Annotated in this window: 78 protein-coding genes and 1 pseudogene; 38 read left to right on the top strand and 41 right to left on the bottom strand. The window is 45.8% G+C overall.

What is annotated here, in order from left to right:
• Positions 1-212 (bottom strand): annotated as a pseudogene (locus Q1V85_RS10295) (IS982 family transposase); the annotation flags it as partial.
• 222 nt (positions 213-434) lie between these two features.
• On the opposite strand from Q1V85_RS10295, the gene tnpA reads away from it, so the two are divergent.
• From tnpA to pyk, 3 genes are all read left to right on the top strand, one after another.
• Positions 435-893, top strand: a complete 459-nt coding sequence (gene tnpA, locus Q1V85_RS10290) for an IS200/IS605 family transposase (RefSeq protein ID WP_300599569.1) — start codon at positions 435-437, stop codon at positions 891-893.
• A 372-nt stretch (positions 894-1,265) separates the two neighbouring features.
• The gene (locus Q1V85_RS10285; RefSeq protein ID WP_300599567.1) at positions 1,266-2,486 is read left to right on the top strand and encodes a 6-phosphofructokinase; all 1,221 of its coding nucleotides are present in this window, start codon (positions 1,266-1,268) and stop codon (positions 2,484-2,486) included.
• A 127-nt stretch (positions 2,487-2,613) separates the two neighbouring features.
• Complete coding sequence (gene pyk / locus Q1V85_RS10280) at positions 2,614-4,113, top strand: pyruvate kinase (RefSeq protein ID WP_300599565.1); 1,500 nt, start codon at positions 2,614-2,616, stop codon at positions 4,111-4,113.
• Between the two features lie 181 nt (positions 4,114-4,294).
• Here pyk and serA read toward each other — a convergent pair whose 3' ends face one another.
• Positions 4,295-5,533 carry a phosphoglycerate dehydrogenase gene (gene serA, locus Q1V85_RS10275; RefSeq protein ID WP_300599564.1) on the bottom strand — a complete coding sequence of 413 codons (1,239 nt, stop codon included), beginning with the start codon at positions 5,531-5,533 and terminating at the stop codon, positions 4,295-4,297.
• Positions 5,534-5,638: 105 nt separating this feature from the next.
• Between serA and Q1V85_RS10270 the strand changes: the two genes are divergently transcribed.
• From Q1V85_RS10270 to Q1V85_RS10250, 5 genes are all read left to right on the top strand, one after another.
• Positions 5,639-7,030 (top strand): serine hydrolase domain-containing protein, encoded by a 1,392-nt coding sequence (locus tag Q1V85_RS10270; RefSeq protein WP_300599563.1) that lies wholly within the window; start codon positions 5,639-5,641, stop codon positions 7,028-7,030.
• Positions 7,031-7,313: 283 nt separating this feature from the next.
• Complete coding sequence (locus Q1V85_RS10265) at positions 7,314-8,900, top strand: peptide chain release factor 3 (RefSeq protein ID WP_300599561.1); 1,587 nt, start codon at positions 7,314-7,316, stop codon at positions 8,898-8,900.
• Positions 8,901-9,061: 161 nt separating this feature from the next.
• Positions 9,062-10,330 carry a M28 family peptidase gene (locus tag Q1V85_RS10260; RefSeq protein WP_300599560.1) on the top strand — a complete coding sequence of 423 codons (1,269 nt, stop codon included), beginning with the start codon at positions 9,062-9,064 and terminating at the stop codon, positions 10,328-10,330.
• 223 nt (positions 10,331-10,553) lie between these two features.
• Positions 10,554-11,084, top strand: coding sequence for a hypothetical protein (locus Q1V85_RS10255; RefSeq protein WP_300599559.1), 531 nt, complete (start codon positions 10,554-10,556; stop codon positions 11,082-11,084).
• Positions 11,085-11,280: 196 nt separating this feature from the next.
• A complete protein-coding gene (locus tag Q1V85_RS10250) occupies positions 11,281-11,694 on the top strand; it encodes a hypothetical protein (protein ID WP_300599557.1) in 414 nt (137 codons plus the stop codon).
• A gap of 215 nt (positions 11,695-11,909) precedes the next feature.
• On the opposite strand, the gene purB is transcribed toward Q1V85_RS10250, so the two are convergent.
• Positions 11,910-13,247 carry an adenylosuccinate lyase gene (purB, locus tag Q1V85_RS10245; RefSeq protein ID WP_300599555.1) on the bottom strand — a complete coding sequence of 446 codons (1,338 nt, stop codon included), beginning with the start codon at positions 13,245-13,247 and terminating at the stop codon, positions 11,910-11,912.
• Positions 13,248-13,326: 79 nt separating this feature from the next.
• On the opposite strand from purB, the gene Q1V85_RS10240 reads away from it, so the two are divergent.
• Positions 13,327-14,100 carry a menaquinone biosynthetic enzyme MqnA/MqnD family protein gene (locus Q1V85_RS10240; RefSeq protein ID WP_300599554.1) on the top strand — a complete coding sequence of 258 codons (774 nt, stop codon included), beginning with the start codon at positions 13,327-13,329 and terminating at the stop codon, positions 14,098-14,100.
• A gap of 41 nt (positions 14,101-14,141) precedes the next feature.
• Here Q1V85_RS10240 and Q1V85_RS10235 read toward each other — a convergent pair whose 3' ends face one another.
• Complete coding sequence (locus tag Q1V85_RS10235; RefSeq protein WP_300599552.1) at positions 14,142-15,023, bottom strand: AraC family transcriptional regulator; 882 nt, start codon at positions 15,021-15,023, stop codon at positions 14,142-14,144.
• Between the two features lie 106 nt (positions 15,024-15,129).
• Here Q1V85_RS10235 and Q1V85_RS10230 point away from each other — a divergent pair, with 106 nt between their 5' ends.
• Together Q1V85_RS10230 and Q1V85_RS10225 are read left to right on the top strand one after the other, a co-directional pair.
• Positions 15,130-18,297: a glycosyl hydrolase gene (locus Q1V85_RS10230; protein ID WP_300599551.1), complete on the top strand. Its 3,168-nt coding sequence runs from the start codon at positions 15,130-15,132 to the stop codon at positions 18,295-18,297.
• Between the two features lie 38 nt (positions 18,298-18,335).
• Positions 18,336-19,769 (top strand): arabinose isomerase, encoded by a 1,434-nt coding sequence (locus Q1V85_RS10225; protein ID WP_300599550.1) that lies wholly within the window; start codon positions 18,336-18,338, stop codon positions 19,767-19,769.
• A gap of 19 nt (positions 19,770-19,788) precedes the next feature.
• On the opposite strand, the gene Q1V85_RS10220 is transcribed toward Q1V85_RS10225, so the two are convergent.
• Together Q1V85_RS10220 and Q1V85_RS10215 are read right to left on the bottom strand one after the other, a co-directional pair.
• On the bottom strand, positions 19,789-20,640 hold the full coding sequence (locus tag Q1V85_RS10220; protein WP_300599548.1) for a glycosyltransferase: 852 nt from the start codon (positions 20,638-20,640) through the stop codon (positions 19,789-19,791).
• Positions 20,641-20,677: 37 nt separating this feature from the next.
• Complete coding sequence (locus tag Q1V85_RS10215; RefSeq protein WP_300599546.1) at positions 20,678-21,421, bottom strand: class I SAM-dependent methyltransferase; 744 nt, start codon at positions 21,419-21,421, stop codon at positions 20,678-20,680.
• Positions 21,422-22,035: 614 nt separating this feature from the next.
• On the opposite strand from Q1V85_RS10215, the gene rfbF reads away from it, so the two are divergent.
• From rfbF to Q1V85_RS10180, 7 genes are all read left to right on the top strand, one after another.
• Positions 22,036-22,812: a glucose-1-phosphate cytidylyltransferase gene (gene rfbF, locus Q1V85_RS10210; RefSeq protein WP_300599543.1), complete on the top strand. Its 777-nt coding sequence runs from the start codon at positions 22,036-22,038 to the stop codon at positions 22,810-22,812.
• On the top strand, positions 22,797-23,879 hold the full coding sequence (gene rfbG, locus Q1V85_RS10205; protein ID WP_300599541.1) for a CDP-glucose 4,6-dehydratase: 1,083 nt from the start codon (positions 22,797-22,799) through the stop codon (positions 23,877-23,879). Before rfbF ends, rfbG begins: the two co-directional genes overlap by 16 nt.
• Positions 23,876-24,400, top strand: coding sequence for a dTDP-4-dehydrorhamnose 3,5-epimerase (gene rfbC / locus Q1V85_RS10200; protein ID WP_300599539.1), 525 nt, complete (start codon positions 23,876-23,878; stop codon positions 24,398-24,400). The genes rfbG and rfbC overlap by 4 nt, the downstream gene beginning before the upstream one ends.
• 10 nt (positions 24,401-24,410) lie before the next feature.
• The gene (locus Q1V85_RS10195; RefSeq protein WP_300599537.1) at positions 24,411-25,637 is read left to right on the top strand and encodes a class I SAM-dependent methyltransferase; all 1,227 of its coding nucleotides are present in this window, start codon (positions 24,411-24,413) and stop codon (positions 25,635-25,637) included.
• A complete protein-coding gene (locus Q1V85_RS10190; protein ID WP_300599535.1) occupies positions 25,634-26,479 on the top strand; it encodes an NAD(P)-dependent oxidoreductase in 846 nt (281 codons plus the stop codon). Before Q1V85_RS10195 ends, Q1V85_RS10190 begins: the two co-directional genes overlap by 4 nt.
• A 178-nt stretch (positions 26,480-26,657) precedes the next feature.
• On the top strand, positions 26,658-27,644 hold the full coding sequence (locus tag Q1V85_RS10185) for a glycosyltransferase (protein WP_300599533.1): 987 nt from the start codon (positions 26,658-26,660) through the stop codon (positions 27,642-27,644).
• 43 nt (positions 27,645-27,687) lie between these two features.
• Entirely contained in the window at positions 27,688-28,824 is a 1,137-nt protein-coding gene (locus Q1V85_RS10180) for a glycosyltransferase family 1 protein (protein WP_300599531.1), read from the top strand.
• A gap of 142 nt (positions 28,825-28,966) precedes the next feature.
• Here the strand turns inward: Q1V85_RS10180 and Q1V85_RS10175 are convergent, their stop codons facing one another.
• Together Q1V85_RS10175 and Q1V85_RS10170 are read right to left on the bottom strand one after the other, a co-directional pair.
• On the bottom strand, positions 28,967-30,103 hold the full coding sequence (locus Q1V85_RS10175) for a glycosyltransferase family 4 protein (RefSeq protein WP_300599529.1): 1,137 nt from the start codon (positions 30,101-30,103) through the stop codon (positions 28,967-28,969).
• Entirely contained in the window at positions 30,100-32,601 is a 2,502-nt protein-coding gene (locus Q1V85_RS10170) for a YfhO family protein (RefSeq protein ID WP_300599527.1), read from the bottom strand. Before Q1V85_RS10170 ends, Q1V85_RS10175 begins: the two co-directional genes overlap by 4 nt.
• A gap of 129 nt (positions 32,602-32,730) precedes the next feature.
• On the opposite strand from Q1V85_RS10170, the gene Q1V85_RS10165 reads away from it, so the two are divergent.
• From Q1V85_RS10165 to carA, 3 genes are all read left to right on the top strand, one after another.
• A complete protein-coding gene (locus tag Q1V85_RS10165; protein ID WP_300599525.1) occupies positions 32,731-33,015 on the top strand; it encodes a hypothetical protein in 285 nt (94 codons plus the stop codon).
• Positions 33,015-33,815 carry a queuosine precursor transporter gene (locus tag Q1V85_RS10160; RefSeq protein WP_300599523.1) on the top strand — a complete coding sequence of 267 codons (801 nt, stop codon included), beginning with the start codon at positions 33,015-33,017 and terminating at the stop codon, positions 33,813-33,815. The genes Q1V85_RS10165 and Q1V85_RS10160 overlap by 1 nt, the downstream gene beginning before the upstream one ends.
• Positions 33,816-33,890: 75 nt before the next feature.
• The gene (gene carA, locus Q1V85_RS10155) at positions 33,891-35,000 is read left to right on the top strand and encodes a glutamine-hydrolyzing carbamoyl-phosphate synthase small subunit (RefSeq protein WP_300599521.1); all 1,110 of its coding nucleotides are present in this window, start codon (positions 33,891-33,893) and stop codon (positions 34,998-35,000) included.
• A gap of 117 nt (positions 35,001-35,117) precedes the next feature.
• On the opposite strand, the gene Q1V85_RS10150 is transcribed toward carA, so the two are convergent.
• The 5 genes from Q1V85_RS10150 to Q1V85_RS10130 all read right to left on the bottom strand — a co-directional run bounded on the left by Q1V85_RS10150 (position 35,118) and on the right by Q1V85_RS10130 (position 38,781).
• The gene (locus Q1V85_RS10150) at positions 35,118-36,569 is read right to left on the bottom strand and encodes a DHA2 family efflux MFS transporter permease subunit (protein ID WP_300599519.1); all 1,452 of its coding nucleotides are present in this window, start codon (positions 36,567-36,569) and stop codon (positions 35,118-35,120) included.
• 32 nt (positions 36,570-36,601) lie between these two features.
• A complete protein-coding gene (locus Q1V85_RS10145) occupies positions 36,602-37,177 on the bottom strand; it encodes a pyridoxal 5'-phosphate synthase (protein ID WP_300599517.1) in 576 nt (191 codons plus the stop codon).
• 9 nt (positions 37,178-37,186) lie between these two features.
• On the bottom strand, positions 37,187-37,738 hold the full coding sequence (locus Q1V85_RS10140) for an NUDIX hydrolase (RefSeq protein WP_300599515.1): 552 nt from the start codon (positions 37,736-37,738) through the stop codon (positions 37,187-37,189).
• Positions 37,735-38,262, bottom strand: coding sequence for a YfiT family bacillithiol transferase (locus tag Q1V85_RS10135; protein WP_300599513.1), 528 nt, complete (start codon positions 38,260-38,262; stop codon positions 37,735-37,737). Before Q1V85_RS10135 ends, Q1V85_RS10140 begins: the two co-directional genes overlap by 4 nt.
• A gap of 84 nt (positions 38,263-38,346) precedes the next feature.
• Positions 38,347-38,781 (bottom strand): FKBP-type peptidyl-prolyl cis-trans isomerase, encoded by a 435-nt coding sequence (locus Q1V85_RS10130; RefSeq protein WP_300599511.1) that lies wholly within the window; start codon positions 38,779-38,781, stop codon positions 38,347-38,349.
• Positions 38,782-39,291: 510 nt separating this feature from the next.
• Between Q1V85_RS10130 and Q1V85_RS10125 the strand changes: the two genes are divergently transcribed.
• Entirely contained in the window at positions 39,292-40,743 is a 1,452-nt protein-coding gene (locus tag Q1V85_RS10125; protein WP_300599508.1) for an ATP-binding protein, read from the top strand.
• Here the strand turns inward: Q1V85_RS10125 and Q1V85_RS10120 are convergent.
• Entirely contained in the window at positions 40,740-41,501 is a 762-nt protein-coding gene (locus Q1V85_RS10120; RefSeq protein WP_300599506.1) for an ABC transporter ATP-binding protein, read from the bottom strand. The genes Q1V85_RS10125 and Q1V85_RS10120 overlap by 4 nt on opposite strands.
• Before the next feature lie 1,070 nt (positions 41,502-42,571).
• Between Q1V85_RS10120 and Q1V85_RS10115 the strand changes: the two genes are divergently transcribed.
• Positions 42,572-43,834, top strand: a complete 1,263-nt coding sequence (locus Q1V85_RS10115; RefSeq protein WP_300599504.1) for an aspartate kinase — start codon at positions 42,572-42,574, stop codon at positions 43,832-43,834.
• 17 nt (positions 43,835-43,851) lie between these two features.
• Here the strand turns inward: Q1V85_RS10115 and Q1V85_RS10110 are convergent, their stop codons facing one another.
• A complete protein-coding gene (locus Q1V85_RS10110; RefSeq protein WP_300599502.1) occupies positions 43,852-45,051 on the bottom strand; it encodes a L,D-transpeptidase family protein in 1,200 nt (399 codons plus the stop codon).
• A 450-nt stretch (positions 45,052-45,501) separates the two neighbouring features.
• Between Q1V85_RS10110 and Q1V85_RS10105 the strand changes: the two genes are divergently transcribed.
• From Q1V85_RS10105 to Q1V85_RS10080, 6 genes are all read left to right on the top strand, one after another.
• Positions 45,502-46,512: a GntG family PLP-dependent aldolase gene (locus Q1V85_RS10105; RefSeq protein ID WP_300599500.1), complete on the top strand. Its 1,011-nt coding sequence runs from the start codon at positions 45,502-45,504 to the stop codon at positions 46,510-46,512.
• Between the two features lie 21 nt (positions 46,513-46,533).
• Complete coding sequence (pgi, locus tag Q1V85_RS10100) at positions 46,534-48,183, top strand: glucose-6-phosphate isomerase (protein WP_300599498.1); 1,650 nt, start codon at positions 46,534-46,536, stop codon at positions 48,181-48,183.
• A gap of 109 nt (positions 48,184-48,292) precedes the next feature.
• A complete protein-coding gene (locus tag Q1V85_RS10095) occupies positions 48,293-48,889 on the top strand; it encodes a bifunctional nuclease family protein (protein ID WP_300599496.1) in 597 nt (198 codons plus the stop codon).
• A gap of 33 nt (positions 48,890-48,922) precedes the next feature.
• Positions 48,923-49,750, top strand: coding sequence for a 4-(cytidine 5'-diphospho)-2-C-methyl-D-erythritol kinase (ispE, locus tag Q1V85_RS10090; RefSeq protein ID WP_300599495.1), 828 nt, complete (start codon positions 48,923-48,925; stop codon positions 49,748-49,750).
• Between the two features lie 347 nt (positions 49,751-50,097).
• Entirely contained in the window at positions 50,098-51,330 is a 1,233-nt protein-coding gene (gene rocD, locus Q1V85_RS10085) for an ornithine--oxo-acid transaminase (protein ID WP_300599494.1), read from the top strand.
• Positions 51,323-51,922: a VIT1/CCC1 transporter family protein gene (locus tag Q1V85_RS10080; protein WP_300599492.1), complete on the top strand. Its 600-nt coding sequence runs from the start codon at positions 51,323-51,325 to the stop codon at positions 51,920-51,922. Before rocD ends, Q1V85_RS10080 begins: the two co-directional genes overlap by 8 nt.
• A gap of 144 nt (positions 51,923-52,066) precedes the next feature.
• Here the strand turns inward: Q1V85_RS10080 and Q1V85_RS10075 are convergent, their stop codons facing one another.
• Positions 52,067-52,480 carry a hypothetical protein gene (locus tag Q1V85_RS10075; protein ID WP_300599491.1) on the bottom strand — a complete coding sequence of 138 codons (414 nt, stop codon included), beginning with the start codon at positions 52,478-52,480 and terminating at the stop codon, positions 52,067-52,069.
• 429 nt (positions 52,481-52,909) lie between these two features.
• Between Q1V85_RS10075 and Q1V85_RS10070 the strand changes: the two genes are divergently transcribed.
• Positions 52,910-53,485: a sigma-70 family RNA polymerase sigma factor gene (locus Q1V85_RS10070; protein WP_300599489.1), complete on the top strand. Its 576-nt coding sequence runs from the start codon at positions 52,910-52,912 to the stop codon at positions 53,483-53,485.
• A complete protein-coding gene (locus Q1V85_RS10065; protein ID WP_300599483.1) occupies positions 53,475-54,815 on the top strand; it encodes a carboxypeptidase regulatory-like domain-containing protein in 1,341 nt (446 codons plus the stop codon). Before Q1V85_RS10070 ends, Q1V85_RS10065 begins: the two co-directional genes overlap by 11 nt.
• Before the next feature lie 414 nt (positions 54,816-55,229).
• Here Q1V85_RS10065 and Q1V85_RS10060 read toward each other — a convergent pair whose 3' ends face one another.
• The 3 genes from Q1V85_RS10060 to Q1V85_RS10050 all read right to left on the bottom strand — a co-directional run bounded on the left by Q1V85_RS10060 (position 55,230) and on the right by Q1V85_RS10050 (position 58,626).
• Positions 55,230-56,207 carry a DUF1080 domain-containing protein gene (locus Q1V85_RS10060; protein ID WP_300599481.1) on the bottom strand — a complete coding sequence of 326 codons (978 nt, stop codon included), beginning with the start codon at positions 56,205-56,207 and terminating at the stop codon, positions 55,230-55,232.
• A 149-nt stretch (positions 56,208-56,356) separates the two neighbouring features.
• Entirely contained in the window at positions 56,357-57,709 is a 1,353-nt protein-coding gene (locus Q1V85_RS10055) for a sulfatase-like hydrolase/transferase (RefSeq protein WP_300599478.1), read from the bottom strand.
• 50 nt (positions 57,710-57,759) lie between these two features.
• Entirely contained in the window at positions 57,760-58,626 is an 867-nt protein-coding gene (locus Q1V85_RS10050) for a mechanosensitive ion channel domain-containing protein (protein WP_300599476.1), read from the bottom strand.
• A gap of 204 nt (positions 58,627-58,830) precedes the next feature.
• On the opposite strand from Q1V85_RS10050, the gene Q1V85_RS10045 reads away from it, so the two are divergent.
• Complete coding sequence (locus tag Q1V85_RS10045) at positions 58,831-59,688, top strand: transglutaminase family protein (RefSeq protein WP_300599473.1); 858 nt, start codon at positions 58,831-58,833, stop codon at positions 59,686-59,688.
• Positions 59,689-59,806: 118 nt separating this feature from the next.
• The gene (locus Q1V85_RS10040; protein ID WP_300599470.1) at positions 59,807-60,166 is read left to right on the top strand and encodes a hypothetical protein; all 360 of its coding nucleotides are present in this window, start codon (positions 59,807-59,809) and stop codon (positions 60,164-60,166) included.
• A 4-nt stretch (positions 60,167-60,170) separates the two neighbouring features.
• Here Q1V85_RS10040 and Q1V85_RS10035 read toward each other — a convergent pair whose 3' ends face one another.
• The 7 genes from Q1V85_RS10035 to Q1V85_RS10005 all read right to left on the bottom strand — a co-directional run bounded on the left by Q1V85_RS10035 (position 60,171) and on the right by Q1V85_RS10005 (position 68,899).
• Complete coding sequence (locus Q1V85_RS10035; protein WP_300599467.1) at positions 60,171-60,875, bottom strand: sulfite exporter TauE/SafE family protein; 705 nt, start codon at positions 60,873-60,875, stop codon at positions 60,171-60,173.
• Positions 60,876-61,313: a FixH family protein gene (locus Q1V85_RS10030; protein ID WP_300599464.1), complete on the bottom strand. Its 438-nt coding sequence runs from the start codon at positions 61,311-61,313 to the stop codon at positions 60,876-60,878.
• Between the two features lie 11 nt (positions 61,314-61,324).
• A complete protein-coding gene (gene ccoG / locus Q1V85_RS10025) occupies positions 61,325-62,746 on the bottom strand; it encodes a cytochrome c oxidase accessory protein CcoG (protein ID WP_300599461.1) in 1,422 nt (473 codons plus the stop codon).
• Positions 62,747-62,773: 27 nt separating this feature from the next.
• Complete coding sequence (locus Q1V85_RS10020; protein ID WP_300599459.1) at positions 62,774-63,955, bottom strand: cbb3-type cytochrome c oxidase N-terminal domain-containing protein; 1,182 nt, start codon at positions 63,953-63,955, stop codon at positions 62,774-62,776.
• A gap of 183 nt (positions 63,956-64,138) precedes the next feature.
• Positions 64,139-66,262 carry a cytochrome-c oxidase, cbb3-type subunit I gene (gene ccoN / locus Q1V85_RS10015; protein WP_300599456.1) on the bottom strand — a complete coding sequence of 708 codons (2,124 nt, stop codon included), beginning with the start codon at positions 66,260-66,262 and terminating at the stop codon, positions 64,139-64,141.
• A 9-nt stretch (positions 66,263-66,271) separates the two neighbouring features.
• Entirely contained in the window at positions 66,272-66,430 is a 159-nt protein-coding gene (gene ccoS / locus Q1V85_RS10010; RefSeq protein WP_235552865.1) for a cbb3-type cytochrome oxidase assembly protein CcoS, read from the bottom strand.
• Positions 66,431-66,499: 69 nt separating this feature from the next.
• Positions 66,500-68,899, bottom strand: a complete 2,400-nt coding sequence (locus Q1V85_RS10005; protein ID WP_300599449.1) for a heavy metal translocating P-type ATPase metal-binding domain-containing protein — start codon at positions 68,897-68,899, stop codon at positions 66,500-66,502.
• A gap of 371 nt (positions 68,900-69,270) precedes the next feature.
• On the opposite strand from Q1V85_RS10005, the gene Q1V85_RS10000 reads away from it, so the two are divergent.
• The 5 genes from Q1V85_RS10000 (at position 69,271) to Q1V85_RS09980 (ending at position 73,018) form a co-directional block, all read left to right on the top strand.
• Positions 69,271-69,657, top strand: coding sequence for a BlaI/MecI/CopY family transcriptional regulator (locus tag Q1V85_RS10000; protein ID WP_300599447.1), 387 nt, complete (start codon positions 69,271-69,273; stop codon positions 69,655-69,657).
• Positions 69,658-69,659: 2 nt separating this feature from the next.
• Positions 69,660-71,357 carry a M56 family metallopeptidase gene (locus Q1V85_RS09995; protein ID WP_300599445.1) on the top strand — a complete coding sequence of 566 codons (1,698 nt, stop codon included), beginning with the start codon at positions 69,660-69,662 and terminating at the stop codon, positions 71,355-71,357.
• 212 nt (positions 71,358-71,569) lie between these two features.
• Complete coding sequence (locus tag Q1V85_RS09990) at positions 71,570-71,941, top strand: co-chaperone GroES family protein (protein ID WP_300599442.1); 372 nt, start codon at positions 71,570-71,572, stop codon at positions 71,939-71,941.
• 17 nt (positions 71,942-71,958) lie between these two features.
• Positions 71,959-72,354: a cupin domain-containing protein gene (locus tag Q1V85_RS09985; RefSeq protein ID WP_300599441.1), complete on the top strand. Its 396-nt coding sequence runs from the start codon at positions 71,959-71,961 to the stop codon at positions 72,352-72,354.
• A gap of 70 nt (positions 72,355-72,424) precedes the next feature.
• Positions 72,425-73,018: a transposase gene (locus tag Q1V85_RS09980; RefSeq protein ID WP_300599438.1), complete on the top strand. Its 594-nt coding sequence runs from the start codon at positions 72,425-72,427 to the stop codon at positions 73,016-73,018.
• Positions 73,019-73,106: 88 nt separating this feature from the next.
• On the opposite strand, the gene Q1V85_RS09975 is transcribed toward Q1V85_RS09980, so the two are convergent.
• The 15 genes from Q1V85_RS09975 to Q1V85_RS09905 all read right to left on the bottom strand — a co-directional run bounded on the left by Q1V85_RS09975 (position 73,107) and on the right by Q1V85_RS09905 (position 97,606).
• A complete protein-coding gene (locus tag Q1V85_RS09975) occupies positions 73,107-73,799 on the bottom strand; it encodes a peptidylprolyl isomerase (protein WP_300599435.1) in 693 nt (230 codons plus the stop codon).
• Between the two features lie 56 nt (positions 73,800-73,855).
• Positions 73,856-75,757 carry a family 20 glycosylhydrolase gene (locus Q1V85_RS09970; RefSeq protein WP_300599433.1) on the bottom strand — a complete coding sequence of 634 codons (1,902 nt, stop codon included), beginning with the start codon at positions 75,755-75,757 and terminating at the stop codon, positions 73,856-73,858.
• Positions 75,758-75,827: 70 nt separating this feature from the next.
• On the bottom strand, positions 75,828-76,865 hold the full coding sequence (locus tag Q1V85_RS09965) for an FAD:protein FMN transferase (RefSeq protein WP_300599431.1): 1,038 nt from the start codon (positions 76,863-76,865) through the stop codon (positions 75,828-75,830).
• Between the two features lie 351 nt (positions 76,866-77,216).
• Positions 77,217-78,980 (bottom strand): phosphodiester glycosidase family protein, encoded by a 1,764-nt coding sequence (locus Q1V85_RS09960; RefSeq protein ID WP_300599428.1) that lies wholly within the window; start codon positions 78,978-78,980, stop codon positions 77,217-77,219.
• Between the two features lie 105 nt (positions 78,981-79,085).
• Positions 79,086-80,354, bottom strand: a complete 1,269-nt coding sequence (locus tag Q1V85_RS09955; protein WP_300599427.1) for a DUF1735 domain-containing protein — start codon at positions 80,352-80,354, stop codon at positions 79,086-79,088.
• A gap of 35 nt (positions 80,355-80,389) precedes the next feature.
• Positions 80,390-81,373 (bottom strand): alkaline phosphatase family protein, encoded by a 984-nt coding sequence (locus Q1V85_RS09950; RefSeq protein ID WP_300599425.1) that lies wholly within the window; start codon positions 81,371-81,373, stop codon positions 80,390-80,392.
• Positions 81,374-81,395: 22 nt separating this feature from the next.
• On the bottom strand, positions 81,396-83,405 hold the full coding sequence (locus Q1V85_RS09945) for a M60 family metallopeptidase (RefSeq protein ID WP_300599423.1): 2,010 nt from the start codon (positions 83,403-83,405) through the stop codon (positions 81,396-81,398).
• Positions 83,406-83,416: 11 nt separating this feature from the next.
• Complete coding sequence (locus tag Q1V85_RS09940; RefSeq protein ID WP_300599421.1) at positions 83,417-85,171, bottom strand: DUF5008 domain-containing protein; 1,755 nt, start codon at positions 85,169-85,171, stop codon at positions 83,417-83,419.
• Between the two features lie 11 nt (positions 85,172-85,182).
• On the bottom strand, positions 85,183-85,914 hold the full coding sequence (locus Q1V85_RS09935; protein ID WP_300599419.1) for a fasciclin domain-containing protein: 732 nt from the start codon (positions 85,912-85,914) through the stop codon (positions 85,183-85,185).
• 37 nt (positions 85,915-85,951) lie between these two features.
• Positions 85,952-87,520 carry a RagB/SusD family nutrient uptake outer membrane protein gene (locus Q1V85_RS09930; protein ID WP_300599417.1) on the bottom strand — a complete coding sequence of 523 codons (1,569 nt, stop codon included), beginning with the start codon at positions 87,518-87,520 and terminating at the stop codon, positions 85,952-85,954.
• Between the two features lie 10 nt (positions 87,521-87,530).
• The gene (locus Q1V85_RS09925; protein ID WP_300599415.1) at positions 87,531-90,698 is read right to left on the bottom strand and encodes a SusC/RagA family TonB-linked outer membrane protein; all 3,168 of its coding nucleotides are present in this window, start codon (positions 90,696-90,698) and stop codon (positions 87,531-87,533) included.
• 36 nt (positions 90,699-90,734) lie between these two features.
• Complete coding sequence (locus Q1V85_RS09920) at positions 90,735-91,781, bottom strand: DUF5007 domain-containing protein (protein WP_300599413.1); 1,047 nt, start codon at positions 91,779-91,781, stop codon at positions 90,735-90,737.
• 16 nt (positions 91,782-91,797) lie between these two features.
• On the bottom strand, positions 91,798-92,973 hold the full coding sequence (locus Q1V85_RS09915) for a discoidin domain-containing protein (RefSeq protein WP_300599411.1): 1,176 nt from the start codon (positions 92,971-92,973) through the stop codon (positions 91,798-91,800).
• 11 nt (positions 92,974-92,984) lie between these two features.
• A complete protein-coding gene (locus Q1V85_RS09910; protein WP_300599408.1) occupies positions 92,985-94,601 on the bottom strand; it encodes a RagB/SusD family nutrient uptake outer membrane protein in 1,617 nt (538 codons plus the stop codon).
• 20 nt (positions 94,602-94,621) lie between these two features.
• Positions 94,622-97,606 (bottom strand): SusC/RagA family TonB-linked outer membrane protein, encoded by a 2,985-nt coding sequence (locus Q1V85_RS09905; RefSeq protein WP_300599406.1) that lies wholly within the window; start codon positions 97,604-97,606, stop codon positions 94,622-94,624.
• Between the last annotated feature and the right edge of the window lie 905 nt (positions 97,607-98,511).

Genomic DNA, 98,511 nt, shown 5'->3' with positions numbered 1-98,511 from the left:
GATTTGTCCAGCATATCAGGCACATATCCTTTCAGCTTCATAAAATGGCGGGCGTTGTCCTGATGGCCTCCAAAATACAAGGCTGATACAAATGCCGTGGTGATAATTTCTGCATCGCTTACCCTTACTCGCAAATCCTCGCTATGCTGCAACGACTTTAAAATATCATCTACAATACAATAAAGAGCTATAATTTTACTGTCTGAAAGCATGGCTATAGTTTTTTAGATGTGGTAATCCAAAATTATTATAACATGCTTTCTCTTTTTATTCTTTTATAACTAGCAACTTGGGTTATTTAAAATTTGTTAACTTCAAAACCAGAAACAATTCGTCACAAAAAGTCCAAAGGACTGATATAATTATAGCACCAACGTTGACGCGGACAAAACCCCGAAGGGGTGGCATTTTATAACCTATAAAAAACCAAAATCATGGCTGGAACCTATTCCCAAATCTACATTCAGATAGTTTTTGCCGTAAAAGTCCGGCAAAACCTGATTCACCCCGCCTGGAAAGATGCGCTCCATAAGTATATCGCAGGAATTATCAAAGGCAAGGGGCAAAAACCGATTATCGTAAACGGCATGCCGGATCACCTGCATATTTTTGTAGGATTGCGACCGGCCATGGCCATTTCAGACCTTGTAAGAGATATCAAAAACAATTCCTCAAATTTCATCAATGACCGGCACCTCGTCAATGGCAAATTTTCCTGGCAGGAAGGATTCGGAGCTTTTTCCTATGCCCATTCACAAATTGAACAGGTATACAATTATATTTTAAACCAGGAAGCACATCATCAAAGGAAAACATTCAAAACCGAATATGTGGAATTCCTGAACACATTTGACATTCCTTTTGATGAAAAATATTTGTTTGAATGGTGCTGACCCTAAGGCACGCGGCCGTTATTCCGGGCCGGGCATTGCCACAACCCGCGCATATTTCAACAAAAACGGGAAAACCAATCTAACTCAAAAGACGTAAGGACGGGGGCCTGCCAGTCGCCAACTCTTCCGGCAGGTGTAAACTATGACTTGACAAACCTGGTACACGGTTGCCCAGAGAACTTCCTATTTACCAGAATATAGAAATACGCTACGGACCCGCTTCATTCCCGCTAACGATTGTATGCCCCCTTTCGTTTAAATATTTTTCACAAACGACCGTTAAGATTTAATAATCTTTAAATAACTACAAACACAACAGAATAAAAATCAATTTCTCTTATATTTGCGCACTTAAGTTATAATAAATTTTATATGGAGAAAAGTATTGTAATTCTTGCCGGCGGTGGTCCTGCACCCGGTATCAACACGGTGATCGGTTCTGTAGCTAAAACGTTTTTGAAAGATGGCTACCGGGTAATTGGTTTGCACGATGGTTATAAAAACCTTTTTAACGGGAAAGGAGTTACCACCGACATCGATTTTAAACTGGCGGATGACATCTTTAGCCGCGGAGGTTCTTTTCTGCGTATGAGCCGGTACAAACCAAAAGATGACGAGTTTACAAGCGAATTCTTTGAAAAAAACAATATAAAATTACTGGTAACCATCGGGGGCGACGATACGGCTTCTACCGCTAACCGGATTGCCACTTTCCTCAGGAACAAAAACGTGCCTGTTCAAAACATTCACGTTCCCAAAACCATCGACAACGATCTTCCGCTTCCTTATGGTCAGCCTACATTCGGCTACCAGAGTGCACGGGAAGAAGGTGTAAAACTGGGCAAAACCATTTACGAAGATGCCCGCACCTCCGGTAACTGGTTTGTTGTTTCGGCCATGGGCCGTGAAGCCGGTCACCTGGCTTTCGGTATTGGTGTTGCCTGTCATTACCCGATGATCGTGATCCCCGAAATGTTCAACAAAACCAAACTGACGCTGGATAAGATCACCAAACTGATCGTTTCTTCCATCGTAAAAAGAAATATCCTGGAAATTCCTTATGGCGTTGCCGTTGTAAGTGAAGGGGTATTCCATTTTATGAGCGATGATGATATTACGGCATCCGGCATCCAGTTCACTTACGATGATCACGGTCATCCCGAACTTGGAAACGTAAGCAAGGCGCATATCTACAACATTCTTTTACAGAACGAATTAAAAAAACTGAATATTTCCGTAAAAAGCCGCCCGGTAGAATTGGGGTATGAACTCCGTTGCCTGGCTCCCACCGCTTTCGACCTGGAATATTGTACCTACCTTGGAATGGGTGTAAAGCAACTTTTTGATCAAACGGTTACGGGTGCCGTGGTTACTGTTGACGCAACCGGAAACGTTAAACCGCTTTACCTCAAAGATGTAGCAGATGAAAAAGGCAAGGTAAAACCCCGTTTGATCGATATGCAAAGCGCAGATACACAGACCGTATTTGCAAATGCGCTGCACTATCTGACAGATGCAGATAAAGAAGCCGCCAAGAAGTATCTTGACAATCCGGACGAATATCTGTTCAATAACATCCTGGAGTGGAACTAAAATTAAAACCAGATACAATTAAAACCGCCTTTGCTGCGCGGTTTTTTGTTTTTAATTTGTAGCTTCCGGTTTTAATCAGCAATCCCTTTTCCGATGCCATCGGAATATTAACATTAGAAATCGAAAAATGACAGAAACTCAAAAAGTTCGAAAGAAATCTGTAGAAACAGCAAGCGTTTCAAAGGATACAGACCATAGCTTCAACCGCACAAAGATCGTGGCCACGGTAGGGCCGGCCTGTAATACTTATGATAAACTGCTTGATCTTGTAAAAGCAGGTGTAAATGTTTTTCGTCTGAATTTTTCTCATGGGGTACATGAAGAAAAAAAACAGATCATTGAATACATCCGCGAGATCAATCAAAAAGAAAAAACAACAGTCGCTATCCTGGGCGACCTTCAGGGTCCCAAACTCCGCGTAGGAGAAATGGAAGGCGGCGGTATCATTGTGGAACCGGGCGATACGTTCATCTTCACCAATAAAAAAATGGTGGGTACCAAGGAAAAGATCTATATCTCCTACCCCAATTTTCATAAGGATGTAAAAGTGGGCAACAAGATCATGATCGATGATGGAAAACTTGAAGTGATCGTTCGGAAGGTCCTGCCTAATAATGATGTGAAGGTTGAAGTAGTGCTGGGCGGATTCCTTTCTTCCAAGAAAGGTGTAAACCTTCCTGATACCAAGATTTCTTTACCTGCGTTGACGCCCAAAGATCTTGCAGACCTGGATTTTATTATAAAAGAGCAGCTGGGATGGGTGGCATTGTCATTTGTACGCCAGGTGGAAGACATTAAAAAGCTCCGCAAGATCCTGGACAAGCACAAAAGCAAGGCCAAGATCATTGCAAAAATTGAAATGCCGGAAGCAATTCCCAATATCCGGGAAATCATACATGCATCCGATGGAATCATGATTGCACGGGGCGACCTGGGTGTGGAACTGCCGGTAGAAAAAGTGCCTTTGATCCAGAAGAGCATTATCCGCAAATGCATTCACCGTGCCAAACCGGTAATTGTAGCCACACAGATGATGGAAAGCATGATCGACCGTTCCAAACCCAACCGCAGTGAGATCACCGATGTGGCCAATGCCGTGCTGGAAGGTACCGATGCTGTAATGTTGAGTGCCGAAACCGCCAGCGGTAAGCACCCCACGCTGGTTGTGCAAACCATGCGGAAGATCATACTGGAAATTGAAAAAACAGAATATCACTATGACCTGGCGAATGAGTTGCAGCCACAACCGCACTCTCCTTCCCTTTCCAGTGATGCCATTTGTTATAACGCCTGTAACCTGGCGAAGGACACAAGGGCAGATGCATTGATCGGCATGACGCAAAGCGGCTACACCGGTTTTATGCTCAGCAGCTACCGGCCTAAAGTGCCTTTGTATGTATTTACAAAGAACCGTACGCTGATCGATCAGCTTAGCCTGAGCTGGGGTATCCGCGCCTTCTTCTATGACGATGACCAGCACGACCTGGATACCATTTTTGCAGACCAGATCAATATCCTCAAAAAGAATGGATTCCTGAAACGTGGAGATACTGCCGTAAGTACCGGAAGTACGCCGGTTCATCTGAAGTTACACACCAATACGATCAAAGTAACCGAAGTTCAATAAAACAAAAAGCCTCCAACCGGAGGCTTTTTTAATGGCATTCATAACATTTTTTATTGCGCGGAGAAAAAAGGCATTTGCAAATTTTCATTTTGCTTAATGCCAGCAGTAACAAACGAACAAGAGCATAATAAAAGCTCCCCTCCGGGAGCTTTTATTATGCTTATGCATTCTGCTAATTGTATTAATAAACCAATCTTGTTTTAATCGTGTGTTTCACATTATTCAGGATCGATGCCGCCTTCTTCGAAACCCCTTTCTCTACATCCAGCACCACATACCCGATATCATCATTTGTTTTCAGGTACTGCCCGGTGATATTGATATTGTTGTTCGACAATAACGTGTTGATCTCTGAAAGTACCCCTGGCCTGTTATAGTGTATATGAAGAATGCGGTGCACCCCATCCTGCGAAGGCAATGCCAGGGCCGGAACTGTATGTGATCCGTTGGAGATCCCTTTCTCGATAAAGTTGAACAGCTTGGAACTTACATCCACACCAATGTTTTCCTGTGCCTCCTCTGTGCTTCCTCCAATATGAGGCGTTAAAATCACATTGGGCAGGTTTTGCATCGGACTGGTAAATTTATCGCCATTTTTCTCCGGCTCCCAGGGAAATACATCCAGTGCAGCTCCGCTGAGATGTCCCTCTTTCATAAATTTGGCCAGGTCATCCAGGTTTACAACTTCGCCTCTTGCGTAGTTAATAAGAATTGCTCCCTTCTTAAAATATTTCAGATTGTTTTTAGTAATCAGGTTTCTTGTTTGCGGGTTATCCGGAACATGCAGCGTAACCACATCCGATTGCTGCAACAATTCTTTCAGGGATTTAGCATCCTTTGCATTCCCCAATGGCAGTTTTGTTTCCACATCATAAAACAACACCTTCATCCCCATTGCTTCCGCCAGCACACTTACCTGTGAGCCAATATTTCCATAGCCAATAATGCCCAGTGTTTTACCTCTTAATTCATAGCTGCCCTTAGAATCCTTCATCCAGATGCCATCATGTGCCGCTTTGATCTTATCCGGCAATCTTCTGATGAGCATAATAGAGTTAGCGATCACCAGTTCTGCAACCGAGCGTGTATTGCTGTAAGGTGCATTAAACACCACTATACCTTTTTCGGTGGCAGCTGCCAGATCTACCTGGTTTACGCCAATACAAAAACAGCCAATTGCCTGCAGTTTTTCAGCCGCATCCAACACCTTTTTGGTAATATGCGTTTTAGACCGGATTCCCAGAATATGTACATTCTTTATTTCTTTGATCAACTCTTCTTCTGTAAGCGCCTTCGACAATTTCTCTACCTTCGAATAGCCCTCGTCCTTAAAACGTTGTACAGCAAAATCACTGATATTTTCCAGAAACAAAATCCGGATTTTCTCTTTCGGGTAACTCGTCTCTTTTTTATTTGTCATACGAGCAAATATCCAAATAAGTTAACAAAAATTAAAATTTTAAGAACATTAGTTTTGTTCAGCGGCAGATACGATTAAATTTGCCCCTTTAAAAATCTTTGTACCTTGAGAGTTGTTGCAGTTATTTTAGCGTGGACATTATTAACGATTGGTTGTAAGTCTAAAACACAGGCCCAGAAAGAGAAATCAGGAGAGACACACAGTAACGTCATCGCTTTTGATGTGGAGCAAATGACCGAAGCCGATAAGGCCCGGTATCATAAAGTACTCAGTGACTTTTTTGATTCGGCATTGCTTCGGCGTGGATTTAATGGTGGCATTCTTGTTGCAAAGGGCGGCAATATACTTTATGAATCGTATCAGGGTTTCCAGGATCCCAATCGAAAAAAAGATACCATTGACGCTCAAACACAGTTTCACCTCGCATCTACCAGCAAGCCGTTTACAGCAGTTACAGTGCTCAAATTAGTACAGGCGTCCAGGATAGGTTTGCAGGACCCTGTAACCCGGTATTTTCCGTCGTTTCCCTATCCCGCTGTTACGGTGGAGCAATTGTTATCGCACAGAAGCGGAGTGCCCAATTATCTTTCTGTAATGGAAGATAAAACCAAGTGGAATCCCAGGCAGATGATATCAAACGACGATGTGCTGCGTTTCCTTGAACAATATAAACCGGCCCCCATGTTTAAAGCCGGCAGCCGCTTTGCATATTGCAATACAAACTTTGTATTGCTGGCATTGATCGTTGAAAAAGTAACCGGTAAAAAATTTCCGCAATATGTTAAAGAAACCATCTTCGACCCGTTGCAGATGCAGCACACCTTTGTATATACCCCTGCAGACAGCGGCCATGTGATCATGTCTTACAAACCTTCCGGGGCACTTTGGGTGAATGATCAGTTTGACAATACTTACGGAGACAAAAACGTTTACAGCACGCCGGAAGACATGTTTAAATGGGACCGGGCGCTTTACAATCCCGCCTTTATCCGTCAATCCCTGCTGGATTCAGCCTATCAACCACACAGTCATGAAAAAGCATCCATCCATAACTATGGTTTAGGCTGGCGGATGCTGAATCTGCCCAATGGAAAAAATGTGATCTACCATAATGGAAAATGGCATGGCTTTACACCGGCTTTTGGAAGACTGTTGGATGAACAGGCGGTGATCATTATCCTGGGTAATAAAATGAACTCCAATATGTACAATATGGCGCGCAAGGCCTATGATTTCTTTGGGGACTATATGCAAAACCGGGTAAGCGGTGGTGAAGAAGAAACCGAAAGCCGCACGGCTGCGGCCACGGCCATGCCGGAATCTAATGTAAAGCCGGCGCCGCGTCTGGCCAAAAAAACAGTAAAGGCCGCACCAGCAAAGTCGTCCCGTACATCTGGCAAGTCTACCGCAAAAAAACAAATTAAAAAAGCACCCGAAAAACAAGCAGCGTCAGCTAAAAAGAAAGTTACTTCAACTAAAAAGAAAACAAAGAAATAAAGCAATTGCTGATACGCTGATTTTTATCTTCGCACGCTCCCTGTAAAACCGGAGAGCAGGAAACACAACAACCAAAAGCATAAAGAGCATCACCGCGATCTGTTTTTGCCGTTGCAGGAAATAAAGCTGCAAGAGTAGCCACAGATTCGCAGATGGGCCTGCATACGCTCGATTTCAATGATTAAAATCAAAATGACCTGCGCGTCAGCGGCTAAAAGTCATATTCATGGGTACCCACAAAACCTGAACAGAAAACCCGAAACCTTCCTATCTTCGCGCACTTATGAAGTATCACGAGGAGATCATGCACCGGCGCACTTTTGCGATCATTAGTCACCCGGACGCCGGTAAGACCACGCTTACAGAAAAGTTTCTTTTATTTGGCGGTGCCATCCAGGTAGCGGGTGCCGTAAAAAGCAACAAGATTAAAAAATCAGCGACTTCCGATTTTATGGAAATCGAGCGGCAACGGGGTATCTCCGTCGCCACATCGGTAATGAGCTTTGAGTACCAGAACATCCTGATCAACCTGCTGGATACACCGGGTCACAAAGACTTTGCAGAAGATACCTTTCGTACCCTTACAGCGGTGGATAGTGTAATCCTGGTGGTAGATAGCGTGAACGGAGTTGAGGAGCAAACCCGCCGTTTAATGGAAGTATGCCGGATGCGCGATACCCCGGTGATCGTATTCATTAACAAAATGGACCGTGATGGCAAGAACCGGTTCGATCTCCTGGAAGAAATTGAAAAAGAACTGAATATTTCCTTACATCCGATGACCTGGCCTATCAACAGCGGCAAGGACTTTAAGGGCGTATACAATTTGTACGATAAAAATATCCGGTTGTTTACGGCCAATACCAAGGCCGATGAAGAAGATACCCTGGCTATTTCTGATATCCAGGACCCGATCCTGGATGACCGGCTGGGATCTGCCGATGCGGCCCTTCTGAGAGAAGATGTGGAACTGGTAGACGGCGTGAACGGCGAGCTGAACGTAGCCGATTACCTGGCAGCCAAAGTGTCACCGGTATTCTTTGGAAGTGCCATCAACAATTTCGGGGTAAAGGAAATGCTGGATACCTTTATCCGTATTGCCCCACCACCTCAAAGCCGCGAAACCTCCACCCGGAAAGTAGATGTGGAGGAAGAAAAACTCAGCGGATTTATTTTTAAGATCCATGCCAACCTCGATCCCAAACACCGCGACCGGATCGCATTCTTCCGGGTTTGTTCTGGTAAGTTTGAGCGCAATAAATACTTTCATCATGTGCGTTTAGACAAAGATGTTCGTTTCAGCAATCCATATTCATTTATGGCCCGGGATAAAAGTATTATCCAGGATGCCTATGCCGGAGATGTAGTGGGTTTATTTGATACGGGGAATTTTAAAATCGGCGATACGCTGACAGAAGGCGAAAATTTCTATTTCACCGGGATCCCCTCCTTCTCTCCCGAAATTTTCAAAGAGGTAATTAACCGAGACCCGATGAAAACCAAACAATTGGAAAAGGGATTACTTCAGCTAACAGACGAAGGTGTAGCGCAATTGTTTACCCAGTTTGGCGGCACCCGTAAAATTGTAGGTTGTGTGGGAGAACTCCAGTTTGAAGTGATCCAGTATCGCCTGTTGCATGAATACGGAGCTTCGGTAGAATTCAGGGCCCTGCCTTTTTACAAAGCCTGCTGGCTCACCAGTAAGGATGCTAAGAAGCTGGAAGACTTTGGAAAATTCAAACAAACCAATACCGGCGAAGACAAGGACGGCAATATGGTATACCTTGCCCAAAGTGAATGGTTCCTGAATACAGAGATCACCAATAATCCTGATATTGAGTTTCATTTCAGCAGCGAGATCCATCAGTAATAAACATATCTTACCGGATATAATTTTTCCGAGGATCGCCGCGGATTTTGATCGCTGATATTGCCGATCGATTTATCTATGTGAAATCTGCGCCGTCATGTGGGATGGGTTTCCGCTGGTTGATCCGCATTTTTTATTATCTTCCTTTAAAAATCATACGCATGCGCAGTTTCAGATTCCTTTTTCTGGCATTCATTCCCGCCACCTATATATCCGCCCAAAATACCGGCGCATTCAATACAGCTACCGTTGAAAAAACGATCCGCTTTCTGGCCTCCGATGAAATGAAAGGCCGGGCAGTTTACACTCCCGAAATTGATAAAGCTGCCAGTTTTATTGCAGCCTCTTTTAACAAAAGTGGCTTACAACCCTTACAGGGCAGTTCTTTTTTACAACCATTTACAGCATATAGTGCCGCATTTAGAGGACTTACAGCCATAATTAATCAAAAAGAAGTTTCAAAAAATAACGTAATCGTAGTTACCGGGGAGCCGGAACTGGAGGTAACCGAAAAATCTGGATATACGGTTAGCACTATCCCCGCGGGCAGTTCACTTTTTCTCAAAGCTTCCGAAGCTGTTAGCAACGGCAAAAACAATATTGTACTGGTAGACGAAAGTTTTACGCCAGACTTTAAACGACTGGTATTTTTTAAACGGAACTTTTTAAAGCGGTCCGGCTCTACAGTTTTTATCCTGGGCAATCCGTCCCTGCAAACCTATGCCATCAAGGCTTCGCATGTTATTACCGAACATAAACTTGCCAATGTTGCCGGACTGCTGCCGGGCAAATCGCGCAAAGATGAATATGTTATCTTTTCTGCCCATTACGATCATATAGGCATCGGCAAACCGGTAAATGGCGACTCCCTTTACAACGGCGCAAACGATGATGCTTCGGGCACAACGGCCGTCATGCTGCTCGCCGATCATTTTGCCACCCTGAAAAACAATGAGCGTTCCATCATTTTTGTGGCCTTCACCGCGGAAGAATCCGGGGGCTTCGGATCACAGTATTTCAGTCAGCAGCTGGATCCAGCTAAAATTGCGGCCATGCTGAATATTGAAATGATTGGTACCGATAGCAAATGGGGCAAGAATTCTGCTTATATCACCGGTTTTGAAAAATCATCATTGGGCGCCATTCTTCAAAAAAACCTGGCCGGAACCGGTTTTGAGTTTCATCCCGATCCTTACCCCGACCAGCAATTATTCTACCGTTCCGATAATGCCACCCTGGCCAAACTGGGTGTGCCGGCCCACACCATTTCCACTTCAAAAATGGATACAGAGCCGCATTATCATCAACCCAGTGATACCGTAGAAACGCTGGACCTTGGCAATATGACACAGATCATCCGGTCTATCGGCATCAGTGCGCAATCCATTATTGCGGGCAAAGACACGCCTTCCAGGGTAAAGGAAGAATAGTGCTTCCGGAAGCTTGTTTCAGTAACTACAGCACCGCATATTCCATCCAGGTAACAGGCTACTCGTTGGTCCATTGAGTATTGACAGGGTCGCTTCAGCCGCCATGTCCTTAATAGACTTGCTTTTCATGCAATAAAGTGCAATAATTGACCTGTTTTCAAATTTCACGATGCACACTTATGTAATTGTTGCAACAGCGGCATCCTTAGTGAAAACAGCGATTATGAATATCAGCATCCCCAATCCCTGTCATGAAAACTGGGAGCAAATGCAACCGGAAGAAAAAGGGCGTTTCTGCAATGCCTGTTGCAAAACCGTTACCGACTTTACGGGTATGAGCCCGGAGGCCATCGGCACCTATCTTAAAAATTACCGCTCACAGCAGATTTGCGGAAGATTTATGGCCAGTCAGCTTACCCCGGAAACAACGCTCCTGTCATTAACCAGGTCCATATGGCAGTCTGCAATGAATTACACCAGAAAACTAGCGGCTGTTTTTTTATTATTCCTTGCATTTAGCCAGGATTCACAGGCTCAAACGGTTAAAAAAAACACCGGGAACAACTCCACAACTGTTGTTCAGCAACCATTGTGGGGAAGAGTAGCTATATGTCCGCCAAAACCGGAACCTGCAAAAAAGAAAACACCTTATAAAAAGGAAAAATTGCCGGTCTTTAAAAGCGATAGTATCGGTACTGAGAAAAAGATCATCACTATGGGAATTGTGGTATTGAACACAAATGGAAAACAGTAACTATGAAAATTCAGATCCCAATCCCCTGTCATGAAAACTGGGAGGCCATGCGTCCTGGTGAAAATGGCCGCTATTGTAATACCTGTTGCAAAACAGTGGTAGATTTTACCGGCATGACACCCGACGCCATTTCTGCTTACCTGTACAACACCAGTCACAGAAAATATGCGGACGGTTCACTGAAACGCAATTGGCGATGGAATATGAGGCAGAAGTATACCTGGCTGCCAACCATATTTCCCGGTCGGGCTGGCCCCTGGTAAAAAGGGTTGCGGCGGTGTTTATGCTGCTCTTTGCGCTTTCCCGGGCCGGAAACGCCCAGGTTTCCAAAAACGAACTGCCAAACGTCGTGGTAACCAGCAACTGTACTAAACGAATAGGCAAGGTAGTGCCAAATACGGATCCTTTTATTGTACCGATGCCCAAACTTGCTCCGGTTCCGGCTCAATGTCTTGAAGGTATTGTAGGCGGGGTAATTATAACACAGCCAAAAGGGCGGGCAAAAAGACAATTGAAACGGCTTCAAAAGCAAGAGCGAAGGAAACAGAAGGCATCCGCTCGATTGACTGGTGAAGTAGCCGTGGTTGCCGGAATGGTTCAAACAGACTAAACATATTTGATTCATCTCCATTTCCTGCGGACAATAAAGCGTCTCCGGTGCATGGCAGATAACAATGAAGCATTGAAACACTGGAGTATTTCCTGTGATTGATGTGCTTAAAATATACATGCCGCCTCAATGACTGTTGAAGCGGCATGCCGGAAAATGGTTTTGTGGATCAAACGCCGGTCACTTCATTATGAAGCTACCAGCCCAATAGGACCTTAATATTTAGCCACGATCCCCGTATAATTATGCGGAGTGATCTGCCGGAGTTCCTTTTTAAGATCTGCCGATATTTTTAAACCCTTTATAAATTCATGGATGGCCATCTTGGTAATGCCGGCCTTGCCCCTGGTTAATGCTTTTAACGCTTCATACGGGTTGGGATATTTTTCCCGGCGCAGGATGGTTTGTATTGCCTCTGCTACTACCGCCCAGTTATCCTCCAGGTCCTGTTTCAGTTTGGCTTCATTCAAAACCAGTTTCCCCAGCCCTTTTTCAATGCTTTTAATAGCGATCATAACATGCGCCACCGGCACACCTATATTCCTTAAAACAGTGCTGTCGGTAAGATCGCGCTGTAAACGGCTCACCGGTAATTTGGCGGAGAGATGCTCCAGCAATGCATTTGCAATGCCCAGGTTACCTTCTGCGTTTTCAAAATCGATCGGGTTTACCTTATGCGGCATTGCAGAAGAGCCTACTTCACCGGCCTTTGTTTTCTGCTTGAAATAATCCATGCTGATATAGGTCCAGATGTCGCGGCAAAGATCCAGCAGGATCGTATTCAGCCTTTTGATTGCGTCAAAATGCGCCGCCAGGTTATCATAATGCTCAATCTGGGTAGTGTATTGCATCCGTTGTAAGCCCAGTACTTCATCTACAAACTCATTTCCGAATTTGATCCAGTCTACCTTGGGATAGGCTACATGGTGCGCATTAAAATTACCGGTAGCCCCGCCAAACTTAGCGGCAAAAGGGATGTAGGAAAACTGCTGCACCTGGTTATCGATCCGCTCTACAAAAACCATAAACTCTTTACCCAGTTTCGTAGGTGAGGCCGGCTGTCCATGGGTTTTAGCCAGCATAGACACATCGCTCCATTGTTTTGCCAGCGCTTTCAGATGCGACTGAAGGTTTACATAAGCCGGCATCAGCTCCTGCTCCATACTGCCTTTCCACAGCATGGGAATGGCCGTATTGTTTACATCCTGTGAAGTAAGGCCGAAATGGATCCATTCCTTTGCCTCCTTTGCATCGGTTTTATCCAGTTCCGCTTTCAGGAAATATTCCACCGCCTTTACATCATGATTTGTTGTTTTTTCAATCTCCTTGATCGCTTTTGCCTGATCTGTGCTAAAATTTTCAATTACAGCCCGCAGGTGTTTTTTGGCGGGGGCAGATAATTTCAGAAACTTTTTTTCCGCCAGGAAAAAAAGATACTCGATCTCCACGATCACACGGTACTTGATCAATGCATACTCGCTGTAATATTCCTGCAGTTGCTGTACCTGTTTATGATAACGGCCGTCTACCGGAGAAATTGCTGTTAAAGACATACTTAAGGTTTAATGTTCAAGGTTCAAGGTTCAAGGTTTAACGTTAAACTTTGAACATTAAACCCCAAACAAACTAAATTTGCACAAAAATAAAGGATTCGGCGTGGAAGAAAAGATAAGAGTTGGAATAATTAATTACCTCAATACAAGACCTCTTTTATACGGTTTACAGTTTCCCCCTATCACCGAAAAGATCGACCTGATCGAAGATGTACCCGCGAAACTGGCGGAATTGCTGCTGAATGACCAGATTGATATAGGATTGGTTCCGGTGGCCATTACGCAAAAACTGCCACAATACTATATTAACGGCAATTATTGCATTGGTGCCATTGGCGATGTAGCCTCTGTTTGCGTATTCAGCCAGGTTCCGCTGGAGCAGGTAGAAAAAATTTACCTGGATTATCAAAGCCGGTCATCGGTAGCATTATGCCGCTGGCTGATCAAAAACCACTGGAAGATCCGGCCGGAGATCGTAGATGCCCGCAGCGAATCTTTCGTGGACGAAATAAAAGGGACCACAGCCGGTTTGATCATCGGCGACCGCGCCTTACAACAGCGTCCTAAATTTGAATACATTTATGACCTGGCCGGGGAATGGAAAAATGCTACCGGCCTGCCCTTTGTTTTCGCCGCCTGGGTAAGTACCCGGAAGCTGCCGGATCATTTTATAGCGGAGTTTGACAAAGCCAATGCCTACGGTCTGGACCATTTGGATGAAGTGATTGCACGGATACCGGAGGGAATCTACGACCTTAAAAAATATTATTCACAGGACCTGAGCTATACACTTGACGAAGAAAAGCGCAAAGGCCTGGACCGGTTTTTAAAGATCCTTTCTGCACCGGTATAACGGTACCTGTTTTACAAACCTGTTGGGTAAAATCGCTGCGCCTATAACAGAAACTTCTTCTTAAAATGATTGGGAGCATCCCCCGTTTTTGCCTTAAAAATCTTGGAGAAAGAATAAGCAGATTCAAATCCCAGTTGATCTGCGATCTGTTTAACGGAAGCATCCGAATGCAGCAGCAATGCCTTTGCCTTATTCAGTTTCAACTGCAAAAAGTACTGGTGCGGAGACATCCCGGTATATAACTTGAAGGCTTTTCTGAATGAGGAATAACTGATACAAAAATCGCCCGCCAGTTTTTCAAACGACAGGTACGAATGGATATGGGCATGCATAACAGACATGGCCTGGTTGATCAGCTCCTCGTGTTTGTGCTTTTTATCAAAGTTCAATTGTTTTGACAGCGAAAAAATTTCACCAAACAGGTGCAGCAGCATCCCCGACACCAGTTGCTGATACCCCGTTTTCTCCAATCGCGTTTCCTCAATCACATCGGTAAATAAACGGATCACCGATTCGTTGCTGCCCAGGTAATAAGCAGGCGATTCCTTAGGAAAAAAATGGTGCTTGCAGATTTGTTGCAGAATATTGCCCTTACAACCGATCCAGTATTCTTCCCAGCCTGTATCCTCATCGGGTTTAAACCGATGCCATTCATAGGGATACAACATCAGTAAGGTTCCGGATTTTACAGGCATCAGCGCACAGCTTTTCGATTCAAAAACGCCCGTTCCGTTTAATATATAGATCAGTTGAAATTCATCAAGAATACGCCCTTCCTCCCAGTTGAAATAATGATGTGAGGGATGATCTGCGGGCGGGTAACGCTGCGATTTTGCAATCTTTGTACATCCGGCGTTTACAATATATAAACCCCAGCTTTTATCCACATTGCTGGTTGGAAGATATTTATAATAGTTGTTCATGGATGCTCAAATTTATCAAAAAATACAGGTCAAAGGTCATTTTTGATATTGACTTTGATGAGCAAAATTCAGGACTTTTGCAGTACCGTTAAAAGACCGGTGTTCAATGATTGCTATAAAAACAAATCGCGGAAAAAGAGCGGCAACTGTGGTATCCGCCCTGCTGCTCTTTCTGAGCCTTACGGCCGGCATACATGCCCAATCCCTGATAAAACCAGCGCCTCCTGTTACCTTCTCAACCATTCTCCGAAATTTCTCCAATCCCGGTAAAGAATTTCAAACAGCTCCGCTTTGGGTATGGAATACAAAGGTGACCACCGCAATTATTGATTCCATGTTGGTGGAGTTTAAGGCCAATGCCTTCGGCGGCGTATTTATACATCCCCGTCCCGGCCTCATTACCGAATACCTTGGTGAAGAATGGTTATCGTTGTACAAACATGCGGTTCAAAAAGCTGCAGAACTGGATATGCATGTATGGATCTATGATGAAAACTCCTATCCTACAGGATTTGCCGGAGGATTGGTGCCAGACCAGATGCCCGAATCTTATAACCAGGGGCAGATGCTTCAATTATTTAAATCCGATACCGTCCCCCATGACAAGACCTCTTTTTTTATTTGTTTAAAAAAAGAGGGCGACCGGTTCACAGATATTACAGCCACTGCAACACAGCCAGCCGGAGAAAAAGGCAGTTATTACCTGTTCCGCAAGCTGAGTTACACCAACCAGGCCGGTATGGTAGGACCGCCCAATTATCCATTGGTAGACCTGCTGGTAAAAGGTGTTACTGAAAAGTTTATCGATGTAACCTTTGGTCCCTATAAAAAGGCATTTGGAAGTGCGTTTGGCAAAACCGTTCCTGGTACTTTCTCCGACGAACCCAGCATTCCCACCCATGGCAGCCAAACCATAAGATGGACGCCGGATCTTTTTGCGGTGTTCAGGAAAAAATGGGGATATGACCTGGTGCCACACCTGCCTTCTCTTTTTGAAGAAACCGGCAACTGGCAGAAAATACGGCACAATTACCAGGAAACACTGTTGCAGTTATTTATCGACCGGTGGTCGAAACCGATGCAGGCTTTTACTCAAAAAAATCACCTGAAATGGACCGGACACTATTGGGAACACGGTTGGCCCGATCCCGGTGAAGGCCCCGATAATATGGCCATGTATGCCTGGCATGATCAGCCCGGTATCGACATGCTGTTTAACCAGTTTAATGAAACCAGTCCCAATGCACAATTTGGAAATATCCGTTCGGTGAAAGAGTTATCCAGTGTCGCCAATCAATTGGGCAAAAAGCGTACACTTTGCGAAACCTATGGCGGAGCCGGATGGGATTTAACCTTCAGGGATCTGAAGCGGCTGGGCGACTGGCAGGCCGCACTGGGTGTTAATTTTATGAACCAGCACCTTTCCTGGATGAGCATGGCCGGAGTGCGGAAATATGATTATCCGACAACCTTTTCCTATCAGAACTCCTGGTGGCCTTATTATAAACCACTCAATGAATATTTTGCCCGGCTATCCTATGCGCTTTCCCGTGGCATTCAAAAAAATACGGTATTGGTCCTTGAGCCTACCTCCACCGCATGGATGTATCACAGCCGCGTTAAGAGCAACGATCGCTTTTTTGAAACCGGCAACCGGTTCCAGGCATTTGTTACACAACTGGAAAAGGCGCAGGCCGAATATGACCTGGGCTCTGAGAATATCATCAAAGACCATGGCTCTGTAGCCAAAAATCAATTCAGGATTGGAAATGCCGGGTATACAACCGTGGTTATTCCCCCCGGAATGGAAAACATTAACCGGTCAACCTATCTCCTCTTAAAGCAATTTATTGCCAATGGCGGCCGGCTGATACTCTTTCATCCGCTAACCCGTATCGATGGTACGCCCATGCAATCTTCGGAACAATTCGCTGCCAACCAGCAGAACATTGTCGCTTATCCACAGCCGGACCCTCCGGTTATAGAGCAGATATTCCGGTCCGACGCTTTCTACATCCATATGGCCACGCCTGTTACAGAACAAGGCAGCCTCCTGCATCACCGGCGCATCGTCAGTGATGGTCAGCTACTATTTTTATCCAATGCAAATCTTACGCAGACCGCTGCAGGCTATGTGGAAGCAGCCGGAGATAAATTTATATTCCTGATGGACCTCCATACCGGTGCCATTCTGAAATACCCTAAAACCCAAAACCAGCACCGCACCCGTTTTTTATTTGATGTGCCTCCTGCCGGCAGTATCCTGTTATTTATCGCTGACAAAGAGCAAAAAGCCACTGGTGTTTACGATCCCATTCAACATAAAAAAGAGATCAATGGGAGCAATATAATAGTGCAACGTCCTGCAGAAAACACCCTGATGATCGACTTCTGCGATCTTCAGGTTCGCAATACGGAGGTGAAGGACCTGCATGTAAAAGATGCCACCCAACGGGTATTTCAGCAAAACGGTTTTCCCGGAGATCCCTGGGACCACCAGATGCAATTCAAAACCCAGTTTGTACAGCGGGATACCTTTTCCCGGGGCTCCGGCTTTACAGTATCGTATCATTTCCTGGCAGACAAAGATGTGGATACCAAAAACTTCAGGGCCGTTATTGAACAGGGACACTTATGGAACACTATCCGGATCAATGGCCAGCCGGTGCAAGCAGGCACCGGCTGGTGGCTTGACCGTTCGTTTACGGTATTGCAGGCAGGTCCCTATCTGAAACCGGGAAATAACACCATTTCACTGACCATTGACCCCATGCGCATATATGCAGAAATAGGTCCGCTTTTTATCCTGGGCAACTATAACCTGGAGTCGGCTGCAAAGGGATGGAAGCTTGTTAAGCCCCGGGCACTGACTGCCGGAAGCTGGAAAAACCAGGGCTTGCCCATGTACGGGCATACGATTGTTTACCAAAGGACCTATTCCCTGAACGAAGCAGGCCGCTATTTGCTGCAGCTGGACTCGCTGAAGGCATCCGTGGCAGAAATATTCGTAAACGGACAGCAGGCCGGAATGATATATGCGGCGCCTTATCAGCTTGAAATATCAAAACTGATAAAAAAAGGAACAAATACCATTGAGGTAAAAGTCGTGGGCAGTTTACGCAACCTGATGGGGCCGCATTATAAAACGTACCGGCAGGGGTATACCGGTCCCGACAGCTGGAACGGCATCCCCACCTATCCCCCGGGCAACAGCTATATTCTGTTCGACTATGGGCTCGGCAACATCCGCCTGTTCCGGAGTACACAGGATTAAACCGCAAATTTTATTTAATAGATCATTATAAGAAACACATGCAAACAACTGGTTTAAAAATCGGATTAATGGGTATTGGCCTGGATGCTTATTGGGAGCAGTTTGAAGGATTGCGGCAGCGGCTGGAAGGGTATCTTCAGCTGGTTGAAGAACGCATCAGGAAGATTCACCCAACAGTGGTCAATGCCGGATTGGTTGACACTGTAGATAAGGCCTTCGCCACCGGCAGCCGGTTCCGGCAGGAAGAAGTGGATCTGATCTTTCTTTATGTAACCACTTATGCCCTCTCTGCTACTGTGTTGCCGGCCGTACAGCGTACCAAAGTGCCGGTTATTATTTTAAACCTTTCTCCCGGCCCTCAAATGGACTATGCGGCTTTTAATGCGATGAATGACCGCACAAAAATGACCGGTGAATGGCTGAGCTGGTGCTCCCCCTGTCCGGTGCCGGAAATCGCCAATGTGTTTAAACGAACCGGTATCCGGTTTTACCAGGTAACGGGCATGTTGCAGGAGGATGACAGCTGCTGGAATGAAATAAATGAATGGGTAGAAGCAGCGAAAGTAGCCCACACAATGGCACATAACCGGTTGGGTTGCCTGGGACATTATTACAGTGGCATGCTGGATATTTACACCGATCTTACCCAGCAATATGCGGTCTTTGGCGGGCATATCGAATTACTGGAGGTAGATGAACTTTCAGCGCTCCGGAAAACAGTTGCTGAAAAAGAAATCAGGGAACGGATCCGGCTCTTTCAGGACCTGTTCGATGTTCAACCCGATTGCCCCGAAGCTGAGTTATACCGCGCTGCCTGTACATCCATCGCAATGGAGCTGCTTGTATCGAAGTATCAATTGGGCTCTATCGCGTATTATTATAAAGGAACCGGAAATACAGAAAACGAAGATACCATTAGCTCCATCATCCTGGGCAACTCCCTGCTTACAGCCAACGGCATTCCCGTAGCCGGAGAATATGAAATCAAAAATGCCCAGGCCATGAAGATCATGGATAGTTTTGGAGCAGGCGGGTCGTTTACAGAATACTACGCCATCGATTTTAAAGAGGATGTGGTATTAATGGGCCACGACGGGCCGGGCCACCTTGCCATCGCCGAAGGCAAAACAAAGGTACGCCCCCTGGGAGTTTACCATGGCAAAGTGGGTAAAGGATTATCTGTAGAAATGAGTGTTAAACATGGCCCCGTAACCCTGCTGTCTGTAGTGGAGGCTACGGAAGGAAAACTGATGCTATTGGTAGCTGAAGGAGCATCTGTAGCAGGACCCGTTTTGCAGATCGGCAACACCAATAGCCGCTACCGGTTCCCTTCCGGAGCAAGAAATTTCATTAATAACTGGAATGCCCATGGCCCGGCCCATCATTGTGCGGTTGGTGTTGGACATATAGCCTCCAGGATTAAAAAACTTGGAAAGCTTTTAAATATGGAGGTAGTCGTTATAGAGACATAGGAATGGTACCGGTCACAGATTAGTTGAGCGGCTGCCTTCCCATCCTTCCTGTCCGGAAATCTTTCCGGGCTTTCAGGATGGCTTTTAGCACGCGCCTTTTTTCCGATCCGTAAAAAAGATGATTCTTGATGCGGTTGTACAAATCCTTTTTGAGAAGGGCAAACGCTTCAGGAAAATCCATGCCGTATATTTTGGAGAGATACAGAAAATTCCGGTACATATAATACAACCGGAAAGGCGCATGCAACGTGCGACTGGTTTTCTGCAGGTTTTTTAGTGAGCGCACCGTATGTTTTGTTCCCAGGTTATGATTGAGATAAATTCCGGTGAAGCAGAGTGTTTCAAAGCCCCGTTTGGCAGCCTGAAAACAGTAGGCATGATCCACACCATCTATAAACAACTGCTCATCAAAGCCTCCTATTTGCCCGGCAAGGTGCAGGTTTACCATACTTCCCGATGTAATCAGCAACCGTGATGGTTTAAATACCGTTGAAGGCGGTTGCGGGGCTCTTTCAGTTTCAACCCCAAACATGGCTACGGTTTCCAGCTTTTCAAAATGCTTAATATTGGAAATATATTGCTGCAGCTGCTCTTTGTCAAAACGGGAATCCTGGTCCATTGTCAGCAACCAATCAAAATCTTCATCAGCAGCCCTGGTTACTGCCGCATTTAGCCTTGTCGCAATCCCCCGGTTCACCCCGTCAGCGATAAGGATAATTTTGGGATCCTGACTGATTTCCTGCGGAAAAGAATAGGAGGGCTCGCTGTTATCAAAAATATAAAGCCGATCCATTTCGTTCAGATAAGTTGCGATATTACCCCAAAAATCATTTCCGGGAAAATAGGTAATCACAACCGCTGCAAACTTCATATTCCTTATGCTTATATGCGTTACACTGAAACAGCTTTTATGATCGTTTTCCCGAGATCAGTTTCTTAATCTGACCAGTAATTGATTTTTTTTGTCCAAACACCGCATAATCACCAATCGTGATTGTTTCATCGCCTTTAAAAAGATTGCGCGGCTCATTAACGGTTCCTTTCAGATAAACTACGATCGAATTATAATAGTGAATCCCCCAAACAGATGTGGTAATTTTATTAAACATCTGCTGACGCCGCCTTTTTTTTGCAAACCATCCGTGAAGGTTATCGATATGCCGTTTACTAAACTCGATAAAGGTGCCGGTCTTTCTTAAACCACCTCCATAATTCTTATAATAGGAAGTGTGCAGGTCCTCACACATATAGATACCGTTATTCTTTACATGATCAAAAAGCACATTAAAGGTAGTGATCTGTTGTTTCATGGTATGTCCTCCGTCATCCAGCAGAATATCAATGGGAGGAATGGATTTTTTTACAGATTCCAGGAACTCCGGATCTTCCTGCGAACCAATGAATATTTTTACATTCTCACGTTCAAATCTTTTGCACTGAGGATTCACATCAATGGCATATATTTTCACCTTATCGCCAAAATATTGCTGCCAGAACTGAAGCGATCCACCGTGCGAAATGCCGATCTCCAGGAATACGAATTCTTTATTTCTATATGGTGCAAAGTAATAGTCGTAAACATCAATATAATTATCCCATTTATTTAAAAGGGGTCCCGAATAATTTTCAAATATATGTTGAATACTTTCCATGAATATTTTATGACTTTATTGGCGGTAAAGATAAGCATAACCGGCTAATTGGCAAGAAGCCCAAAGCGCTGTTGGCTCGCTGTCCAAAGCCTTATCCAATATTTTTGATAAAAAATCCACCTGCGCTCCATAAGCATACACTTCCTGGTCTCCAGCTGCAGACCTTTGACGAAAAGCGAACCACAAGGCTCACAGGCAGTGGATCAGGTTCCGCATTACTATAACATGGCATTGTAATCCATCGGAGATAACTTTAACAGCATTTTACGGGTGCGCCCGGTGTTATACGTTCTGAAATTGCCACCGGCGCAGGTATAACAAACCGGTAAAAAGCAGTTGATTTTGAGTTTTATACCGGTGCCAGTCTTAGAAAATGTTCAGCAATACGCCGCAAGTGCCGCCACTATTGGCCGATACCCTGTCCGGTCGTCTCAACCTATCTCGGCAAAGGCACCTGGATTCGCGGAAAACTTTATATAAAAAGGCATCATCAACTCCGTATTCACAGGTATTACATTTAAAACGTCATTTTTTATATTAAATGTGAAATCTAATGAATTTGACCGTAAGAACAATTATTTTTGTTCCAATACTCAGGCTAAATCAGCATCAATATGAAAGTGGTCATTTTTGCGGGAGGATTGGGTACCCGTTTGTCGGAAGAAACCGACGTGCGCCCCAAACCAATGGTAGAGATCGGCGGAAAGCCGATCCTGTGGCATATTATGAAAATTTACAGCCATTACGGGTTTAATGAATTCATCGTATGCCTGGGTTATAAGGGATATATCATTAAAGAATATTTCACGCAATATTTCCTGCACAATGCAGATCTTACTGTGGATCTCGCTAATAATTCGATTGCCTACCATGCCAGCTCCAGCGAGCATTTTAAAGTAACCCTGGTAGAAACAGGCGCGCTTACCAAAACTGCGGGCAGGTTACAGCAGGTGCAAAAATACATTGGCAACGAGGACTTCATGCTCACTTACGGTGATGGAGTCAGTGATGTAAATATTTCGCAGCTGCTCGATTACCACAAACAACACAATAAGATTGCTACTGTTACAGCCGTGCAGCTGGATTCGCGCTTTGGAGGACTTGAGCTGGATGCTGATGACAACGTATCTGCGTTCCGGGAAAAAGCCAAAGATGAAGGCAAATGGATCAATGGTGGCTTTTTTGTTTTGAAGCCGGAAGTATTCAACTATCTCAGCGGTAATATGAACAACATGATGTGGGAAGATGAACCACTGGAACAATTAGCCAATGATGCGCAGCTTGCCGCTTTTAAGCATATGGGCTTCTGGAAACCAATGGACGCATTACGGGATAAGATCGAACTGGAAGACATGTGGAAAAACAATAATGCGAAATGGAAAGTGTGGTAAACAAAGCAACCTTATCGGCAGGTTATTCGGGAAAAAAAGTGTTTATCACCGGGCATACCGGGTTTAAAGGCACCTGGTTATCCCTATGGTTAAAGGAATTGGGCGCCTGTGTAAACGGCTATGCGCTTTCCCCGGAAAATGAACAATGTATCTTCAATGTAACGCAGCCCTATACAACCGGCAATAGCATTATTGCTGATATTCGTGACAAAAGCCGGTTATCCGAAGCGATAGAGGCTTTTCAGCCGGATTATATATTCCATCTGGCCGCACAGCCACTCGTACGCAGGAGTTATGAAATTCCTGCGGAAACATTTGAGGTAAATGTTGCAGGAACAGCCAATCTTCTTGAAGCCGTGCAAAAAGTGAAAGGGAAATGTACCGTGCTTGTGATCACCACCGACAAAGTCTACGAAAACAAAGAGCAGCATATTCTTTATACAGAGGAGGATGCCCTGGGAGGATATGATCCATATAGTGCCAGCAAGGCCTGTGCTGAGTTAGTGGTTGGATCTTTCCGCAATGCCTTTTTCAATACCGCAACCTATGCAGATCATCAAAAAGCCCTTGGTGTTGTAAGAGCCGGTAATGTAATCGGTGGCGGCGACTTCAGTAAAGACCGCATTATTCCGGATCTTGTAAACGCCTTAAAAGCGCAGCAGGAGATTATTGTACGTAACCCGGCAGCTGTACGACCCTGGCAGCATGTACTGGAGCCACTGGGCGGCTACCTGTTGCTGGCCGAAAAATTGCATAATGATCTTTCCTATAGCGGCGCCTGGAATTTTGGTCCGGAACCGGCAGATCATCTTACGGTGGAGCAATTGGTTACGCATGCCATTGCTACCTGGGGAAGCGGCAGTTGGAAAGATGGCAGCAACCCCATGGCTCCGCATGAAGCACATCTGTTACAGCTAAGCATCAACAAGGCAAAACAGCAGTTAAACTGGCTGCCCAAATTAAATGCAGCCGCAGCCATTAACTGGACCATTGAGTGGTACCGGCAACCGGTTGCAGATGCAGCGGCCTTTACTATCAACCAGATTAACCGGTACATGGCGTTATGACATTTACACCTACTTCTTTACCCGGCAGTTTTTTAATTACTCCCAAAGTCCTTGGAGACCACCGGGGTTGGTTTATGCGTACCTTTAGTAAAGACAGCTTCGCCGAAATTGGTCATAACAAAGAATGGGTGCAGATGAATCATTCTTATACAGCCTTAAAAGGAACGGTTCGGGGAATGCATTTTCAGCAACCGCCTCATGAAGAAATTAAGCTGGTACGGTGTATTGCAGGTATTGTATACGATGTAATGGTTGATCTCCGGAGCAACTCAGCAACGTATTTACAATGGTTTGGCGCCGAAATTTCGGCCGCCAACAAGCAAATGATTTACATACCCGAAGGATTTGCACACGGGTTTCAGGCACTGACCGATGATGTAGAACTGGTATACTGTCATTCAGCCTTCTATACGCCGGCAGCGGAATCCGGAGTCCGGTATAACGATCCTAAAATAAATATACAATGGCCGCTGACACCCATTGAATTATCCGCGCGTGATCAGCAGCACCCGTTATTATAAAAGCAACACAATGAATTGCAGATTTTGTAAAACTGAACTGAACAATGTATTTATAGATTTGGGAAACTCCCCTGCCTCCAATTCCTTTTTAACAAAGGAGGCATTAAATGAGCCCGAAACCTTTTATCCGTTAAAAGTGTATACCTGTCCTTCCTGTTTCCTGGTACAGGTAGATGAATATAAAAAATCCGATGCCATCTTTGACAGCAGCTATGTTTACTTTTCCTCCTACTCTACCAGTTGGCTTTTACATGCAAAGGCTTATGTAGAAAAGATGCAGCAGCGATTTCATTATACCGAAGATTCCCTGGTTATTGAAATCGCCAGCAATGACGGCTACCTGCTGCAATACTTTAAAGAAAAGAAAATACCTGTATTAGGCGTAGAGCCTACAGCGAATACTGCAGCAGTCGCTGCTGAAAAAGGAGTTCCTTCTGTAGTGGATTTTTTTGGAGTACGCCTTGCCAGTCAGTTGGCTGCTGAAGGGAAAAAAGCAGACCTGTTATTGGGCAATAATGTGCTGGCCCATGTTCCGGACATTGTAGATTTTGTGGGAGGCATGAAACTTTTGTTAAAAGATACAGGCGTGATTACCATGGAGTTTCCACACCTCATGCAGCTGGTAGATAATAACCAGTTTGATACCATCTATCACGAGCATTTCTCTTATCTGTCATTTTATACCGTTAAACAGATATTTGAAGCAGCCGGTCTTGAGCTTTTTGATGTAGAAGAATTGCCCACGCATGGCGGATCACTCCGGATCTATGCCCGGCACCAGGAAGATCTGACAAAGCCGGTTACGGATCAGGTAGCTGCATTACTGGCGAAAGAAAAACACAAGGGCATGCAGGATTTGCCATACTATGCCGGTTTTCAGCAGAAGGCCTTTACCATTAAAAAAGAGTTATTACAGTTTTTACTGGATCAGAAAAAATCAGGGAAAACGGTTGCAGCCTATGGTGCTGCAGCCAAAGGGAATACGTTGTTAAACTATTGCGGCATCAAGAGCGATTTCATCGATTTTGTAGTGGATGCCAACCCGCATAAACAACACAAGTTCCTTCCAGCCAGCCATATTCCGGTGGTGGAAGAAGCCCACTTAAAACAGGCCAGGCCCGACTATGTACTGATTTTGCCCTGGAACCTCAGGGAAGAAATCACCAAACAATTAGCGTATATTAAAGACTGGGGCGGGCAATTTGTTACGGCCATTCCCGCGCTGCAAATAACATGAAAAAAATACTGGTTACAGGAGCCACGGGGTTCATCGGCAGATACGTTATTCAATCGCTGCTCAAGCAGGAGGTGATGATCATTGCCAGCTCGCGCAGCATCAGCCCCACCGGCATTTTCAATCACCCCAGGATACAGGTGAAAAACTTTGACCTGCATCAGCAGCAAAAGTCTCATAATTTATTTGAATATTTTGAACAACCGGATGCGCTCATTCACCTGGCCTGGGAAGGATTGCCCAACTATAAACAGGCATTTCATATCGAAAAAAATCTTCCCGCACATAAGCAGTTTCTATACAACCTGATCGAAAATGGCCTGACCGACATCACCGTTTCGGGTACCTGTTTCGAATATGGGATGCAGGAAGGAAGTCTGAATGAAAGCATGCCCGCGCTCCCCGGAAACTTTTATGCACAGGCAAAGGATGCCTTGAGACAGGCGCTGGAACTTTTCCGGCAGAAGCAACACTTTTCATTGAAATGGATACGTCTTTTTTACATGTACGGCGAAGGTCAGCACCCGCAATCGCTCATTCCGCAACTGGACGCAGCCCTGGAAAAAGGAGCACTTATTTTCAACATGAGTGGTGGTGAACAAACCCGGGATTTCATGCCCGTAGAAAAAGTGGCCGCAGCAATTGTAAAAATTGCCCTGCAGAAAAAAGTTGAGGGCATTATCAATGTATCCAGCAACACTCCAATTACAGTAAAGCAATTTGTTTTAGACCATCTGCGTTCTAAAAACAAAGATATCCGGCTGAATTTAGGGTTTTACCCCTATCCCGATTTTGAGCCCATGCATTTTTGGGGAGATAACAGTAAATTAAATTCAATCAAATAACAGCGCAGACAAACCCGTTACCGGTATGGGGATATCTTCATAATATCCGGCGCTATGTGACGCCATTCTAAAACAATTGAGTTTTAGGTTTGCTGATGCTTTATTAAATTTATTTGCAATTGCAGCGCATTTATTCCGCCAATCTTCATAAGGTTGGCTGATTTATTTATATTGCATTGTGAAATCCTATTCAATTATATTACCGGTTCGAAATGGCGGAAGCTATGTGAAGGAATGTATCGGGAGCATTTTAGCGCAAACATATACGGATTTTGAGCTGATTATTCTGGACAATAACAGCAGCGATGGCACCACTGCCTATATCGAATCTATAAAGGATAACCGCATTGTTCATCTGAGATCAGACAAAGACCTGTCTATGCCCGAAAACTGGAAACGGGCTCTGACCGTTTCTACAAAAGAATACATTACTTTTATCGGGCATGATGACCTGTTATATAAAGACTATCTGCAGACCATGCACCAGCTTATCCGGAAATATCCGGACGCCTCCATCTACCAAACGCATTTTAATTACATAAATGCAACGGGCCTTTCTATCCGGCCTTGCCAGCCAATGCCCGAGACAATGGATATAAAAGCGTTTTTGGAAGGCGAATTCAGACAAACAATTGATAGCATGGGCACAGGTTACATGTTCCGGGCTACTGATTTTATACAATGTGGAGGTTTTGATACAGGCTATCCGAACCTGCTTTTTGCCGATTACCAGTTATTTGCCGAGCTTACCACTCAGTCCTTTATGGCAGTTTCCCCTGCTACCTGCTTTGCCTACCGGCTGCATACCAGCCTTTCTATCAGCACCGGCGTGGATCTTTACAGGCAAGCATTTGGACGCTACATTTCTTTTTTAAACAGACTTAAAGAAGAAAGCGTCCTTGCGAAACAGGCTATAAAGAACCAGGGAGCCGGTTTTTTATATTTTTACTGTCGTAGTTTGAGCCACCGCCTGGCAAAAGCCCCCCTCAAAAAACGATATACCACTGGTAAATTCGTACGTGCATGCAGGCAATACGCCCGGTTGCTGGGTTTAGCGAAAAAATTTAAGCCATACCGGGATCCAACCATACTCCTTGCAGCTCTGCTGGATTCTAATCTACTTACAGGGAATTTATACCGGTTGCTGCGCCGGTCATCCCGCTAAAAGGAAAATGAAACGCCTGGCTCAGGATCTGTATTTTTGACATATGAATATTGCTGTTAATTGCTGGAATCTCCGGAATAAAAATATAGATGGTATCGGAAACGTTATTATCGAAACCATCTCAAGGCTCATCCGGCAGCATCCGGAAATCCACTTTCAGTTGCTGTGTGATAAAAACTTTGACGGAACCTATTTTGATTTCCCCAATGCCCGGAAACACTATATATTTCCCCCGTATCGCCATCCCCTGCTATACATGCTTTACCTGGAGGTGCAACTGCCCGCTTTCTTAAAAAGAAACAATACAGATCTATTTATAGGCATGGATGGAATGATCAGCCTGCGCGCAAACTCCAAACAGATCTCCGTTATTCATGATCTTAACTTCGAACATAACCCCAAAGATCTTTTGTTACGAAACCGGCTGTATTACCGTTTCTTTTTTAAACGATTTGCCCAAAAGGCTACCCGTATTGTTGCAGTATCTGAGTATACTAAAAAAGATATTGTAACACGCTATCATATCGATCCGGAAAAGATCGACGTGATGTACCTGGGAGCAAAAAATATTTTCCATCCGCTGACAACGAATGAAATTCAGGTTGTAAGAGACACGTATTCTAACGGGTTCCCCTACTTTTTCTTTGTAGGCTCCATGCATCCTCGTAAAAACATTCCTCGCCTTTTAGCGGCGTTCGAAATATTCAAAAATACAACGGGCAGCCGTACAAAATTAATCCTTGCAGGTAACCTTCAATGGAAAACGGAGGCCTTGCAAAACGTTCTTCAATCCCTGCAGCACAAGACAGATATCCTCTTTACAGGGAGGGTTAATGACGCAGAACTGAGCCAACTCCTTGCGGCCAGTCAGGGGCTTGTATTTGTTCCTACATTTGAAGGATTCGGATTACCAATCATTGAGGGTTTCCAGGCTGGTGTGCCGGTGATCTGCTCTAATACGACCTCCATGCCTGAAGTGGCCGGGGAAGCAGCGCTGCTGGTAAATCCGTTTAACGTAGAAGAAATAGCCACTGCTATGGCACGCATAGATACAGATAGAACGTATAGAACCGCTTTCGTTGAAAAAGGGTACCTGCGCAAAACTGCATTTAACTGGGATCAAAGCAGTTTACAGCTCTACACAAGCATTATGAGCATTTTAAAAAATAAGAAAAATTAAGCGCTAATAATAAAGTAAAAAGGCCATATACAATTATCGCATATTGGTTATTACCGAAACTGTAATTCTGTTCACTGTAACACCACAAATTGCGCTACGCTTTAAGCTGGAACTCACCTTGTGATTATGCTATTTCCAATGATCAAACCTTTATCTTTTCAATTGCTTCGATCGCCCGCTGCGCAATTTTGTCCCAGCGGAAATAATCATAAAATGCCTCCGGTATCGCGCTGTTTTGTATCTCAAGCACTGAAACCATTTCCCTCACGAATTGTTCATCATCCCTGTCAGGAACCACCCTTAGATGCGTTCCGGCCAGCGCTTCCGGAATACCAAAAGCCCCTTTTTCATACGATACTGCAGGCGTATTGCTACCCAATGCTTCAACAAGCTTGGTTTTTATTCCCCCGCCTTCTGCCACCGGGTTAAGAAAAAGATCCGCCGCTGAAAAATAAAGCTGAATATCTTCCACAAATCCCCGGTACAGGATATCCTTTTTTTCCTGTTCTTTCACTTCCGGTATAAGTGCGTCAGGAAGGCCCTTCCCGCAGATGAGGATCTTATAGGGTTTTGAGTATTGTTGTCTTAGGAGCGGATTGATGGATCGCAAAATAATGATTACGGCATCCAGGTTAGGAGGGTAATTGAGCGTTCCATTAAAAAGAATCAGACGCGTATTTATGTCAATGCCCAATTCATTGCACAAAATGCGCTTAGCCTCCCGTTTTGTTTCCGCAGCAATATGTGTAAGTTCGATGCCATAGGGCAAAACGATACATTTTTCCGGCAACAACTGATATTGCTGCAATGCAAAGCTGCGATCTTCCTCAGAAATAAAAAAGCTCAGGTTCGCCACTTGATGTACTTTCTTTTCATAGCGAAACAGCCACTTCCACCACTTTTTTTTCAGATCCCTGAAACGCAACGCTTCGATATTGTGAGAGTGTACAATAATCTTTACACCGACCAGCCGCTGCAACAGCATCCCCAGCCATCCAAAATACGGATGTTCCAGTATCAGGTAACGGATCTCCTGTTCTTTTAGAAAACGCCGCATCTTGAAAAAAAGCAGCGGATTTATGTAGCGGAATTTATTCCGGCTGCTTCCCAACAAAGGAATCGTACTACATAGTGCTCCCAGTTGCTCATTTTCCGTAACGGTTAAACAGGTCAGTGTTCCATATGCAGCAAGGTTTTTTAAAAAATAGTAGACCCCCTTTTCCCCACCTGTTACCGGAGGAACGATCTTATACGGAACCAAGGAAGCTATCTTTATCAAGCCGCTGTTGTATTTTTCGTTTTATGGTCCACCCACCATTGCATTCCAAAACCGCCCAGCACCAGTATTACCACCAGGATGGAACTGATATATGAAATAGTGATCCCCTTTTTAACGGTTTGCGGTTCAAACGCCAGCTTTACCATATGTTTTCCTGCGGGAACTGTGATACCACGCATAAAATAATTGGTTTTGACGATCGCTGTTTCTTTTCCATCAATGGTTGCCTTCCAGCCGGCAGGGTAATATACTTCGCTGAAAACAGCAAACTGGGGTGTATTACTGGTGGTTGTATACTCAATTTCATCATTGGTATACTTTGTAAGTGAGATGCGGGCAGTGGTATCGGCCTGCACCGCTCCGATGGTAGCTACCGCTGCCTGTGGTACCACCGCTGTGTCTTTCAGGTGCGTGCTGCCAACTGCCTGCAGTTCACTCGCTGCATCTGCTTCCGGTTTCAGCCCTTTTACAAACCAGGCGGCACCATACGCATCAGGATTGGGAATGGTAGCCAATTGTCCCTGCTGGTTCTGGGTAATGATATATTTTGTATCCAATGCATTCAACAATTCCTGCGATGGCTGACCACTGCTGAGATAACGTTCTATCACATCCTGGTAAATGCGCAGTTTGGCAGCATGATAGCCCAATACAGAACGATGATAATAGGATGTATGATTCCCCATTCCTTCGGCAAAATTCAGCACCCGGAAATGTGGGTCTTTATCCTGGAGGATCTGCTCATCGGCCGGCGTTTTTGCAAACGCCATTGTATCTCCACTTTCCTTGGGAACATACATTTCATCCGGCAGGTATTTCTTATCAACCGACCAGAGATCTATAAAAACAACAAGCCCTAAAATAACCGTTGCGATAGCCGGCTTCAGTGTATTTTTAAGATAGAAATAAAGAACGCCCAGCAGCAGTGCCATAAATGCCACTGTGCGTAACAATTGACCGCCAAACAGGGACTGCCGGTCGGCCTTCAGGCCTGCTAATACTGCAGGGTACAGGCTGGGATTTGATTTATCAAAACCACCACCGGTAAGCATGGTTTCCGCCAGGCCTGGAGTATAGCTTTGTCCCAGGTATATCAAAATGATCAGCCCTGCCAGTCCTCCCATAACATACAGGATCTGTTTGAAATGCTGTTTTAAAACGTCCTTTCCATCCACTGAAAAAAACAGTTTTTGCACCGTAATAACAGCCATTACAGCAAGCGTTAGTTGTGGAATGACCAGGGCCATGGAAGGCGCCCTGAACTTATTATACAAAGGCAGGTTATGTAACAGGAACAAATTTACTCCCGGGAAAAAGCTTCCCCAACTCATGATAATGCCCATTACCGTTGCAGCCAAAAGGCCCCATTTTAACGGTCCCTTTACGATCACAAAACCGATCAGCGCCAACAAACAGATAATAGCTCCAACATAAGGTGGGCCATTTGTACCTACTTCAGTTGCGTTGATCATTCCCCCCCAATAAATGGGCAAATTGGCCAGCTGCGCAGCGGTTTGAGCCGGCACGCCTTGCTCCGACAATTTTTCAATCACCTTAGACTCTTCCCCGATCACTGTTGTCCCATCTCCGATGCTGGCCCCTCCTACTGCTTTTGGCATTAACAACACCAGGGGTTCCTGCATCCGCATACTATAAGAGAAAGCATAGTCCTCATCCAGTCCGGAGGTTTTGGTGTTGATTACCTTGTCTCCTTTTATCTCTACCGCTTTTCCGCCACGCATGGTAAACTCCGTATACTCTTTGGTGGTGGCATAGCTCAGGTAATAAGCGCCCAGTCCCACCAGGGCGGCGATCCCGCTCAGTACCACAGCGATGCCGATGTGTTTAAAGTCCTTCTGACGGATCCATTTCACCAGGTAAAAGATTGTCACAAACGCAGCGATGATGAAAAAGTAATAGTTGATCTGCGGATGGTTCGACATCAGTTCCTGGTAAGCGCCCAATGTAGCCACGGCCAGTCCGATCCAATACCGCTTGTTAAAGATCAGCAGCAGGCCGGCCAGCAACAACGGCATAAAGCCGATCGCATACATCTTGGTTTCATGTCCAACCTGAAGGATTACCGGGTTATAGGTAGCGAACCCGTAGGCCAATGCACCTAAAACAGCCGTCAGCGGGTTCAATCTCATGGCCAGGGCCAGGATATAAAAACAGATGCAGGCAATGAACAGGAAATTTGCAGGATTGGGCAACCCCAAACCAAAGATCTTTGTAAGATTAGGCAGTACAGACTTCCCCTCCATGTAGATCTGGTAATTGGGCATTCCGCTAAACAAGGCCGTATTCCAAAGGGGAGCCTTCCCGGTTTTTGCTTTTACATCCAAGGCGTTTTGAGCGGCGCCTTTCCAGCCTACAATATCATGCTGGTTCAGCACATTGCCTTCCAGAACCGGCTTACAGAAAACAAGTGATACCACAGCAAAGATGACAATGGCAATCACATGCGGAACAACTTTTTTTACCCAATTATTTTTCATTTCTACCCTTGTTTATTAGCAGATGTTTGTGGCTTACCCGTTTTACTATGAAGCTGTATACCATGATGATAAACCAAAAACCTGGCATATATTTGGGCAAAATAATGCTATTTTATAAGAAATCAGCTTATGCGTTGGTTAATATTTTTGTCAAGAGTGGCGTTTTTATGCGGTATCATGGTGATCCTGGCACTTTCACTCCTTTATAATGAATGGAACAAAGGGGAAACGATCAGCAGCGCCATCATCACCTCGGGGTATGTACTGGGAATGATCGTCATTCCATTAATCAACCTGATCTACCTCATCTGCTGGATCGCGGGTAAAAAACCCGGTACCATTGTGCCCCGGTGGTTAATTCTTTTTAATGTGGCTTCCCTCCTGCTTATTTTTGTCTATATATTCCTTATTTAATGATTCATACAATTACCAAAAATAAACCAACCCGGCTTTTTATACTGCTGGGATGTTTTTTTGTTGCCAATGCCATTATCGCCGAAGTGATCGGGGTTAAAATCTTCTCCCTCGAAAAAACGATCGGTGTTTCCCCCTTTAACCTGAACCTGTTTGGCAATGCCTTCTCCTTTAATCTAACGGCAGGCGTACTGCTATGGCCGGTTGTATTTATTATGACGGATATTATTAATGAATACTACGGCATGAAGGGGGTCCGTTTTCTTTCCTTCCTCGCCGCGGGGCTGATCGGTTATACCTTCCTGATGTTCCAGGGCGCCATTTTTCTTACACCGGCCGATTTTTGGGTTTCCAACTTTACTAAAAATAATGTACCCAATGCCGATCATGCCTACCGGGTAATGCTGGGACAGGGGTCCTGGATCATTATCGGATCGCTCAGTGCTTTTTTACTGGGACAGATCCTGGACGTGGCGGTCTTTCACCGTATCAAAAAAGTTACGGGTGAAAAAGCTATCTGGCTTCGAGCTACCGGCTCCACCCTGATTTCCCAGTTAGTAGACAGCTTCCTGGTGCTTTTTATTGCATTTTATATCGGTCCCCGGGTTTCTTCCAACCAGGGTGAGCCCTGGAGTTTGGTGCTCGTGCTCAGTATTTGTGTAGGTAACTATATTTATAAGTTCATTGTAGCAATCGTGATGACGCCGGTGATCTATTGGGTACACAACGCCATTGAAAAATACCTGGGATCGGATCTGGCCGCCCGGATGAAACAGGATGCCATGGAAAAGGGATTATAAATTGAAAATTATACATTCAAAATCAGAAATTTTCTTTTATCTTCGCGTGATTTTTTAAATTTATAATAAATATAAATGTCTGATAATCAATCTCCAGCAATTTTATTATTAGAAGATGGAACCATCTGCAGTGGTAAGGCCTTTGGCGCTATCGGCACCACCACCGGTGAAATCTGCTTTAATACCGGTATGACCGGATACCAGGAAGTGTTTACCGACCCCAGTTACTACGGCCAGATCGTGATCATGAATGCCGTACACGTGGGAAATTATGGGGTGATCGATGAAGATGTAGAATCGGACAGTGTAAAGATCCTGGGGGTGATCGCCAAGAATCTGAATGAAAATTATTCCCGTAAGCGGGCCGGCGGCTCACTGGATGCATACCTGAAACAAAACAATATTGTTTCAATTCATGATGTGGATACCAGGGCCCTGGTGGCACATGTGCGTACCAAGGGGGCTATGAACTGTATCATTTCTTCCGAGATCTTTGACGTGGAAGTATTAAAAAAGCGGCTTGCTGAAGTACCTTCAATGGACGGGCTGGAACTGGCTTCAAAGGTTAGCACTCCGGAAGTTTATGAATCCGGCGACCCTCAGGCAGCAATCCGCATTGCCGTAATGGACTACGGGATCAAGCGCAATATCATCAAATGCATGACCGATCGTGGTGCTTTTGTAAAGGTATTTCCAGCCAAAACACCGTTGGCAGAAGTAAAGGCATTTAATCCAGACGGGTATTTTATTTCGAATGGTCCCGGCGACCCGGCGGCTATGGACTACGCCGTAGAGCAGCTGAAAGAGATCCTGAATGAAGGCAAACCAATGTTTGGTATCTGCCTGGGACACCAGCTGCTGGCATTGGCCAATGGTATCGCTACTTTTAAAATGCACCATGGCCACCGCGGGCTGAATCACCCGGTAAAAAACCTGGTAACGGGCAAATCTGAAATCACTACTCAAAATCACGGATTTGGAGTAGATCCGGAGTCTGTAAAGGCTTCCGAACTGGTAGAAATCACACATGTAAACCTGAATGATCAGTCCATCGAAGGCATCCGGATCAAAGGCAAACCGGCTTTTTCGGTTCAATACCACCCCGAAAGCACACCCGGTCCATATGATTCCCGGTACCTGTTTGATGATTTTATCAACCTGATCAAACAATCTAAAAATAATTAAAACGAGAACGCTCCGGAAACGGGGCGTTTCTTATTTAAGCTTGCAGGTGCTTATAGGATAGCACTAACCAAAGAAGATTTTATTGATTCCTGAAATATAGTTACAAATCGTTTTTTACTAAGCTTCCGGGGTTACCGGTTTTTCGACGGTATTTCCGTCAGGCGCCTCCGTACCACGCCCAGCCAGTGTACTGCCATCGGTAGCCTTTAGCCGGAAAAAGATCAGCCCGGCCAATGCGGTAACCGCTCCCATTGTCATAAATGTATATTTAAACACAGTAACCGAATCTCCTTTCCGGATCCAGGAAGCACTTCCATATTTTGATAAAAGATAAGCGCCCACCGATACCCCGAGGCTAATAGACAATTGCTGCATCACCAGCAGCAGGCTATTGCCCATACTGGCATTTTCATTATTCAGATCAGATAATGCAAGTGTATTCATTGTAGCCATTTGAATGGAATTTACAGCACCGAATAATACCAGGTAAGGAATCAACAATGGTAACGGAGTTTGCGCATTCGGAATCGAAAAAAGCATAATTACCATAGCAATCAGCATGGTGTTTACAATCAGTGTTTTTTTATAACCAAAGCGCCGCACAATAGGTACTACCCAGGGCTTCACCATAATAGTGGTGATGGCAGAGGGAATCAGCATCATACCCGATACCATGGCCGTATGTCCGAATCCTACCTGAAAAAAAAGCGGCAGCAGCAAGGGCATACCGCCAATGCCCAGGCGGGTGAGCAAATTTCCAAAAACACCAATGCGCAATGTCCGGATCCGGATCAGATGCAGATCGATCAGCGGAAATTGCTGTTTCTTAAAATGCGTATAATAGGCTTGCATCAGTACTACACCAAGCAGGGCAACACCTAACAGGTACCATCCTTCTACCAGCTTTTCCGAACCCAGTTCTATGGCCACCGTTATACAAACCAGGGAACCTCCAAAAAGCAGCATCCCCAGCGTATCAAAGGGTTTGCCCCGGTAAATATAGTTGGGCATCACCCTCCGGGCAAAGGCCATACCGGCGATTCCAACCGGGATGTTGATCAAAAAAATCCAATGCCAGCTGGCTACATCCACCAGCCAGCCACCAAGTGTTGGTCCGATAATGGGTCCTACCAACCCGGGGATGGTTATAAAATTGATAACGCCCAGCAGTTTGTCTTTTGAATAGGTATAGAGGATTGCCAACCTTGCAACCGGCACCATCATAGAGCCGCCAATGGCCTGCACTACCCGGGAAAGGATCAGTGCCGCCAAACTGGTAGAAAGCGCACTGAGCAACGAACCAAGAGTAAATAACCCCACCGCCCAGATAAAAATTTTCCGCGAACCAAAACGATCCGACATCCATCCGCTCAGCGGAATCAGCAAGGCCAGGATGAGTACATAGCTGACAATGATCGACTGCATGCTTAAAGGCGAGCGGTGTAAGTCCGCAGCAATAGAAGGCAGGGCAGTATTCAGAATCGTACCATCCAGCGATTGCATAAAGATCGCGAGGGCCGCAATCCAGGGCAGATAACGATAAACAACGGGTGCATTCTCTGTTTCCAAAACATACAGTTTTATGTGCTGTGAAACGTTTCTTAAGGCTGCAATTTTTGATGTACCCACCGGCCATCCTGCTGTTCAAAATAATTGCGTTCATGCAAACGGGTCTCTGAAAAAACCATTAGCTCTATCCGCACCGGAGCAATCGCATACCCGCCCCAATTTGCCGGACGCTCATCACCCACATCACGCTGATGCTCCAATAAATACTGGAACTGTTCCAGCATCTGATCATAATCAGCTACCGGTTTTCCCTGCTCACAAAGCGCCGATACTACCCTGGCCGCCCGGTCCCGCTCGGCAAAGTACCGATCTGCAGCTGCTGCGGAAACAGGTGTTGCAATACCCTGGATCCGCACCTGCTTTCCGGTAACCGGCCACCAAAACGCCAGCGCCACTTTTGAGTGCGCAGCTATCTCCTGTCCCTTTCGCGCAGCTGTTGAACCCGTAATAATAAAACAGTTCTCTTTCACCTCCTTCAGCGAAACGAAACGGCTGTTGGGAAAGCCATCAAGACCCAATGTGGTGAAGCAACAGGCTCCAGGAAGCGCAGCTCCGGAAGCCATTTTTTCTTCACGGTACCAGTTATCAAACAGTTCCAGCGGATCCATCGTTTTTTGTCAGACTTTTAATTCACCTAAACGCTGCAAGGCATATAACATGCAGGTTACGTGCATCGATTGAATGAACTGGTTATTCCGGAACATTTCTTTAAAACGTTCCATAGGCACCAGTTCCACATGAATTTCTTCATTGGCGTCCAGCTCCTGCTCCCCCGTCTTTCTTCCGCCTGTGGCTAAGAACATATGCATCCAGTTATTATTCGTGGAGGGATTTGCACAGGTTTTACCCAGGTATTCATAATTCGAAAATTCGTAGCCGGTTTCTTCTTTCAACTCTCTTTTAATCGCCGCTTCAAGACTTGCATCCGTATCATCTACACAACCGCCGGGAATCTCGTAATGGGTTTCACCAATCCCATGCCTGTATTGCATTTCCAGCAATACCTGGTTATCCGCTGTAAGTGCAAAGGCCGTTACCCAGGTAGGAAATTCATACACATAATAGGGGTCCACGATCTTTCCCTGGGGTGTTTCGCACCGGTCTTTACGAACGGTAAACCAAAGGTCTTTAAATAAATATTCAGAAGCGAGCGTCTTCCAGTTCATCATTGCCATTTTCGTTTTTCTCTTAAAAAATTCACCTGCGCCACATGATGCTTGCCATGCCATGCATACAGCTGCAGGTAATAGGATAAGGACAGGAGGTTACCCTTAACCGGATGTACCACCGTGCGTGCCCACTGTATTTCATCCAGGTCTTTAACGGCCGCGTACCAACGGGCATGCAATGCATAAAGAAACGTGATCGAGATATTTACAGGCAATGTGCGTACATCATTCAGTTCGGCCCAGGCTTTTTCATCGTAGGATTTGATCACCGGGTTTTCTTCCGTTAAGCCCAGTTTAAAACGGGTATATGCATTCAAATGGCTGTCTGCAACATGATGCACCAGCTGATGTACGGTCCATCCTCCTTCCCTGTAAGGCGTTTGCAGCTGTTGCTCATCTAAGCCGGAAATGGCGGCCTCCAGCATATTGGGAAGAAATTGTATTACACCCAGGCACTCCTGTTTTATGGACACCGTAAAATCCCGGTGCTCAAATCGTCCTATAGGATATTGATTCTCGATCATAATATTTTAATAACGCATTTGCCGCAAACCCGTTGAAAAGACTTTATGGCTCAACCAGGCGCCGTACACTGCTGAAGATCTTATTTAGTGCACCTGTAATAATTCCACTTCAAACAACAAGGTGGCACCTCCCGGAATATCCCGGCCTGCGCCCCTGTCGCCATATGCCAGCTCCGACGGGATCCACAAGCGCCAGTGGCTGCCCTCTTTCATAAGCGGAATTGCGATCTGCCATCCCTTAATCAAGGCGCTCAGCGGCGCAGAGAATGGTTGATTCCTTTTAAACGAACTGTCAAATTCTGTTCCATCCAGCAATGCTCCCCGGTAATGCGCTGTAACAGATTGCTGCACGGTAGGCTGTTTGCCGGTCCCTTCTTTGATCACCTCATACTGAATTCCTTCGGGAAGTGTTTGTACACCTTCTTTGTCCTTATTGGCCTCCAGAAATTTCCGGCCGGCTTCTTTCTGCGCTTCTATTTTATTGTTCATAAATGCTTTTAATTTATCCTGTAGTCCCATAGTTTATTGTATCCTTTCAATAAAAGTAAATAGTTTCAAAGGTAACGAATCCGGTACAAATACACGCGGTGTTTTTGCTGCCCTTCCGTTCACCTTTGAAGTGCCGGATATAGCCGTTTCAACGGCAGACTTCTTTCCATGAGGGCGTTATTTATGCAGGCCCTATTACCAGAAGCAGACCTTGCATCCTCTCCATACGCCAGCTATTTCTCATTTATTAAAAATTTATATTTCGCCAAAACTGTGTTTTTTTTGAAGTTTTGGCGAAATATAGACCCCTAATTATACTTCCTTCTTTTCTGCTTTTTTGCAACAACAAAAAGGACTTTTGTTCCACGGGTGCTATTAGCAGTATATTCCAGTGTACCGTAATTATGGATATGTAATATTGCCGTTGTTATACCAATACCCATGCGTTGCAAGAAATATCGTTATTCTCCCGGTACTGAAGTAAAGATTTATATTTCGCCAAAACCCTGTTTATTTTGTACTTTTGGCGAAATATAAATTATGGGAGCAATCATTGGAAGAGTTGAAGAAATCCAGATACTCTCTGATATAAAACGATCACCGGAAGCAGAACTGGTTGCCGTCTATGGAAGACGGCGGGTGGGCAAAACCTTTCTGATCCGGAGCTTTTTTGAAAAAGAAATGGCCTTTGAAATTTCGGGATTGCATGATGCTGTTCTGCAGGAGCAGCTGGAGAACTTTAAAGACTGTCTTTTGAAGACAACCACTAAAAAGAAACTGCCGATACCGGAAACCTGGCTACAAGCCTTTCAGCAACTGATCAGGATGCTTCAACCCCAGATAGCGAAAAGAAAAAAGGTCATTTTTTTTGATGAGTTCCCCTGGCTCGATTCCCCCCGTTCCGGCTTTATGCCGGCCTTTGAAAATTTCTGGAACAGCTGGGCTTCGCGGCAAAAGAACCTTATCGTAGTCATTTGCGGATCTGCTGCCTCCTGGATGATCCGTAAAATTGTAAACAACAGAGGCGGCCTGCACAACCGGCTTACCCGGCAGATCCGCCTGTTACCCTTTTCCCTGGCAGAAACCGAACAGTTTTTCCGGGCCCATCCTATCAAACTGGACCGGTACCAGATCGTACAACTGTATATGGCAATGGGGGGTGTACCGCAATACCTTAAGCAGGTAAAGCGTGGCGAAAGTGCTATACAGGCCATCGACCGGATTTGCTTCGCCAAAGACAGCTACCTGGCCAATGAATTCAGCAATCTTTACCGTTCTCTTTTTGACAACGCCCAGCATCATATTGCCATCGTAAAAATCCTGTCAGCAAAACCTTCGGGGCTCACCCGCAATGAGCTCATTGATGCCCTGCGCCTGTCATCCGGAGGCGGCATTACACAAACACTTGATGAACTAACAGAGTCGGGGTTTATTAAATCCTATATTCCTTTTGGTAAAACCGTAAAGAACAGTATTTACAAACTCATTGATGAATACAGCCTGTTCTATCTGAAGTTTATTGCACCCAACAAAGGCTCCGGAAAGGGCACCTGGGTTAAACTATTCAACACATCTTCCTGGAAAAGCTGGAGCGGCTATGCGTTCGAAGCGATCTGTCAAAAGCACCTGGAACAATTAAAAGCGGCCCTGGGCATTTCCGGCATTCATACCCGGGAAAGTATCTGGCGGGCTACAGCTCCAACTGCCGCACGGCAGGGAGCTCAGATCGACCTTGTCATCGACCGCAATGATCGTTGTATCAATATTTTTGAAATGAAGTTCTCTGCCAGCATGTTTGTGATTACTAAATCATACCGGTCGGCCTTATTCAACAAACAAGAACTCTTTATTGAAACGACGGGAACAAAGAAAACCGTATTCATCGGTTTTATGACTACGTTCGGTGTAAAAAATGCTGACGACTATGCCGGTCTTATCCAGCATCAGTTTACAATGGATGTACTATTCCGGCCGGCGAACGCTTTGTCTTAATCCTCTCTTAAATGCTTTCCGGTTAAATGAATAAACACATCCTCGAGGTTTGCTTTCTTTACTTCCTTTGGCCGCTCAAAGCCGGTGGCTACCAGGTTATCAATTAACTGATCGGGAGTATCCAGCGCAACAATTTCACCGGAATCGATGATCGCGATCCGGTTACACAGATATTCGGCTTCATCCATATAATGCGTCGTAATAATCACTGTAGTACCTTCTGCATTGATCTTCCGGATCAGCTCCCAAAGATTCCTCCGTGCCTGGGGATCAAGGCCGGTAGTAGGCTCATCTAAAAAGATTACCCTGGGTTTATTGATCAATGTAGTGGCAACGGAAAAACGCTGCTTCTGGCCTCCGCTCAGGTCTTTGAATTTTGCCCGCGCTTTCTCTTCCAGGTTCACTGTTTTTAACAGGTCCATGGCATGCACCCGTTGATTATATAAACCAGCGAAAAGATCTACCAGCTGCAAAAGATTCAGCCCCGGATAGTACCCGCTGGCCTGAAGCTGTACGCCAATGATCCCTTTAATGGCATCCGGTTCCTGATCGAGGTTATATCCTCCCACCACCACGTTACCGCTCGTTTTGACCCGCAGGGTTTCGATAATTTCCAGTGTGGTCGATTTGCCTGCACCATTCGGGCCCAGCAAACCAAATATTTCACCTTCATATACTTCAAAGGAAATGCCCTTTACTGCGCGGAACCGGTCGTAATCCTTTACCAGGTTATTGACCGAAATGATGGGAGTAGCCATGCGCTAAAACTACAAATAAGTTGGCAATTGCCCGGAGGATTATTTTTAGATTGCCGCTGGTGGTGGGTATCTGCTGTTAGTAGTCAGTGGGCAGTGGTCAGTTATCAGTTATCAGATGATTCCGTTTGGGACAAGAGGCGCAATCTTTCAATGTAAATCATCTATAGATCCATTATCTTCAAACCGGACAGCACGGCTGAAGGCTGATGGCTGAAGGTTATCAGCTTTCAGTGATCAGCTATCAGATGATTCCGTTTGAGACAAGATGCGCATTTTTTCAATGCAGATCCGCCATCGATCTGTTATTGCCCAAACGGGACAGCACTGCTGAAAGCTGAAGACTGAGCGCTAAAAGCAAAATGCCTCATCCCTGGCTGTCAGCAGTCAGTTATCAGTTTTCAGTTATCAGATGATTCCGTTTGGGATAAGAAGCGTAATCTTTCAATGTAAATCATCTATAGATCCATTATTTTCAAACCGGACAGCACGGCTGAAGGCTGAAGGTTATCAGCTTTCAGTGATCAGCTATCAGATGATTCCGTTTGAGACAAGATGCGCATTTTTTCAATGCAGATCCGCCATCGATCTGTTATTGCCCAAACGGGACAGCACTGCTGAAAGCTAAAGACTGAGAGCTAAAAGCAAAATGCCTCGCTGCCAGTGGTCAGTTATCAGTTTTCAGTTATCAGATGATTCCGTTTGGGATAAGAGGCGTAATCTTTCAATGTATATCATCTATAGGTCCATTAATTTCAAACCGGACAGCACGGCTAAAAGCTGAAGGCTAATGGCTGTCAGCTATCAGCGGTCAGTTTTCAGTTATCAGATGATTCCGTTTGGGACAAGAGGCGTAATCTTTCAATGTATATCATCTATAGGTCCATTAATTTCAAACCGGACAGCACGGCTGAAAGCTGAAGACTGAAGACTGAAAACTGATAACTGATAACTGATAACTAATAACTGAAAACTGATGGCTGAATACCAAAAGCTCCCTCCTCCGGATTTATTTTTCCGCGCCCTCCTGCGTTTCTTAAAAAAGGACGACCTTCGTCCGCAAAATAAAAGCAATGAAGGTATACAAGTTTGGCGGTGCGTCCGTAAACAGTGCAGAACGGGTTTCAAACGTAGCAGATATCCTGGAACGTTTCTCCGGCGAAGACCTGGTCATTGTTATTTCCGCCATGGGCAAAACCACCAATGCACTTGAAAAAGTGGTACAGGCTTACTACGATCATAAAAAAGAAGATGCCCTGCAACTGTTTGAGGAAATAAAAAAGCAGCATACTACCATTGCCAAATACCTGCTGGTAACCCATTACCTGGCGTGTGAAGCGAGACTGAAAGACTTTTTTACAGAGGTGGAATGGATGCTGCATGATCAGCCGGTTCGTGAATTTGATTATTATTATGACCAGGTGGTTAGCATTGGGGAACTCTTGTCTACCTGCATTGTAAGCGCTTATCTCTCTGAACGGGGAATTGTAAATGAATGGATCGATGTGCGGGATATCTTCCGGACCGATGATAATTTCAGGGATGCAAACATCGACTGGAATTATACCCGGCAACAGGTTGATGCCACCATTACTCCAATACTCCGATCAAAAAAATGGATCATCACACAAGGGTTTATTGGCGCTACGGATGAAAACGAAAGCACCACCCTTGGCCGTGAAGGCAGTGATTATTCTGCAGCCCTTTTTGCCAACCTGCTCGATGCGCAAAGTCTTACCATCTGGAAAGATGTAGAAAGTGTAATGAGCGCTGATCCCAAAAAGATCCCCGACGCTGTACCGATTCATGAACTAAGCTACAATGAGGTCATAGAAATGGCGTATTACGGAGCCCAGGTGATTCATCCCAAAACCATTAAACCCCTGCAAAACAAAAACATTCCCTTATATGTAAAATGTTTCCTGGATGCGGATCTGCCCGGAACGGTAATCCAGGACCGTATGAGTAAAGATCTGCCACCGATTATTGTTATTAAAGAAAACCAGGTAATGATGGAACTAAAAACGAAGGATTTTTCCTTCGTGGGAGATGCGCATGCCTATCAGCTGTACCAATGGTTTAATGAACATTCGCTGAGACCCACGCTTACACAAAACGGCGCCATCAGCCTGACTTTTGCTTTTGACAACTGGGAGGAAAAGATCAGCCGGTTCTCCTCTGCCGCTGCCGAGGTTTTTGATGTACATGTAACACCCGGTTTAACCCTTACCACCATCCGGCATTATAACCAAACGGCAGTGGATCATTATATCAACAATAAAGAAATACTGGTAAGACAGCAAACGCTGAAGAATTTTCGCGCCCTGCATCGTTAATGATGCTGCAAAATCATTTATTCCGCATTTACCGTAATGGTTTGCACCATTTTCTTAGCAACCGGCTTCTCCCGTAAAATGGCGGGAGACCAGACGGGCATTTTTTCCATTTTTGACAATAGTACCCGGTCAAAATAGTCATCAACTCCGCCTTTCAGAATTTTGAAGTTCACCGGGCTTCCGTCTTTATCCACGATAAATTCAAGCTGTACATAGGCGTGCGTAACGCTATCGGGTAATTCTTTTGACATTTCGGTACCAACGCGTTTTATAAACGCTGAAAAAGCTGCGGCACCTCCGGGATATTCCGGCCATTTTGCCACGGCATCGGCTACAAAATCGACCTTCCGGTGACTGGGAACAAAATCTGTTTTAGGGCGTTGTTTGGGCAGGAACCGTGGTGCCAGCGCCGGCGCATCGTTGATCACATATTCACCATTGTCTTTTGTCATTACTACCGGCAGCTGCTTGTGTTGCTCAAAATATTCAAACGCTTCTTCCAGCTTTATATTGAGCGCCTTGTATGACGGATCTGTTTCCAGCATTTTGTTCAGGTACTCATAGCTTTTTTTTACGCTGTAATTAACCGGGAAAATGTGAACGGGGATATAGTCGAGCCCTGCGCTCTTAGCACTGGCCGTTAAAATATATAACTCATCGATCTGGTCATTCTTAATTGGAATACAACCCACCGTAGCACATCCGCCATGAATAAAGATATCCCCTCCCGGCTTTGCCTGATCGGAAAGAATCCGATCGGATGCATTGGGGTAATTGAGTCCCAGCGATAAATAATACGTACTGTTAGGGTTGAACTCATTGATATAATAGAACCCTTCCGGTACCTGGTAATCGCCTTCAAACCTTTTAGGTCCCAAGGAACCGGCAAGCGCACACACTTTATAAATCTTCAGGAGCTTGTATTCGTCTTTAACCGAATTTTTCACCCATACCTCCAGCTGACTGTCGTATTTGAAGGAACGGAGGTACACGTACTTTGCCGGCCAGTCCAGTCCTTTCAGCTTAAACAAACTCTTCAGGTACTCTCCCTTTTTCTGAAAAGACTCCCTGGGGCGCGGCAAACTGGTTTGTGCGTCAAAAAAGGCCCCGTAAGACGCCGCGGGTGAATAAGATGTTTGTGCTGCGCTGAATATTGAAAATGTAAAAATGCTTGCTATTGCAATGATCCCCGCCTTTCCTCTCTGTTTTAAAGCCATTTTAAATCAATAATAATTCGCCGGATAATAAATCGCCGTTTGTTTTAAAAGAATCGTCACCGCACCAATAACCATCCCTCCCTCAATACAACGAAAAAAAGAGACAGATATTTCGGTAACGGGTTACAAATTATCTACAAATTTAGCTTTTATATGTTAAAAAATATGTAATCCGTTCATCGGTATTGGATTTCATCTACTTGCAGGGCCCTTTTCTTACCAGATTCCGTGTTATTGAGGGGCTACAGGCATATTCATCCATAACGGCTCCGGCTGCGGAACAAGTCACAAAAAAACCAGGGTCTTCCTGCTCCCCGTTGCCATACAGCTGTGCCCGGCTGCCCGGCCGATATACTGCGGACGCTTAACCTGGTGCTTCCTGATCTTTTTCCTGTTATGGTATAAAGAAACCGGTTGAAAGGTTCTTTCAATATCCTAATTTTGGAATCCATGATTGATCTACGCTCAGATACCGTTACACGCCCTGCCCCAGACATGCTGCAAGCCATGATGGCTGCCAAAACCGGGGATGATGTTTTTGGAGAAGACCCAACTGTAAATGAACTGGAGACCCGCTGTGCCGCACTGTTTCATATGGAAGCAGCCCTCTTTTGCTCCAGCGGCACCCAAACCAACCAGATTGCCATCAAGTGCCACACCCAACCCGGAGATGAAGTGATCTGTGATGCGGATGCCCATATATACCAGTATGAGGCCGGGGGCATTGCCTTTAATTCCGGTGCATCCGTTCGTTTATTGCCCGGCAACCGCGGGCGGATTACGGCGGCACAGGTAGCTGCAGCCATCAACCCCGATGATGTGCACAAATCTACCAGCAAACTGGTATGCATTGAAAACACCAGTAATCGGGGTGGCGGAAGCTGTTATGATATAGAAGCGCTGAAACAGATTCAGCAGGTTTGCAGAAAACATCAGCTGGGTTTTCATCTCGACGGCGCCCGGTTATTCAATGCCCTTGTTGCCCGGGCAGAAACACCGGAACAATATGGCCAGCTGTTCGACAGTATTTCGGTTTGTTTTTCCAAAGGTTTGGGTTGCCCCGTCGGCAGCGTGCTGCTGGGCAGTAAGCCATTGATCGCCCGGGCCAGACGTTTCCGAAAAGTACTTGGAGGTGGCATGCGCCAGGCCGGTATTCTTGCAGCTGCCGGGATCTATGCCCTGGAGCATCATATTTTAAGACTACAAACCGATCATATACATGCAGCAGCCATTGCCGGAGCACTGCAGGATTGTTACTTTGTTGAAAAGATTTTACCTGTAGAAACAAATATTATTATTTTTGAAACGAAGGGGATCACGGCCGCCGACCTGGTTGCCCGGCTTGGTAGCAGCGGGATCCGTTGCAATGCCGTAGCCCCCGACAGGGTCCGTTTTGTATTGCACCTGGATATTACGGAAACGATGGTACACCAGGTCATTGAAAAAATCAAAGCCATCTAAAAAAAGATTAAAGAAAAAGATATGTTACCAACCCAAAATCCGTCCAAAACCAAAAGCTGGAAAAAATTAACCGTACATGCCGAAACCATGAAACAGGTGCATATGCGGGATCTGTTTGCCGCAGATGAACAACGTTTTCAACGGTACTCTATTCGTCACGAAGCGCTTCTTTTTGACTACTCCAAGAACCGGATCACTGATCAAACCCTTCAATTGTTAACAGATCTGGCAACAGAAACACATTTACCGGACGCCATCCGCGCCATGTTTTCCGGGGCGGTCATCAATCAAACCGAACAACGGTCGGTACTTCATATTGCACTGCGGTATTTTGGAAAGGATGCCATCCTTAGCAACGGTGAAAATGTAATGCCTGCGGTACGCAAAGTACAACAGAAGATGAAGCGCTTTTGCGAGGCTGTACATAGCGGGGCCCATGTGGGATATACCGGTAAAAAAATCAAATCCATCGTCAACATCGGCATTGGAGGAAGCGACCTGGGACCTTTTATGGTTACAGAAGCCCTGAAACCTTACACCGTAAAAGGCATCGAAGCCTATTTTGTTTCCAATGTGGATGGCACCCAGATCACCGAAACACTTAAAAAGTTAAACCCCGAAACAACCCTTTTCCTGATCGCGTCAAAGACCTTTACCACCCAGGAAACCATGACCAATGCCCATACGGCAAGAGACTGGTTCTTAAAAAAGGCGAAAGATATCAAACAGGTATCCAAACATTTTGTAGCCCTGAGCACGAATGAAAAAGAAGTGAGGAAATTTGGCATCGATACAAAAAACATGTTTGAGTTCTGGGACTGGGTAGGCGGCCGTTATTCGTTGTGGTCAGCCATTGGCTTATCCATTGCCCTTACCATTGGCTATAACCATTTTGAAGAACTGTTAAAAGGCGCGTACAATATTGATGAGCATTTTAAAACCGCCCCGTTTGAACAAAATATCCCGGTGATCATGGCGCTTACGGGGCTTTGGTATACCGATTTTTTTGGTGCACAGACAGAAGCCATACTTCCCTACGATCAGTACCTGCACCGCTTCCCTGCCTATTTTCAGCAAGGCAATATGGAAAGTAACGGAAAAAGCGTAGACCGCAATGGCAAAAGGGTCACTTATGCAACCGGTCCGGTGATCTGGGGCGAACCCGGTACTAACGGACAGCATGCTTTTTACCAGCTCATTCACCAGGGTACGCCGTTGATCCCCTGCGATTTCATCGCGCCTGCACAAACGCATAACCCGGTAGGCGATCATCATCAGAAATTATTGAGCAATTTCTTTGCACAAACTGAAGCCCTGATGAACGGGAAAACGCTGAAGGAGGTAAAAGACGAATTGAAAAAGTCCGGACTTCCCAAAGCAGCAATCGACCGGCTGGCGCCCTTTAAAGTATTTGAAGGTAATAAGCCCACCAACTCATTCCTGGTAAAGAAGATCACCCCTTATACCCTTGGACAGCTGATCGCCTTATATGAACATAAGATCTTTGTACAGGGAGTGATCTGGAACATTTACAGTTTTGACCAGTGGGGTGTGGAGCTCGGAAAACAGCTGGCCAACAAGATCCTGCCGGCGCTTGAAAATGATGCACCGGTTACAGGACATGACAGCAGCACATCGGGTTTGATCAACGCATATAAGGAAATGCGTTGATGGCCTATGCCGGAGCCGCTGTTTTTTATCCCCCTAAAACGGGGTTACCGACCGTAAAAAAAGGTTATATTTGTCGATTAAATACCCCGTATTGAAGAATTGGTGATATATGAAAAAAATCGAGTTAGAAATTGTGGCCTTATCACATAGCATCACGCAAACCCATTCCTATGCCGTAGTGCTGGGTGAGGTGAATGGGTTGCGGCGGTTGCCGATTGTGATTGGTGGGTTTGAGGCGCAGGCCATTGCGGTAGCCCTTGAAAAAATGAGTCCCAGCCGGCCACTGACTCATGACCTGATGAAAAATTTCCTGGTAGCCTTTAATATCGATCTGCATGAGATCATCATTTCAGATTTACAGGAAGGGATTTTTTTTAGTAAGCTTATTTGCTCCTCCGATCATGATACGGTGGAAATCGACAGCCGTACCTCCGATGCCATTGCCCTGGCAGTTCGCTTTGGCTGCCCCATCTACACATACGAGCACATCCTTGAAACAGCGGGTATCGTTATGGATGAAAAGGGAGAACCCAAGCCAACAAAGGAAGAAGCGGTAGGCGGTACCACCAGCGAACCATCCAGGGATGATCTGAAAACATTGAGCCTTGAAGAGCTCAATACCATGCTGAACGAGGTATTGGAAAACGAAGACTATATCCGGGCAATCGCCATACGGGATGAGATCAATAGCCGGACTCAGAAATAGCCGGATACCTTTATTTATCTAATACACCGCTACGTGGTATTCTTTTCCAATTGCAAAATAAATCTGGGCCTGCATATAACAGCCAAACGTGCGGACGGGTTTCACGACCTGGAAACCGTTTTTTATCCCCTCCCGCTATATGATGTATTGGAGCTGATACCTGCTCCCGAAACGGAGCTGCTGTTATATGGACTGCCCATTCCCGGCCATAAGGAAAATAACGTGGTATGGAAAGCCTGGCAGCTGTTAAAACAGGACCTGCCGGAGCTGCCTGCTGTACGTTTTCACCTGTTAAAAAACATTCCGGCCGGCGCGGGCCTGGGTGCCGGAAGTGCCAATGGCGCTACCGCTTTGCTTGCATTGAACCGTTTCTTTGATTTACAACTGTCCCAAAAACAATTATTAAAATACGCATTGCACCTGGGCAGCGACTGTCCGTTCTTTATACTCAACAAGCCCTGTTATGCTACCGGCCGGGGCGAAGCGTTACAGCCCGTTTTACTAAACCTGCAGGAATATTGCCTGGTGGTGGTAAATCCCGGGGTTCATATCAGCACTCCCTGGGCCTTTAGCCGGATTATACCGGCCCCTCCTGTTCATTCCCTTGAAGCATTAACATCGATGCCGCCATCCCAATGGGACCAACGGGTTACCAATGATTTTGAACCACTCGTATTTGAAGCCTACCCCGAAGTAAGCGCGATCAAAACACAATTACTGGACATGGGGGCTGTTTTTTCCGCAATGACAGGCACCGGCAGTACCGTTTTCGGTTTGTTTAAAAGTCCCCCGGATATATCTATGTTTCCGGATACATATTTCGTCAAAAGCATTTCATTGAATGCGCCCTTACTGCACTAGCAACAACGAATGGGTTTCAGGTTACATCCCTGCTGAAAGCTAAAAATATTTGGTTTAAGATTTTCATACTTGATATGGAATTTTCACAGGAGGAAAGAACATAGCATTTTCCCGGATCTTCATTTCCACATTTTCACATTTCCACATTTCCAAATTTTCAAATTTCTAATTCAAATTTTCCGTATCTTGCGGCTATGCTTATAGCAGGTATCCGACAACTTCCATTTTTGCGACAGCATCTTGATCTGTTGAACCACTGACATCCGTTGTGGTATATTGCCGGCATTGCTCCGGCCCCTTTTTGATTCCTGACTTTTTTTACTTCATATTTTATTAATTTTTTGATTATGTCTGCAATTGCTCAAAATACAGGTAGTTATTTTATGGACCTGGAGGAAGTTTATGGTGCCCACAACTATCACCCGCTTCCGGTTGTATTAACCAAAGGTAAAGGTGTGTTTGTTTGGGACGTGGATGATCACCGGTACTATGATTTTCTGAGCGGCTATTCCGCCGTAAACCAGGGACACTGTCATCCCCGTATTGTGGACGCGTTTGTTGAGCAGGCACAGCGGCTCACCCTTACCAGCCGTGCATTCTACAACGACAAGCTGGGCGATTTTGAAAAATATATTACCGCACTGCTGGGCTATGATAAGGTACTGCCTATGAATACCGGTGTTGAAGCAGTAGAAACGGGTATTAAGCTTTGCCGGAAATGGGCCTATGAAGTAAAGGGCATTCCTGAAAATGAAGCCGTGATCATTGTATGCGAACAAAACTTTCACGGAAGAACCACTACGGTGATCTCCTTTAGCAGCGATCCTTCCTCACAGAAAAATTTCGGACCATTTACAGGTGGCTTTCTGAAGATCCCTTATAATGATCTGCCTGCATTGGCCCAGGCACTTAAACAGAAAAATATTGCCGGCTTCCTGGTAGAACCCATACAGGGAGAGGCGGGCGTCATTGTACCGGACGAAGGATACCTTTCCACGGCCAAACAACTTTGTGAAGAAGCCGGCATTTTGTTTATCGCCGATGAAATACAAACCGGTCTTTGCCGCACCGGCCACCTCCTGGCCTGTGACGCAGAACAGGTGAAACCAGATATTGTGCTGCTTGGGAAAGCCCTTAGCGGCGGCATGATGCCTGTTAGCGCTGTACTGGCCAATGATGAAATCATGCTAACCATCAAGCCCGGCGAACATGGTTCTACCTATGGCGGCAACCCGCTTGCAGCCGTTACCGCAATTGCTTCCTTACAGGTATTGATCGATGAGGATATGGCCGGTAATGCCCTGGAACTGGGCGCGTTTTTCCGGAAGCAACTTGAGAATCTTTCTTCGCCCCATATACGCACCGTAAGAGGGAAAGGACTGTTAAACGCTATTGAGATTCACGCAGAAGATCCGGAGGCCGCGTGGAACCTATGCCTGGAAATGAAGAAAAACGGGCTACTCGCCAAACCCACACATGGAGATAAGATCCGTTTTGCTCCGCCCCTTTGCATTACAAAAGCGCAATTGGAAGAAGCTATTGAAATCATCCGTGTTTCCTTAAACAGCCTCAATGCCTAAAATACCCACGCATTACTTTTCCTCTGTGCTGATCGGTATCATCGACGGTATTATTATTCCGCTTACCGTTTTTTGTTTCCTTACCGGCCTGGGGCATTCCACTGCAGATGCATGGAGTTATACTGCATATGCAGCACTGGCAACCGCTGTGCTGATGGCGGCCGGCGGATTCTTTACCCGCCGGGAAGAACTGTCGCATACGCATGACAAACGTATCCTGAACGTTTATAAAGGACTGGATGTGGCGGATCATATTAAGGAAGACCTAATTAAAGATGCGCAACGGGAAAGTAACGAGTGGAAAATGGAATGGAATCAAAAAGCAGTGCCGGGTGAACCCCTGCCGCCCTTTAGCTATGCCCTGTCTATTTTTACGGGCTGCATTGCCGGTGGGCTCCTGGTGCTCTTCAACGCCGGAAGAAATATATTGCCGGCTTATACCTTCTTCCTCATGCCGGCAGCCGTGCTGATGATTACTGGTTTTCTGAAGTACCGGTTATTTGGCCGCCCGGTTTGGGGAGGCATTGTTTTAACCGCGGGAGGCGGCATCCTTGCAGCGGTGGGCGCCTATTGGATCGGAACGTTTATTTAGTGGTCTTTCTCTGAATAAAGACGTTACATCTACGTAAGAAGCATTGAAAATTGGGAATTAAGCACCTTATGTTAAGCCTTAAACGGATCTAACCCGACACGGCGGGCACGCCTGAAATATTGAACGTTAAACCAGAAACACGCCCTAGTCTTCCTGCACTCCATCCTCTTTTAACTCCATCTTTGGAAAAAGGATCGTCAGCATCAGGATGACAGAGGCCAGTAATATCAGGTAGAGGCCGATCTGCCGTTCAGGGCAATCACCGGCCTCGCAGCGGCCAAAGAGAATAAAGTTCCGTATTGCCCAGGCCAGGTTCAATACGCCAAACAGCAAATTCAGCCGCTTTGCCCAGATCCGGGCTATAAACGTAAGCAACAGGATCCCAGCCGTTAATATAAAATGATTATATGCCGGCCTGCCATAGCGGGTACCGGTTGTATCTACTCCGGACAAGGTAAGCCTCATCGACTGGATCTGCGACCAGGGCATAAAACAGGCGATCGCAAGAATGAGTGCAGCCAGTAACGCCAGCCATTGAGAACGACTAAGAATTTTCATCCTGCAAATAAAGAACAATCGGTTCTATAAAACAAGAGCGCTCCGTTGAAAGAGCGCTCTTAAGAGTTTATAGGATAAACGGTTGAATGGTCGCGTATTAAATCAGAAGAGAACTACGCTGATCTTTTTGACCATGGATGCAGCAACGGCCTACCCTACTATTATAAATATTATGCCAAAATTCAAAAATGCATGTTTTGAGGCTACAAAAATTTATATATCAATATATTATACAAAAGTTTGAGTTGTTAAAGCCGAGGGCTCCGGGAGGAATTGCATTATATGCTATTGCCGTTTTCTGCTGTACACCGGTGGTCCCGGCAGGGCAAATCAGTTCGCTTCAGCTATGTTTTTCAGGAACATGGGCCTCTGGAAAAAAAAAATTATCTTGCACAGGTTAGAAGACGCGCAAGGCAACTTTTAATCTATTTGAGTAAAATCGTCAGCATACCTGTAGCCGCAACAGCCACCGATGCGGAACTTCTGGATCAATTTAAATTTAAAGGAGATCAGGAGGCGTTGGCGCATTTATACCTGAGATACAGCGACTTAATTTATGGGGTTTGCCTAAAGTACCTGGAAGATCCGGAAGATGCCAAGGATGCGGTTATGAACATTTATGAAGAGCTGGGAGAAAAGGTGCAAAGACATGAGGTTCAGAACTTTAAAAGCTGGTTATATGTGCTGGCCAAGAATCATTGTTTGATGATCCTGAGAGCTGCCAAAAAAAATATAACGGTAAATTTAGACACACAGCTTGTGCAATCGGGCGATTTTTCGCATCTGGATGGTATCATAGAAAAAGAAGAAGCCTTTAAGAAACTGGAAAAATGTATGGAATCGCTTCCGTCGGAACAGGAAAAAACGATCCGTTTGTTTTACTATGATAATAAGTGCTACAACGAAATAGCAGAAACAACGGGCATGGAATGGAATAAAGTGCGTAGCCTGATCCAGAACGGAAGGCGGAATTTAAAAAACTGTATGGATAAAAATGCCAACTGATCCCACATACCCCTATTCCGTTGAAGATATCCGAAGATATCTGAGCGGAAGTATGTCTCCTGCAGAAATGCATGAGATGGAAAAGGCTGCATTAGACGACCCCTTACTGGCAGATGCGCTGGATGGCTATCGGACGGCCACGCCCGCCGTAACCGATTTGCATCTGAATGAGATCCGGAGCCGGATCAGCGCACAAAAGCCCGACGCTACCCGGCAATCTCCGGTAGTGGCATTACATAAAACAAAATGGTGGCGTGGCCTGGCGGCCGCAGCGGTGATTGGTATAATGGCCACAGGGGCCTGGTTCTTTATGCATCCCGGTGGCAACAGTACCAGCCAGATAGCTAAAAATAGTCCGCCGGTGGCTCCATCTGCATCCCGGCCGCTTACCGATTCAGTTACAGCTCAAAACGACCTTTTTAAAAATAGGGATAGCGCTGCCGCCCTGCAACAGCTTCCGGCGGCTGCTGAAGAAAAGACAGCAAAACACGTAGATGTAGTTAGAAAAACAATTACTGTGCACAATCCTCCTGCACTCCAGGCTGAGGAAGCGAAGATTGCGGCTGCGGATCAACAGGTAGCCCAGGCTCCGGTGCCGGAAATGGCCACTATTGAGGCGGCCAGTCCTCCTTCACAGGCAAATGCTTTTACAACCAATGCTCCTGTTCGTATACGAGGTGCCAGTACAATAGCCAAAGCAGCGCCTCAAAATGAAAACGGTTTTATGATGGTTAACCGCAGGGAACCATACTATATGGGAAAGGTTACGGATAAGAGCGGTAATCCCATCCCGGGCGTTACAATTTCCACTCTCCGAAATCAATCAACCGTTTCCAATGTGGACGGCAGTTTTCGCCTGCCAGCGCTGGACTCTGCCGGCAACCTCAGTTTTATAGCCCCGGGATATCAGGATAAAACGCTGGAGCTCCTGGCCGGAAAAGTGGCCGGCATTCAACTGAACCAGGCCGACAGTAACCTGAGCGATGTAGTGGTGGTCGGTTATAGAAAGCAAAAAAAACAGGCGCTTACAGGGGCCAGCAGCAGTTACAAGGTAGATACACTTCCTTATAAAGAATCCCCATATCCGCAAGGCGGATGGGATAGTTTTTATAATAACCTTACCGCCGAAATGGGCGTTAATAAATACAATGCTTCCAAGGATCTGCACCTGCGGTTTACCGTTGAAAATGGTTTACCCGAAAAATTCACGGTTGTAAAAGCACCGGATGAAGCTACCGCGCAGAAAGCCATCTCCATTATTAAGAAGGGCCCTAAATGGAAAACCAGTAAACGGAAAAAGAAGGTGGACGTAAAAATAAAGGTAGATTAAGCCACCCGTAAAATTTAATATTACCACAATGATACAGGACAGAATAATGCTGCCCTCTGCTGCTAACGGCATGCATCCCGGTTCAGCAAAAACAAGCCTGCAAGGAAAGAAGCATTGTTGTTCGGCCATTTCGGAAATATCGATGGCTCCAGTTAATCAGAACCTACTTTAATGTTTTGTTTGTTAACCTTATGCCGGCACGAATCTCCCCGGCTATATAAACGCTTATATACCAGTCCAAATTTGTAACATTTTTTTTGTAGCAAAATAAAATTGCTACAGATTTTTTGCTACAATTCCGGCCAGCTCTTATAAGCCGGTTTATCGGAATAGTATAATCAATAGAAAACGGCTGAAACAACCCAATAAAAAAGGGCCTTTACAGGCCCTAATCAACTATATTAACTCATACCGCTATTTAGCAGGAGTAATTACGATCTTGCGGAATTCGATCGGACCATGGTCGCCCTGGATATAGATCGGTCCGGCTTCTCCTTCGTTGCTATCCAATGCCCCGCCGGTGATACCCGGAATTTCCTGGTTGCTGATCACTGTTTTACCATTTACCACAACCGTAACCATTCTTCCAATGAGAGTAATATCATAACTCTGCCATTGATCCGGTCCTTTTGCATTGATTTCGCTGGGCGTCAGGAAGCCATAGATCCCGCTGAACAAAACGCTTGACGGATGCGCGTCTTTCGGGCTGTCTTCAATCTGCGTTTCGTATCTTCCCCGGAGGTAAACACCGCTGTTGCTGCCTTTATGATAACGGAACTCCACGTGCAATTTAAAATCATTGAATTTTTCATCAGAGATCAGGTTGGCTCCGGAGTGCGGGCTTGTTAACACACCGTTCTTAACGATCCATTGATTAGCCGCTCCTACTGCTCTCCAGCCATTCAGGTCCTTGCCATTAAACAGGTTGATCGGCTTGCCCCAAACCGGCGCCGCAGTTCTTTTTAAAAGCGGAGCTTTTACACCTTTCCAGTTGTATTTTTTACCTTCGCTGGTTACCACGGTGCCTTCGATACCATCACCGGCCAACGTTCCTTCGATCACAAAATCCTGGTTCCCTTCCTCCCATTGCGGCGGAATGGTAAAACTGAATTTGCCATTATTAAAATTCACTTTCGCTACCGGACGGGCACTTCCGGTGATGCCCACAAAATATCCTACCAGTGTTCTGGTTCCGGATAGCTTCACCTCCAGCCAGGACGGAGAAGGTTTACCATCTACGTCTACCGTAATATCCCAGCGGCCGATCAGGTCCTTAGCATCTGCCGCCGCTGTGCGCACCGGCTGCGGCTTTTCCCAGGAAGCCGGGCTGCCATGAACGGAAGCCGCTGCCAATAAGCAACTCACACCAAAAACAAGAAAACGTTTACGCATAAAAATGATTTATTTAATGATTTAGTTTTTGACAGCCGGGCTATTCAAAAAAAATGCACCCGGCCTAACGAAACCGGAAGATAAGATTTATTTCGTTTTTTTGTAAATCCGATCCATAAGCGGTTTGCACATCGGATATCCGTGCAGGATCATTCGCCGTAGGCGGCAAAATTATCAAAGACCTTTTTTAAGGCTGCAGCCTTTTCTTTATTGCTATTGACCAGGTTCACCCTTTCCGATGGATCTTCATCAAGATTAAACAGCTCTTTCACTGCGGGGATCAGTTGCCCGGTAACCGGGTGTTCCCAGGCGGGAGCCTCCCGGTATTTCCACTGTTTTAGTTTTACCGCTTCGGGTTTACCATGATTTACGATAAATATCGGCCGATGCTCAAAATTGCGGGGCGCTATCTTGCCTTCCAGCAACCGGCTGATGTCCTGCCCATCCAGCTCCCGGCCTGCCGGCAGTGCTGTGCCCGTCCATTTTGCAAGGGTTGGCAATACATCTACATTACTGATGGCTTCACTAAGCTGCAACCCGGCAGGTATGTGATTTTTCCAATAAACAATAAACGGCACACGGGCACCGCCCTCGTAGGACTGGGCTTTGGATCCTCTGAAGATACCCGCGGCACCGGCATCTGAACGCTTCGTAATTCCATCCTTTTCCATCCTTGGCGGGTATTCGCTCCAGGGACCATTGTCGCTGGAGAAAATAAAAATCGTATTATCAGCCATTTTTTTCTGCTCCAATACCTTCCAGATATCAGCCAGGCCTTCATCGATCTCTGTGATCACTTTCCCTAAAGGACCACCTTCTTTCCCTTTAAGTTTAGCCGCAGTGGCGGCATAAGCCACAGGCAGGTGGGGCAGGTTATGTGCCAGGTACAGGAAGAAGGGCTTCCCGGGCTGCTGCTGTTCAATAAACCGGATCGATTCCCGGGTATACAACCGCGTAAGCAGGGAGTCTGCCGGTTTTTCCAGTTCCGGCCTGGTATTCCGGAAGATCTTAATGACCGTATCTGTATTTACATACGGGTACCGGTAATCATGGCTATACAACAGCCCATAAAAAGCATCAAATCCCTGGCCATTGGGTTTGTTGTATGCTTTTTGATCGCCAAGATGCCATTTCCCCACCATTGCTGTACGATAACCGTTTTTCTTCAGCATTTCAGCCAGCGTTATCTCTGCATCCGGCAATCCCAGCGGGGAACCCGGCGCAATCGGATCCGGAAGATTATAGCGCGAAGCATAGCGGCCGGTTAAAAGGGATGCACGCGAAGGCGTGCAGGACGGACTGGTTACCACATAATTGGTTGCCAGCAAGCCGCTGCCGGCCATTTTATCGAGGAACGGCGTCCGGATCACCGGGTTGCCATAGCAACCGATATCGGAGTAACCCAGGTCATCCGTCAGCACAAAAATGATATTCGGCCGTTGCTGGGCAAGACCTGTTACTGCAGTAAACAGCAGCAGCGAAAAAAGATAAAGATGTCGCATATAATTCAATCACAGTTTTTACATTATTCCTGATAAAGGCCCCTCCTTTCTTATAGCCTTTCACGGTGGGTTTCGGTTAATTGCAACACGGCATTCAGCACAGCGCTTTCAATCCGTTTCTGCCGGCGGTTGCTGCTGTCGATCGCATGCAGGTCTATTTTATATTTAATAAAATCCTTCCCCATATCGGCAATCCTCACCAGCATTTCCCCTCCCGGAATCAGGTCCGGCATGGTTTTCAGCACCGGCTCCAACCTTGTGCTTAACGTCTGCACATCCATCTTATCAGCCAGGGGCAGTTCAAAACGCACGGTCAGCTTATCCGATACCTGCGCCGATTTATTGATCACGGTAGCGGTAAAAACAAGATTATTGGGTACCAGCACCATATCTTCCTCCTCATTCAACACCACAATATTTGCAAAAGTGATATCAATGATCTTACCGGAATGTTCACCTACGCGGATATGATCCCCGATGGAGAACTGTTCGGAAAACATTACGATCAGCCCACTGATCATATTGGTAATGTATTCCCTAAAAATAACTGCGATGGCCATGGCAACAATGGTCATGCTGGTGATAAAGTCTTTGGGATTGATGCCCAGCGCGATCATGACCGACACCACTGCAAAAACAGCATTCAGTATGGCTGCCAGGCGGTTAATTCCCAGCACAAAATTGCCCCGTACTTTATTTGACGCATGCCTGCGGTTATAAAAGGAAACAAGGATAAACTTACCAATGGAAATAAGCACACTTGCCGTAAGAAACGTATTCAGTCCATATGCCAGCTGCAGCAGGTAGGGATGCTGAGCGTAAAAATCATTGAAAACAGGAAACGAAATGCTCAGCAGGATCCAGGCCAAAAGCCGCAACATAAAAGATACCGGTATCGTTCCCTTGCGCTGTTCCATCTACATGATTTAGCTGCCAAGCTAATCATTTTGAACGAATTTAAAAACTGTTTAAAGCGGGCTTTGGCAAACGGCCATTACACAGTTCGAAGGTAGTTGGCAGCAGGCGTAATTTTATTCCTGCGCACCGTCATAAACCGTGTTATGCACGGGTGTGGATTTATATTTTTGTTCTGCACCCTGTAGCCGGCTATCTTTGAACGGATGGACGAGAAAAACGAAGTAAATGCATTGCTCAATCTGATAGACGACCCGGATAACGAAATTTATGAGGCCGTTAGTAACCGCATCATTACTTATGGACTTCCAATGATTCCCAACCTGGAACATTTATGGGAAACCACGGAAGACAAAGAAGTACAGGAGCGTATTGAATTGCTGATTCACCGGTTGTATTTTTCCGGGTTGCATACCGATTTCAAACAATGGAACGAGGCCGGGCATCACGAGCTACTGCCGGCCCTGCTTTTAATTGCTAAATTTCTTTACCCTGAGATGCAGGCTGCCAAAGTATTGCACAACGTGGAGCGGCTGCGCAGAAACATCTGGCTGGAGATCAACAATTACCTTACCCCGCTGGAACAGGTACACATTATTAACAGTATTATTTATAATTATATCGGCCTTAAGGGAAATACCAATAATACGGAACGCCCCAATGAATACCTGCTTCCGCAGATCCTTGAATCCAAAAAAGGAAATCAAACCGGCATTGGCTCACTTTATTTATTGCTGGTAGAAATGCTGGATATTCCCATCCGGTTGATGCGCATCCCCCACCAGTTTGTACTGGGCTATTGCAAACCCGGTTTGGGCGATACCACAGGACATTACGAAGTGGAGTTTTTTATAGAGCCTTCGCTGGGACAGGTTTTTACACATACCGACCTGCATCACTATCTTAAAAAAATTGCTGTGGAAGATACGCCGGACCTGCTTCGCCCACAATCGAACCGGGAGGTTATTAAACAGGTATTAGCCGACTTCCGGGAATGTTTTAATAATGATCTTCAGCGTGTACAGTACCAGGAGCTGGAATCGCTGATTCGCCTGCTGGATTAATTTTCAAAACCATAAGGTTCCTGCTGCGTTTCTGTTTTTTGTTTTGCTACCCCGCTTTTATTCCGGGTGCAACCCCTGCTTTTATTTTACGGTCTAACCCTTTTATAAAAGTTGTATCATGAAAAACTATTCAAAACCGTTCCTGCTCCTTTTATTTGTAACAGGAGCCGCACTTGCCGGCGGGGCCCAAACAACAAAAGAGGCCAACCGTCAGAAGCCGGTTGCGGCAATGCCGTCTAATACAGATAGCACCAGCAGCGGGAAAGAACTGGAGGCAAGTCTTGCCAAAGCAGCCGCCGCAGCCGAACGGGCCGCCGATAAGATCCGGAACATTATTGAAAACAAGGCTGATAAATTAGCAAAGACCAGTCAGCCCTATGTAGACAGTCTTGCAGCCGCTACTGCCAGCCTGATCGAAAAGCTGGCCCGGGAACTGGACAAGATGGTGGATACGCCCCCCTCTCAGAAAACAAAATAGGCATTTATTTTACCGGGTGGCAATTCACAGTCCCAGCGCCTGTTGAAAAGGCCGGACTGATATATGGAATGCCCAGGTTCAGGCCCCTCAGCACCATCAGTAGCGCCACACACCCTATAAAATAAGGCAACAGTTTTTTTATACGAACCCTGAAAGAAAATGAAAGATGATGCCCCGTAAGCATCAGAACGGCCATTAACGGGATCGTACCCAGGCCAAACGCAGCCATAAAGATACCCGATGTGAAGATGCCGCCCATAACCAATGCAGTGGCGATGGCCATATAAACCAGGCCACAGGGCAATAATCCATTCAAAACGCCAATCAACAGGAATGAAAGCGGCCGGTTACGGCGGGTAAGAAACCGGGCCAGTGTTCGTTTAATAGTTTGTTGTATGCGCTTGAACCATTTTATCTCCGGGAGGTACCGGACCGGCAGTAACATCACCAATAATACAACGCCCATGGCAACAGAGAAATACTGCTGGTACCCGACGATGGCAAACCGGTACCCGGCCCATCCAAGCACCGCACCCATCAGGAAGTAAGTCAGTACCCGGCCCAGGTTATAAAACAATACTGATAGCAGCCGGGAATGGGATTCCGACGCATCCAGCGGAATCGACAATGCCAGCGGACCACACATCCCGATGCAGTGGAAGCTGCCTGCAATGCCCATGCCCAAACCGGCAAGTATTGCGGCTACCATTTACGGAATTTGAATATTTTCTTCATGGTAATATCTTATATGATTGTTCTCCCACGCTACGCTTGCCCGGTACCATCCCTTTACAAATGAGCTGCGGGGCAAAGAATAAACCGATACGCTTCCGGACTGAATGGGTATCCGGCGATCTGCCGCACTTGCAGACATCCGGAGAAACTCTATATGCCCCGAGTCAAGACGATCAGACGCTGCTTCCGGAAGCCGGACCCAAATGCTGCCGGCCGAATCGCGGATGGAAACGGGCTGACCCAGCGCGGCCAGCTGTTGCTTACCGTCGATCACCTGCTGATATTTCAGTTCCTTCTCATAATAATTTGCGTCTACCGTTTCATTCGTCTGCCGCATGGCAATGCCCACCATAAAGCTCATTCCGGCGAGGAACACCGCCAATACAATCACCACCCTGATTCCCCAGTTCATCTGCATTTGTTTTAAATAAAGGGTCCTAAAAATTTTGATTTTATCGTTGCCGTTTTTTCACCGTTGATATACACCCCGATCCGGATATCGGTGGACCGGGCCTTAATACCCGCTACGGGTAATACGATGAAAAAAGTGCGGTTACTCAGGCGCTCTTTTTTCAACACATTATGTGAGGAATCGATCATACGCACCCGCCCGGGCACAGGGCCTTCCACCTTTAATTCAAACCGCATATCTTCCCGCGTTTTATTGATGATCTTTGCCTGGAAAAGATTCGACAGTGAATCCTTCCCTACTTCCTGGTATAATTGCCCTTTTACCCGGGATATGGTGGTATCGATGCGCTTCCTGGAAAGAACGAGGAAGCTCATGAGCGTTACTAAAACAACCAGGATAACGGAGTAGAATTTCATTCTTCCGTTAAAATGAAAAGGTTGTTTTTTTGAGATCTGGTTTTCGGAGGCCATGCGGATCAATCCCTCCGGCCGGCCGATCCGGAACATCACCTCATTACAGGCATCCATACAGGCCGCGCAACCTACACATTCCATCTGCACGCCATTGCGGATATCGATACCTGTAGGACAAACATGTACACAAAGTTTGCAATCAATACAATCTCCCAGCGACTGCTGCTCTTTCTTTGCCAGCTTGCCCCGGGGCTCACCCCGGTTATAATCGTAAGAAACCTGCATGGTATCTTTATCGAACAGCACGCCCTGGAGTCGTCCATACGGGCAAACAGTGGTACAAACAATATCCCGCACAAAGGCGAAGACAAAATAGAAAAGCCCGGTAAAAAACAAGAGCCCGGCAAAAAGCCCGATATTTTCCGATATGGGGCTTCGCATCAACGCCAGCACTTCCTGCACGCCCAGGATATAAGAAAGAAAGGTATGAGCGATCAGGAAGGAGACGATAAAGAAGACCAGGTGCTTTACTGCTTTTTTTGTAAACTTCTGTACGCTCATTGGCGCCGCATTGAGCTTTTTTTGCTGGGTGGGTGTGCCTTCGATCCACCATTCGATCTTCCTGAAAACAAATTCCATAAATACGGTTTGGGGGCAAACCCATCCGCAAAAGACACGTCCGTAAATAACGGTAAACAGCGCCACAAATACAATGGCCAGCACCATCGCCACGGCGAAGATGAAGAAATCATCCGGCCAGAATATTTTTCCAAACAGGATAAAACGGGCCTCCGGAAAATTCAGCTCCACAGCGGGCATGCCATTGATCTTTATAAAAGGCAATGCAAAAAACAACAACAGGTAACCGGCAGACAACCATTGCCGGTACCGGTATAATTTCCCCTTGGGCCGGAGCGCATATACCCAGTTACGCCTCCCTTTTTCATTTATGTTGCTGTGCCGGTCTCTAAAACTATTGCTGACTTTTTGCGGACCAACGGCTTCATCTTCTGCCTTCATCCTTTATGGTTTCTTTTTATAAATGGTTTACCTGGCAACGCCGCTATCCGCCTTGGCCAATGCCGGTGCAACATCTGTTGGAGGAGGTGCATCTTTAAAGAGATCGCCCTGCGGCTCCTTGGCACCCGGAGGATTACTGCCATGGATGGATTTAATATAACTGGCGATTTCGGCGATCTGTTCCGCAGAGAATACATCCTTCCAGCTCATCATTCCTTTTTCTACCACCCCCAGCCTGATCGTCTTAAACACCTCCCCTATCTTACCACCATGCAGCCAGTAATCATCCGTAAGATTAGGGCCAACACCTCCCTGACCGGCGTTGCCGTGACAAGCCGTACAGTTATTCATAAATAGCTGCTTTCCTGCTTCAATACCTGCGGCATCGGCCATCACCACGGTATTTTCATTTACTGCATCGCCCTTTGATTTCATATAAGCAGCTACCTTAAGATTTCCCTTTGTAACGGCGATCTCATATTCTTCATACTGGTTGGGCGCCGCATGCGCTACATGGTACCGCCACAGATAACCGATACCGAACAGGATCGAAGCCAGAAAGGCAATGGTAAACCAGGGTGGTGTAGCATTATCCAGCTCGCGGATTCCATCATAACTATGGCCTACATCCAGCGACTGCTCCTCCTCCATCGGCCTTAACTTATTGGCTTTGCGCCACCAGGCACTCAATCCTTTATAGGTTTCTTTTTTGGCACTTACACTGGCCGCGCGCATTTCCTCGATACCGGTAAAAAAGCGGATCCAGTAAATAAAAATGAAGATGGTGAGCAGTTCCAATATGATCACCCCTACCAAAATATACCGCAGAATCTTAGCGTCGGTGAACGGGTTGGAAACCGTTACGGCCGCCGCCGCATCCTCCTGTCCAAATGCCTGCATCCCAACAACTACAGCCGCCAGTGTCAGCAACGGTTTGATGTAATCTGCTCCTGTATTTTTTCCGCCGTTATTGTTCGCCTTTTGATTTTTTTTCCGTTCCCTGTACACATCCATGGAGGCGTTTAAGGTAAAACCCAGCATACCGATGATCAATAACAGGAAAATGATCACGATCAGCAACACCATATTTACATCCAGGACCAACCGGGGTGCTTGCGGCGTTTGTTCTGCTGCCATCGCCGGCAATGCTGCCAGGCTGCCCCATCCGCTAAACCATACGATTTTTTTTAAACGTTTTATCTCTTTCATTGCAGCTTTATTTAAGTTCATCAAATGGCAGGTTTTCCATTTCAGAGATGCTTTCCGCGCTTGTTCTCATTGCATAAATAACAACAACTATAAACAACGCCATAAACAATACCAGCGAAATAACCGGGTAAATGCTTACTCCGCTTATCTTTTCCAAATAGTTTATAAATTTCATGGTAACAATTATTCGGGTTTATGATTTGCTGCTTTAATATCTTTTCCCAGGCGCTGCAGGTAGGCAATCAGGGCCACGATCTGCTTATCACTGCCAATAGCGATCTTTTCTTTTTTCAGCCGGTCCGTGATTTCTACCGCCTGCTGTTTCAGATCTTTTACTGCATCAGCCTCATAGCCCTCCGGATAAGGAACGCCCAGTTTGCGCATGGCATATATTTTGGAATTGGTAGATCCGATATTGATCTCTTTTTCAAATAGCCAGGGATACGGTGGCATTACAGACCCTGGTGCCATAGAAACCGGTTCCAGCATATGATTAAAGTGCCAGCTATCCGGGTACTTGCCGCCTACGCGGGCCAGATCGGGGCCGGTGCGTTTGCTGCCCCAAAGATGCGGATGATCATACACCGATTCCCCGGCCTTGGAATACTCTCCGTAACGTGCCACTTCATACCGGAACGGGCGGATCATTTGTGTATGACAGTTGTTACATCCTTCCTGTATATAGATATCCCTTCCCTGTAATTCAAGCGGTGTATAAGGTTTTACGCTGGCAATCGTGGGCACATTTTCTTTAACCAGGAAAGTGGGCACCATTTCAATCAGTCCCCCGATGGCTACTACAATAAAACTCAGTATTAACAGCATCACCGGTTTCCGTTCTATTTTAGAATGCCAGTGCGCTTTGGTCGGAGCCTTGTACCCGCGCAGCAAGGGCGGAGCGCTGGCCTCTTCGCTTTCAACAAAACTTCCCTTCCGGGCAGTTTTAACCAGGTTATACACCATCAGCAATACACCGGCCAGGTAAATACTTCCGCCTATGGCCCGTAGTGCATAAAAGGGAACTACGGATTGTACCACATCGATGAACTGGTATTGCAGCTGCCCTTCCGGTGTAAAGGCCGTCATCATAAAATAGGTTCTGAAAGCCGCCCAGTACATCGGAACCGCATACAATACGATACCAAAAGTGCCGATCAGAAAATGGGTACCGGCCAGTTTAGCGGAGTATAGTTTGGTGTTGAACAATCGCGGGATCAGCCAGTACATCATTCCGAAGGTCAGGAAGCCATTCCAGCCGAGGGCGCCGATGTGTACGTGCGCAACCGTCCAGTCGGAGTAATGTGAAATGGCATTTACATTCTTCAGCGAAAGCATCGGTCCTTCAAAAGTGGCCATTCCATAACAGATCACCGCTACTACGATAAATTTCAATACGGGATCTTCCCGTACTTTATCCCATGCGCCTCTGAGCGTGAATAAGCCGTTCAGCATACCGCCCCAGCTGGGAAGCAGTAACATCAACGACAGCGCGGTACCCAGCGATTGTGCCCATTCCGGCAGGGCTGTGTACAGGAGGTGGTGCGGTCCGGCCCAGATATAGATAAAGATGAGGCTCCAGAAATGGATAATACTTAAACGGTAAGAATAGATCGGCCGGTTGGCAGCTTTCGGAAGAAAGTAATACATCATTCCAAGAAAAGGAGTCGTAAGAAAAAATGCCACCGCATTATGTCCGTACCACCATTGCACCAATGCATCCTGTACACCGGCGTACCAGGAATAACTCTTCATAAATGAAATGGGCAGTTCAAAAGAGTTTACGATATGCAGCATGGCCACCGTAACCCAGGAAGCCAGGTAAAACCAGATGGCTACGTATAAATGCCGCTCACGCCGCGTTAAGATGGTACCCATCATATTGATCCCGAACACCACCCAGATGATGGTAATGGCAACATCAATGGGCCACTCCAGTTCTGCATACTCCTTACTGCTGGTATAGCCCATCAGCAGCGTAACAGCAGCCGCTACAATGATCAGCTGCCATCCCCAGAAATGTATGCGGCCAAGGGCCTTGCTCCACATGGGCGTTTTCAGCAACCGCGGCATGGAATAATATACGGCGGTAAAAATGGCGTTTCCCACAAAGGCAAAGATCACCGCGTTGGTGTGCACCGGTCGCACGCGGCCAAAGGTGGTATACTCCATGTTAAGATTCATCACCGGAAAAGCCAGCTGGAATGCAGCCAGCACACCGGCCAGCATACCAATGACGCCCCAGCTTATGGTTGCAATGGCAAAGAGCCTGGGGATCCGGTTATCATAGCTAAATTTCTGAACTTCCATACATTTTGGTTATTTATTTTTTGATGCATTTTTTTCTTCAAACAAGATCCGGTTGGGCGGAGCATAGTCATCTTCAAACTGCCCGTCTTTGATGCTCCAGATGAGACCTGCCAAAAAAATGACGGCGATCAGGAGACTTACAATGGCCGTGATGATAATGATGTTCATTGCGCGGTAAAGGTCTGATGATAAAAGCGGTTACCTATTGACCCAATACAGGTCTGTGCATGATATTGATCAGGGTAGTTTTGTTTTTAACTTCCGGCCATACCATTCGGTAAGCAGGAAGGTGATGAGGATGATTCCGATGGAACTGACCGGCATCAGGATGGCTGCTACCACCGGTGTCAGCAGTCCCTGCAGGGCAAAAAACAAACCGATGATGTTGTAAATAACCGAATACACAAAACTGATCTTAATGACCGTATCAGCTTTTTGGGCAAACCACAACAGCCGATCCAGCCGGGTAAGTGCTCCGGCGTGGATGATGGCATCAGAAGCCGGGGTAAAATGCCCGCCATCCTCCATTACTGCAATGCCTACATCGGCCTGGCGCAATGCTCCGGCATCGTTTAAACCGTCTCCCGCCATCAGTACATTTTGCCCATTCTGTTCCTGTATTTTTTTAATGTAATGGTATTTATCCTCCGGGGATTGGTCAAAGTAAATAGCCGTACCGGCGCCGGTCATTTTTACCAGGCGGTCCAGTTCTGCATTGTTATCTCCGCTGAGTATCGACAATGCCATATGCTGTTGTACCCGTTCTGCGAAAGCCGCAAAGCCTTCCCGGTAGGTATTCTGCAATTCAAAAAAGCCCAGCACTACTCCGTCTGCGCTGATATATACACAGGAGCTGCCGGTACCTGTTGCAGATATTGCCGCGCCCTGCACAAAGAGCCGGCTTCCGGCTTTTATATGTTGCTCCTGCACCCATCCTTCAATACCCAATCCCGGAACATTCCGGAAACTGTCTACCGGAACATCAGGCGCCGTTTTCAGCTCCTCCAGCACCGCCCTGCTTAAAGGATGGGTAGAATGTCTTAACAGCGATGCCACCTGCGATGCCTGCAGCGGATCCAGCAAGCGGCCGTTATACGTTACCCTAAAATGCTTATTCAGGGTAATGGTTCCGGTTTTATCCAATACGATATGATCTACGGCAGCCATGGCCCGGATCACATCAGCATTTTTCAAAAAAAGCCCCGATCTTTTTAAAATCCGCATCACGTTTCCATTTGTAAAGGTTGCGGCCAGCAGCAAGGCACAGGGACAGGCTACGATCAACGTCGTTGTAAGGGCATTCCACATGGTACCGGTTTCGCCACGGGCATACCAGAACATGGCCGCGGCCAGTGTGAGGAACAATACACACCCGGTAAACAGATTGGCGGCCTTATAGAGGAAGTTTCGATCCGCCTCCTTTTTGTCCAAGGCATCCCGGTTCCATAAATTGGTCAGGTATCCCTGGTCTGATCTTTTCATGACGATCAACTCCAGCTTTTCGCCTACCTGCCGGCCACCGGCGTAAATGATGCTTCCCGGGTCTATCAGCTTTGGCAGGCTTTCACCGGTTACAAAACTGTAATCGATGAGCGCTTTTCCTTTTACCAGCACTGCATCCGCCGGGATGATTTCCTGGTCATAGATCTCGATCCGGTCCTTTTCTTTTAATGCACTGATGAGCACCGGTTCTGTTCCCTGATCCCGTTTCACAGTAACCGCAATCGGGAAAAAAGAACGGTAATCCCGGTCAAATACGAGGAACCGTTGTGTTTTATCCTGGGCCCATCTTCCGATCAGCATAAAAAAAACAATCCCGCTCATACTGTCGAAATAGGTATTCCCATCCAACAGGAAAAGGTTATAAAGACTCCGGGAAAAGGTAACGGCAATGGCCAGCGCAATGGAAAGATCGATGTTGAGGGTACCGCCGCGGATCCCTTTCCAGGCATTGGAAAAAAATTCGCGTGCACAATAAAAGACAACCGGAAGCGCCAGTGCCAGCCCGATATAACGGAAGGCCGCCCCAATGCGATCCTGCAGGTAGCCGGCCACCGAAAAATATTCGGGCAGGCTCAGCATCATGATATTGGCAAAGCAAAAACCGGCAATGGCGATCTGCACCATACGTACATTGTTCCGCCGTCCTCCCTCTTTTTTTCTCCCGGGCGATAAATAGGGCTCATACCCGATGCCGGTCATGGTTTCCACCACTTCCCGTACGGAAGTCTTCGACGGGTCCATTATGATAAAGACCTCCTTAGCTGAAAAATTAACTCGCGAAGACAGTACCCCCGGTTGCAGCCGGTTTAAATTTTCCAGTAACCAGAGGCAGCTGCTGCAATGCATATGCGGCACGGATAAAGTCAAATGTCTTTGGGTATCATCTGAAAAAGACACCAGGGTACCGGCAATCGCCGGATCATCCAGGAACGCAAAACGCCCATCCCGCGCAGGATACCGCTGCGGCTGTCCCGGATGCGCATTCAGATCGTAATAGGTACAAAGGGCATTTTCCTGTAATACTTCATAAACCAGCTGGCAGCCTGAACAACAGAAATATTTATCAGCTGTTTTCAGACGATGGTTGGGGCAGGGATCCCCACAATGGTAACAGGCTATTTTTGTATCGGTCATGTTCCGGTGCTATTTTCTTCTGCTCCGGCAAAGGTCCTGTATGAAAAAGGCCGGTATCGTGTCTTCCGTCAGGTATGATCATGATATGAATCATCCTGGTTAAACGCGCAATAAAATCACGTAGACAGGTAGAATTATCTGCTATTTTTCGAGGCATTAAAGAAATACATCTATCAATGCTTAGCCGCTGCCTGCCTGCATATTGTTTTTTCAGCCGACTTGCCACGGGATCCTAAAACACTTTCGCGGGCGGCAAAACCCCTTACCGATAATATTGGCCGATCCCGCCTCCGGCTCAAAAATTTGTTAAAAACCATCCGCAGACCGGTCTCTTACGAAAAAAATCGTAAATTGCCGTTAAAAGGAATTCTATGCCGGAAAACAAATCATTGAAGCCCACAGAAAGCGAATTGGAAATTTTACAGGTTTTATGGGATAAAGGAAATGCTACCGTAAGAGAAGTTCATGAAAACCTGCTTACGTTTAAAGATGTAGGTTATACAACCACATTGAAGCTGATGCAAATCATGAATGAGAAAGGGCTGGTAAAGCGTAATGATTCGTTCCGCACGCACATTTATAAAGCAGCAGTAAATAAGGAGGTCACTCAAAAATATATGCTGAACAAATTTGTGAGCAACCTATTTGGAGGCTCGTCTTCTCAATTGGTGATGCAGGCGCTTGGCGATGGTAAGGTAACCGAAGAAGAGCTGGACAAAATTCAACTGATGATCGATCAGCTTAAAAAGAAAGACTAGCCATGCAAGAGGGAATCTACCATTTATTTACTGCTTTGGGAAACGCGCTGTTCAGCAGCCTTTGGCAAATGGGCATTATTTGGCTGATGATCACCGTGTATATTCATTTACGTCCTGCCGCTTCGGATGCGGCAAACAGCCTGTTGCGTTTTTCCGGGTTAGTAGCCGGTTTTATCCTTTTCCTTGTTACCTTTTTTATTTCCCTCAAAACGCCGCCGGCAGCACCAGGTGTTTTAAAATGGACCTTCCGCCAGGAATGGATTCATCCCATGCTGCGTTACAGCGCGATACTGTACCTGGCCGTGCTGGTATTTCCGTTCCGGAATATTCTTAAAAACTCATTCCGGCTTCGTCAGTTGCGCAGAAATGGTATTGGCCGGGTGCCCGGTGTATTAAAGCTCTTTATGCTCGATGCTGCCGGTTATCTCAATATTAAAAGAAAGGTACAACTGTATACTTCTTCCATTATTTCTTCACCACTGACCATTGGCTTTTTAAAACCGGTGATCCTGTTGCCCCTGGCAATGATCAACCAGCTAACGCCACAGCAGCTGGAGGCGATCATCCTGCACGAGCTGGCGCATATCCGGCGCAATGATTACCTGATCAACCTGGTTATGCAGGTTATTCTGACCTTTTTATATTTCAATCCATTTGCGCGGATGCTTGTAAAAGCACAGGAACTGGATCGCGAAAAATCGGCCGACCAATGGGTGATCCGTTTTGAATATGGCCGTTATATGTACGCCTCCACCCTTTTGCAGCTGGCGCGGAACCAGGTATCTCCCAACGGGTTTGCGATGCAGGCTTCCGGAAAGGAAAGCCAGTTAAGCGACCGGGTAAAATCGATTATGGGCGCCGCTTCCAGGCCGGTATTCCCGTTTAAAAAAGCCGGAATGCTTGCCGGTATGCTGTTACTATCCAGTGGCTTTTATCTCCTTCAACATGCGCAGCCCCCGGCAACTGCGGCCGTCTTTAATGATCTGCAGTCATCACCCGCTGCCACTACCGGCGCCCGCGATATAAAACCTGTTTTTGCTGCAGCATTAACAACCGCTGACCATTCAAAAAATTACAAAGTGCATCCCATACCGGTACTTGAAAAGCCCGAACGTAAACCGGCGGATGATGCCCTGTACGTGAAGCGCAATCAAGATCCCGCCGGAATCATACAAGTTCCTGCGCCACCGGCACCACAGTCAGATCCGGCCCAGCCGTTAGTGCTTTTTGTGGATCGCCCGGTAATAGTAACACCCGATCTTAATAATGCGGAAGAAGCAAAGGTGCAACAATCCATGGCAGCCTTTAAAAAACTGATCACCGAACTGAGCTGGAAACATATTGAAAACGGTTTGGCGGAAACGGTGACAGAGCAACAGAAAAAGGCATTAAAAGAACAATTTAGGAAGGTTATGGACCAGGTAAACTGGGAACAGAACGCCAATATCCTGCGCTCATTATATAAAGACATTGATTGGGAGCAGGCCGATGACCAGCTGAAAGCAAGCCTGAATGCCGTACTCGATACCCAATCCGAACAGTACCGTACAGCCCTGAAACAAGCAACCGCTCAGCAACAGCATACAGCCGACAGCATCTATAGAACGGCTCAGGGAATGCACAAACATGCCGATTCGCTTCACCAGGTTCTCCATAAAAAAGACAGCCTTCCTTCCGGCGGGAAAGTGGTTGATCTCTAAGACACCCCTTCCTGCACCTTCTCTTTATACAACATTGCGAATAAAACAACCGGTTTAAACGGAAAGAGGATTGCAACGTTCACTGCCGGATGACCGTTTTTGAACCTTTTTACAAGACCTTTTGAGTAAAGCTTACCGTTTCTTATCTGATCTGCCGCGCTTTGTGCAACTTCTTTTTATTGGTTATCTTTACCATTCAATTCAGATAAGGTATGAGAATAACCGCAGATAATCGTTTCAGGAAATTAATTGTCATTGGCGACCGGCTTTTGATCCAGCCCATCAAAGGCAATGAACGCACCGAAAGCGGGTTGTACCTGCCGCCGGGTGTGCAGGAAAAGGAGAAGGTTCAACAGGGATATGTTATAAAAACAGGCCCCGGATATGCTATTCCTGTTCCGGTGGAAGACGAGCCCTGGAAATCGGATGAAGACCAGGTAAAATATGTTCCTCTACAGGCACGGGAAGGCGATCTTGCAATTTTTCTTTTGAGTGGCGCTACTGAAGTTATGTATGAAGGTGAAAAATATTTTATCGTTCCGCAAAGCGCCATCCTGATGCTGGAACGGGAAGAAGATTTGTAACCCCAAAAACAAATACGATGAAAGGTTTTCACACAAATATTGAAAAAGATACCCTGGCCAATGATGCCTTTAGAAAAGTGCTGTATACGGCCAGGCAGCTGCAACTGGTTCTCATGACGCTGCAACCCGGAGAAGAGATCGGCGCTGAGGTGCACACGGAAAATGATCAGTTCTTCCGGTTTGAGGGAGGTTCCGGCAAATGTGTGATCGATGGTCACGAATATGCCGTTAGTGACGGATCTGCGATTATTGTTCCCCTGGGTGCCCGTCATAATGTGATCAATACCGGCAGCGAACCGTTGAAAATGTATACCCTTTATGCGCCGCCCCATCATAAAGACGGTATCGTACGGCATACCAGGAAGGAAGCGGAAGAAAACGAAGAAGATTTTGATGGTGTAACCACCGAATAGCGCATACCAGTGCGTATGCGCAAATGCTACAAAACCGGCCTGTTTTGCAACAGGCAACCAATGCTATCCTATGTACAATCCAGCACACCATCACCGCCGGTCCATACGCCTGAAAGGATATGATTACACACAGGCCGGGTTTTATTTTATTACCATCTGCTGCCAGGACAGGGCGCGCCTGTTTGGGAAGATCATCGATGGAAAAATGATCCTGAACGATGCCGGAAAAATGACCGAAAAATGGTATTACGAAATAGCCTATAAATTTCCCGGCAAAAAATGTCATGCGATGGTGATCATGCCGGACCATTTTCATTGTATTATTGAAACGGTTACGGGAAAACCGGGACCATTATCCGGCGGGGATCCTGATCCAGGGGAACATGCGGGACGGGGTGAACACGTAGGTCGGGGTGAACACGTAGGTTGGGATGAACACGTAGGTCGGGGTGAACACGTAGGTTCACCCCTAGGGCGGGCGGTACAATGGTTTAAAACAATGTCTACCAATGAATATATACGCGGGGTTAAAAACCTGGGCTGGGCGCCTTTTAACGGCAAATTATGGCAACGGAATTATTATGAACATATCATCCGGAATACGGCATCATACGAACGGATATCAAAATATATTATTGATAATCCTAAAAAATGGCGGGGGTAAAAAGGTTATTGAAATGGGGATGTGGGAGGTGGCGAACACGTAGGTTCGCCGCAACACGTAGGTTCGCAACAACAGAGGTTCGCCGCAACTACCGTTTTACCATCTTTGCCTTGAGGATCCGGACGTCACGGATCGGGCGATCGCGGTCTTTGCCCTTACTGGTGGGCACTGCGGCTATCTTATCGAGCACATCGAATCCCTTTATCAATTGACCAAATACCGTATAGTTTTGGTCCAGGTGCGGTGTGCCGCCGATGGTGGTATATACTTCTCTGCAGGCCGCCGGGATTGTTCGGCCTTTGAGCCGTGTTTTTTCAAGTGTATCCAATCCGCTGTTTGTCCATATCTTGCCCTGAACAATATAAAACTGACTGCCGCTGCTGGCTTTTTGCGGATTTACATCATCCCCTTCCCGCGCAGCGGCCAGCGCTCCCTTCTGATGAAACAAGCCGGCTCTGAATTCTGCGGGTATCGTATACCCGGGTCCTCCTTCTCCAAGAGGCTTGCCACCCGGTGCTTTACGACTATCCGGATCGCCCGACTGGATCATGAAATGCTGGATCACCCGGTGAAAAAGCAGGTCTTTATAATACCGGCTTTTCACCAGTTTAATAAAGTTATCGCGGTGCAATGGTGTTTCGTCATTTAACCGCAATACCATATCGCCGTAATTTGTGTGCAGCAGTACGTCTTTTTTATAATCGGCCGAAACAGGTTTGCTGGTGGCGCAGCTGCTCCACAATAGCAAACCGGCAAAGCCCGTCAACAGGAGTTTCCTCATTTTAAAGCTTTTTTTCACAGATACTTCAGCGGAAACGCGCTATTAAAAATGAATGACTATTTCGCCCGCTTTTTCAAATCTGCTACTTTGATGGTCATCTGGCGACCGATCTCTTTTTTTCCTTTATAGGTAATAATACGCAGCTCATCGGCATCTTTGGGGATCTGTAACGGCTCTTTATACTTCGGATAGAAACGGTCGGGCGCTGAATTATCAAAACTGGTATAGATATCCAGTCCTTCCATCTCCGGTGTCAGTGTTACAAAATAAGCATCTCCCTTTTTGGCAACCGCCACCATCGGGTCATAGATCGCTGGTGAATATTTGATCTCTGCTGCATTGAAACGGTCAAAGAAATGTTCGGTTTTGGCTGCAAATTTATTCCAGTCCTTTTTTTCCATTGGCGACCAAACCGATTCGGCGATAGCCAATCCCCGCGGCCAGGTCATGTACTCGGCCTGCCGCATGGTATATACGTTCTCTGTCCACAGGTTGGCCTGCCCGCCCAAAATATATTTTGCATTGGCGCCCTCCGGTATGGGATTAAATTTGTAGGTCTGCGATAGGCGTAAAGAAGCATAAATGGGCACTTCTGTACTTACATCGCCCTGCATATAATCAATATAAGCAAATTGGGTAGGGCTCATCACCACATAGTGTTTAGATTTTGAAGCCTCAATACCATATCGCTCACCCCGCCAGCTCATCAATGCCGCTGTTGGTGAAATACCGCCTTCCAGGATCTCATCCCATCCCATTAGCTTTTTCCCTTTTGAATTTACAATCTTTTCCAGGCGTTTTTCAAAGTAGGCCTGTACTTCCGGTATGGTTTTTAATTTTTCCTTTTTCATCAACGCCTGCACCTGCGGATTTTTTTCCCAGAAGTTATGTGGCGCTTCATCACCGCCTACGTGGATGTAGGGAAAGGGGAACAGCTGTGCTACTTCCGTCATTACCTTATCCATAAATCCATATACTTTTTCGTTGGCCGGGCAAAGGGTATTATCAACCATCGCGATCGGAGGTGCCCCGTGTGACCAGTCCATAATCGGCTCGCCGGAGCGCACCTGGTATTTATCAGCGCCCTCGGTACAGGACAATTCGGGGTAAGAAGCAATGGCCGCAAGACTATGCCCGGGAACATCAATTTCCGGAATGATGTTGATAAAACGGGCCTTTGCATACTCCACCAGCGCTTTGATATCTTCATGCGTATAATACCCGCCATATGATTTAGGCTCATCCGGTGCAGGCGGGGTAAATGTATTGAACAATCCCACTTTGTTTACACGCCATGCGCCCACTTCCGTAAGTTTTGGCAGGCTTTTGATCTGCAGCCGCCAGCCCTCATCATCGGTCAGGTGAAAATGGAACATATTGTATTTAAACCGCGACATGTTATCAATATACTTTTTCACTTCGTCTACGGTGAAGAAATGCCGGGATACGTCTAACATCAACCCCCTCCATCCCACTTTCGGGTAGTCTACAATTTCAACCGCGGGTGCCTGAAACCGCATTCCGTCTACCCGTTCCACGCTTTCGATCTGGGGCGGCAGCAGTTGTAAAAATGTTTGCACTCCATAGAACAGTCCGGCCGGCTTATTGGCCTTTATTGTTACCCGCTCCGGCGTTACGGAAAGTGTATACCCCTCTTCACCTAAGCGGCTGTCTGTACTTTTATTGAGCAGGAGATTAATCGTTCCCGCAGTATTCCCTTTCCGTTCCTGCACGGTAGCGCCCGTGTTGGCGATTCTATCTTTTAAAAGCGCGTAGGTATGCCCCAGGTCCGCTTTTTCAGGAACACTGATGGTTACATTCTGTGGTAATATAAAAACACCCGGCTGTGTGGTCAGCGAAACCGGCTCCGGTATCAATGCAATGGATGGTGCGGGCTGCTGCGCAGCTCCGATCAGGGAAAAGGCGATTGCAAAAATTGTCAGGGATAGTTTGTTCATAACAATCAATTATTATAAGATTTGGCTTCAACTGCTAATATAACCAATTCGGCCCGGAATCAGTTAAGATTCAATTGCGGTTTTTAAGCGCTTCAAAGCCTGCGGAAGCTGTATCTGCCACGGTTCCGTTTTCTTTTGTGTAAATGAAATAGCCCTCTATTCCGGGATGTTTTTTTAGAAAGGCAAAGGCTTCATCCAGGTGGAATCCCACAAATACATTATCATAGGCATCGGCTGTTATTCCATCTTTTGCCACAATGGTTGCGCTGATCATTTCATTTTGAAGCGTATAACCCGTCCGGGGATCGATCAGGTGTGAAATTTTCTTGTTGCCATTCTGATAAAAATTCCGGTATTTTCCTGAAGTGGTTACGGCGCCGTTATCTAAAAAAATAGTTTTGATCAATACCGGTTCTGCTGCATCTTCGCTCTCCGAAGGACTTTCCACGCCTATTTTCATCCGTTCTCCTGAAGGTTGTTTGCGGCCTTTTACTCTTATTTCGCCTCCCACTTCTACCAGGTAATGCTGAACATTCCTGCACTCCAGGAAATCGGCGATCACATCCACGGTGTAGCCCTGCGCGATTCCGTTAACATCAATCGTAACCCGCGGGTCTTTTTTTAACAGGCTATCCCCTTTAAAATACAATTTCTGATAGCCCACATAGGCCAGCACTGCCTTTACCTGCTGCGGTGCAGGTACTGTTTTGGATCGTCCATCCGGACCAAATCCCCATAGCTTTACCAGCGGCATAACAGTAATATCAAAAATACCTCCGGAAGCCCTGGAAACCTCCTGCGCCTTTGTAACCACTTTTTTCAGGTGTATATCCGGTACCAGGCCCCGCTGCGCCTTATTAAACCGGGTGATCAGCGAATAGGGTTTGTAAATAGATAAGGAACTGTCTATGGCAATAAAGATGCTGTCTGTTTGAGCCCGGGTCAGGCTGCTGTCTTCCGCATAATAGGTAATATGATAGGTGGTACCCTGGGCAAAACCGTTGATATGGAAGGCTCTCAGTTCGGGCTGTTTATTAAAATGGGCAAAGGTGAAGATCAGCAATACTCCACCCAGCAACCAATAGGTTTTCTTAAAAAAATCCGGCATAATGGCCAAAGATAGGGCAGAAACCGGAAATGGAATAAGGGGTTGTTTACTGGTAACCAAAGCCACTGAAACGGGACAGCACTGGAAACCGGACGACGAAATATAAAAAATGTGGCCTATAGGGGCGTATCATCCAGGCTATAAATAAGTGGTTATTTCTTTTTTGCCAAGGGTTTTCATTTTTTTAAGGCAGGCCTTGCAACAAAATCAAGGCATTCTTCGGCATATCAAACAAAAGTACAAAACTTCAAAATCGCCGAATTTTATACCTGAATTTATAGCGTCTAACCTGTTATCATAAAAAAACTGCCACTGAAAACCAGTGGCAGTTCCATATATTTTAAAAACAGCTTATGGTACAATATTTACGGCAATCTTCGCTATCATTCCATTATAGGTACCTACTAACTCGGTACGGCCTGCTGTTGCTCCGGCAGTAAAGGTCGTTCCTGAAATCGTGCCGAGGCCATTGGCTTCGGTTAATGTAACGCCACTGATGGCGGAAGAAACGATATGTCCATATTGATTGAGCCCATAGAACTTAGGCGTAATGGCAGCGCCTGCCTTTACCCTTGGAGCGTACATATCTGCCACCAATTTTACCACCACGTTGTCTGTGGGAGCGTCGGATACTACGAACAGGGCATTACCTGCGTTGGGAGCGGTTGTGGTGTTTCCCGGACGGTTTACCAACCCGGAATTACTAAAACCAGCACCTTTTACATACATCGTACTCAACGCTCCTCCGTTCATATGCACCGCATCTGCAACCCCGTACAGTTTCAAAATTTCTGCCAGGTCATTCGTTGAAATGCCAACCGATTCGCCTGCGATCACACCTTCTGCCGCACAGAACACGATCATTGATTTATCTGCGGAAGCACCGATCACTGATCTTGCAGCCCGGGCAGTTACCGGGTTGATGATCTGCCCGTTGTCCAGAATACGCAAATCGCCTGAAACCATTTGCTGTACAATAGTACCCGTGGCTGTATTCCTGGCATAGTTTGCAATGGTTAACACATCACCGATACCATATCGATTCAACGGGATGGCCAGGAAATCATGGCCCGAAACTACCGCTCCGTTGGCTGGTATGGCTGTATTTCCGGGCTGACCATATACTACCTTAGTATTGATTCTTACTTTCACATTGGTATAATCGCCCCATCCGCCGCTTACCGGCGTAACCGCCATTTCTGTTCCAAAATTGTTGGTTTGTGTACTTTTTCCTCTTGCCGGGTTAAACAAAATCAGGTCGTCCTGGGCACGGCTATTATTCACGTTTTTAATTCCTACTTTTTCTCCGTCGGGAACCTGAACATAAGAGATAAATTCAAACGGATCAAAGTATATGGTTCGGCCATTAAAATAAACCGGCGCATAAGAAGGCATCGCATAGTTCATGTTTGTGATCAATCCATCTACGATACAGGTGTTATTCACCCTTCCCAAATTGGCATTACCTGCGGTATTATTAAATAAATCGCCGTTTATACCTGCAAAATAATTGATGCCCGCAACTGTTTTGCGTACCGCCATGGCCGGCACCGTTTCCGTATTGAGCACTGTATCCCTCGCCAGAACGGATTTAAATGAGAGACGGGTGTTGGTAGCATCAATAAAAGTGAGGTGTAATTTGAGGTGATTGGTCGTGTATTTATCTACAAAATTCAGCACCATATACCGGGTGCCTGGTCCTACATCCATGAGCGTTGTCGTATCAATATCATAATAGTTGGCTCCAATTTTCAGCCCGGGCTTAATACCTGGAACATCGTAGGTAAACGTCATCTTATTCGATCGTTTAGACCCCGCATTTACCACAATAAAAGCACTGCCCGTACCATAAGGAACCACCACCACAATTTCATTACCGGTAATTGATACCAGATTCAGTTTCTGGGTACCAAAGTAAACCTCCCCTCCTTCCGGAAAACTTCCCGAGATCCGGATGGTATCCCCGATACTTCCATTTTGCTTACTCAAACCGGTAATCGACGGTGCGGCTTTATCTTCCTCCAGACCGGTATTTGTTTCTTTAAAATCCTTATTACAAGAAAGGACAAATCCTGCTATTAAAAGCAGTAATATTCGGTTCCTAAAGGTTTTCATCGCTCTTGTATTTAATGTCTTTAATATCATTTCATATTCCGGCAATGCCTGTTGATCCATTGCCATTTAAAATTTCGTACGATTCTGTTCCGGATTCAGTTACTGCTATTCATTGGCAATATAAAAGCCGTTAATATCAAAATTTGCATAACGAATCATGTCTCCATTTGGCTTTACCCCGATCAGATCTGTCATTTTATAGGCGAAAATCTTTTTATACTTAGAGAACCCATTGCCTACCTGCCAGCGGTTTCCGGGAAATGTAGCGCCATTGGCTGCCAATGCATATAATAACAGCCCCGTGGGATGATTAACAATAACGTTATTGTTAATAATGCAGGGATCCCGGTACACGTCTCTTGTCCATCCGCTATTGATATTGCTTCTTGTGGCAGCGGTGGCACTGGAATTAAAGGCGAAATAATAAAACGTTCCATCCGTTACCCCCGACTTGTAAACGCCATACCATCCTCCATTAATACCCTGGAAGAAACTGTTAACAAAAGTTGCTGCATAATCCGCCGATTTATAGGCAAGAACCGTATCCCCGATCTTTACATTCGGCCTGTTGGTAACCGTCCAGCTCACTACAGCGTTCTGGTAAGATCCCTGGGTAATAACGCCCACCAACCGGTTGTAGCCCTGGTTGAAAAATAAAGAAGTTACATTTTGGAAACCGGATGCTACTTTGACGGGCTCTCCGATTGTTTCGCGGTCCTTTAACGGGTATACCCATAAATTACCCAGCGTATCCTGAAGCATCAGGTCGTCATAAAAAGTAAAGATCTGTACCCGGGGATCATTTATCTGGGGAATGTTTCCCATGTACTTACCTACGGGTTGCAGTTTACAGGTAAATACATAATACGCAATTTGTTTTTGATCGTCGATTTCATAGGTCGGATCTGAGGTCTGAAATTTTACCGGCAATACATACACCTCTCCATTGGACAGCCCGTTAAGATTGAGACTGATCGGAAGCGTACCGGTACTATTCGTTCCTTTTTTGATCGTTACATCCTTGTTCAGCACATAATTGGCTGTGGGTAATAATTTCGCCGACATGCCCTTCTGGTTATTGTAAGCATCTACATATGTTTGATCCAGTATCTGAAATTGAACCGGCACATCATGACTCGCTACATCCTGTCCGCCCAATGTAACGTTTATCAGGTTAAACGCAGTATCCTTTTTATAGGAGTCTACATAGAGCCGGAAATTAATGTTTCCGCTTAAACTAGCCTGAACCAGGTAGAGCTTTCCGTATGATTTTAAAGCAGGGGTTGCTTCGGGAAAATTCTCTTTTGCACAGGAACCCATGCAGCAGATCAACAAAACCGCCAAACTGCTTTTTATCCAATTCTTACTATTCATAATTCGTTTCATATTATCTCTTACTCGGTTATTCGTTACTTTGTAAAAAATTCCAACTCGAAGCGATCGATCCAATTGGCACCAGTAACTATTGTACTGGGTTTGAGCACCGACAGCCAGTACAGCATCATCGGAGCAACGTCTTCGTTTTTAGCCAGGATCGCAGGATTTAACTTTGTGATATCCTGTCCGGTAAATCCGGGATAATGAGCAATCATGAAACCCGGAATTTTAGCCTTCGAATCTTTTGATTTCATTACAGAATCGCTCACCTGTGTGGTCGTTACAACGGTCAGCCATTTTTCGTCTTTAAATGTAGGACGGCTTTTTAACGTTGTCATAATATCCCCGATATATCCGTCCACAGTCCGGATCGCCGCCTCATAATCAGCTCCCGCTGCATATCCGAATTGCTTCCCCGCTTTCTGAACGGATGAGAACCGGGCAAATACCACGTCCATATTTTCCGACTTTAAAATCGTTTCAACGTTCGTTTTGGTTTCCACATCCCCGGAGGTAACCACCTTCTTATCTGCATCTGCCAACAGCGTTGTTACCAGGTTGGGCCAGTCAGCAACTGCTGCAAACTTCTTCGCAGGTAACACATCGTGTATATAGCGAAAAGCGGTAAGGTTCAGGGGAACAGGGATGGTACTGGTGGAATCTACCGGAACCGCATAAAATGTGCTATCCCATAACCGGGTTTCAAGATTACCGGTAAACATAGAGCCAAAGGATGCGGTGTTGTTTACAGGAACATTCACCGTTGTATTGAACGAATATTTTGCATGCTGCAGCATCCCCTGCAATGTGGCCGGTTTAACCGCTTGCAGGACAGTAGCTGAAAGGCCGTCGATATTGATCAGCAATAGCTTGCGTTGGTTCGATACCGCCTTCACCGTTGTATCCGGTGTATATTGCTCTATGATTATGCCCGGGTCGGCAAATTTCTTACAACCTGCCAGCAGGAAACCACTCCCTAAAAAAATGGTTGCTATCTGATATAATTTCCTTCTCATTTTTCAATTTGAATTATTACGATTATTGTCCTTCGCCCCCGGCGGTTGGCGGATAAACAGGCGTTTGGGTTGCTACACCTCTGCGGGCTCCGAATTCTGCCGTTTGTGCGGTGTAAACAGTAGCCGCATTCGGAAATGCCGTAGCCATTTCAAAACGGATATAGCGCACGCCTACATAACGTTTATTACCGTCAAAGTCCAGTTTATTGATCGCTGTTCCTCCATTGTCTATCCCTGCTCCGGAATAGGCCTGGGTCCAGTTGATATTATCCCAGCTTACATAAACTTTGATCGTTTTAGGACGGAAAGCAGAGGAAGCATTTGCGTAGAAGAAACCACCCACATCGGCAATGCCTCCCATATCAAACGTAATTACGTGCGGCGTATGGTTCACGCTCGACTTCCAATAGGTAGTGGTATCTCCGTCAAACAGGTAATTGGCATAGAATTTTCCGGTAGTCGCTTCCTGACAGCAGAAATTAGCAACAGACCAGGAGGCCCGGTCAAATTCAAGCGGTCTGGGCATCAAAGAATCTTTTATCCCGGTTTTTGTGATAGGATTATATAAAAACACCGTCCTGGTCATAAACGGATACTTTTTTTCGATCGAATCAGTTACCACGGCAGAAACCGGAATGGCCCATGCCCGGAAGAATGCAGAAAGATCTGTTTTTGTGTACTCGCAGGCCTTATTGAAAAAATAATCCATCTTTTGCAGATCGTTAAGCGATCCTAATGTATACTGCCTTGCATCGTACTCAATATACTTCATCAATTCATAGCCATAGACTTCGAACAATTGTACAAACGGCAACAACTTAATCAGATCGGCATTTGTACGGGCGGTCAGGTCCTTATTAAACTGGCTTGTAAAGGTTTTAGCCTGATTGGAATACCAGATGCCCGTGTCAACAGCCAGTTTCATCAGCGGATTTAAATTGCCATAATTAATATTCAGGCGATGGGCCATTTTGGCCGAATACAGATTGGCAGCCGTACCACTCAAGCCATTAAATAGCCAAAAACCGGTATTATGATTCCTTCCAATTTCAAACAGGGTTCTCCAGGCACCTTTTGTGGTCAGCGACCGGTGGTCTGCAATTTCATTGGTAAATAAATTTTCATCCATTTGCATTACCACGGGAAACGAATTGTGTGCGTAGGTTAACCGCGGCTGTGCATCCATAATTACCCAAATGGGGTGGTTGGGTGCTTTATTCAGCGAATCGTTGGTTACATCTTCCAGTCCCTTGAATTTGTAAATATCCTCGTCAATGATGCGATCCCACTCCTGCATCAATTCGGTAGGATTGGCAATCGGATGTTTATCCAAAAACAGTTTTGGCAATTCGAAAATAATGCGCTTACCTCTTAACTGGAACCAGGGAACCGTAGATGCCCGTACCTGCGCATTCCATGCTTCATCTGTTGATTGTCCCAGAATAAAATCCGGCGAACGAACCGCTCCTGAAATTTTCACCGTAATGGTGCCCAATTCTTTTACCGTACCATTGGTTCTCAGGTAAATTGAACCTCCATAAAGATTGCGAATCACATTTTTACCAGCCTGTAACGACAGTTGGTTGTAGATCAGCGGATCTCTTTTTATAGCAGCAACGCCGTTCAGGTTATCCGTCCAGCCGCCGATCTGGGCCACAACTCCGGTAACTCCGGCGGGAACTTCTATTGTGATCGGTTCTCCGGTTGGCGCATACAATCCTGTACTATAGAGTGGTTGGGGGGTTGTTACAATACGAATGTCTGAGCCGGGAACATAACGGCCGGAAAAATCGGTGGTCACTTCCACATTCGTCAAACGCGGTTCACCCGCTCCCACCAGGCCCGGGAAATTTTTGGCCGCCAATAATTTGGAAAGATCCTTTCCAAGAGAATCGACCTGGCCTCCCTCCATGTTTGGCGCATTCTCCCCATGTTCGTAGGCATCGGCAAAATTATATCCATACTTGTTGCAGGCAGAAAAACCCAAAAGGAAAAATCCCGCAATCAGCATTAAATGAAATCGCTTCTTCATAATTCTTTGATTTATTTAGGTTCCAAACCAATTCTGATCATATTTGATACTGTCTCGTTATCAAACAGGTTAAACGTCCCCACCAGGAGCAAGGCCCGCTTTGTGCCGGATTTTGTTTCCAGCATATCGTTGATGGTACCGCTCATTGCTCCGGAATTATTAAGACCAGCCGCCAGTGTGCCATCTGCATTCAGGATCATAAAGTTTTGACGGGTTACATACGTTGTTGACCCGGGAGCCTTATACCTGCCAAAGTTTCCTCCAATCACGATCTTTCCATCGTTCAGCTGCCCGGCATAGGTAACCCAGTTTCCTCCGGTACTGCCGGTGCGTTGCATATCGCCCATTACAAAAGTTGGATCCATTGTGCCATTCTCATTTAACATCGCAATGCCTGCGGGTGTTTCTATACCATTAAATGTTGTAAACGTACCGATAACCATCAGTTTCCGGGTCGTTGCATTATAAGTAATCCGGGCAATCACTCCATTGGCAGCTGCCTGAAAGGTGGGATCCGGTTGACCATTTTGATCGACCATAAAAATCCGCTGTACCGGAATATCATTAAATCTTGTAAAACTACCTACTACAATGATCTTACCGTATGGAGAACTTCCGTCCCGGATCTGAACGGCATCGTTGATATCAGCGTTCGCGCCTTTCAGTACCAATCCACGGGTGTTGTCGTAATTATAGGTGGTATCCAGGTTGCCATCCTGATCCATCGCGGAAATATTGCGCATATAGGTATTTTGCCGCACTACCGCAGTATAGGTGGATTGATTATACTGGTTTTTGGTATGGAATCCAAAATTCCCGATACTGATGATGCGTCTGTTCTTATCAAGGAAGGCACGCAGCACCGGCGTATTATAGCCCCCGATAAACGCAGCCAGGGTATCTATATTGTGTTCCGGCTCCAAGGGATTGGGATTATAAACGTTTTGTATCACGGAATCCATCTGACCAGTTGGATAGATCCGCGTCATATTATAGGGGCCCTTCCGCCCGGCATAGGTACCGAAATTTCCATATGCCAGGTACCCCGAAAATCCGGTAAGGGGAAGTATTCCGGTTATAGCCCCGTTTGGTCCGGCACCTTTAGCAAACTCCGTACTTACAGCTCCCGTGGTTGGGTTTAACTTTAACAGATAGCTGGTTGCCGATGGTATGGAGCCCGTTGCCGATGTGGCCATATAAGTGGTTTCGTTGTTGTAGCGTCCAAAAGAGCCCATGATATAAATGTTCTGAACAGCTCCGATTTCTTCCAGGTAAATCCGGTAGACGGTTGAATTGGGGCCGGTACCTAATACGATATTTCCCTGCTGATCATTCGCCAGTTTATTAAAGGTTGAATCGATCCAGACACCACCATTCACTTTAAACTGCGGACCAAAATACATCCGGTCATTTACCACGATCGTAGCCGATCCGGATGAAGCATTGTCTGGTATTACAACCATGATGGTACTATCAGCAGGCGATATTTTATCAATCTTCGCCTCAATACCGTTGATTAAAAACTGTACCTGGCCGGCCGGCAAATTCACCAGAGAATCCAAACCTGCCACTTTAAATTTCACCAATGTACCCGCGGATCCATAGCCCGGAACCGGAGCTTTACCGGTAAATTTTATGTTGGTCTTGACGGCAGGCTTATAAGCCCCCGAAAAACTCTCGTCGTTTTTTTTCGAACAGTAGGCTCCGGCCACCATCATTACAGACAGGCCGATTATTAACCGTATTTTAATGCGCATTCGATTCATGACTCTCTGTTTCAGTTCGTTTGTTTATTAAATCCATAATATCTGGCCAAGGTCCAGGCATCTATAATATTGAACCCAAAATAGTGCGGTGCATAATACACCCCGTCAAATCCGGTACCCAATTCTGTAGCATATGCAAGCACATGAACCATTCCGTTTTTTGGCTTTATATTACAAGTGGCCACCCGGGCCAGTATCCAGGAATTAAAAGGGGCCGCTTCACTGGGCACGTAAGAAATATTTAAATACCGGTAACCCTGGTACTTGATCCCCCGCGCACTGGTAAACACCCCGCCGATATTCATGACCCTTCCGCCCATGGACCGGGAAAACTCACCGGGAAATGCCTGTTTATTATTAATATCCAGCTGCGGATAATCTTCCAGTCCCTTCTGGCTCCGGTACATGTAGTTCAACAGGGCGGCCTTCCAGAATTCCGGATTTACAGAAGCCAATGAGGAAATGGTGTCCTGACCCAGATCTTTTAAACGGTCATTAAAATAATTAACGGTCAGGTGGATACTGGAATCAGCAGGAGCAAAAAAAGTGAAATTGCTGTCCCTGAAATAGGACTCCATTCCTGCCAGTTTGATCACCTGCACCAGGGTATCGAAGATGATCGGCTTGGATTCCAGGTACTCCATCATCGACCCGTCAAAGTTTGCCTTACTTAAGCCTGAGTTAAAATAATACTCTTTCTGGCAGGCAGTAGTCAGCAAAACAATTGCTAACAAACTACCCATAACTGTGTATCTGAATTTTCTTTTCATGCGTTTATAATTACATCCAGAACGGATTGGGTTTAACTTTTGGATTCGCCAGTAATACGTCCTGGTGAATGGGATACGTCCAGGCTCCGTTTAAAAACTCATCATAGGTAATGGGGAATGGCGTGTATTGACCGCTCAGGATCCGCCGGGTTCGCACCAGGTCATAAAATGTGGAACTTTCGCCCATTAACTCGCGCTCACGCTCCCACCAGATGGCATCTCCCAGCAACTGGCCAAACTGGTTTGTTTCGAGTCCTGTGTACAATTCGGCACCCGCGCGCTGCCGCACCATGTTCACATCCTGAACAGCCTCAGCATAACGTCCCAGTTTCTCCAGCGCTTCGGCTCTTAACAAATAGGCATCCACATAGCGAAACAGGATTTTGGCATCATTGGGATTTTCGGTTTCCTGCTGGGTGGCGAAGGTGTTGAGGAATTTCTTGAACACAAACTGACCGTCGCTCGTATACATATTGGGTTCCTCAAACCAGTTATCAATGCGTTTATCTGCAGGCCCGTTATTCTCCTGGTCGTATAATTGCTTCAGGTAGGGTGTTGCATAATACAGGTAGGTAGCCGTAACGTTCTTCTTATACGGAGTTCTTAATACAATATTGGCTACAGATGCCAGCAGCCCGAAGGTTTCCCCAAAGTTATAATCCTGCCCTATTTCAAAAAGACTCTCCTTGGATGTTCCTTTGAAGATTTCCTTAAAATTCTCCAATGGCAGCAATTCATAGGCGCCCCCGTTTTGCGTAATCAATTCGGTGCCCAGCCTTACCGTTTCCTCATAATAGGTCTTTGCATTATTCTCGTCAAAGCCGGCCATCCACATATTCATTTCCATCATCAGCGCCAGTGCTCCGCCCCGCATGGCCCGAACGCCGCGCATGGTAGGATCTCCGAAGGTCCAGGGCAGATCATCCTTGGATCCTGCTAAAGCTGACAGACAATTTCTAAATACCTCCAGCTGATTCATCCGTTCGTGTGGCTGATCATCCGAAGGGTCTGTTACGTAAGGTACATCACCCCAATGCCGCACCATCAGGAAATAAGTCAGACTACGGATAAAAATGGCCTCAGCCTTGTATTGTTTCCGCTCCGCATCTGTAATATCCAGGATATCTTTGCTATCGATATTGGCAATAATTGTATTGGCCGTTGTTACAACCCGGTACAGATATCCCCAGTTGGTCATGTTTTTAAAGCCAAAATTCGTTGGGGTCTTGTAAAAAGAGCCATATGAGCCGGAAGTACTTGCAGTTGAATTCACCACCGTTTTGATCCGGTTATTGTTCAAATCACCAACATAAAGCAAATCCTTGCCCGGGGTGGAAGGTATCCAGGCCGTGGCGCGATAATCAGCCATGGCCAATAATGTGTATCCGTCCATACAGGTATAATTCCGCAACAGCACATAAGCGCTTGTTGTAAACTTCTCTACATCATCTTTACTTTTCCAGAAATTGTTACCGGACATGGAATCCACCGGATCTACATTGAGAAATTTTTTACACCCGGTTGCTGAAAATAGTACCGCAACCACCCCTATCATGAATAAATATTTTCTGCTGAACATACGTTAAATTTTAAAATGTCACATTTAAGCCTATCGAAAACTTTTTTGGATTGGGGTATCCATTGGGTTGATCCCTTCCCAGGTCGGAAACATTCTCCGGGTTGGGTCCCGAATAATTGGAAATCACCCAAAGATTGTAACCGGTAAAATAGACCCGTGCACCCTTCAGCCGGATCCTGCTGACCCAATCCTTTCTTAAACTATAGCCCAGGGTAAATGTGTTCAATTTAAAATAGGATCCGTCTTCCATAAACAGGGTTTGGTTATACCTGAAAGAATTAATCGTAGCATTCTGTTCATATGAATAAGGATTCGGATAGGTTGCAATATCTCCCGGAGCTTTCCAGTAATTATAATCATCAATCAATGGAAGTGAGCTTTGGACAGTGGGATAATAGAAATACTGGAACCTTTTGGCCAACGGTGTATTCAATACATCCCGGAACAGGGTATAGGACCATTGCAATGACAGCGTCCAGTTTTTGTAGATCAGGTTATTAATAAATCCTCCCGTGATCTTGGGTTGCGGATCTCCTACCGCAACGCGGTCATTGTTGTCAATCACATAATCTCCGTTCAGATCGGCAAAAATAGGATCCCCGCCTCTGAGCGGGCGGCCGTTGATTTGCTGACGCTGACCGGTTAGTGGGTTTACAGGCACATCCGCATCGGTTGCATATACCCCTCTGGTATTAAATACATAATTGGTCAGCGCATTACTTCCCAGCCGGTAGAGCACCGGCAGTCCTAATTCGTCTCCGGGATTTACAACCATTTGCCGGGCATTATTCGGCAAATGGGTCAATATGTTTTTATTGAATGCCCCATTGATATTCATGTTCCAGGTAAAGTTTTTTGTTTGAATAGGCTTGAAACGTAATGATAATTCATGCCCATAGTTTACCATACTGATCTCATTAGTGGGCTTATTTATGTAGCCCGACTCTGTAACAATATCTACTTTCCTGCTCATATTTTCAACCGTGCGATAATAGATATCATATTCGATCGCGAATTTGCCTTTCAGGAATCCGGCCTCAAAACCTCCATTCCAGGAATTAGAGGTATTCGGGAGGAAATAAGGATTTGGAGCGGTTTCAAAGCTGAGGCCAACCGAGGGCTGTCCCATATAAGTACTGCCGGGATAATATTTCCCGTAAATAGCGTATACATCTCCCTGCGGAACAATATTTTTGCCCCAGCTGCCCCGCACCGAAGCATAATCTACCCACTTCACATCCTGCATAAATCGTTCCTTATAGAGGTTCCATTTAAAAGCTGCTGTTGGATTATGGCTGTAGCCGGACAGTGGCCCGTTGGTAGAGGTTCCATCGATCCGGTAACTCAGTTCCAGTACATAGCGCTGCTCATATGCATAGCTTACATTACCTCCGTAGCCAAATATCCGGCTGTTCCTGGGTACACCATTGGTTCCAAAACGGGAGTTGGAAAGGTTATAGCCAATAGGACCTGAGATATAGTCATTAGGAGCACCATATAATAAAAGGGCATTGCTACGCACCATATCCACCGATAAATCGGAAAACGCATACCCGCTGATATAATGCTTCTCGTTATTAAACGTTTTACTATATGTTAATACGTTCCGGTTATAGTAGCCGTTGGTAATTCTTGAAAACGTATTGTACTGAGCCAGGGGGTTACTACCCGTAAAAAGATAGTAGGAACTGCCACTGTTTAACCAGGATGGGTAAAAGGTGTTACTATTGGAATGTGAATAAGAATGGCTACCCAGGGCCTGGAACCGCAGATTTTTAAGGATTACCAGGTCAAACTGCAGGTTCGACATAATCGTAGCCGTTTTGTTGTCCTCCTCTATCTGAAATGCTGCCAGGGCATCGCTGTTCTCTGTATAAATACCGGGAGGAGGCAGTGTGGTAGATGCCATACCACTGGTAGCCACACCCGTTTGTAACAGACCTACTCCACTACCATTATTCCGGATAGAATTGTTGGCATTGATACTGGCCGTCAGTTTCATTTTTTTGGATTTGGGCTCATAAATGGTATTCATCGCCAGCGTGTACCGCGACATTCCGGTATTTTGAATGATCCCTTTTTCGTTATAATAACCCAGGTTGATTTTATAATTAAAACTGGGATCGCCCCCTTTAATGCCCAGGTTATGGTTTTGGTTGTTTGTGTTCCTGTAGAAATAAGACTGCCAGTTGGTAGAGTTATTATAATAAGGATTTAAACTGTCTGAAAGATAGGGGTTGTTGTTGACCAATGCCCAGCCTCCGTGCTCCGAAAGCCATTGGTTATAGCGAATCAGCTGATCGATCTTGGTTTGGCGTTCGATACGTCCTCCATAAATATCCCGCAGGCGTGGAACCGTACTGACAAAATAGTTGGTGATATAGTTGATCTCGGGTTTACCGGACCGGCCTTTCTTTGTATTAATGATCCATACCCCATAGGCACCTCTTGAGCCATACACAGAGATTGCGGCCGCGTCTTTCAGAATCTGTACGTCCTCAATATCCTCTGCAGGAATCAGGGTAAGCGGGCTTACCCCTGCACCAGCGGTGGCAAAACCATATTCGTAATCGGTATTGGGATCAATCGGCACCCCGTCAATGATGATCAGGGGTTGGGTTGAAGCCAGGTAGGCCTCATTACCGGAACCGGAAACATCTACAGAACTTAAGCCACGCTGAAAGATCGAGCTACGGGCACCAGGCATACCGCTATTAGTTTGAATATTCACCCCGGGCACCTTCCCCTGCAGCAGGTCTGCCAGGTTGGCGGCCGGTACATCCTTAATATCATCTGAAGTAATGACCACTGATGACCCGGTTGAAAGCACCTTGCTTTTTTTCGCAAATCCCATTACCACTACATCATTCATCGCGCTTTTGGCATCGTCCGAAACCAGGTAAATCGTAATGTCATTCTCATTCCCGTTCAGCTTATACGTTTGCTTTTTATACTCCACATAGGAAAAAGTAAGGGTTTCTGTACGGGTCATACGAATCACAAACTGTCCTGATGAATCGGTATGCACACCCCGGCTACCCACCACAACAGAAACACCTTCTATCGGCTGCTGCGTTTTATCGTCAACAACTTTTCCGAGTATTTCAACCTGTTGCGCGTACACCAGGTGCACTGAAAAACAAAAAAGTGTAAGCATTAAGCCCTTCAATATCCTCATAGCTTTTCGTTTATATTTTCTATTTCTATAAGCAGATTAATCATTCGCGAACTTGGGTGATGTATTTTTAAAGTGGAAGGCAATTTCCCAATCTCCCTTTTGGTAAATTGCGAAGCTAAAGCCGAGGCCTGCCGTTACACCAAAGCCACCAGGTCCCAGACGGTAGTACTCAAACTTTACTGCAGCCCGGCTGCCGTTCCCATTCGTGTAAGGGGTGGTGATCGGTGCCAGCGGAATTGGATAAGCTACCGTATATTTCACCTCCGTATCGGTTAGCTTCATATTAAAACCATGTACCAGCCGGTCCCACTGGGTTTGATTGAATAATTTAGGATTGATGGGTGTATAAGCAGAGTCGAGAAATTTAAACGTTAATGTATTTCCCTGTCCACCCACTAACTTATTAAAATACACATCCACCTCTCCTGTTGTCATCGTGCGGCCATCTTTATTACGAATGAAGTTTGCAAGTGTAATTCCGCTGGTACCAGCGTTTAATGCAGGACTGGATGCCATGCCCGTTTGCTGGTTATAATTGTTCGGGTCATACGGAATTTGTTTATAAGGCATAAACCGGAGATTGTAATAGTAGCGGGTAGCACCGCTGTTCGACACTTTTACATCGAACACATATCCCGAATCCGGTCTTGTCAATAACTTCGAAGTATTTACATCACCCCAAACCACCACGTCGCCTGAGCCTTTCCGCATCTCAAAAATGCGGTGGTTTTCAATTGTTCTTTTGGCCTCTATTTCTGCCAGCGAAGTTTCATTTCCTGTATAAGAGCCGGCACCGGTTGTTTTCCAAACGGTTACAGGATAAATATCATTCGTCAGTTCCGGCGCCGGCTCACCGTTGAAGCGACGCATATTCACAATTTCAAATTCCATCGGCAGCGTAGACTGACCATAGTTGAAGGGGCCACGGGAAATATAATTCCGTCCCAGTATCGGCGAGAAACTAGTCGTTAAAAAAGTTGCCGACCGGTCGATTGTATCCAACTGCTTGGGCAGGCCTTTTTTACAGGAGATCCCTGATACCAGCGCTCCTAAACATACCGCCACAAAAAAAAGTCTCTTCATAAAATATCTAAATAAATTAATAAAGCATCCAGATTTCATCCAGGTTCGAATAAGGCCGGTCTGTATATAAGCGACCGGAAAAAACCTGGTTCACTATAAAACGGAAATACCGGGCCTCCACTTTAACATTATTGTCAAATGGAAACTTATGGGGCAGCTTAATCGTTGAGCCATCCGCTTTATAGTCAAAACGGAAGGAAGTCCATACCGAAGAGTCTTTCAGATCTGCCCCCTCCTTTGCAAACTGCACCGTAAAATCTACAGGAGAACCGTCATGAGCGCCATCGGTTCGCACCTGGATGGTAACCCCTCCGATCAACAGGTTCTTTTTCATATCAACCGTAAAAAATAGTGGTAGCGGAATGCCCGACACGCTATGCCAACGGGTGGACAGGTCATTATCCAGTGCATGTGCCACCGTGCCGCCCCAGGTACCCAGGTATTGCGAATGCCAGGCAATGGGCGTCCACCCCGTGCGGTCCCAGGCCGGGGCTAATAACTTATCTGCAAAGCTGGCAAAACCAAATTCATGATTCTGGGAAAGCACATGCACCAGCGCATTATCGGCTTGTACAGCCCCGATCGTACTGGTAAGCGCCGATTTCCAAAAACGGTTAAACCTGGAATTATTCATGTCGCTTAACTCAATTACTTTAGGGCCGTCCTTCACCGCTCCCACGGCGTTTTGCTGAATGGCTTTCAGATTCATTTGATAGCCCAGTACGGATTCGGTAGGAAAACCGGTGGAAGATTCCGCCAGGTCCTCATATGTATATCTTTTATTGAAAATATAGCGGGCAATCAGCTTTTCCAGGCCCAGGTAGTCAACCATGCCTGAATCCGGCCGGCTCATATCATTGGGTGAAAAATACAGCGGCACACTGTCCTGCTTGGCCCGCTCCAGATTAAAGCTTTTGATTGCCGTTTGAAAAGCAGTGTTCGGTATTGCAAAAATCGTCATTGAGCCCGGTGACGACAGCATTTGTTTAAAATGAGGATAGCGTTTAATGATCAGCACCATAGAATCATAGAGTCCTTTCTGGCTTTCAAGATACTGCAGTACGGTTCCATCATACTTTACAGTCTCGCTTATTGCAGCTTTATAATAAGGGCTTCCGCCTTTATGACAACCGGAAAGCAGCAGGAACAGCATTGACAGCATCAATGAGCTGAGGATAATTTGCTTTTTCATTTTGCGTTGAATTATCGTTTCCAATAAGAGTTTTGTTCAATCAGAGGGTTTTTATCGATGATATCCTGGTCAATAGGCCAGTAAATACCTCCCTCATCCAGCAGTTTATTAAATTCAGCATTATTGCGCGCAAGGCGGTTGTAACGAATCTGGTCGTACCACCAGCTGCCCTCACCGGCAAGCTCCACCCGGCGCTCACGGAAAATATTATACAGGATCCCGCCTTCCATACTGGCCTCTGTTGGCTGAAGTGTAAATCCCGGACGAACGGCACTGATTCTTCCATAAAAAAATCCGGGTGAGTTGCGCGGCTCGCGTACATCGTTCAGGCGGTCAAATGCAGCCCGCATATCACCCAATGCATAGTTGGCTTCCGCCATCAGCAGCAAGTTGTCTTCCCAGCGGAAAATGGGGATGCAGGAGCCGAAGATGGGGAAATTGCTGGAGCCCGTCTCGATATTTTTAAACTTTGTAAATACGGGGATACTGCCAAAATAATTGGAGAAATAAATTTCCTCATAGTTTCCGAATTCTGACTGATAGGGATGTCTTACATCTCCAAAATAATGAAACCACCGGGCAATGGTATCCCTTGGCACGTAGATATCCGGCTTGGCACGTACCATATAAGGACTAGCCAGTGTTAATGATTCTATATGTCCTACCCCGCTGGGCCCCGATTCCCTGTTCGTCATATTATAGGGGAATGAGATCATCTGGTAACAAAGATTCCCTTTGACGCCGTTACTATAAAAGATACTGTTGCGGCCGGCAAGATATCCTCTCGAATTGGAATAGCTGATCAACCCCGTGCGGGCAGCCGTTGCATTGTTAAAGATCTCTGTTGTTGCAGTAAGCACAGCCGCATAGTCGCCGGTCCATGCATACATCTGCGCCAGTAATCCCAGGCATTGATAATAGCCCCAGAACGCATTTCCCCAGCTGCTCCAGGCCTGACCATAATAGTTGCCGTCGTAATTGAGTTTGGATTTATCATCGCCACCGTATTCGGTAGGTAAGCTGTCTTTATACTGCCGCAGCTCCCGAATGCAATAATCCATTACCTGTTCCTGCGGCGCACGCGCAACCTGTATGGTTTCCCCATTCTTGGTAGCTTTTGTGATCAATGGCACATCGCCCCAGATCCGCACCATATAAAAATACAGGAAGGAACGTAACATGTGGGCCTGCGCAATATCTACCGTACAGTTTAAATCAGAATAACGCAGATCCGCCTTGCATCGCTGCGCATTTTCGATAAATGTATTACAAGCGTCGATGGCTGCATAAAACCGGCGCCAGTTGGTCAGTTTCTTGATCTGCGGAAAGCCTTTATTCAGCTCATTCTTAATAATCGCGTCCAGGTAGTTCCCACTGGAAGTAGCCACAAAATCGCCCTTACGCAAATCGCCATATAACCAGTGGCCATTGTTATCGGCCAGGGCTGCCCGGGAAAGGCCATAAATTGCAACCAGACCGTTTCGCGCATCGTCGTAGGACTGCCACATATTTGTAGACGCTTCGGTTGAGGACACGGTGGTGTCCAGCTTCTTATTGCAACCGAAAGTCACCAACAATATCAATCCGAATAACAAAAGGATCGTTTGTTTAAGATTCTTACTATTCATAACTCAAAAATCTTTTGTAATTAAAAGTCCAGTTTTATTCCTATTATGAAGGATTTGGGAATGGGCAGGCTTCTTCCATCGTAGTACCCCATATAGTCCACCTGTTCGGGATCGCCTCCTGAAAATGATGAAATCGTAAAGAGATTGGAGGCGGTTACATACAGCAATGCTTTATTAAATTTCGACTTCGCCAGATAAGGAACATTTGAAAGATCATACCCCAATGATAATGTTCTCAGTTTCACGTAACCTGCATTTTTCAGGAACAAATCCTGGTCTACCCTGTATGGAATGGTACTGCTCCAGGGATTATATAAGGGATAATCGTTATAATCAAATGTCTTCTGCCAAAACGTAATTTCTTTTACATAACTAATATCCTTTGAGTTTTCCGTATTCACAAAATCCAGCTTATTAGCCATGGAACGGTTTAACAGCTTCTGGCCCAGCGCCACATAAAACTGAAAATCCAGGCTAAAGCGTTTATAGCGCAGATTGGATCCCAGGCCGCCTGTATAAACAGGGAGCGCATTTCCTTTTAATACTTTATCCTTTTCGTCGATGGTTCCATCATGGTTATTATCTGCCCAGTTGGCGTCACCCGGCGAAAAGTTAATCATCCCGCTAAATGTGAGGGGATCGCGCGTTCCGTCCGTATTGAGTCTTCCACTGGGTATATCGGCCGCTGTATTGAAAATGCCTTTGTTTTCATATACCCAGAAAGCATCTACCGGCTTTCCTATTTCCAATTTCTTATTGCCGTATATCAGGGATGTTAACCCATAAGGAAGTTTCAGCAATTTGTTCCTATTCCAGCTAAAGTTGCCATAAAGGTTCCAGCCAAAATCTTTTTGACCGGTAACCACTCCTGCATTAAATGTGAGGTTCAGGCCACTGTTCTGCACCTCCATTCCCTGAACATATTTGAACGAAAATCCATTTTCTGCTGCCACATTCGTTGGCGCAATCAGGTTTTTATTTTTATTGTTATAATAGTCGATACCAATTACATACCGGTTTTTGAACAAACCGATCTCTGTTCCGATGTTCATGCGCACCGAATAGGGCCAGTTATAATATTCATTTACCCATCCATAAGTGTAAGGCTGCGAAATACCTGCCAGGCCGGCATAACTTCCCAGCGTTGGTTCATCACTATATCCTAAATCAACCCGGTATTGTGGTCCAACCTTATAACGATCGTCCGAAAGCAGATTCCCAAACTGTCCCCAGGAGGCTTTCAACACCAGCATACTGACCGGATCTGCTTTTATCAGTTCGTGCAGGTTAAACCGGGCACTGGCCACCGGAGTAAACAACCAGCGGGAGTATTCCGAAAAATTAGATGACCCGTCATAACGGCCTACAAAATCCAGGTCCAGTAAGTTTTTAAACGAATAGCCGATACGGCCATACACCGATGAAAGATTGGCCTTGGTTTTATCGGTAAACGGATACCCGAAAATATCATTCCGGTTCAGGTAAAATTTTCCATCAGCTGTCAGGTATGTTTCTTTGATTTTGATAAAATCATTAGGCGTATTATAGGCCACCACATAATCATATTTAATAAAATCAGAAATATAACTCTGTCCCGCCTCCAGGCGAATTTTTTGCGCATTATTATTAAAAGACAGCGCGTACTTAATATTATTAAGGATCGAGAACCGTTGATTGAACCCGGTATATACCGATCCGAAGTTATTATTATCCATCAGCGCCTTCGGATAGAATACATCCCGTAAAGACTCTTCATAGTCCACGGCTGCCTTTGTGTTCAGTTCCAGTTCACCAAATTTGGCGCGCACACCAAAGGATCCGAAAAAGGAATTATTGATATTCTTATCCACCGCCCCGGTATATTTTTTCAAAAAACTGTTGTAGGCGCTCTGGTTGGGTGCCAGCGGGTTTGACAGATCCGGTACAAATCGTGTTTCTGCAAAACGATCGCGCAAACTATGATTTCGATTGCGGTCCATACGCGTTGCGTTTACGTTACCGGATACAGTCAGCCATTTAGCCGGCAACATATTAATTCCAAAAACAACATTGTACCGATTTTGAGAAGTAGCATCAAAGTTTTGATCCTTGGTCTTGCTGATATTGAACATAAAGTTAGCCCGGTCCATTCCTCCCAGTAACCCTACACCCAAATAGTGCACCGGTTTCGACTTATAATAAACATCCTTCCAGTTAGCAGCCCCGTAAAAATTAGGATCCAGTGTATTGGCTACATACAGCGGCTTATTCTGGATTTGATCCAGGGTTGCATATTTATCATAATAGCGATTTCTGAAATCCGCCTCATATTGGCCGTTAACGGTGTATACAGAAGGGCTGCTCAATATTCCGAAATACGAATCCACATTAATTTTACGGTATCCCGATTGTGCATTCTTCGTTGTAATCCAAATAGCACCATTAGAGGCAATGGGTCCCAGGGCAGCCAGATCAGAAGGGGTTTTGAGCACTTCTATCTTTTCAATATTATTTACGTCGATTGTAGAAAGGATGTTGGTACCGGAACCAATGCGGTTGAAATCGTAGCGCTGGATATTATAGCTTAACGCATTTTCCTGCACCAGCGGAACCCCATTTACAAAAATGGCCGGTTGCTGTGCAATGAGATCCTGTTTATTAAATACAGGCATATTCAATCCGCGGATATACATAAACTGTTCAGCGCCCGGCTCTCCGCTTTGTTCATTAACATAGAGTCCCGCTGCATTTCCCTTCAGGTATTGCTGTACGCTGGTAAAGGGCGCTTTTTTTACTCCAGACAGGTTTATCAATGTCAATAAAGAGGAAGAGTCGCTTAGCCCTGGATGATTGGAACGTTTTAATTCCTGATTGAACTTTTGACCAGCAACCACCTTCAATATAGAATCCTGCTTCTCAGCATCGGAAAGCGAATCAACCTGGGCCATTCCATTTAACGTTATTCCCAACAGCAAAAAAACAATCAATTGCTTTCCGCAGTGTACAAACAGCTTTTTCAATTGCATACTAAACAGTTAATCAATTCAGAAAGAAATCTATTTTATATATTCACTCTTTTATCCTCATGGTGCAGCTTTGCAGGAAGTTCCTGGATCCGAAAGTCAATATAAAGCCCACCCCGTTGCTTCAAAATGCATCTGCATTTATAAACAAAAGTTTTATTCACCAAATAAATGCTCCTGGGAGCGAGAAAAAATACACTGCAAGCACTCGTCAATATTCTCAATTCGTCCTGTTAATCCTCATAAACAACCTCCAAATAGTTTTAAATAAAATTTAAAAATGTTTATTTCATTTAACAGATTTCAAATATATAAGACTAAAATGTATTCAGCAAAACTTATTTAAAGTTTTTTATAATAATTTTTTTGTTAAAATACAATTAATAAATCCTTAATATTAAAGTAAAATACCTGCCTCTATAAAAAAATCTTCTATAAAAAAATAGAATAACCTATTAAAACTTAAGCAAAAAATAGCAGAACGGATTTTTTGCTGATTTTTATTTCAAAACATTTTGGTTCCTTTCCTTCTCGTAAACCGTTCGAAACTTACGTAAGAAATAAAAACCAATCGCAATACTTCCGAAACCTGTATTTGGCCCAAAACCGTTTCGGACAAGGGAACTGCATGGACCAACCTGCATCCTATCCCACTGCGTGATCCAATACCAGCACCATTACTTTATACAGCAATACGATCCTGTTATCGAATATGAACCGGGTATGATTACTACCCGCTAAACGATTCAAAGAAAGCGATTACTTCTGTTTAATAATTAACCGCTATCATTATTACTAAAATAGTCATATCCTTTTGATAGTTGTTTTACTGCCCCGGGGTTTTGGTAATATGACTCCAACGCGCGTACTAATGTGTTTTCTACATCGTCAAGGCTGTTGAATATTTT

Source organism: Niabella sp. (genome assembly GCF_030150205.1).
Taxonomy (GTDB): domain Bacteria; phylum Bacteroidota; class Bacteroidia; order Chitinophagales; family Chitinophagaceae; genus Niabella.
The sequence above is the reverse complement of the archived record's forward strand: the minus strand, read 5'-3'. Positions and strand labels throughout refer to the sequence as shown.

Bases quoted from the DNA above. Each gene is read 5' to 3' on its own strand.
- Q1V85_RS09915 (WP_300599411.1), bottom strand. From the start codon at position 92,973: ATGAAAAAGCAAATTATCCTCAGCTCATTGATGCTGTCAATGCTGTTC.
- Q1V85_RS09995 (WP_300599445.1), top strand. From the start codon at position 69,660: ATGCAAGAGGGAATCTACCATTTATTTACTGCTTTGGGAAACGCGCTG.
- pyk (WP_300599565.1), top strand. From the start codon at position 2,614: ATGACAGAAACTCAAAAAGTTCGAAAGAAATCTGTAGAAACAGCAAGC.
- Q1V85_RS10255 (WP_300599559.1), top strand. From the start codon at position 10,554: ATGAATATCAGCATCCCCAATCCCTGTCATGAAAACTGGGAGCAAATG.
- Q1V85_RS10170 (WP_300599527.1), bottom strand. From the start codon at position 32,601: ATGAAAAATAATTGGGTAAAAAAAGTTGTTCCGCATGTGATTGCCATT.
- Q1V85_RS10235 (WP_300599552.1), bottom strand. From the start codon at position 15,023: ATGAACAACTATTATAAATATCTTCCAACCAGCAATGTGGATAAAAGC.
- Q1V85_RS09990 (WP_300599442.1), top strand. From the start codon at position 71,570: ATGAGAATAACCGCAGATAATCGTTTCAGGAAATTAATTGTCATTGGC.
- Q1V85_RS10145 (WP_300599517.1), bottom strand. From the start codon at position 37,177: ATGGATCCGCTGGAACTGTTTGATAACTGGTACCGTGAAGAAAAAATG.
- Q1V85_RS10250 (WP_300599557.1), top strand. From the start codon at position 11,281: ATGGAATATGAGGCAGAAGTATACCTGGCTGCCAACCATATTTCCCGG.
- Q1V85_RS10225 (WP_300599550.1), top strand. From the start codon at position 18,336: ATGCAAACAACTGGTTTAAAAATCGGATTAATGGGTATTGGCCTGGAT.
- Q1V85_RS09960 (WP_300599428.1), bottom strand. From the start codon at position 78,980: ATGAAAACCTTTAGGAACCGAATATTACTGCTTTTAATAGCAGGATTT.
- Q1V85_RS09905 (WP_300599406.1), bottom strand. From the start codon at position 97,606: ATGCAATTGAAAAAGCTGTTTGTACACTGCGGAAAGCAATTGATTGTT.
- Q1V85_RS10040 (WP_300599470.1), top strand. From the start codon at position 59,807: ATGAAAAACTATTCAAAACCGTTCCTGCTCCTTTTATTTGTAACAGGA.
- Q1V85_RS10260 (WP_300599560.1), top strand. From the start codon at position 9,062: ATGCGCAGTTTCAGATTCCTTTTTCTGGCATTCATTCCCGCCACCTAT.
- Q1V85_RS10115 (WP_300599504.1), top strand. From the start codon at position 42,572: ATGAAGGTATACAAGTTTGGCGGTGCGTCCGTAAACAGTGCAGAACGG.
- Q1V85_RS10000 (WP_300599447.1), top strand. From the start codon at position 69,271: ATGCCGGAAAACAAATCATTGAAGCCCACAGAAAGCGAATTGGAAATT.
- Q1V85_RS10030 (WP_300599464.1), bottom strand. From the start codon at position 61,313: ATGAACTGGGGAATCAGGGTGGTGATTGTATTGGCGGTGTTCCTCGCC.
- carA (WP_300599521.1), top strand. From the start codon at position 33,891: ATGTCTGATAATCAATCTCCAGCAATTTTATTATTAGAAGATGGAACC.
- Q1V85_RS10130 (WP_300599511.1), bottom strand. From the start codon at position 38,781: ATGGGACTACAGGATAAATTAAAAGCATTTATGAACAATAAAATAGAA.
- ccoG (WP_300599461.1), bottom strand. From the start codon at position 62,746: ATGAAGGCAGAAGATGAAGCCGTTGGTCCGCAAAAAGTCAGCAATAGT.
- Q1V85_RS09980 (WP_300599438.1), top strand. From the start codon at position 72,425: ATGTACAATCCAGCACACCATCACCGCCGGTCCATACGCCTGAAAGGA.
- ccoN (WP_300599456.1), bottom strand. From the start codon at position 66,262: ATGGAAGTTCAGAAATTTAGCTATGATAACCGGATCCCCAGGCTCTTT.
- Q1V85_RS10110 (WP_300599502.1), bottom strand. From the start codon at position 45,051: ATGGCTTTAAAACAGAGAGGAAAGGCGGGGATCATTGCAATAGCAAGC.
- Q1V85_RS10140 (WP_300599515.1), bottom strand. From the start codon at position 37,738: ATGATGAACTGGAAGACGCTCGCTTCTGAATATTTATTTAAAGACCTT.
- Q1V85_RS09910 (WP_300599408.1), bottom strand. From the start codon at position 94,601: ATGAATAGTAAGAATCTTAAACAAACGATCCTTTTGTTATTCGGATTG.
- Q1V85_RS09970 (WP_300599433.1), bottom strand. From the start codon at position 75,757: ATGAACAAACTATCCCTGACAATTTTTGCAATCGCCTTTTCCCTGATC.
- Q1V85_RS10265 (WP_300599561.1), top strand. From the start codon at position 7,314: ATGAAGTATCACGAGGAGATCATGCACCGGCGCACTTTTGCGATCATT.
- pgi (WP_300599498.1), top strand. From the start codon at position 46,534: ATGTTACCAACCCAAAATCCGTCCAAAACCAAAAGCTGGAAAAAATTA.
- Q1V85_RS09935 (WP_300599419.1), bottom strand. From the start codon at position 85,914: ATGGGTAGTTTGTTAGCAATTGTTTTGCTGACTACTGCCTGCCAGAAA.
- purB (WP_300599555.1), bottom strand. From the start codon at position 13,247: ATGTCTTTAACAGCAATTTCTCCGGTAGACGGCCGTTATCATAAACAG.
- Q1V85_RS10060 (WP_300599481.1), bottom strand. From the start codon at position 56,207: ATGCGTAAACGTTTTCTTGTTTTTGGTGTGAGTTGCTTATTGGCAGCG.
- Q1V85_RS09950 (WP_300599425.1), bottom strand. From the start codon at position 81,373: ATGAGAAGGAAATTATATCAGATAGCAACCATTTTTTTAGGGAGTGGT.
- Q1V85_RS10195 (WP_300599537.1), top strand. From the start codon at position 24,411: ATGAATTGCAGATTTTGTAAAACTGAACTGAACAATGTATTTATAGAT.
- Q1V85_RS09925 (WP_300599415.1), bottom strand. From the start codon at position 90,698: ATGAGGATATTGAAGGGCTTAATGCTTACACTTTTTTGTTTTTCAGTG.
- Q1V85_RS09930 (WP_300599417.1), bottom strand. From the start codon at position 87,520: ATGTTCAGCAGAAAATATTTATTCATGATAGGGGTGGTTGCGGTACTA.
- rfbG (WP_300599541.1), top strand. From the start codon at position 22,797: ATGGAAAGTGTGGTAAACAAAGCAACCTTATCGGCAGGTTATTCGGGA.
- Q1V85_RS10165 (WP_300599525.1), top strand. From the start codon at position 32,731: ATGCGTTGGTTAATATTTTTGTCAAGAGTGGCGTTTTTATGCGGTATC.
- Q1V85_RS10075 (WP_300599491.1), bottom strand. From the start codon at position 52,480: ATGAAAATTCTTAGTCGTTCTCAATGGCTGGCGTTACTGGCTGCACTC.
- Q1V85_RS10120 (WP_300599506.1), bottom strand. From the start codon at position 41,501: ATGGCTACTCCCATCATTTCGGTCAATAACCTGGTAAAGGATTACGAC.
- Q1V85_RS10220 (WP_300599548.1), bottom strand. From the start codon at position 20,640: ATGAAGTTTGCAGCGGTTGTGATTACCTATTTTCCCGGAAATGATTTT.
- Q1V85_RS10045 (WP_300599473.1), top strand. From the start codon at position 58,831: ATGGACGAGAAAAACGAAGTAAATGCATTGCTCAATCTGATAGACGAC.
- Q1V85_RS10215 (WP_300599546.1), bottom strand. From the start codon at position 21,421: ATGGAAAGTATTCAACATATATTTGAAAATTATTCGGGACCCCTTTTA.
- Q1V85_RS10105 (WP_300599500.1), top strand. From the start codon at position 45,502: ATGATTGATCTACGCTCAGATACCGTTACACGCCCTGCCCCAGACATG.
- serA (WP_300599564.1), bottom strand. From the start codon at position 5,533: ATGACAAATAAAAAAGAGACGAGTTACCCGAAAGAGAAAATCCGGATT.
- Q1V85_RS10050 (WP_300599476.1), bottom strand. From the start codon at position 58,626: ATGGAACAGCGCAAGGGAACGATACCGGTATCTTTTATGTTGCGGCTT.
- Q1V85_RS10160 (WP_300599523.1), top strand. From the start codon at position 33,015: ATGATTCATACAATTACCAAAAATAAACCAACCCGGCTTTTTATACTG.
- Q1V85_RS10005 (WP_300599449.1), bottom strand. From the start codon at position 68,899: ATGACCGATACAAAAATAGCCTGTTACCATTGTGGGGATCCCTGCCCC.
- Q1V85_RS09940 (WP_300599421.1), bottom strand. From the start codon at position 85,171: ATGAATCGAATGCGCATTAAAATACGGTTAATAATCGGCCTGTCTGTA.
- Q1V85_RS10055 (WP_300599478.1), bottom strand. From the start codon at position 57,709: ATGCGACATCTTTATCTTTTTTCGCTGCTGCTGTTTACTGCAGTAACA.
- Q1V85_RS10020 (WP_300599459.1), bottom strand. From the start codon at position 63,955: ATGAAAGAGATAAAACGTTTAAAAAAAATCGTATGGTTTAGCGGATGG.
- Q1V85_RS09985 (WP_300599441.1), top strand. From the start codon at position 71,959: ATGAAAGGTTTTCACACAAATATTGAAAAAGATACCCTGGCCAATGAT.
- ccoS (WP_235552865.1), bottom strand. From the start codon at position 66,430: ATGAACATCATTATCATCACGGCCATTGTAAGTCTCCTGATCGCCGTC.
- Q1V85_RS10230 (WP_300599551.1), top strand. From the start codon at position 15,130: ATGATTGCTATAAAAACAAATCGCGGAAAAAGAGCGGCAACTGTGGTA.
- Q1V85_RS09965 (WP_300599431.1), bottom strand. From the start codon at position 76,865: ATGCCGGATTTTTTTAAGAAAACCTATTGGTTGCTGGGTGGAGTATTG.
- rocD (WP_300599494.1), top strand. From the start codon at position 50,098: ATGTCTGCAATTGCTCAAAATACAGGTAGTTATTTTATGGACCTGGAG.
- Q1V85_RS09945 (WP_300599423.1), bottom strand. From the start codon at position 83,405: ATGAAGAAGCGATTTCATTTAATGCTGATTGCGGGATTTTTCCTTTTG.
- Q1V85_RS10285 (WP_300599567.1), top strand. From the start codon at position 1,266: ATGGAGAAAAGTATTGTAATTCTTGCCGGCGGTGGTCCTGCACCCGGT.
- Q1V85_RS09920 (WP_300599413.1), bottom strand. From the start codon at position 91,781: ATGAAGAGACTTTTTTTTGTGGCGGTATGTTTAGGAGCGCTGGTATCA.
- tnpA (WP_300599569.1), top strand. From the start codon at position 435: ATGGCTGGAACCTATTCCCAAATCTACATTCAGATAGTTTTTGCCGTA.
- Q1V85_RS10190 (WP_300599535.1), top strand. From the start codon at position 25,634: ATGAAAAAAATACTGGTTACAGGAGCCACGGGGTTCATCGGCAGATAC.
- Q1V85_RS10080 (WP_300599492.1), top strand. From the start codon at position 51,323: ATGCCTAAAATACCCACGCATTACTTTTCCTCTGTGCTGATCGGTATC.
- rfbC (WP_300599539.1), top strand. From the start codon at position 23,876: ATGACATTTACACCTACTTCTTTACCCGGCAGTTTTTTAATTACTCCC.
- Q1V85_RS09975 (WP_300599435.1), bottom strand. From the start codon at position 73,799: ATGAGGAAACTCCTGTTGACGGGCTTTGCCGGTTTGCTATTGTGGAGC.
- Q1V85_RS10125 (WP_300599508.1), top strand. From the start codon at position 39,292: ATGGGAGCAATCATTGGAAGAGTTGAAGAAATCCAGATACTCTCTGAT.
- Q1V85_RS10035 (WP_300599467.1), bottom strand. From the start codon at position 60,875: ATGGTAGCCGCAATACTTGCCGGTTTGGGCATGGGCATTGCAGGCAGC.
- Q1V85_RS10180 (WP_300599531.1), top strand. From the start codon at position 27,688: ATGAATATTGCTGTTAATTGCTGGAATCTCCGGAATAAAAATATAGAT.
- Q1V85_RS09955 (WP_300599427.1), bottom strand. From the start codon at position 80,354: ATGAATAGTAAGAATTGGATAAAAAGCAGTTTGGCGGTTTTGTTGATC.
- Q1V85_RS10135 (WP_300599513.1), bottom strand. From the start codon at position 38,262: ATGATCGAGAATCAATATCCTATAGGACGATTTGAGCACCGGGATTTT.
- rfbF (WP_300599543.1), top strand. From the start codon at position 22,036: ATGAAAGTGGTCATTTTTGCGGGAGGATTGGGTACCCGTTTGTCGGAA.
- Q1V85_RS10095 (WP_300599496.1), top strand. From the start codon at position 48,293: ATGAAAAAAATCGAGTTAGAAATTGTGGCCTTATCACATAGCATCACG.
- Q1V85_RS10065 (WP_300599483.1), top strand. From the start codon at position 53,475: ATGCCAACTGATCCCACATACCCCTATTCCGTTGAAGATATCCGAAGA.